This is a genomic window from Georgenia sunbinii, assembly GCF_036421875.1.
Lineage (GTDB): Bacteria > Actinomycetota > Actinomycetes > Actinomycetales > Actinomycetaceae > Georgenia_B > Georgenia_B sunbinii.
Genome location: NZ_JAZGOL010000005.1, coordinates 56,302 through 169,363, shown reverse-complemented (window position 1 = coordinate 169,363; position 113,062 = coordinate 56,302). Strand labels below are relative to the sequence as shown.

Annotated in this window: 107 protein-coding genes, 3 tRNA genes, 1 pseudogene and 2 riboswitches (2 of these 113 running past the window's edge); of the genes and pseudogenes, 73 read left to right on the top strand and 38 right to left on the bottom strand. The window is 72.3% G+C overall.

The genetic code is table 11. The features are described 5' to 3' along the window. The 9 genes from V2J52_RS13540 to V2J52_RS13500 form a co-directional block, all read left to right on the top strand. Positions 1–729, top strand: the final stretch of a protein-coding gene (locus tag V2J52_RS13540; RefSeq protein ID WP_331228251.1) for a nitrate reductase subunit alpha. The gene continues 3,015 nt to the left of window position 1, outside the view; the window shows 729 of its 3,744 coding nt (coding positions 3,016–3,744); its start codon lies beyond the left edge, outside the window; the stop codon is at positions 727–729. A gap of 1 nt (position 730) precedes the next feature. Further along, positions 731–2,593, top strand: a complete 1,863-nt coding sequence (narH, locus tag V2J52_RS13535; protein WP_331228250.1) for a nitrate reductase subunit beta — start codon at positions 731–733, stop codon at positions 2,591–2,593. Continuing rightward, positions 2,590–3,288, top strand: coding sequence for a nitrate reductase molybdenum cofactor assembly chaperone (gene narJ / locus V2J52_RS13530; RefSeq protein ID WP_331228249.1), 699 nt, complete (start codon positions 2,590–2,592; stop codon positions 3,286–3,288). The genes narH and narJ overlap by 4 nt, the downstream gene beginning before the upstream one ends. After that, a complete protein-coding gene (narI, locus tag V2J52_RS13525) occupies positions 3,285–4,055 on the top strand; it encodes a respiratory nitrate reductase subunit gamma (protein ID WP_331228248.1) in 771 nt (256 codons plus the stop codon). Before narJ ends, narI begins: the two co-directional genes overlap by 4 nt. 288 nt (positions 4,056–4,343) lie before the next feature. Then, positions 4,344–5,513, top strand: a complete 1,170-nt coding sequence (locus V2J52_RS13520; protein ID WP_331228247.1) for a MarP family serine protease — start codon at positions 4,344–4,346, stop codon at positions 5,511–5,513. 140 nt (positions 5,514–5,653) lie between these two features. Beyond that, positions 5,654–6,064 (top strand): TOBE domain-containing protein, encoded by a 411-nt coding sequence (locus tag V2J52_RS13515; RefSeq protein ID WP_331228246.1) that lies wholly within the window; start codon positions 5,654–5,656, stop codon positions 6,062–6,064. After that, positions 6,061–6,888: a molybdate ABC transporter substrate-binding protein gene (gene modA, locus V2J52_RS13510; RefSeq protein ID WP_331228245.1), complete on the top strand. Its 828-nt coding sequence runs from the start codon at positions 6,061–6,063 to the stop codon at positions 6,886–6,888. The genes V2J52_RS13515 and modA overlap by 4 nt, the downstream gene beginning before the upstream one ends. Further along, complete coding sequence (locus tag V2J52_RS13505) at positions 6,885–7,835, top strand: ABC transporter permease (protein WP_331228244.1); 951 nt, start codon at positions 6,885–6,887, stop codon at positions 7,833–7,835. The genes modA and V2J52_RS13505 overlap by 4 nt, the downstream gene beginning before the upstream one ends. After that, positions 7,832–8,899 (top strand): sulfate/molybdate ABC transporter ATP-binding protein, encoded by a 1,068-nt coding sequence (locus V2J52_RS13500; RefSeq protein ID WP_331228243.1) that lies wholly within the window; start codon positions 7,832–7,834, stop codon positions 8,897–8,899. The genes V2J52_RS13505 and V2J52_RS13500 overlap by 4 nt, the downstream gene beginning before the upstream one ends. Positions 8,900–8,934: 35 nt before the next feature. Here the strand turns inward: V2J52_RS13500 and V2J52_RS13495 are convergent, their stop codons facing one another. From V2J52_RS13495 to V2J52_RS13460, 8 genes are all read right to left on the bottom strand, one after another. Continuing rightward, entirely contained in the window at positions 8,935–10,410 is a 1,476-nt protein-coding gene (locus V2J52_RS13495; protein ID WP_331228242.1) for a sensor histidine kinase, read from the bottom strand. A gap of 3 nt (positions 10,411–10,413) precedes the next feature. Further along, on the bottom strand, positions 10,414–11,130 hold the full coding sequence (locus V2J52_RS13490) for a response regulator transcription factor (RefSeq protein WP_331228241.1): 717 nt from the start codon (positions 11,128–11,130) through the stop codon (positions 10,414–10,416). Further along, positions 11,127–11,276, bottom strand: a complete 150-nt coding sequence (locus V2J52_RS13485; RefSeq protein ID WP_331228240.1) for a hypothetical protein — start codon at positions 11,274–11,276, stop codon at positions 11,127–11,129. Before V2J52_RS13485 ends, V2J52_RS13490 begins: the two co-directional genes overlap by 4 nt. A gap of 5 nt (positions 11,277–11,281) precedes the next feature. After that, on the bottom strand, positions 11,282–12,214 hold the full coding sequence (locus V2J52_RS13480) for a type IV toxin-antitoxin system AbiEi family antitoxin (protein WP_331228239.1): 933 nt from the start codon (positions 12,212–12,214) through the stop codon (positions 11,282–11,284). Positions 12,215–12,417: 203 nt separating this feature from the next. Next, positions 12,418–13,971, bottom strand: a complete 1,554-nt coding sequence (locus V2J52_RS13475) for an amidohydrolase (protein ID WP_331228238.1) — start codon at positions 13,969–13,971, stop codon at positions 12,418–12,420. A gap of 5 nt (positions 13,972–13,976) precedes the next feature. Continuing rightward, complete coding sequence (locus V2J52_RS13470) at positions 13,977–14,546, bottom strand: NYN domain-containing protein (protein WP_331228237.1); 570 nt, start codon at positions 14,544–14,546, stop codon at positions 13,977–13,979. A gap of 203 nt (positions 14,547–14,749) precedes the next feature. Continuing rightward, positions 14,750–15,487 carry a PspA/IM30 family protein gene (locus V2J52_RS13465; RefSeq protein ID WP_331228236.1) on the bottom strand — a complete coding sequence of 246 codons (738 nt, stop codon included), beginning with the start codon at positions 15,485–15,487 and terminating at the stop codon, positions 14,750–14,752. A 116-nt stretch (positions 15,488–15,603) separates the two neighbouring features. Continuing rightward, positions 15,604–17,646, bottom strand: coding sequence for a TPM domain-containing protein (locus V2J52_RS13460; RefSeq protein WP_331228235.1), 2,043 nt, complete (start codon positions 17,644–17,646; stop codon positions 15,604–15,606). Between the two features lie 96 nt (positions 17,647–17,742). Between V2J52_RS13460 and V2J52_RS13455 the strand changes: the two genes are divergently transcribed. After that, on the top strand, positions 17,743–18,492 hold the full coding sequence (locus V2J52_RS13455) for a type 1 glutamine amidotransferase (protein ID WP_331228234.1): 750 nt from the start codon (positions 17,743–17,745) through the stop codon (positions 18,490–18,492). Between the two features lie 22 nt (positions 18,493–18,514). Here V2J52_RS13455 and V2J52_RS13450 read toward each other — a convergent pair whose 3' ends face one another. The 3 genes from V2J52_RS13450 to V2J52_RS13440 are packed head-to-tail and all read right to left on the bottom strand — an operon-like array spanning position 18,515 to position 23,640. After that, positions 18,515–20,161, bottom strand: a complete 1,647-nt coding sequence (locus V2J52_RS13450; protein ID WP_331228233.1) for a DNA repair helicase XPB — start codon at positions 20,159–20,161, stop codon at positions 18,515–18,517. 58 nt (positions 20,162–20,219) lie between these two features. Continuing rightward, complete coding sequence (locus tag V2J52_RS13445; protein ID WP_331228232.1) at positions 20,220–22,463, bottom strand: helicase-associated domain-containing protein; 2,244 nt, start codon at positions 22,461–22,463, stop codon at positions 20,220–20,222. A 7-nt stretch (positions 22,464–22,470) separates the two neighbouring features. Further along, positions 22,471–23,640 (bottom strand): SseB family protein, encoded by a 1,170-nt coding sequence (locus tag V2J52_RS13440; protein ID WP_331228231.1) that lies wholly within the window; start codon positions 23,638–23,640, stop codon positions 22,471–22,473. A gap of 369 nt (positions 23,641–24,009) precedes the next feature. On the opposite strand from V2J52_RS13440, the gene V2J52_RS13435 reads away from it, so the two are divergent. The 4 genes from V2J52_RS13435 (at position 24,010) to V2J52_RS13420 (ending at position 27,175) form a co-directional block, all read left to right on the top strand. After that, positions 24,010–24,192, top strand: a complete 183-nt coding sequence (locus tag V2J52_RS13435) for a hypothetical protein (RefSeq protein WP_331228230.1) — start codon at positions 24,010–24,012, stop codon at positions 24,190–24,192. A gap of 419 nt (positions 24,193–24,611) precedes the next feature. Next, complete coding sequence (locus tag V2J52_RS13430) at positions 24,612–24,995, top strand: cold-shock protein (protein ID WP_331228229.1); 384 nt, start codon at positions 24,612–24,614, stop codon at positions 24,993–24,995. 23 nt (positions 24,996–25,018) lie between these two features. Then, complete coding sequence (locus V2J52_RS13425) at positions 25,019–25,849, top strand: DUF3027 domain-containing protein (protein ID WP_331228228.1); 831 nt, start codon at positions 25,019–25,021, stop codon at positions 25,847–25,849. Positions 25,850–25,906: 57 nt separating this feature from the next. Further along, positions 25,907–27,175, top strand: coding sequence for an MFS transporter (locus tag V2J52_RS13420; protein WP_331228227.1), 1,269 nt, complete (start codon positions 25,907–25,909; stop codon positions 27,173–27,175). Between the two features lie 81 nt (positions 27,176–27,256). On the opposite strand, the gene V2J52_RS13415 is transcribed toward V2J52_RS13420, so the two are convergent. Both V2J52_RS13415 and V2J52_RS13410 read right to left on the bottom strand, forming a co-directional pair. Continuing rightward, entirely contained in the window at positions 27,257–28,192 is a 936-nt protein-coding gene (locus V2J52_RS13415; protein ID WP_331228226.1) for a phosphoglycerate dehydrogenase, read from the bottom strand. Then, positions 28,189–28,467: a DUF2530 domain-containing protein gene (locus tag V2J52_RS13410; RefSeq protein WP_331228225.1), complete on the bottom strand. Its 279-nt coding sequence runs from the start codon at positions 28,465–28,467 to the stop codon at positions 28,189–28,191. The genes V2J52_RS13415 and V2J52_RS13410 overlap by 4 nt, the downstream gene beginning before the upstream one ends. 98 nt (positions 28,468–28,565) lie before the next feature. On the opposite strand from V2J52_RS13410, the pseudogene V2J52_RS13405 reads away from it, so the two are divergent. Then, positions 28,566–29,966, top strand: a pseudogene (locus V2J52_RS13405) (NCS2 family permease); the annotation flags it as partial. Positions 29,967–30,282: 316 nt separating this feature from the next. Here V2J52_RS13405 and V2J52_RS13400 read toward each other — a convergent pair. After that, on the bottom strand, positions 30,283–31,494 hold the full coding sequence (locus V2J52_RS13400) for a cobalamin-independent methionine synthase II family protein (RefSeq protein ID WP_331228224.1): 1,212 nt from the start codon (positions 31,492–31,494) through the stop codon (positions 30,283–30,285). 223 nt (positions 31,495–31,717) lie between these two features. Here V2J52_RS13400 and V2J52_RS13395 point away from each other — a divergent pair, with 223 nt between their 5' ends. Both V2J52_RS13395 and V2J52_RS13390 read left to right on the top strand, forming a co-directional pair. After that, positions 31,718–32,182, top strand: a complete 465-nt coding sequence (locus V2J52_RS13395) for a MarR family winged helix-turn-helix transcriptional regulator (protein WP_331228223.1) — start codon at positions 31,718–31,720, stop codon at positions 32,180–32,182. Then, positions 32,179–33,570 carry an MFS transporter gene (locus V2J52_RS13390; protein WP_331228222.1) on the top strand — a complete coding sequence of 464 codons (1,392 nt, stop codon included), beginning with the start codon at positions 32,179–32,181 and terminating at the stop codon, positions 33,568–33,570. The genes V2J52_RS13395 and V2J52_RS13390 overlap by 4 nt, the downstream gene beginning before the upstream one ends. Before the next feature lie 9 nt (positions 33,571–33,579). Here the strand turns inward: V2J52_RS13390 and V2J52_RS13385 are convergent, their stop codons facing one another. Genes V2J52_RS13385 through V2J52_RS13375 form a run of 3 tightly spaced genes read right to left on the bottom strand, consistent with a single transcriptional unit; the run spans position 33,580 to position 36,742 of the window. Then, entirely contained in the window at positions 33,580–34,413 is an 834-nt protein-coding gene (locus V2J52_RS13385; RefSeq protein ID WP_331228221.1) for a heme ABC transporter ATP-binding protein, read from the bottom strand. Further along, positions 34,413–35,573, bottom strand: a complete 1,161-nt coding sequence (locus tag V2J52_RS13380; RefSeq protein WP_331228220.1) for a FecCD family ABC transporter permease — start codon at positions 35,571–35,573, stop codon at positions 34,413–34,415. The genes V2J52_RS13385 and V2J52_RS13380 overlap by 1 nt, the downstream gene beginning before the upstream one ends. Then, positions 35,573–36,742 carry a heme/hemin ABC transporter substrate-binding protein gene (locus tag V2J52_RS13375; protein ID WP_331228219.1) on the bottom strand — a complete coding sequence of 390 codons (1,170 nt, stop codon included), beginning with the start codon at positions 36,740–36,742 and terminating at the stop codon, positions 35,573–35,575. Before V2J52_RS13375 ends, V2J52_RS13380 begins: the two co-directional genes overlap by 1 nt. Positions 36,743–36,943: 201 nt before the next feature. On the opposite strand from V2J52_RS13375, the gene V2J52_RS13370 reads away from it, so the two are divergent. Together V2J52_RS13370 and V2J52_RS13365 are read left to right on the top strand one after the other, a co-directional pair. Further along, positions 36,944–37,693 carry a neocarzinostatin apoprotein domain-containing protein gene (locus V2J52_RS13370; protein WP_331228218.1) on the top strand — a complete coding sequence of 250 codons (750 nt, stop codon included), beginning with the start codon at positions 36,944–36,946 and terminating at the stop codon, positions 37,691–37,693. Between the two features lie 17 nt (positions 37,694–37,710). Beyond that, on the top strand, positions 37,711–42,474 hold the full coding sequence (locus V2J52_RS13365; protein WP_331228217.1) for an HtaA domain-containing protein: 4,764 nt from the start codon (positions 37,711–37,713) through the stop codon (positions 42,472–42,474). A 179-nt stretch (positions 42,475–42,653) separates the two neighbouring features. On the opposite strand, the gene serC is transcribed toward V2J52_RS13365, so the two are convergent. Together serC and V2J52_RS13355 are read right to left on the bottom strand one after the other, a co-directional pair. Further along, a complete protein-coding gene (serC, locus tag V2J52_RS13360; RefSeq protein WP_331228216.1) occupies positions 42,654–43,778 on the bottom strand; it encodes a phosphoserine transaminase in 1,125 nt (374 codons plus the stop codon). A gap of 339 nt (positions 43,779–44,117) precedes the next feature. Next, the gene (locus tag V2J52_RS13355; RefSeq protein ID WP_331228215.1) at positions 44,118–45,125 is read right to left on the bottom strand and encodes a citrate/2-methylcitrate synthase; all 1,008 of its coding nucleotides are present in this window, start codon (positions 45,123–45,125) and stop codon (positions 44,118–44,120) included. 120 nt (positions 45,126–45,245) lie between these two features. On the opposite strand from V2J52_RS13355, the gene V2J52_RS13350 reads away from it, so the two are divergent. From V2J52_RS13350 to V2J52_RS13340, 3 genes are all read left to right on the top strand, one after another. Continuing rightward, positions 45,246–45,944: an iron-dependent transcriptional repressor DtxR gene (locus V2J52_RS13350; protein ID WP_331228214.1), complete on the top strand. Its 699-nt coding sequence runs from the start codon at positions 45,246–45,248 to the stop codon at positions 45,942–45,944. A gap of 156 nt (positions 45,945–46,100) precedes the next feature. Beyond that, positions 46,101–46,273: riboswitch (cyclic di-AMP (ydaO/yuaA leader) on the top strand. A 4-nt stretch (positions 46,274–46,277) separates the two neighbouring features. Next, positions 46,278–47,156, top strand: coding sequence for a C40 family peptidase (locus V2J52_RS13345; protein ID WP_331228213.1), 879 nt, complete (start codon positions 46,278–46,280; stop codon positions 47,154–47,156). A gap of 158 nt (positions 47,157–47,314) precedes the next feature. Next, positions 47,315–48,256 carry a universal stress protein gene (locus tag V2J52_RS13340; RefSeq protein ID WP_331228212.1) on the top strand — a complete coding sequence of 314 codons (942 nt, stop codon included), beginning with the start codon at positions 47,315–47,317 and terminating at the stop codon, positions 48,254–48,256. Between the two features lie 11 nt (positions 48,257–48,267). On the opposite strand, the gene ddaH is transcribed toward V2J52_RS13340, so the two are convergent. Beyond that, positions 48,268–49,080, bottom strand: a complete 813-nt coding sequence (ddaH, locus tag V2J52_RS13335) for a dimethylargininase (RefSeq protein ID WP_336391573.1) — start codon at positions 49,078–49,080, stop codon at positions 48,268–48,270. A 91-nt stretch (positions 49,081–49,171) separates the two neighbouring features. Here ddaH and V2J52_RS13330 point away from each other — a divergent pair, with 91 nt between their 5' ends. Both V2J52_RS13330 and V2J52_RS13325 read left to right on the top strand, forming a co-directional pair. Beyond that, positions 49,172–49,735 (top strand): tetratricopeptide repeat protein, encoded by a 564-nt coding sequence (locus V2J52_RS13330; RefSeq protein ID WP_331228211.1) that lies wholly within the window; start codon positions 49,172–49,174, stop codon positions 49,733–49,735. Between the two features lie 85 nt (positions 49,736–49,820). Further along, a riboswitch (SAM riboswitch) is annotated at positions 49,821–49,920 on the top strand. A 4-nt stretch (positions 49,921–49,924) separates the two neighbouring features. Further along, positions 49,925–51,202, top strand: a complete 1,278-nt coding sequence (locus tag V2J52_RS13325) for an O-succinylhomoserine sulfhydrylase (protein ID WP_331228210.1) — start codon at positions 49,925–49,927, stop codon at positions 51,200–51,202. Positions 51,203–51,353: 151 nt separating this feature from the next. Here the strand turns inward: V2J52_RS13325 and V2J52_RS13320 are convergent, their stop codons facing one another. After that, a complete protein-coding gene (locus V2J52_RS13320; RefSeq protein ID WP_331228209.1) occupies positions 51,354–51,788 on the bottom strand; it encodes an SRPBCC family protein in 435 nt (144 codons plus the stop codon). Between the two features lie 89 nt (positions 51,789–51,877). Between V2J52_RS13320 and V2J52_RS13315 the strand changes: the two genes are divergently transcribed. Further along, positions 51,878–51,950: transfer RNA gene (locus tag V2J52_RS13315), tRNA-Arg, on the top strand. 9 nt (positions 51,951–51,959) lie between these two features. Here the strand turns inward: V2J52_RS13315 and V2J52_RS13310 are convergent. Further along, positions 51,960–53,054, bottom strand: a complete 1,095-nt coding sequence (locus tag V2J52_RS13310; RefSeq protein WP_331228208.1) for a tyrosine-type recombinase/integrase — start codon at positions 53,052–53,054, stop codon at positions 51,960–51,962. After that, a complete protein-coding gene (locus V2J52_RS13305) occupies positions 53,029–53,601 on the bottom strand; it encodes a helix-turn-helix transcriptional regulator (protein ID WP_331228207.1) in 573 nt (190 codons plus the stop codon). The genes V2J52_RS13310 and V2J52_RS13305 overlap by 26 nt, the downstream gene beginning before the upstream one ends. Before the next feature lie 116 nt (positions 53,602–53,717). Between V2J52_RS13305 and V2J52_RS13300 the strand changes: the two genes are divergently transcribed. The 14 genes from V2J52_RS13300 (at position 53,718) to V2J52_RS13235 (ending at position 62,295) form a co-directional block, all read left to right on the top strand. Further along, positions 53,718–53,903 (top strand): helix-turn-helix transcriptional regulator, encoded by a 186-nt coding sequence (locus tag V2J52_RS13300; protein WP_331228206.1) that lies wholly within the window; start codon positions 53,718–53,720, stop codon positions 53,901–53,903. Beyond that, a complete protein-coding gene (locus tag V2J52_RS13295) occupies positions 53,903–54,085 on the top strand; it encodes a hypothetical protein (protein ID WP_331228205.1) in 183 nt (60 codons plus the stop codon). Before V2J52_RS13300 ends, V2J52_RS13295 begins: the two co-directional genes overlap by 1 nt. Further along, positions 54,086–54,454 (top strand): hypothetical protein, encoded by a 369-nt coding sequence (locus V2J52_RS13290; protein ID WP_331228204.1) that lies wholly within the window; start codon positions 54,086–54,088, stop codon positions 54,452–54,454. It begins immediately after the preceding gene. Beyond that, the gene (locus V2J52_RS13285; RefSeq protein ID WP_331228203.1) at positions 54,451–55,974 is read left to right on the top strand and encodes a hypothetical protein; all 1,524 of its coding nucleotides are present in this window, start codon (positions 54,451–54,453) and stop codon (positions 55,972–55,974) included. Before V2J52_RS13290 ends, V2J52_RS13285 begins: the two co-directional genes overlap by 4 nt. Continuing rightward, positions 55,971–56,216 (top strand): hypothetical protein, encoded by a 246-nt coding sequence (locus tag V2J52_RS13280; RefSeq protein ID WP_331228202.1) that lies wholly within the window; start codon positions 55,971–55,973, stop codon positions 56,214–56,216. The genes V2J52_RS13285 and V2J52_RS13280 overlap by 4 nt, the downstream gene beginning before the upstream one ends. A gap of 394 nt (positions 56,217–56,610) precedes the next feature. Further along, positions 56,611–58,083, top strand: a complete 1,473-nt coding sequence (locus V2J52_RS13275; RefSeq protein WP_491062186.1) for a terminase large subunit domain-containing protein — start codon at positions 56,611–56,613, stop codon at positions 58,081–58,083. Next, the gene (locus tag V2J52_RS13270; protein WP_331228200.1) at positions 58,080–59,372 is read left to right on the top strand and encodes a phage portal protein; all 1,293 of its coding nucleotides are present in this window, start codon (positions 58,080–58,082) and stop codon (positions 59,370–59,372) included. Before V2J52_RS13275 ends, V2J52_RS13270 begins: the two co-directional genes overlap by 4 nt. Beyond that, positions 59,369–59,896, top strand: a complete 528-nt coding sequence (locus V2J52_RS13265; RefSeq protein ID WP_331228199.1) for a hypothetical protein — start codon at positions 59,369–59,371, stop codon at positions 59,894–59,896. The genes V2J52_RS13270 and V2J52_RS13265 overlap by 4 nt, the downstream gene beginning before the upstream one ends. 12 nt (positions 59,897–59,908) lie before the next feature. Further along, positions 59,909–60,331 (top strand): hypothetical protein, encoded by a 423-nt coding sequence (locus V2J52_RS13260; RefSeq protein WP_331228198.1) that lies wholly within the window; start codon positions 59,909–59,911, stop codon positions 60,329–60,331. 10 nt (positions 60,332–60,341) lie between these two features. Next, on the top strand, positions 60,342–60,491 hold the full coding sequence (locus tag V2J52_RS13255) for a hypothetical protein (protein WP_331228197.1): 150 nt from the start codon (positions 60,342–60,344) through the stop codon (positions 60,489–60,491). An 80-nt stretch (positions 60,492–60,571) separates the two neighbouring features. Continuing rightward, positions 60,572–61,435 (top strand): phage major capsid protein, encoded by an 864-nt coding sequence (locus V2J52_RS13250; protein ID WP_331228365.1) that lies wholly within the window; start codon positions 60,572–60,574, stop codon positions 61,433–61,435. Between the two features lie 23 nt (positions 61,436–61,458). After that, on the top strand, positions 61,459–61,749 hold the full coding sequence (locus V2J52_RS13245; RefSeq protein ID WP_331228196.1) for a hypothetical protein: 291 nt from the start codon (positions 61,459–61,461) through the stop codon (positions 61,747–61,749). A gap of 14 nt (positions 61,750–61,763) precedes the next feature. Beyond that, entirely contained in the window at positions 61,764–62,072 is a 309-nt protein-coding gene (locus V2J52_RS13240; RefSeq protein ID WP_331228195.1) for a hypothetical protein, read from the top strand. A gap of 144 nt (positions 62,073–62,216) precedes the next feature. Then, positions 62,217–62,295: transfer RNA gene (locus tag V2J52_RS13235), tRNA-Ser, on the top strand. Between the two features lie 25 nt (positions 62,296–62,320). Here the strand turns inward: V2J52_RS13235 and V2J52_RS13230 are convergent. Then, on the bottom strand, positions 62,321–63,148 hold the full coding sequence (locus tag V2J52_RS13230; RefSeq protein WP_331228194.1) for a sugar phosphate isomerase/epimerase family protein: 828 nt from the start codon (positions 63,146–63,148) through the stop codon (positions 62,321–62,323). Positions 63,149–63,493: 345 nt separating this feature from the next. On the opposite strand from V2J52_RS13230, the gene V2J52_RS13225 reads away from it, so the two are divergent. From V2J52_RS13225 to V2J52_RS13205, 5 genes are all read left to right on the top strand, one after another. After that, positions 63,494–67,774, top strand: coding sequence for a hypothetical protein (locus V2J52_RS13225; protein WP_331228193.1), 4,281 nt, complete (start codon positions 63,494–63,496; stop codon positions 67,772–67,774). Beyond that, positions 67,771–68,070, top strand: coding sequence for a hypothetical protein (locus V2J52_RS13220; protein ID WP_331228192.1), 300 nt, complete (start codon positions 67,771–67,773; stop codon positions 68,068–68,070). The genes V2J52_RS13225 and V2J52_RS13220 overlap by 4 nt, the downstream gene beginning before the upstream one ends. Positions 68,071–68,162: 92 nt before the next feature. Next, positions 68,163–68,564: a large conductance mechanosensitive channel protein MscL gene (gene mscL / locus V2J52_RS13215; RefSeq protein WP_331228191.1), complete on the top strand. Its 402-nt coding sequence runs from the start codon at positions 68,163–68,165 to the stop codon at positions 68,562–68,564. 106 nt (positions 68,565–68,670) lie between these two features. Further along, complete coding sequence (locus V2J52_RS13210; protein ID WP_331228190.1) at positions 68,671–69,384, top strand: SAF domain-containing protein; 714 nt, start codon at positions 68,671–68,673, stop codon at positions 69,382–69,384. 63 nt (positions 69,385–69,447) lie between these two features. Next, a complete protein-coding gene (locus tag V2J52_RS13205) occupies positions 69,448–72,114 on the top strand; it encodes a penicillin acylase family protein (protein ID WP_331228189.1) in 2,667 nt (888 codons plus the stop codon). 37 nt (positions 72,115–72,151) lie between these two features. Here V2J52_RS13205 and V2J52_RS13200 read toward each other — a convergent pair whose 3' ends face one another. Further along, on the bottom strand, positions 72,152–72,805 hold the full coding sequence (locus tag V2J52_RS13200) for a 5-formyltetrahydrofolate cyclo-ligase (protein ID WP_331228188.1): 654 nt from the start codon (positions 72,803–72,805) through the stop codon (positions 72,152–72,154). Between the two features lie 109 nt (positions 72,806–72,914). On the opposite strand from V2J52_RS13200, the gene galU reads away from it, so the two are divergent. From galU to V2J52_RS13135, 13 genes are all read left to right on the top strand, one after another. Continuing rightward, complete coding sequence (gene galU, locus V2J52_RS13195; RefSeq protein WP_331228187.1) at positions 72,915–73,892, top strand: UTP--glucose-1-phosphate uridylyltransferase GalU; 978 nt, start codon at positions 72,915–72,917, stop codon at positions 73,890–73,892. Positions 73,893–73,897: 5 nt separating this feature from the next. Further along, on the top strand, positions 73,898–75,106 hold the full coding sequence (locus tag V2J52_RS13190) for a molybdopterin molybdotransferase MoeA (protein ID WP_331228186.1): 1,209 nt from the start codon (positions 73,898–73,900) through the stop codon (positions 75,104–75,106). Further along, positions 75,106–75,729, top strand: a complete 624-nt coding sequence (locus V2J52_RS13185) for a GNAT family N-acetyltransferase (protein ID WP_331228185.1) — start codon at positions 75,106–75,108, stop codon at positions 75,727–75,729. The genes V2J52_RS13190 and V2J52_RS13185 overlap by 1 nt, the downstream gene beginning before the upstream one ends. Before the next feature lie 53 nt (positions 75,730–75,782). Further along, positions 75,783–76,934, top strand: a complete 1,152-nt coding sequence (locus V2J52_RS13180) for a hypothetical protein (RefSeq protein ID WP_331228184.1) — start codon at positions 75,783–75,785, stop codon at positions 76,932–76,934. 91 nt (positions 76,935–77,025) lie between these two features. Next, positions 77,026–77,098 (top strand) — tRNA-Ala (locus tag V2J52_RS13175). Between the two features lie 170 nt (positions 77,099–77,268). Then, entirely contained in the window at positions 77,269–77,862 is a 594-nt protein-coding gene (locus tag V2J52_RS13170) for an NADPH-dependent FMN reductase (protein ID WP_331228183.1), read from the top strand. Positions 77,863–77,917: 55 nt separating this feature from the next. After that, the gene (locus V2J52_RS13165; RefSeq protein ID WP_331228182.1) at positions 77,918–78,664 is read left to right on the top strand and encodes a 2,3-bisphosphoglycerate-dependent phosphoglycerate mutase; all 747 of its coding nucleotides are present in this window, start codon (positions 77,918–77,920) and stop codon (positions 78,662–78,664) included. A 135-nt stretch (positions 78,665–78,799) separates the two neighbouring features. Continuing rightward, positions 78,800–79,423: a cysteine hydrolase family protein gene (locus V2J52_RS13160; RefSeq protein WP_331228181.1), complete on the top strand. Its 624-nt coding sequence runs from the start codon at positions 78,800–78,802 to the stop codon at positions 79,421–79,423. After that, positions 79,410–80,027 (top strand): class I SAM-dependent methyltransferase, encoded by a 618-nt coding sequence (locus V2J52_RS13155; RefSeq protein WP_331228180.1) that lies wholly within the window; start codon positions 79,410–79,412, stop codon positions 80,025–80,027. The genes V2J52_RS13160 and V2J52_RS13155 overlap by 14 nt, the downstream gene beginning before the upstream one ends. A 10-nt stretch (positions 80,028–80,037) precedes the next feature. Next, a complete protein-coding gene (locus V2J52_RS13150) occupies positions 80,038–80,685 on the top strand; it encodes a DUF6226 family protein (protein WP_331228179.1) in 648 nt (215 codons plus the stop codon). 27 nt (positions 80,686–80,712) lie between these two features. Next, positions 80,713–81,072, top strand: coding sequence for a nucleotide pyrophosphohydrolase (locus V2J52_RS13145; protein WP_331228178.1), 360 nt, complete (start codon positions 80,713–80,715; stop codon positions 81,070–81,072). 310 nt (positions 81,073–81,382) lie between these two features. Continuing rightward, entirely contained in the window at positions 81,383–83,071 is a 1,689-nt protein-coding gene (locus V2J52_RS13140) for a sodium:solute symporter family protein (protein WP_331228177.1), read from the top strand. Between the two features lie 3 nt (positions 83,072–83,074). Continuing rightward, positions 83,075–83,206, top strand: a complete 132-nt coding sequence (locus V2J52_RS13135; protein ID WP_331228176.1) for a putative transporter small subunit — start codon at positions 83,075–83,077, stop codon at positions 83,204–83,206. A 133-nt stretch (positions 83,207–83,339) separates the two neighbouring features. Here the strand turns inward: V2J52_RS13135 and V2J52_RS13130 are convergent, their stop codons facing one another. From V2J52_RS13130 to V2J52_RS13105, 6 genes are all read right to left on the bottom strand, one after another. Next, complete coding sequence (locus tag V2J52_RS13130) at positions 83,340–84,326, bottom strand: diaminopimelate dehydrogenase (RefSeq protein ID WP_331228175.1); 987 nt, start codon at positions 84,324–84,326, stop codon at positions 83,340–83,342. A gap of 93 nt (positions 84,327–84,419) precedes the next feature. Continuing rightward, positions 84,420–84,938, bottom strand: coding sequence for a mycothiol transferase (locus tag V2J52_RS13125; RefSeq protein WP_331228174.1), 519 nt, complete (start codon positions 84,936–84,938; stop codon positions 84,420–84,422). Position 84,939: 1 nt separating this feature from the next. Continuing rightward, positions 84,940–85,899, bottom strand: coding sequence for an ABC transporter substrate-binding protein (locus V2J52_RS13120; protein WP_331228173.1), 960 nt, complete (start codon positions 85,897–85,899; stop codon positions 84,940–84,942). Next, positions 85,896–86,603 (bottom strand): ABC transporter permease, encoded by a 708-nt coding sequence (locus V2J52_RS13115; RefSeq protein WP_331228172.1) that lies wholly within the window; start codon positions 86,601–86,603, stop codon positions 85,896–85,898. The genes V2J52_RS13120 and V2J52_RS13115 overlap by 4 nt, the downstream gene beginning before the upstream one ends. Next, on the bottom strand, positions 86,600–87,301 hold the full coding sequence (locus tag V2J52_RS13110; protein WP_331228171.1) for an ABC transporter permease: 702 nt from the start codon (positions 87,299–87,301) through the stop codon (positions 86,600–86,602). The genes V2J52_RS13115 and V2J52_RS13110 overlap by 4 nt, the downstream gene beginning before the upstream one ends. After that, the gene (locus V2J52_RS13105) at positions 87,301–88,122 is read right to left on the bottom strand and encodes an ABC transporter ATP-binding protein (RefSeq protein ID WP_331228170.1); all 822 of its coding nucleotides are present in this window, start codon (positions 88,120–88,122) and stop codon (positions 87,301–87,303) included. The genes V2J52_RS13110 and V2J52_RS13105 overlap by 1 nt, the downstream gene beginning before the upstream one ends. An 80-nt stretch (positions 88,123–88,202) precedes the next feature. On the opposite strand from V2J52_RS13105, the gene V2J52_RS13100 reads away from it, so the two are divergent. Further along, a complete protein-coding gene (locus V2J52_RS13100) occupies positions 88,203–89,687 on the top strand; it encodes a dihydrolipoyl dehydrogenase family protein (protein ID WP_331228169.1) in 1,485 nt (494 codons plus the stop codon). A gap of 4 nt (positions 89,688–89,691) precedes the next feature. On the opposite strand, the gene V2J52_RS13095 is transcribed toward V2J52_RS13100, so the two are convergent. Next, positions 89,692–89,919: a hypothetical protein gene (locus V2J52_RS13095; protein ID WP_331228168.1), complete on the bottom strand. Its 228-nt coding sequence runs from the start codon at positions 89,917–89,919 to the stop codon at positions 89,692–89,694. A gap of 186 nt (positions 89,920–90,105) precedes the next feature. On the opposite strand from V2J52_RS13095, the gene V2J52_RS13090 reads away from it, so the two are divergent. The 12 genes from V2J52_RS13090 to lanKC all read left to right on the top strand — a co-directional run bounded on the left by V2J52_RS13090 (position 90,106) and on the right by lanKC (position 102,936). Next, complete coding sequence (locus V2J52_RS13090; RefSeq protein ID WP_331228167.1) at positions 90,106–91,197, top strand: glycosyltransferase family 2 protein; 1,092 nt, start codon at positions 90,106–90,108, stop codon at positions 91,195–91,197. Beyond that, a complete protein-coding gene (locus V2J52_RS13085) occupies positions 91,194–92,225 on the top strand; it encodes an LLM class flavin-dependent oxidoreductase (protein WP_331228166.1) in 1,032 nt (343 codons plus the stop codon). Before V2J52_RS13090 ends, V2J52_RS13085 begins: the two co-directional genes overlap by 4 nt. Before the next feature lie 14 nt (positions 92,226–92,239). After that, the gene (gene mpaB, locus V2J52_RS13080) at positions 92,240–93,304 is read left to right on the top strand and encodes a daptide biosynthesis RiPP recognition protein (RefSeq protein ID WP_331228165.1); all 1,065 of its coding nucleotides are present in this window, start codon (positions 92,240–92,242) and stop codon (positions 93,302–93,304) included. 23 nt (positions 93,305–93,327) lie between these two features. Beyond that, on the top strand, positions 93,328–94,188 hold the full coding sequence (gene mpaM / locus V2J52_RS13075; protein ID WP_331228164.1) for a daptide-type RiPP biosynthesis methyltransferase: 861 nt from the start codon (positions 93,328–93,330) through the stop codon (positions 94,186–94,188). After that, positions 94,185–95,459, top strand: a complete 1,275-nt coding sequence (gene mpaD, locus V2J52_RS13070) for a daptide-type RiPP biosynthesis aminotransferase (RefSeq protein WP_331228163.1) — start codon at positions 94,185–94,187, stop codon at positions 95,457–95,459. The genes mpaM and mpaD overlap by 4 nt, the downstream gene beginning before the upstream one ends. Further along, entirely contained in the window at positions 95,456–96,673 is a 1,218-nt protein-coding gene (mpaC, locus tag V2J52_RS13065) for a daptide-type RiPP biosynthesis dehydogenase (RefSeq protein ID WP_331228162.1), read from the top strand. Before mpaD ends, mpaC begins: the two co-directional genes overlap by 4 nt. 34 nt (positions 96,674–96,707) lie before the next feature. Further along, positions 96,708–96,872, top strand: coding sequence for a daptide-type RiPP (locus V2J52_RS13060; protein ID WP_331228161.1), 165 nt, complete (start codon positions 96,708–96,710; stop codon positions 96,870–96,872). Between the two features lie 56 nt (positions 96,873–96,928). Beyond that, complete coding sequence (locus V2J52_RS13055) at positions 96,929–97,090, top strand: daptide-type RiPP (protein ID WP_331228160.1); 162 nt, start codon at positions 96,929–96,931, stop codon at positions 97,088–97,090. 117 nt (positions 97,091–97,207) lie between these two features. Continuing rightward, positions 97,208–98,005 carry an ABC transporter ATP-binding protein gene (locus tag V2J52_RS13050; RefSeq protein WP_331228159.1) on the top strand — a complete coding sequence of 266 codons (798 nt, stop codon included), beginning with the start codon at positions 97,208–97,210 and terminating at the stop codon, positions 98,003–98,005. Next, the gene (locus tag V2J52_RS13045) at positions 98,005–98,739 is read left to right on the top strand and encodes an ABC transporter permease (RefSeq protein WP_331228158.1); all 735 of its coding nucleotides are present in this window, start codon (positions 98,005–98,007) and stop codon (positions 98,737–98,739) included. Before V2J52_RS13050 ends, V2J52_RS13045 begins: the two co-directional genes overlap by 1 nt. 7 nt (positions 98,740–98,746) lie before the next feature. Next, complete coding sequence (gene mpaP / locus V2J52_RS13040) at positions 98,747–100,396, top strand: daptide biosynthesis intramembrane metalloprotease (protein WP_331228157.1); 1,650 nt, start codon at positions 98,747–98,749, stop codon at positions 100,394–100,396. Next, a complete protein-coding gene (gene lanKC / locus V2J52_RS13035; RefSeq protein WP_331228156.1) occupies positions 100,393–102,936 on the top strand; it encodes a class III lanthionine synthetase LanKC in 2,544 nt (847 codons plus the stop codon). The genes mpaP and lanKC overlap by 4 nt, the downstream gene beginning before the upstream one ends. Before the next feature lie 57 nt (positions 102,937–102,993). Here the strand turns inward: lanKC and V2J52_RS13030 are convergent, their stop codons facing one another. From V2J52_RS13030 to V2J52_RS13010, 5 genes are all read right to left on the bottom strand, one after another. Continuing rightward, positions 102,994–104,217, bottom strand: a complete 1,224-nt coding sequence (locus V2J52_RS13030; RefSeq protein ID WP_331228155.1) for a class I SAM-dependent methyltransferase — start codon at positions 104,215–104,217, stop codon at positions 102,994–102,996. Positions 104,218–104,245: 28 nt separating this feature from the next. Further along, positions 104,246–105,364 (bottom strand): DegT/DnrJ/EryC1/StrS family aminotransferase, encoded by a 1,119-nt coding sequence (locus tag V2J52_RS13025; protein ID WP_331228154.1) that lies wholly within the window; start codon positions 105,362–105,364, stop codon positions 104,246–104,248. After that, on the bottom strand, positions 105,361–106,365 hold the full coding sequence (locus V2J52_RS13020) for an NAD-dependent epimerase/dehydratase family protein (RefSeq protein ID WP_331228153.1): 1,005 nt from the start codon (positions 106,363–106,365) through the stop codon (positions 105,361–105,363). Before V2J52_RS13020 ends, V2J52_RS13025 begins: the two co-directional genes overlap by 4 nt. Then, on the bottom strand, positions 106,362–107,717 hold the full coding sequence (locus V2J52_RS13015; RefSeq protein ID WP_331228152.1) for an NDP-hexose 2,3-dehydratase family protein: 1,356 nt from the start codon (positions 107,715–107,717) through the stop codon (positions 106,362–106,364). The genes V2J52_RS13020 and V2J52_RS13015 overlap by 4 nt, the downstream gene beginning before the upstream one ends. A 276-nt stretch (positions 107,718–107,993) precedes the next feature. Next, positions 107,994–109,763, bottom strand: coding sequence for a dolichyl-phosphate-mannose--protein mannosyltransferase (locus V2J52_RS13010; RefSeq protein ID WP_331228151.1), 1,770 nt, complete (start codon positions 109,761–109,763; stop codon positions 107,994–107,996). Between the two features lie 68 nt (positions 109,764–109,831). Between V2J52_RS13010 and rsmI the strand changes: the two genes are divergently transcribed. Beyond that, the gene (gene rsmI, locus V2J52_RS13005; protein ID WP_434056427.1) at positions 109,832–110,725 is read left to right on the top strand and encodes a 16S rRNA (cytidine(1402)-2'-O)-methyltransferase; all 894 of its coding nucleotides are present in this window, start codon (positions 109,832–109,834) and stop codon (positions 110,723–110,725) included. A 36-nt stretch (positions 110,726–110,761) separates the two neighbouring features. Here the strand turns inward: rsmI and V2J52_RS13000 are convergent, their stop codons facing one another. Continuing rightward, positions 110,762–111,250 carry a universal stress protein gene (locus tag V2J52_RS13000; RefSeq protein WP_331228150.1) on the bottom strand — a complete coding sequence of 163 codons (489 nt, stop codon included), beginning with the start codon at positions 111,248–111,250 and terminating at the stop codon, positions 110,762–110,764. Positions 111,251–111,335: 85 nt separating this feature from the next. Here V2J52_RS13000 and V2J52_RS12995 point away from each other — a divergent pair, with 85 nt between their 5' ends. Both V2J52_RS12995 and metG read left to right on the top strand, forming a co-directional pair. Continuing rightward, positions 111,336–111,920: an isochorismatase family protein gene (locus V2J52_RS12995; protein WP_331228149.1), complete on the top strand. Its 585-nt coding sequence runs from the start codon at positions 111,336–111,338 to the stop codon at positions 111,918–111,920. 80 nt (positions 111,921–112,000) lie between these two features. Continuing rightward, positions 112,001–113,062, top strand: partial view of a methionine--tRNA ligase gene (metG, locus tag V2J52_RS12990; protein ID WP_331228148.1) — the 5' portion only. 738 nt of this gene lie beyond the right edge of the window; 1,062 of the gene's 1,800 nt are visible here — the first part of the coding sequence; its start codon is at positions 112,001–112,003; its stop codon lies beyond the right edge, outside the window.

Sequence of the window (113,062 nt, the reverse complement as noted above, 5' to 3'; positions counted from 1 at the left end):
TCCCGCCCGACTCCCGTGGTCACCTCGCCGGAGTGGTCCGGCTCGGAGACCGGTGGCCGCCGCTACACGGCGTTCTCGACGAACGTCGAGCGGCTCAAGCCGTGGCACACCCTCACCGGGCGCCAGCACTTCTACCTCGACCACGACTGGATGACGGACATGGGCGAGGCGCTGCCGGTCTTCCGGCCGCCGCTGGACATGCACCGGCTGTTCGGGGATGCGATCCCCGGCGACACCAGCGCCACCGGGGACCCGGCCGCCGCCGGGCACGCGGAGGTCGCGGTGCGCTACCTGACCCCGCACTCGAAGTGGTCGATCCACTCCGAGTACCAGGACAACCTCTTCATGCTGTCGCTGTCGCGGGGCGGACCGAACATCTGGCTGTCCCCGCAGGACGCCGACAAGATCGGGGTCCGCGACAACGAGTGGATCGAGGCCTACAACCGCAACGGCGTGGTCGTCGCCCGCGCGGTGGTCTCCCACCGGATGCCCGAGGGCACCGTGTACATGCACCACGCCACCGACCGCACCATCGACGTGCCGCGCACCGAGACCTCGGGGCTGCGCGGCGGGATCCACAACTCGCTCACCCGGGTGCTCATGAAGCCCACCCACCTCATCGGTGGCTACGCCCAGCTGAGCTACGCGTTCAACTACATCGGCCCGACGGGCAACCAGCGCGACGAGGTCACCGTCATCCGCCGCCGCAGCCAGGAGGTTGAGTACTGATATGAAGGTCATGGCCCAGATGTCGATGGTGATGAACCTCGACAAGTGCATCGGGTGCCACACGTGCTCGGTCACCTGCAAGCAGGCGTGGACCAACCGCACCGGCACCGAGTACGTGTGGTTCAACAACGTCGAGACCCGACCCGGTCTCGGCTACCCGCGCACCTACGAGGACCAGGAGAAGTGGCAGGGCGGCTGGGAGCGCACCCGCCGCGGCAAGCTCAAGCTCAAGTCCGGCGGCCGTGCGAAGAAGCTCGCGACGATCTTCTCCAACCCGAAGATGCCCACGATCCACGACTACTACGAGCCGTGGACCTACGAGTACGACATGCTGCTCACCGCGCCGGCCGGCTCGCGCCACACACCCGTGGCCCGTCCCAAGTCGCTGCTCACCGGCGAGAACATGAGCATCGAGTGGTCGGCCAACTGGGACGACAACCTCGGCGGCTCCACCGAGACGATGGCGCAGGACCCGATCCTGCAGAAGATGAGTACGACGGTCAAGGCCGAGTTCGAGTCCGCCTTCATGTTCTACCTGCCGCGGATCTGCGAGCACTGCCTCAACCCGTCCTGCGTAGCCGCCTGCCCGTCGGGCGCGATGTACAAGCGCGCCGAGGACGGCATCGTGCTCGTCGACCAGGACCAGTGCCGCGGCTGGCGGATGTGCGTCACCGGCTGCCCGTACAAGAAGGTCTACTTCAACCACCAGACCGGCAAGGCCGAGAAGTGCACGATGTGCTACCCGCGCATCGAGGCCGGGCTGCCCACGGTGTGCGCCGAGACCTGCGTGGGGCGCCTGCGCTACATCGGCCTCGTGCTCTACGACGCCGACAAGGTGGGGGAGGCCGCGGCCACCGAGAACGAGCACGACCTCCTCGACGCGCAGCGTGGCGTCTTCCTCGACCCCTTCGACCCCGAGGTCGTCGCCAACGCGCGGCGCGAGGGCATGCCGCAGGACTGGATCGAGGCGGCGCAGAACTCCCCGATCTGGAAGCTCATCACCGAGTACGAGGTGGCCCTGCCGCTCCACCCGGAGTACCGCACGCTGCCGATGGTCTGGTACATCCCGCCGCTGAGCCCCGTCGTCGACGTCGTCACCGCCTCGGGCAACGACGGCGAGGACGCCAAGGTGCTGCTCACCGCGCTCTCGACCATGCGGATCCCGCTGGAGTACCTCGCCGAGCTGTTCTCGGCCGGTGACCCCGGCCCGGTGGAGCTCGTGCTGCGACGGCTGGCCGCGATGCGCTCCTACATGCGCGACATCAACCTCGGCGAGGAGCCGCAGGAGGAGATCGCGGCCGCCGTCGGGATGACCGGCGAGGAGATCGAGGCGATGTACCGGCTGCTGGCGATCGCCAAGTACGAGGACCGCTACGTCATCCCCTCGACCCACACCGAGATCGCCCGCGAGCTCGAGGAGATGGCCTGCTCGCTCGACGTCCACGGCGGGCCCGGGATGGGCGGCGCCGGCCCGTTCGGCACCGGCTCGGGGGCATCCGTGCCGGCGACGGTGGAGAACTTCCAGATGCTGCAGGACCGGCAGACCTCGGCGACCTCGCCGAGCACCCCGGGCCGCACCAACCTGCTCAACTGGGACGGCCGCGGCTCGGCCGGGCTGTTCCCGCCCGCGCCCGGCGAGCGCGAGGACGACCGCGGCGGTGGGGTGGCCACCGCCGTCGCCGTCGACGACGCTCCCTCCGAGGGCGGCGAGCCGCTGCACAGCGGCAACATCGACGAGGGCGCCGCGGTCTACCGGGTCGACCCGTACCCGGCGGGCGACCCCGGGCCGGCGGCGGGCGGCACCGACCGTACCGGGGAGAACTCCCGGGGCGACGAGCCGCAGGTCGGGACGGGGGAGCGATGAGCGGCTTCATCCGGGCGCCGCGGCTCGAGCCGCTGACGCCGGTGCGGATGACCGACGCGCAGCGCGCCGTCGCCCACATGGCCGCCTCGGTGCTGCTCGACTATCCGTCCGAGGCGCGGCTCACGGACTACGAGACCGTGCGCGACGCCGTCGTCGGCCTGCCGGCACCGGTGACCGAGCGGATCCAGGCCTTCTGCGCGCACGCCGAGGCCAGTGGTCATGACGCGATGGCCAAGGATTACGTCGCGACTTTCGACCAGAAGCGTAAGTGCTCGATGTACCTGTCGTACTTCCTCACCGGTGACACCCGCAAGCGTGGGACCGCGCTCGTGCGCTTCGTCGAGGCGTACCGGGCCGCCGGCTGGCAGGTCGACCGCGCCGAGCTGCCGGACTTCCTGCCGATCGTGCTCGAGTTCTCCGCGCTCGGGGACGCCGAGATCGCCGGCGGGCTGCTCGGCACCCACCGGCAGGGCATCGAGGTGCTGCGCTCCGCGCTGGCCGCGATGGGCAGCCCCTACGCGGGCGTCGTCGAGGCCGTGTGCCTCACCCTGCCACCGGTCACCCAGGAGGTCCGGGACCGGTACCTCGAGCTCATCACGGCCGGACCCCCGACCGAGATGGTCGGCCTCAGTGCGCTGGGGCCGCTGGAACCGTACGCGCCGGGTGGCGCATCGAGGACGGAGGCGCGGGTATGACAACTCTCGACCTGTTCGCGTGGGTGGTGTTCCCCTACGTGGCGATGGCGGTGTTCGTCGTCGGGCTGTTCTGGCGCTACCGCTACGACCAGTTCGGCTGGACCACCCGATCCTCCGAGCTGTACGAGCACGCGCTGCTGCGGCTCGGCTCGCCGCTGTTCCACTTCGGCATCCTGTTCGTGGCCCTCGGGCACTTCATGGGGCTGCTCATCCCGATGAGCTGGACGGAGGCAGTGGGGATCGGGCAGGACTTCTACCACTTCATCGCCACGTACATGGGCTCGGTGGCGGGGCTGATGACGATCGTCGGGCTCGCCATCCTCATCTACCGGCGCCGCAAGACCGGCCCGGTGTTCCTCGCGACGACGCGGATGGACAAGTTCATGTACGTCCTGCTCGCGCTGCCGATCGGGCTCGGCATGTGGGCGACGATCCAGACCCAGATCCTCGGCGGCGGCGGCCACGGTTACAACTATCGCGAGACGGTCTCGCCGTGGCTGCGGTCCCTGTTCTACTTCCAGCCGATGCCCGAGCTCATGGTCGACGTGCCGTTCCAGTTCAAGCTGCACATCATCGCGGCGTTCCTGCTGTTCCTCGTGTGGCCGTTCACCCGGCTGATCCACGCGTTCTCCGCGCCGGTCGGCTACTCGACGCGCCCCTTCATCGTCTACCGCTCCCGCGAGGCGGCCGACGCGACCCGCGGCCCCAAGCGCGGCTGGGAGCCGGTCGGCACCCCGCAGGACCGCCGCCGCAACCGCAACCGCTGACCCCCTGCCCCCTCCCTCGTCCGCGACAGCAGGATTGTCCGCGACAGCGGGATTGTCCGCGAGAGTGGGATTGTCCGCGACAGCTGGATTAGCCGCGAGAGCGGGATTGTCTGCGACAGCCGGATTGTCTGCGACAGCCGGATTGTCCGCGAGAGCGGGATTGTCCGCACGTCATCGTGCCGTCGGCACGTCTGCCGTCATGGCCTGGTTGCCGGGTGAGAGCGGGCTGCTCGGTGCGTGGCGCACGACATCGCCACGAGGTCCCGATCGTGCCGGAGAATGTTGGTGATGGTCATCGATCTGCTCCTTGCCGTGGTCCTGCTCGCCGCCCTCCTGGGTGGCCTGAGACGCGGTCTGGTCGCGACCGTGGCCGGGCTGACCGGGCTCCTGGCCGGCGCCGTGGCGGCGTTCTGGCTCGTCCCGCTGGTCAACGACATGCTGCCGTCGTCGGCGTGGCGCGGCCCGACCGTCATCGTCGTGGCGCTCCTCCTGCCACTGCTCGGCGCCTCGGTCGGCACCGGTATCGGCAACGTCCTGAGACGCGGTGCCGAACGCACGCCGATGCGCCTCCTTGATCGGATCCTCGGTGGCGGTGTCACCGTCGTCGTCGGCGCGATCGTGCTGTCATTTGCCGGTTCGGCGATCGTCGCGACCGGCGTGCCGGTCGTAGCGCCCGCGATCGCCTCGTCGTCCGTGCTGCGCACGATAGACCGGCTCACTCCCGCACCAGTGGGCCGTACGCTCGCCGAGCTACGGGCCATGGTGCTCGACGAGGGGCTGCCCGCCGTCGGCGATCTGCTGGTTCCCGTGCTGAGGCCGAGCCTCCCTGAGGTCGACCTCGACGATCCCGCCCTCGCGCAAGCGGCTCGGTCCGTGGCGCGTATCAGCGGCACTGCCTACGCCTGTGGCATCAGTTCCACCGGCTCCGGATTCGTGATCGCCGAGGACCGGCTGGTGACCAACGCCCATGTTGTCGCCGGCGTCGACCGCCCGATCGTCGAGCTTCCCGGTCAGCGCGCGCGCGAGGGCGAGGTTGTGTACTTCGACCCCGTGGTCGACCTCGCCGTGGTCGCCGTCGACGACGCCGGGGCGGTGCCGCTGCCCATCGCGCCGACCCTCGCGGTCGCCAGCCCCGCCATCATCCAGGGCTTCCCCCACGGTGGCCCGTTCACCTCCGGTAGCGCCCAGGTGCTGGAGGTGGAGACGGTGCCGGTGTCGGGGCTCGGCGGGCAGGAGGGCGCCGACCGGGAGATCTACGCCCTCGCGGCGCAGGTGCGGCCGGGCAACTCCGGGGGACCGCTCCTCACCACCGACGGCGCCGCTGCCGGCGTCATCTTCGCCCGCGCCGAATCGGATCCCGACCTGGGCTATGCGATGACGACCACCGAGCTGCTGCCGGTCGTCGCGCTCGCCCCCGACCTCGACACCGCGGTGCCCGCGGGTGAATGCACCCGTTGACGTTGGGCAGGTCACCTCGCGCGGGCCCGCCACCATCCGGGACGGCAGGCGACGCAGCTGCTGCAGGACCTGGCGATGGATCCGCTTCTGCGGATGTTTGGAGTCCAGCACCCCGCAGGTGCGGTGATATTGTCGGAACCATGCCGCACTACCGGATCAATGATGCTGCCGTGCTGCTGGGAGTCAGCGATGACACCGTCCGGCGCTGGGTGGATGACGGTCTCCTGACCGCCGACCTCGACGACGCCGGTCGCAAGGTGATCGACGGTGCCGGCCTCGCCCACCGTGCCCAGGAGTACGCGGCGCGGCCGGCAACCCTCGGGGACGCCGTCGTCGGCTCCTCGGCCCGCAACCGGTTCACCGGCCTCGTCACCCGGGTGGTCCGCGACGGCGTGATGGCGCAGGTCGACCTGCAGTGCGGACCGTTCCGCATGGTCTCCTTGATGAGTGCCGAGGCCGTCGACGAGCTCGGGCTGGAGCCGGGGTCGCTGGCCACCGCCGTCGTCAAGGCGACGACGGTCATCGTGGAGTCGCCCCGGGAAGGGACATGAGGCGTCGCCGTGCGCTGCTGGGCGCCTCGCTGGCCTCCGTTCTCCTGCTCGGCGCTTGTGGCGGTAGCGGTACGTCCGACGACGCTGCCCAGGACCCGACCACGTCGGCGGACGCGGACGCCACCGACGGTACGACCGGCAGCGATGACCTCAGCGGCGAGCTCACCGTGTTCGCCGCGGCCTCCCTCAACGTCGTCTTCGAGGAGATTGCCGACCTGTTCGCCGCGGAGCACCCCGGCACCGAGGTTGCCTTCTCCTTCGCCGGGTCCGCCGACCTCGTCGCCCAGCTCGACGCCGGCGCCCCGGCCGACGCGCTCGCCACCGCCAACGAGTCGACGATGGCTAGCGCCGTCGAGGCCGGGAACATCGACGGTGAGCCGGACGTCTTCGCCGCCAACGTCCTCACGCTCGTCACCCCGGCCGGCAACCCGGCCGGCGTCACCGGGCTGGACGAGAGTCTCGACGACGCAGCCCTGGTGACCTGTGCGCCCCAGGTGCCGTGCGGTGAAGCCACCCACACGCTGAGCGGGCTGCTAGGCGTGACGCTCTCGCCGGTGAGCGAGGAGGGCAGCGTCACCGACGTGCTCGGCAAGGTCACGTCAGGGCAGGGCGACGCCGGCCTCGTCTACGCGACCGACGCGGCCTCGGCCGGTGCCGCGGTAGACGTCATCGCGGTCGACCGGGCCGACGAGGTTGTCAACCGCTACCCGGTCGCCGTCACTGCCGGCACCGACCAGCCGGAGCTGGCGGCGGCCTGGGCGGAGTTCCTCGGCGGCGCCGAGGCGCAGCAGGTGCTCGGCGAGGCCGGCTTCGGGGCGCCATGAGGGCGCCACGGGCGGTCGACGAGCCGGGGAACAGGGCGCCGGGAACGGCTCGATCGCCCCGGCGCGCCCCCGGTCGCCAGGCCCGGGTCCGTCGTCTGCCCGCCGGCGGGGAGGATCTCACCGGCGGTCTGCCGCGCGGGCTCCTGCTGCCGGCCGCCGTCGGGGTCCTGCTCATCGGGCTGCCGGTGCTCGGCATGGCGCTACGGGTGCCGTGGGCCCGGCTCCCGGAGCTGCTCACCTCGGAGGCGTCGCTCGCTGCCCTGGGGCTGAGCCTGCGGACCTCGCTCGCCGCCACGCTGCTCGTCGTCGTGCTCGGCGTGCCGCTCGCACTGCTGCTCGCCTGGACCCGGTTCCCCGGCGCCCGGGTCGTGCGCACCATCGTGCTGCTGCCCCTCGTGCTGCCCCCGGTGGTCTCCGGCCTCGCGCTGCTCACCACCTTCGGCCGCCGCGGCCTGCTCGGGGAGAGGCTCGAGGTGCTGGGGGTCGACATCGCGTTCTCGACGACGGCGGTGATCCTCGCCCAGGCCTTCGTCGCCATGCCGTTCCTCATCATCTCCGTCGAGGGGGCCGCGCGAACCGCGGGGCGCCGTCACGAGGTCATCGCCGCCACCCTGGGCGCGCGGCCGACGACCGTCCTGCGACGGGTGACGCTGCCGCTCCTGGCGCCGGCCCTGGGCTCGGGGATCGCCCTGGCATTCGCTCGCTGCCTCGGCGAGTTCGGCGCCACCCTCACCTTTGCCGGCTCGCTCCAGGGCGTCACCCGCACCCTCCCGCTGGAGATCTACCTGCAGCGCGAGACCGACCCTGACGCCGCCATCGCGCTCTCGCTCATCCTCATCCTGCTCGCCGCCGCCCTCGTGCTGGCCACGCAGCGACCGGGCCGCCGCACCGTGCGGCGGGTCGGCCAGGGCCCCGACCGAGCCGCAGAGCCGGTGGGCGCGCCGTGACCGCGGCGCTCGCGGTCCACGCGTCGGTGGCCGACCGCGACGTGCGCGTCGACCTCGAGGCCCCGGCGGGTCAGGTGCTGGCGCTGCTCGGCGCCAACGGGGCCGGCAAGTCGACGGTCGTCGGCCTCGCCGCAGGGACGCTTCGTCCGAGCTCCGGCACGGTCGACGTGGGCGGCCGCCGGGTGGCCGACGGCGCGGCCTGGGTCCCGCCGCACCAGCGGCAGATCTCGTTGCTCGCCCAGGAACCGCTGCTCCTGCCCCACCTCGACGCGCTCGCGAACGTGGCCTTCGGGCCCCGCGCGCTGGGCTGGGGCCGGTCCCGGGCGCAGGAGGTCGCGCTGGCCCGGCTCGAGGAGGTGGGTGGTGCCGACCTCGCCTCCCGCAGGCCCCGGGAGCTTTCCGGCGGGCAGCAGCAGCGTGTCGCGCTCGCCCGTGCGCTCGCTCCCGAGCCGCAGCTGCTGCTGCTCGACGAGCCGCTCTCGGCACTGGACATCGACGCCGCGGCCGAGCTGCGCCAGGTGCTGCGCACGTCCCTGCGGGAGGCCGGTCGCACGGCCGTCATCGCCACCCACGACCTGCTCGACGTGCTGGCGCTGGCCGACGCCGTCGCCGTCCTCGAGAACGGCCGGGTGGTCGAGGAGGGCCCGACGCTGCAGGTCCTCACCCGCCCCCGCTCCGGTTTTGCGGCGCGGTTCGCCGGCGTCAACCTGGTGGTCGGTGCCCGGGTCGACGGCGGGGCGGTGCGGGTGGCCGACGGACTTGTCGTCCATGGGCTGCCTGACGGCGCGGGGCGTGCGGGCGACCCGGCAGCAGCGACCTTCAGCCCCCGCGCCGTCGCCGTGCACCGCGACCCCTCCGGTGGCAGCCCGCGGAACTCCGTCGCGGTGCGGGTGGTGGGGATCGAGCAGCAGGGGGAGCTGGTGCGGATCCGCGGCCGGACGCGGTCAGGCATACTCATGTCGGCGGACATCACCGCGCCGTCGGTCGCGACTCTCGGCCTGGCGGTCGGCGAGGACGTGACGTTCGCGGTCAAGGCCGCCGAGGTCAGCATCTACCCGGCCTGACGAGCGCAGACCCTCCGACGTAAGGCGCCGGGACCTCACCGGGCGGCCGGCAGCTCGAGACGGACGGTGGTCCCGCCGTCGTCGGTGGGTAGCACGCGAGCGGTGCCGCCGTGAGCGGCGACGATCGCCGCGACGATCGCCAGGCCGAGCCCAGACCCGCCCGACGTGCGCGCCCGGGAGCCGTCGAGCCGGTAGAAGCGCTCGAAGACCTCCTCCGCGTGCGCCGGGTCGATCCCCGGCCCGTGGTCACGGACCTCCACGACCACAGCGTCCACGGTGCGGCCTATCGCGAACTCCACCGGCGTCCCGGCCGGGGTGTAGCGGATGACGTTGCCGAGGATGTTCGACAGCACCTGCCGCAGCGCACTCTCGTCGCCGACGACGACGCAGCTGCCCGCCGCGGTGCCCGGCAGCTCGAGCAGGGTCGCGGTGCGGCTGGGGTCAAGGGCGCGAAGGTCGGCCATCGCGTCGGTGACGAGCACCCGCAGGTCCGCCGGTTCGCGGGCGATCCGGCGCCCCTCGTCGAGCCTGGCGAGCTGCAGCAGATCGGTCACCAGCTCGCCCATCCGGCGCGCCTCGGACTCCACCCGCGCCATCGCCGCTGGCAGCTCACCGTCGGGGATCGCGCCCATCCGGTAGAGCTCGCCGTAGCCGCGCACGGTAGCGAGCGGGGTGCGCAACTCGTGGCTGGCGTCGGAGACGAACCGCCGCATCTGGCTCTCCGAGGCCGCCTGCGCAGCGAAGGCCTGCTCGATCTGCGCGAGCATGATGTTGAGCGCCAGCGAGAGCCGGCCCACCTCGGTGCGCGAATCTGCGTCGGGCACGCGTCGGGACAGGTCGCCGGCGGCGATGGCGCCCGCGGTCTGCTCGATCTCGGCGAGGGGGCGCAGCTCGCGCCGCACCAGCCACCAGGCCGCGCCGGCACCGAGCACGATGACGATGACCGTGGTGAGCACGATGACGACATTGATGCGCTGCAGGGTCTCGTCGGCTCCAGACAGCGGCAGTGCCACCGTCACGGTGCCGACCGGCGAGGACGTCAGGGATGACTCGATGGGGTAGGTGATCGCCCGCCACCGTTGGCCCGGCTGGTCGCTGTCGACGGTGTAGCCGACGCCGGTCTCCGTGGTGTCCGGGGGCTCGGGCAGCTCGGGGCGGCCGAAGCTCTCGATGGTCAACTCCCGGACGAACGGCGGCCTGGGCCGGGCGCCGTCCAGCTGCACTAGGACGAGGTAGTCGCTGGGCAAGCCAAAGTCGTCAGTGGACCCGGTGACCAGCCGTGTGACGTTGCGCGAGTCGAGGTTGCCCGCGGCGGCGGCGATCTGCTGGTCGATCTGGCTGAGCAGGTAGCTGCGCAGCAGGGTCGCGGTGGTCGCCCCCGCCGCGGCCAGTCCTACACCGAGCAGCACGACGGTGAGCACCACCAGCCGGGTGCGCAGCGCGAGCACGTGACGTCGGCGACGGGATGCCGGAGCGGGCCCTGGCGGCAGCCCGGGGGCGGAGGTGTACACGGGTCAGCTGCCGGACGGTTCACGCAGCATGTAGCCAACACCGCGCTTGGTGTGGATCAGGGGCGCGACCTGTGCGCCGTCGGTGCCGCGGCCGTCGATCTTCCGGCGCAGGTAGGAGATGTAGGACTCGACGATCGCGCCGTCGCCGTCCCAGTCGTACTCCCAGACGTGGTCGAGGATCTGCGTCTTGGAGACCACGCGGCCGGCATTGATCATGAGGTAGCGCAGCAGCTTGAACTCGGTGGGCGACAGGTCGATCTCGCGGCCGGCCCGCCGCACGTCATGGGTGTCCTCGTCGAGCTCGAGGTCCGCGTGGCGCAGCATGCCGTCCTGGCCGTCGTCGCTCCGGGTGCGTCGCAGGATCGCCCGGATGCGGGCGACGACCTCCTCGAGGCTGAACGGCTTGGTGACGTAGTCGTCGCCGCCGACGGTGAGGCCGGTGAGCTTGTCGGAGACGTCGTCACGGGCGGTGAGGAAGAGGACCGGCGTGTGCTGGCCGGCGTCGCGTAGCCGCCGGGTGACGGTGAAGCCGTCCATGTCGGGGAGCATGACATCGAGCACGATGAGGTCGGGCGCGCCCTCACGGGCCTGGCGTATCGCCTCGTTGCCGTCCGCTGCCGCGATGACGTCGAATCCGGCGAACCGCAGCGAGGTGGTGAGCAGCTCGCGGATGTTCGGCTCGTCGTCGACCACGAGCAGACGGGCAGCTTCCGTAGTCATCCTCCCAGTGTGCGCCGCCAGCCTGGAAGTTTCCTGAACACCACCCGAACTCCCGCGCCAGCAGACTTGTCACCGACAGCAGACTTGTCACCGACAGCAGACTTGTCACCGACAGCAGACTTGTCACCGACAGCGGGATTGTCCACACGAGCTAATCGTTCCAGGAGCGGCGGCGGAACTCCCGGGAAATCCCGAGCAGGCCCATCACCGCACCCTCCAAGTGCGGTTGACGTCCGAGGACGTCGACCGATCCGGCGCGAGCGAGCGTCCAGCCGAACCGGCGCTGGACATCGAGCTCTCGAGCATCGTCACGACGGCGCTGCTCAGGCGTGCGGAGATGGTGCTCGACGCCGTCGTAGTCGACGCCGATCTGCTCCTCGACATAGCCCATATCGAGTCGGTAGATCTCCCGGCCGGTGTGGTCGCAGAGGCTGATCTGGACGCCGGTCGGCGGCAGTCCGGCCTCGTGGAGCCGAAGCCGGCACCATGACTCGCCCGCCGACTCGGCTCGCGGGTCGCAGAGCTCGACCACCTGACGCGCCCGCTTGACGAACCGGTGGCCACCCAACGTGGCGAGGCCTTCCCGGAGATCACTGACGCTGGTGAGGCCGGCATGTGCGAGAGCATCGACGGCACCGAGACCGACGAAGCGTGGCCGGTAGCGAGCGAGATCGAGCGCGGTGCGTGTGGGAGTCGTGCAGGGGAGGCCGCCGATGATGACGACGTCGTCGGGCGGCAGCGAGCTGATGAACGCGCTGACGTCAGGACGGACGGGCCGAGTCGCGCCGAGCGGAACGACGCACTCGAGGGTGGGCGGCTCCTGCCAGCGCCCCGGTGGGCGGACGTCGACTCCCATGAGCCAGGCGGCGGACTCGCGGGCGATGGCGGCGCCGGGCGGCAGGACCCGGGCGAACGATGCCGCGCGGGCGTCGAGGTCCTTGTCCAGGTGAGCGGGCAGGTAGATGCCGCGGTGCGGGCGTAGCAGCTGACCGGAAGCGCACAGCTCATGAAGCCTTCGGTCGGTCAGTCCGCCACGCTCGGCATCGCGGTAGGTGAAGGGGCCGTCGTCCAGGATCAGGCTCATGGCAGGAGAGTGGACGGCGCCGGCAGCCAATGCGGCGGGCGAGCCGGGCGCTGTGAATCGCAACGCCGTCGAACTGAGCGGTGGAGCTGTACGGCGGCGGAGCCGGTGCAGACAATCCCGCTGTCGGTGACAAGTCTGCTGTCGGTGACAATCCCGCTGTCGGTGACAAGTCTGCTGTCGGTGAGGAGTCTGCTGTCGAGAGGTCAGGGGGTTTGGTGGGTGATGCGGCCGGCGGCCACGGTGGTGTGGACGGCCATCGTGCGCAGGACCGCCGCGGCGGTCGCCGGCTCGGTGTGCGCCAGTGGATCGGCGTCGAGCAGGACGATGTCGGCAGGGTGGCCGGGGGCCACCGTGCCCCACCCGTCGGTGCTCGCCGCGAGCGCCTCGGCGGGCGTGATGTGCTGCTCGGGGTGCCACGGCGCGCGGTCGTCGGCGGTGCGGTGGACCGCGGCGGCCATCGCCAGCCAGGGGTCCATCGGCGCCACCGGTGCGTCAGAGCCGAAGCGCAGCTGCGCCCCGGCGTCGAGCAGTGCTCGCAGCGGGAACGTGGCGCCACCTCGCCCCGGCCAGTACGCCTCGACGACGTCCCGGTCGTCGAGCAGGTGCGCCGGCTGCACGCTGGCGGCGACTTCGAGGGATGCGAACCGGGGCACGTCGGCCGGCGCGAGCAGCTGGGCGTGCTCGATCGAGCCGCGGGCGCCGGTGGCTGCGAAGGCGTCCAGCGCGACGTGGTTCGCGGCGTCGCCGATGGCGTGGACGGCCATCTCGAGGCCGCCGGCGTGCCCTCGCCGCATGAGCGCGCACAGCTCCTCCAGCGGCACCGTGAGCTCGCCGTTGCCCGGGTCGGCCAGGTCCGGTCGCCCGGCAGTCGCCTCGCCGCGGGGCATCGGGTACGGCTCGTGGCAGAAGGCGGTGCGGGTGTTGAGGGCGCCGTCGGTGATGACCTTGACGGGCCCCATCGTCAGCAGCCCCCGTCCGCCGGCCAGCTCGTCACCGGTACGCAGCCCGGCGTCGAGGACGTCGTCGAGGTCATCGAGGTACACCCCGGTGCGCACCCGGAGAGCGTCGATCCCGCCGGCGATCCGAGACGGCCACTGGCGGTGGTTCGGCGCGAACTCCATGTCCACGATCCCGACCACCCCGCGGGCGGCCGCATGGGCGACGGCGCGGGCGTACCCGTCGTCGGGCCGGGAACGTTGGCCGAGGCGGGCGAGCGCGTCGAACCACTCGTGCTCCCGGACGACGTCGGCGGTCGGTGGCAGCCCAAGCTGCCGCAGCGCGGCGCTGTTGAGCCAGCCGCAGTGGACGTCGCCAGAGATGAGGACGACGGGCACGTGCGGGGCGACGGCGTCGAGCGCCGCCGTCGTCGGCAGGTCCGGCCACAGCGCGTCCCGGAAGCCATATCCCTCGAGCATGGCGCCGGCTGCACCCCGGTCCGTCGCGGCGAGTCGCACGCGCTCGACGACCTCGGCCGCACTGGTGGCGGCGCCGAGGTCGAGCCGGGTGAAGGAGCTGGCCCACTGCCCGCTGTGGACGTGCTGGTCCCACAGCCCGGGAATGGCCCAGCGCCCCTCGGCGTCCACCACGGTCTCGTCCGGCCGAGCACGCAGCCGCGGCGCGACCTCGGTGACCCGGCCGTCGGCGAGGCGGACGTCCACCGGCGCATCGGACGGTCGGGCGGCCCGCGCTGGGTCCGCCGTCGGGCGGGCGCCGCCGACCGGCACCAGCCGGACCCCGTGCAGGAGCAACGGAGGCACGTCGGTCAGAGGTAGCGGACCGGGTCGAAGCTCGCGAGCGGGATGATCCGCACGCGGGGGAGCGGTGCCTGGAACGCGCCGAGGTCGTCCTCGAGGTCGAAGATCCGCAGGCCGCGCGACGTGAGGTCGGACAGGCTGGAGCTGACGAACTCACGGAAGGCGATGACGCCCACGCGCCGGCCCGAGTCGAGCAGCGCCTCCACCTGGGGCAGGAAGTCGCCGTCGTGGCTGGCGAGGAGGACGTCGCCGCCGCGCTCGTTGATGGCCTCGAGGGTGCGCTGGATTCCGATGTCCACGACGGACTCGTTGACCGAGCCGGACAGCGGGATGGGGTGGAAGTGCATCGCCAGCAACGCCTGGACGAAGCTCATCGGCATCTGGCCGGAGGTGGCGTTGAGGAAGAACAGGCCCTTGGCGGACTGGTCCCACACCGACTCGGCGAAGCCGAGGATCCGGTCCCAGCGGGGCCGCTCCTCGGGTGCCGGGCGCCGGCCGAGCACACTCATGCCGAGCGTGGCGTCGATGTTCTCCCCGTCGATGAGGAGGTACGTGCCGGGGTGGGTGTCGTCGGACATGGCTTCACTGTAGACGTCGCCGACGACGCGGCTGACGCGCGCGGCCGACGACGGCCGAGCGCCCCGGCCCATGTGGGGGCCGGGGCGCTCGTGGACAATCCCGCTGTCGGCGACAAGTCGGCTGTCGGTGACAAGTCGGCTGTCGGTGACAATCCCGCTGTCGGTGAGGGGGTGGGGTGAGGGGTGGGGTGAGGGGGTGGGGGTCAGGACTCGATCTGGGTGGGCTGCTGGCCGCCCTTGAGGGCGGCGAGGCGCAGCTCGACCTCGGTCTTGGTGCCGTAGTCCTCGAGCTCGGCGAACTGCGACTCCAGCGAGCCGGCGTTGATCTCCGCGTGGCCGGCGACGCGGGCCTCCTCGTTGCGGACCTGCTCCTCGAAGCGCGAGATCTCGGTGGTGGGGTCGAGCACGTTGATCGAGGAGATCGCGCTCTGCACCTTGCCCTGGGCCTCGGCGGTCTTCGAGCGGGCGACGAGCTGGTCGCGCTTGGACTTCAGCTCCTCGAGCTTGCTGCGCATCTGGGTCAGCCCGCTCTTGAGCTTATCGACGACCTCGTTCTGGGAGGTGATCATCGGCTCGGCGGTGCGCGCCTCGCCCTCGGCGCTGATCTGCTTGGTGATCGCGATCTTGGCGAGCTCGTCGAAGCGCTGGGCCTCGCCGGCGTTGCCCGACTTCCGTAGGTCCTCGGCCTTGTTCGACGCGGCCAGCGCCTTGTTGCCCCAGTCGCGGGCGTCGGCGAGGTCCGCGGCGTGGTCCTGCTCGGCGAGACGCAGGTTGCCGATGGTGACCGCGACGGCCTCCTCGGCCTCGACGATCGAGTTGGTGTAGTCGCGCACGAGCTGGTCCAGCATCTTCTGCGGGTCCTCGGCACGGTCGATGAGCGAGTTGATGTTCGCCCGGGTGAGCTGGGCGATCCGGCCCAGGATGCTCTGCTTCTCTGCCATGGTGCTGCCCTTCGTCGTCGTTCTCATTGATGCTGGACTGATTCTGGTGAGAGTGATCTTGCCGTAGACCGGACGTGGACGTCGTGCCGCGCGGAGAAGTCCGCGGTGCTCGGGGGTCAGAACCGGCCGCCTCCGCCGCCGAATCCGCCGCCACCACCGCCGAAGCCGCCGCCACCGCCCCCGAAGCCGCCCCCGCCGCCGAAGCCGCCGCCACCGCCCCAACCGCCGCGCCGCCCGCCACCGCCGCCACCAAGGAGGATGCCGCCGAGGATGAGGGAGCCGACGTCGAGCCCACCTCGCCGGCCGCCGCCTCGCTGACCGCCGCCGAAGCCGCCACCGCCACCGAACGGGTCGTGGAAGGAACCGGCATCACGCTCGGCGAGCTGCTGCGCGGCAGTGGCGCGCTGCTCGGCCTGCTGGAGCGCCGCCAGTGCGGCCTCCGGGTCGCTCGCCGCGAGCCGCGAGGCGTCCTCGGCCAGCCGGGTCGCCTCGGCGAGCCGGGTCCGGGCCTCGCTGCCGACGGCGCCGCGCCGGGTACGGATGAACTCCGAGACGCCGGAGATCTTGGCGTTGACGGCGGACAGTCGCCGGTCGAGCTGGGCGCGAGCGCGCTGGTGGCGGTCCTCCATCTCCCGGGACGGCGCCAGCGCCGCGTCGAGCGCGTCCTCCGCGGCCGCGAGGCGCTCCAGCGCCGCCAGCGGGTCGCCGCCCTGCCGCGCTGCGCTGCCCTGCTCGATGGCGGCGCGGGCCTCGACCACCCGGGGGGTCACGATGGCGTCGTCGGGCGCGAGCCTCGCGGCGTCCTGGATGTCGGAGCCGATCGAGGCGAGTGCGGCGTCGAGGTGCTGGGAGGCCTGGGCGAGGTCGTCGTCGGCCCGGTCGACGGCGTCGAGCAGCGACGCGGCCTGACCGATCGCCTCCTCGGCGGTGTAGGCCGCGGCGACGGCGGCCGGCCGGTCGTCCGCGGTGATCCGCTCCCGTCCCTGCGCGACGGCGTCACGGGCGGCGTCGAGCAGCGCGCGGGCGTGCTCGGGGTTCTGCGCCACCGAGGTGAGCGCGGCTGCCGGGTACCGCCGGGCGAGGCCGTCGAGGACGACCTGCGCGGTGCTCAGCCGGGCCTCGACCTCGCCGGCACGCTGCTCCATCTCGGTGAGGGCCTGCGGTGCGCGGGACTGCATGTCCCGCAGCTCGGTGAAGCGCGCGGCCTGCGCCTCGAGGGTCTGGGCGACCTCGTCGCACAGCGTGAGGATCTCGGCCATCATCGTGCGGGCCTGCGGCTCGGTCTCCGGGTTGTCGTCGTCGAGCAGCTGGCGGACCTGGAAGGCCCGGCCGGTCTTCTGCTTGGCCTCGGCCAGCGCCTTGGTGAAGGTGTCGGTGGCCTGCAGGCCGAACTGCGCCTGGGCGAAGCCGAGCTCCTCCTCGGAGGAGCGCACGGCGTCGTCGACGGCGACGAGCGCCGAGCCGGCACGCTTGTTGAGCTCCTCGGTCGGCAGCCGCAGCGGGTGGTCGGCCGGCAGCTCGCGCCCGTCCGGCCCGCGGGGCGCGCCGGTGCGCTGCTTCTTGCGGTTGGCGGCCCACACCACCAGCGCGATGAGCGCGATGACCACGAGGCCGACGACGAGGAGCGTGGCGAACGCGGTCCCACCGCCGCCTCCGCCGCTACCGCCGCCGTCCTCCCACTCCTGGAGCCCCTGCGCGGCCGCGACGGCCGCGGCGCCCCAGCTGTCGCTCGCCAGCTCGGGTTCGACCCACTCGCTGCTGATCTCGTTGTAGCCCTCGGTCGTGACGGTGGTGGTGTCCCCGCCGAGGAAGAAGCTTCGGTCCTCGACGGCGACGGCGAGCAGCGCGTCGTCGGTGCCCATGTCGGAGGCCGTGAACGTCTGCTCGGCCCACGCCTCGCGGCTCATCCCGTCGAAGGTGTCGACGTAGACGGTGAACAGTGTGATCCCGGTCTCGTCCTGCAGCTCAGCGACGGCTTCCTCGATCTCCTCGGCCTCGCCGCCGGCGAGCGCACCGGCGTTGTCGGTGACACGGTCCTGGAGGAAGGACGGTGGCTCGGCCGCCGCCGGGGAGGCGACAAGGGCGAGCATGGCGGTCAGCAGCGCGAGGAGGGGCAGGAGGGCGAACCGCCGGGCGGCGGTCGAGCGGTGGGAGGTCACCTGGTGATCTTCGCTTCCCGTCGCACGCAATGCAATGGGGATGCCGGCCGGCCCGGGTGCTTCCCGGGACTGCGGGTCGTGGGTACTATCTATCGCGTGTTTGCCCCCACCATGACAATCGTCCAGCACGACTCCGCAGCGTCCGCCGGGCACCTGCCCGACTGGCTCGACGACGTCGAGCCGCTCACCGTCCACGCCTGGCAGGGCGAGCCGGTGCCGACGATCGAGTGCGTCGGGGACGGGCTCGTGGTCCTCGGCGGCGCCATGGGCGTGTATGACAACGACGAGGCGCCGTGGCTCACGGCCACCGGCGAGCTGCTCGCCGCCGCGGTCGAGCGTGGTGTCCCGACGCTGGCGATCGGCCTGGGCTTCCAGCTGCTCGTCAAGGCGACCGGCGGCCGGGTGACGGTCGCGGCGCCCCCGGGGCCGGAGGCGGGGATGATCCGGGTCAAGGCGCGGCCGGCGTCCGCCGCCGACCCGGTGCTGTCGGCGATGTTCGACGGCCGTGGCGAGATCTACCAGCCGGCGCTGCACCGTGACGCCGTCGTCGAGCTGCCGGCCGGCGCGACGTGGCTGGCGCAGTCGCCGATGTACCCCTTCCAGGCGGCCCGGGTCGGTTCCGCGCTGGGTGTGCAGTTCCACCCCGAGATCGACCACGGCCAGCTCGAGCGGTGGGCGGCGCGCGACGGGCTGGACCTCGACGTGATCAGCGCCCAGGTCGCCGCGCACGCCGAGGAGTCCCGCGGCGGTGGCGCCCGGCTGGTCCGGGCCTTCGCCGCGTCGCTGCGGGTGTCCGCCGACGTCTCCGCCGACCAGCTGCCGGTGTCCGTCGACGTCTCGGTCTGACCCAGCAGCGGCCGGGCGGTGCTCAGCTGACCGCGTCGATCTCCTCGGCGTCGAGGATCCGGTAGGCGTACCCCTGCTCGGCGAGGAAGCGCTGGCGGTGGGCGGCCATCTCCTGGTCGACGGTGTCCCGGGCGACCACCGTGTAGAAGTGCGCCGTCTTCCCGTCGGTCTTCGGCCGCAGCAGCCGGCCGAGGCGCTGCGCCTCCTCCTGCCGGGAGCCGAAGGAGCCTGAGACCTGGACCGCGACGCTCGCCTCGGGCAGGTCGATGGAGAAGTTCGCGACCTTCGACACCACGAGCATCGGCAGCGTTCCGGCGCGGAACATGCCGAAGAGCCGCTCGCGCTCGTCGACCGGCGTGGCCCCGGTGATCACCGGGGCGTCGAGCCGGTTGCCGAGGTCCTCGAGCTGGTCGAGGTACTGCCCGATGACCAGGGCCGGCTCACCCGGGTGGCGGGCGAGGAGCCGGGCGACGACGTCGTCCTTGCCGCCCGCGGTGGCCGCCAGCCGGTAGCGCTCGTCGGCCTCTGCGGATGCGTAGACCATCCGGTCGCGCTCCGGCAGCGTCAGGCGTACCTCGGTGCACTCGGCCGGGGCGATGTACCCCTGCGCCTCGATGTCCTTCCACGGCGCGTCGTACCGCTTGGGACCGATAAGAGAGAACACCTCCGACTCCCGGCCGTCCTCGCGCACGAGGGTCGCGGTCAGCCCGAGCCGGCGGCGCGCTTGCAGGTCCGCGGTCATCCGGAAGATCGGCGCCGGCAGCAGGTGGACCTCGTCGTAGACGACCAGCCCCCAGTCGCGGGCGTCGAGCAGCTCGAGGTGCGTGTAGACGCCCTTGCGGCGGGTGGTGAGCACCTGGTAGGTCGCGATGGTCACCGGCCGCACCTCCTTGCGCGCCCCGGAGTACTCGCCGATCTCGTCCTCGGTGAGCGTGGTCCGGCGCAGCAGCTCGCTGCGCCACTGCCGCGCGGAGACGGTGTTGGTCACCAGGATGAGCGTCGTCGTGCCGGAGCGGGCCATGGCGGCGGCACCCACGAGGGTCTTGCCGGCACCGCACGGCAGGACGACGACGCCGGAGCCACCGTCCCAGAAGCCGTCGACGGCCTCGGTCTGGTACGGCCGCAGGGACCACTCCGTGGTGTCGAGTGCGATCGCGTGTGCCTCGCCGTCGACGTACCCGGCGAGGTCGTCCGCCGGCCAGCCGAGCTTGACCAGCACCTGCTTGAGCCGGCCGCGCTCGCTGGGGTGGACGACGACGGAGGTGGCGTCGACCCGCGCGCCCACGAGGCCCGCGGTGCGCTTGGAGCGCAGCACCTCCTCGAGGACGGGGGCGTCGGTGGTCTCGAGCAGGAGGCCGTGCGCCGGGTGCGCGACGATCCGCAGCCGTCCGTAGCGGTCCATCGTCTCGGCGACGTCGACGAGCAGCGCGTGCGGCACCGGGTAGCGGGAGTAGTCGATGAGGGTGGCGACGACCTGCTCGGCGTCGTGCCCGGCGGCTCGGGCGTTCCACAGCCCCAGCGGGGTGATCCGGTAGGTGTGGACGTGCTCCGGGGCGCGTTCCAGCTCGGCGAACGCGGCGATCGCGCGGCGGGCGTCGCGGGAGCGCGGGTGGTCGATCTCGAGGAGGAGGGTCTTGTCGGACTGGACGATGAGCGGGCCGTCGGGCATCTGGTCATTGTCCCCCGGCCCGGGGCCCGGTGGAGTGCCGGGTGGGCAACGACACCGGTCAGCCGGCGGGACCCACGGCGCTGATGCGGTGGACGGCGACGACGAGCTCGCCCTGCCGGTCGAGGTCGAGCAGCCTGGCCCGGCCGCCCTCGACCGACAGCGGGCGTACCCGGCGGCGCTGCACCGCGCCGGACGGTCCCGCGACGACGACGCTCATCGCGGTGCCGGACGCCGCGGCGTCACGCAGCAGCGCCACCGCGTGCGCCGGGTCCGCGCCGTCCGGCGCGCCGGCGCCGGCCCGGAGGCGGCCGACGAGCCGGGCGAGGGCGTCGTCGTCGAGGGCGGTCACCCGGACCTCGGGCTGCTGCCGCGGCGTCACGCGGACCGCCGGCGGCCGGTCGCGCCGGCCCGGGACGACGACGCCGCCGGCGCCCTCGAGCAGCGGGGCCCCGCCGGTCTCGCGCAGCACCCGCAGCAGCGAGGCCGCCGGCAGCGCGGAGACCAGCACCGTCGGGGCGATCTCGTGCAGCGCGAGCGGGGCGAGCCGAGGGTCAGCGAGCAGCTCCCGGGTGGTGGCCTCGTCGGGCGTGCGCAGGTAGCTCGTCGCGGTGCCCACCCGCAGCCGGCCGTGCCGCCGTCCGACGTCGGTGACGAGGTACTCCAGCGCCTGTGGCAGCGGGGTGCGCGAGGTGTGGCCGAGCCGGGACAGCAGGTCCTGCGGCGTCGTGCCGGCGTCGAGCGCGCGCCGGACGGAGCCGTCGGTGAAGCGGACGGTGAGCCCGGCTCCGCGGCTCTCGACGTCCGAGCTGAGCGCGAGGAGCCGCGCCAGCTCCGGGGACGGCCGTCCCGGGACGACGGCGGTGAGGTCGCCCTGGACGAGGATCTCGTCGACCTGCGCCGGGAGGTCGGCGGCCAGCGCGGCGGCGACGGCACCGGTATCACCGTCGACCAGGGCGCGACCGCCGGAGCTGAGCGCGCCGGCGCCGAGGACACCGAGCAGCTCCGCCTCGCCGAGGACGGCGGCGGTGCTCGCGACGTCCGGCGTGGCCCGCGGCCGCGACCACGCGAGCAGGGCGTGGAGGTCGGCCGGGTCGGGCGCGAGTCCCGCGGGCAGCCCGGCGAGCGCGGCGACCACCCGCCGGCGCAGCCGCGCCGCCCAGCTACGGTCCAGGCCCGGGCCGAGGGCTGCCAGCCGCGTGCCGCGGTCATCTCGCTCGCCGACGAGCCAGGGCGTGCGGCCCGAGCCGAGCCACGCGGCGGCCAGCGCCGCCCAGCGGTGCGGGAGGTCCGCTGCGAGCCACTCCTCGGCGGCCGGCGCTGCCGCGAGGAACGTGGTCCCCTCGCGGTCCTGGCCGTCGCCGACGAGGCCGGCAGCCGCCGCCAGCTCGATGACGGTCGCGGTGGTCTGGGGGGTGAGGCCGAGCGCGGTGGCCAGCCGGCCGATCTCCCGCACGCCGAGCCCGCCGCCGCGCAGCGCCGGCGCGGGGTCCAGTGCCCAGCGCTGCACGAGCTGCTCGACGAGCCGCACCATCTCCTCGGCGGCGCGGGCAGACTCCGCCGCGACGGTCGGCGCGGGGCGGGTCGGGCCGGCCGGCAGCGGCGCGGACGGCAGCGCCGCCGGGTGCGTGCGGCCCTCGCGCAGGAGGAGCGCGGTCTGCAGCGGCAGCGCGACCTGGTTCGGGCCCGCCGGCTCGACGATGCCGTGGTCGAGCAGCCACTGGACGCCGGCGGCCGCGGCGCCCCGGCCGGCGACGCCCACCGGCGGTCCGTCGCGCAGTGCCTCGAGCACGCGGCGGGCGGGGTCGGGGGCGGTGCGCAGCCGGTCGCGCAGGCTCACGCTGTCCAGCGGTGGTCCGGCGGCCGGTGTGGCGGCTGGTCCCGCCGGCGACCCGGCAGCCGGGGCGCCGAGGCCGGCCGGGTAGGGCCCCAGGGCGTCGAGCAGCGACTGCAGCGGGACGCCGTCGACGACGAGCAGCAGCTCGCTGAGGGCGGCGAGGGCAGCGGTGGGATCGGCGCCGACGTCGTGGGCCACGGCGGCGGGGTCGAGCGGCCCGAGCGGGTGGCGGGCGCACACCGCCTCGGCAACGTCGAGCACGTGCCGGTCGAGGCCGGCCAGCGCGCGCTCCACCGAGGGCCGGGACGCAGCGCGGGCCGCCAGCGCACCGAGCGACGCCGGCGGCGGCACCGCCAGGTCCGGCCGGTGGTGCAGCACCGCGTGCAGCCCGGCGTCGTCGAGCGCGGTCAGCGCCGCGAGCACCGACTCCGTGCGGCGCCCGGGCCGAGTGGTGGGCGGTGCCGGCATCAGCGCGTCACGGCCGGCCCGGGGAGTCGTCCTCGCCGGTGTCGGTTCGCCCGTCGACCGCTGGCTCGTCGACCGCTGGCCCGTCGTCGGCGGCAGGTCCGTCCTGGTCGGGCCCGTCCTGGCCGGGTCCGCCCTCGGTGGCCGGCTGGGCGGCGCCGCCGACCGCCGGTGCGGGCTCCGCCGGAGCCGGCAGCTCGGGGTTGCCGAGCATGTGCCAGACCTGCGCGCTGGCGAGCGTGGCGCGAGGCCCGCCGGGGTCGAGGATCAGTGCCTTGGCCCGGTTGGCGAGGGTCAGCTGCAGCACCGCGGACACCGGCAGCTTGAGCACCCCCATCTCGGGGTTGTAGGCGGCGATCTCCGCGGGTGACGTGAAAGCGATCATGATCGGCTTGCCGTCGTTCTTGTCCCGCAGCATCGCCGGGCCCACCTGCCCGCTCTCGGTGGTGCGCTGCGCGACGAACAGGTGCGCGTCGGGCACGCTCAGCGCGGTGACGAGCTCCTGCGCGGTGTGGGTGCGGCCCAGCAGGTTCTTGACCGCGCTGTTGCTCGGGGCGGACAGCGCGAAGGTGGCCGCCGGCTTGCCGATCGGGCATGACGGACCGCCCGGGTTGACGACGAGCCAGCCGATGTCGGGGTTGTCCCGGAACATCGTGAGGACGGCGGTGCCGCTCTGCGCGAGGCCGGTGATCTTGTCGGCCGGGGCGGTGGCGGACTTGTTGCGGAACTCGAGCAGCTCCTTGTTGCTGGTGAAGACGCCCAGCCCGCGACCGCCGTCGGGCAGGGTGAGGGTGGCGAGCTGGAACTGGGTCTGCCGGCCACCGGCCGCGGGTAGCTCCGTGCCGGTCGCGTCGAGGACGAGCCGGCCGCCGAGCGCCTGGCGCAGCACGTGGAACATCGCCGGCTGTCCAGGGGTCTCGGCGAAGGCGGCGACCGCGTCCCGCACCGCCTCGTTGTTCGGCGGGTCCGCGGGCGCCGGCGGCAGGCTGACCTCGCCGAGCCGGGCGCTGTCGATGACGACCTCCAGCTCGCCGGGCACCGAGCAGTAGTAGAGCTCGAGCCGGTCGTCGTCGTCGAGCAGGTCGACGGGCTCGACGTTGCGGCGCCGGCGCCGGCGCCCTGCTCGAGCACGGCGAGGATACGACCGGCGTCGCGCTGCTGGCCGTGACGCACGATCCACGTGCCATGGTCGTCGAGGAACGGCAGCGGGCTGCCGATCGTCTCGAGGACGTCGATCAGCCGGAGCGAACCGCCCAACCGGTAGCGGCGCCGCCCGGGACGGGTCCCGTCGGCGAGCACCGGACCGTCGCGGTCGACGCTGATGTCCAGCGCCTCGGGGCGCGGCCGGTCGGCCCGTGGGACGTCGTCAGCGGACTCCGCGGGGTCGATGTCCACGACGACGGGGATCGCGGTGGTGTCGACCGGGTGCGTCTCGTCCTCGGCCGGGGCGATCGGCACCTCGAGGCCGGCCGCGAGGATGCGGTCACGGACCCATGCGGGGACGTGGCCCGGCTGCCTCGGGTAACGGGTGAGGTGGTGGACGAGGTCGGTGGCGTCCAGCGCCTGGTCGTCGGCCTTCCAGGGCGCCGGCTCGGCGTCCCGGCTGAACTGCCCGGTGACGCGGAAGGACGGCTGCGGCCAACCGGTGGCCGCGACGACGATCGACGACTCGATCCAGGTGCCGGCGCCCGGCCGCAGCTGGGAGTCCTGCAGCGCCCGGGTCTGGTCGTAGGGCGGGTTGCCCGGCAGCAGCTGGCCGATCTTGCCGGTGCGCTGCTCGCCGCGGACCTCGATCGCCTGGAAATGGACCTTGTCCCGCAGTGGTCGCAGGGACAGGCGCAGCTCGTCCCAGCCCGGCTCGGTCGGGTAGGACCGGATGAGCCACAGCGCGAGGTCGGTCAGCGGGCGTGGGGCCTGCTCGGCCGGCGGTTGCGACATGTCTTTGCCTCCTCGAGTGCCGGTTCCGTCGTGGGCGGCACCACCCACGGTAATGCTTCGCCGCGGTACCCGGTCGCCCCGCTCGTGCCCCGGCACGTCGGCGGCAGGGGATCTGCGGTGCCAGAGGGCCGACGAGGACCGTCACCGACGGTTATCCTGGGAGGTGCGCGTACGCCCGTGCGCCATCCCGCAGTCAAGGAGCAGAGGTCAGACGTGCCCACCGGCAAGGTCAAGTGGTTCGACGCCGAGCGAGGCTTCGGTTTCATTGCCGACGACGACGGCGGTGAGGTCTTCCTGCACGCCTCGGCGCTGCCGGCGGACAGCCCGAGCCCGAAGCCCGGCGCCAAGGTCGAGTTCGGCGTGGCGGACGGCCGTCGCGGTCCGTCGGCGCTCTCGGTGCGGATGCTGGACCCGGTGCCCTCGGTGGTTCGTGCCACCCGGCGTCCCGCGGAGGACATGGTGCCGATCGTCGAGGACCTCATCCGCGAGCTCGACCGGGCCTCCGGGGACCTCCGCCGTGGCCGCTACCCCGAGCACGGGCGGGGCACCAAGCTCGCCCAGGTGCTGCGCGTGCTCGCTGACCAGTTCGACGCCTGAGCGTCGCAGACTAGGATCGATCCGTGTCCTCATCAGTTGTCCTCACGCCGCGTGCGACCCGGCCCCCCAAGGAAGCGGTACTCGCCGGGGCGGTCGACCAGGCTCGCGAGGCCGCCGTCGCCGACGCCGGCGAGGAACGGGTCGGCGAGCACGTCGGCTTCGTCCTCGAGGCGGACCGGGTGCTCACCCACGTGTTCGAGGCGCTCGACCCCGGCTACCACGGCTGGTACTGGGCGGTCACGCTCAACCGGCCGCCCCGCGCCCGGCGCGCCACCGTGGCCGAGGTCAACCTGCGTCCTGGCGAGCGTGCGCTGCTCTCCCCGGACTGGGTGCCGTGGTCCGAGCGTCTCCAGCCCTCCGACGTCAGCTCGACCGACGTGCTGCCCTACGTCGGGGACGACGAACGGCTCGAGGTCGGCTATCAGGCCACCGGTGAGGATGCCGACGCCCTGGGCCCCGAGCTCGCCTACGAGGTTGGGCTCGGCCGGGCTCGCGTGCTCTCCGCCGCCGGCCGCCGCCAGGCGGCGACGCGCTGGTACGAGGGTGACCGCGGCCCCACCTCGGCCGGTGCCCGGGCCGCCACCGAGGCCTGCACCACGTGCGCCTTCTTCCTGCCGCTCGCCGGCTCGCTGCGCACCGCCTTCGGGGTGTGCGGCAACGAGTGGTCGCCGGACGACGGCTCGGTCGTCAGCCTCGACCACGGCTGCGGGTCGCACTCCGAGACCGGCGAGCGCCACCGCGCGAGCATCTGGAACGCCGCCGAGCCGGTCATCGACGAGTTCGACGTCGAGGTTCTCGAGCTCGAGCCGACACCCGCCGGCGAGCAGGACGAGGCCGCCGCGGACCACGCGTGACCACGCGCGGGTGACCGGCGTACCTCCCGCCGCCACCGGTGCTGCGGGACCGGCAGCGTGACGGTCCGCCGGGGCGAGGACCCGATGTTCCCGATGCGGCCGGTGGTGCTCGGCGCCTTCGTGCCGTCCCTCATCTTCGAGATCGGCGTCGGCGCGATGCTGCCGATCGTGGCGATCACCGCGATCCAGCTCGGCGCCTCCCTGGCGGTCGCGGGCGTGATGGCGGCGCTGCTGGCCGTCGGGCAGATCCTCGTCGACGTGCCGGCGGGGTCGCTGGCCGCCCGGCTCGGCGACCGGGGCGCGATGATCCTCGCGGGCCTGCTCGCGGCGGCCGGCTTCATCGGCTGCGCGCTCGCGCCGAACCTCGCGCTGCTGGCGGTGAGCGTGCTGGCCATCGGCGGCGCCAACGCGGTCTACAACCTCGCGCGCCACGCCTACCTCACCGAGATCACCCCGCCGCTGCGTCGGGCCCGGGTGCTGTCCACGCTCGCCGGCGTCCACCGGATCGGCCTGTTCATCGGCCCGTTCGCCGGTGCGGCCGTCATCCACGGCGGCGACGTCCAGCACGGCTACTGGCTGGCCGTCGGCACCTCCCTCGCGGCCACCGCGGTCCTCCTCGCGGTCCCGCCGGAGCGCACCGGGGAGCCGGAGCGCCCGGGCGGGCGGGGCACGACGACGGCGCCGGGTGCGGTGGCCGGCCGGCCGGCACCCCGGATGGCCGAGGTGTTCCGCACGCACCGCCGGGTGTTCGCCTCGCTCGGCCTCGCGGTGCTGCTCGTGGGGGCCACCCGCGGCGCCCGGCAGACGGTGCTGCCGCTCTGGGGCGAGCACATCGGGCTCGACCCCGCGGTGATCAGCTTGGTGTTCGGGCTCGCCGGCGGCATGGACATGCTGCTCTTCTACCCGGCCGGCAAGGTGATGGACCAGTTCGGGCGGCTGTGGATCGGCATCCCGGCGACGATCACCATGGGCCTCGCGCTGCTCGTGCTGCCGCTGACCACCACCGTCGCCTCGGTGAGCGTCGTCGCCGCCCTCCTCGGCCTCGGCAACGGGATGAGCTCGGGCATCCTCATGACCCTTGGCGCGGACGCCGCACCGGAGTCCGGGCGCTCCCAGTTCCTCGGCATCTGGCGGCTGTTCCAGGACACCGGCGGTGCGGCTGGTCCGCTGGTGGTCGCCGCCGGTGCGGCAGTGGGCTCGCTCGCGCTGGGGATCGCGGCGATGGGGGTGGTGAGCTTCGGTGCCGCCGGCGCGCTCGGCCGGTGGGTGCCGTGGTGGTCCGTGCACGCCAACCGCACCACCCGCCGTCGTGCCGGTCTCGACTAGCTGGATCGTCCGCGAGAGCTGGATTATCCGCGAGAGCTGGATTGTCTGCGAGAGCTGGATTGTCCGCGCCGGCAGTCGGTACTACGGCCGGACCACGTTGCGCAGCTCGCGGCCCTCGACGAACGCTGCGAGGTTCTCCTCGAGGAGCCGCTCGGCACCCACCGGCCGGCCACCGGCCGCGTGCGGCGAGAGGATGAGGTTGGGCGCCGCCCACAGCGGGGAGTCCGCCGGCAGCGGCTCGGTCTCGGTGACGTCCAGCGCCGCGCCGCCGATGGCCCCGGCGTCGAGGGCAGCGATGAGCGCCTCCTCGTCGATCGTGGCTCCTCGGCCGACGTTGACCACCCAGGCGTGACCGGGCAGCAGTGACAACCGGCGGGCGTCCAGCGCGTGCCGGGTCTCGGGCAGCGAGGGCAGCACCATGACGAGCACGTCGGCGGCCGCAAGCTCGCCGTCGACGTCGTCACTGACCTCGAAGCCGGCCCGGGTGCCGGCGGTCTGCGCGATGCCGCGGACGTCGGCCCCGAGCATCCGCAGGTAGGGCGCGAGGGTCTGGCCGATCGAGCCGAAGCCCCACACGACCACTCGCGCGCCCAGCAGGGTGGTGAGCCGGCCCTCGGGACGCATCGGCTGGAGCCCGCCGAGCTCGCGTGCCCAGCGGTGCTCGTCCTGCGCCCGGACCATCGCGTCGACGCGCCGCACGCCGGCAAGGATCAGCATGAGCGCGTGCTCGGCGACGGTGAGGTCGTGCAGGCCGCGGCCCGACGTCACGACGACGTGCGGCGCGAGGCCCGCGTCGAGGACGGCGTCCGGCCCGGCAGAGAGTGTCTGGACCCACCGCAGCCGCGGCAGCGCGGCGGCGATGCGGCGCAACCGGTGGACGCCCTGGCCCCACGTGACGAGCACCTCGGCGTCGGTGTGGGCGTCGGGGATCGGCGCGGTGAGGTCGAGCACGACCGTCGTCACGCCGTCCGGGACGTCGAGGTGCAGCGGCAGGGTGTCGGGCAGCAGGACCTTCACCGCGGGTCCTCCTCGGTGGCGGACGTTGCGGCTTCGCGACGCAGCGACCGCCGGTGCTGGGGGACTGCCCAGCCCAGCGCGAGGATCCCGAAGCCGATGCCGGCCAGGCAGACCAGCAGCTCCTCGCCGAGGTCCGCGCCGGTGGCCCGCAGGACGAGGACGACGACGAGCCCCACCAGCCAGGCGCCGATCCCGACGAGCACCATCGTCACCGTGTTGACCCGCACCGGCGGCAGGTCCTCGGAACGGGTCTCCGGCGGGACGGGTATGCGCATGCCCCGATCGTAGGGGAGTCGCCCGAGTGTGACGTGCGCCGCCGTCGGCCATGAACAGGGGTGTCCTGCGACACCCGGCTTCTGGCACCATGCCGCCCATGGCCACTACTGCGCCGAAGCGCACCCAAGACCTCAGCAGGATCGACCGCTACTTCAAGATCACCGAGCGCGGCTCGACGGTCACCCGGGAGATCCGTGGCGGCATCGTCACGTTCTTCGCGATGAGCTACATCCTTGTGCTCAACCCGCTCATCCTGTCGACGCCGGACAGCACCGGCGCCTTCCTCGGTGGCGGCACCGACGGCCCGAACTTCGCCGCCGTCGCGGCAGGGACGGCGCTGGTCGCCGGCCTGATGTCCATCCTCATGGGGTCGGTGGCCAAGTTCCCGCTGGCGCTCGCCGCCGGGATGGGGATCAACGCGCTCATCGCCTACACGATCGTCGGCCTCGAGGGCATGACCTGGGCAGACGCGATGGGGCTCATCGTGCTCGAGGGCATCCTCATCCTCATCCTCGTGCTCACCGGGCTGCGTGAGGCGGTCTTCCGGGCGGTGCCGCAGCAGCTGAAGGTGGCGATCTCGGTCGGCATCGGCCTGTTCATCGCCCTCGTCGGCCTGGTGAACGCCGGCATCGTGCGCCCGGGCGGCACGCCGCTGCAGCTGGGTGTCAACGGCTCGCTCGTGGGCTGGCCCGCCCTGGTGTTCGTCGTCGGCCTGTTCCTCATCATGGTGCTGCTCGTCAAGAAGGTCCGTGGCGCGATCCTCATCGGCGTCGTCGTGGCCACCGTCCTCGCCGGCGTCGTCGAGGCGGTGGCGCAGGTGGGCCAGATGGGTGAGGGCAACCCCGGCGGCTGGGGGCTGACCGTCCCCGCGATCGACGGCAGCATCATCGCCACCCCGAGCTTCGCCACCTTCGGTGACTTCTCGCTGTTCGGCGCCTTCACCAAGATCGGCCCGATCGCGGCGCTGCTGCTCATCTTCTCGATCATGCTCGCCGACTTCTTCGACACGATGGGCACCATGGTCGCCATCGGTGCCGAGGCCGACCTGCTCGACGAGCAGGGCAACCCGCCCCGCACCCGCCAGATCCTCGTCGTCGACTCGATCGCGGCGGCCGCCGGTGGCGCGGCCGGTGTCTCGTCGAACACCAGCTACATCGAGTCCGCGGCCGGCGTCGGGGACGGTGCGCGCACCGGGCTGGCGGCCGTCGTCACCGGTATCGCGTTCCTGCTCTCGACCTTCCTGGCGCCGCTCGCGGAGTTCGTGCCGTACGAGGCGGCCACACCGGCGCTGGTCATCGTCGGCTTCCTCATGATGCAGCAGGTCACCGAGATCAGCTGGCGCGACATCTCGATCGCGCTGCCCGCGTTCCTCACCATCGTGCTCATGCCGTTCGCGTACTCGATCACGGTGGGCATCGGCGCGGGCTTCATTGCCTACGTCGTCATGGCGGCGGCCAAGAAGGGCGGCGCCCGCAAGGTCCACTGGATGATGTGGGTGGTCGNGGATCGGCAGCGGGCCGAGGTACCACGTGCCCTGGGCGGGGCTGGGCAGGGACGCAGCGATGGTCAGCACCCCGCCAGCGTAACCGCCCCCAACCTGAAACCGGCACGCCCCGTGTCGCGCCGCCCCGCCACCCCACCCCTCGGCGAGACCGGGCATCTGCTACCGAGGGCGTACGTCTGGCCGGCCTCCGCCGCCGAGATACCCGATCTCGGCGGAAGGACGGCCGGGGTGCCGCTCCAGGCGGCCGGTTCTGCCGAGATACCCGATCTCGGCGGAGCCGGCCGCCTGGGGGCGCGTCAGGGTGTGGGAATCAGCGCCAGAGGCGCTGGGTGGCGAGCTCGGCGCCGGCGGACAGCGCCTCGAGCTTGGCCCAGGCGATCTGCGGATGGACCCGCCCGCCGAGGCCGCAGTCGGTCGCCGCGACGACGCGCTCCTTGCCGACGGCGCTCGCGAACCGCTCGATCCGGTCCGCCACCAGCTGCGGGTGCTCGACGACGTTGGTCGCGTGCGACACGACGCCGGGCACGATGAGCTTGCCCTCGGGCAGCTCGACGTCCTGCCACACCTTCCACTCGTGCTCGTGGCGGACGTTGGCCGCCTCGAAGGAGTACGCGCCGGCGTTGATCTCCAGCATCGTGCCGACGATGTCGGCCATCGCGATGTCCGTGGTGTGCGGGCCGTGCCAGCTGCCCCAGCACAGGTGGAACCGGATCCGGTCCGCCGGCAGGTCGCGCAGCGCGTAGTTGAGCGCCTCGACCCGCAGCCGGGTGAAGGCGACGTAGTCCTCGACGCTAGGCTCGGGGGTGATCTGGTCGAAGTTCTCCGCGATGGACGGGTCGTCGATCTGCAGCACGAGGCCGGCGTCGATGATCGCCTTGTACTCCCCACGCAGCACGTCGGCCCACGCGAAGAGGAACTCCTCGTCGGTCGTGTAGTGCTGGTTGCCGATCCGGGCGGCGCTGCCGGGTGACAGCGCGGTGAGGAAGCCCTCCTGGGCGCCGGTGGTGGCGAGCGCGCCGGTGAGGTTGCTGATGTCCGCGGCGATCGCCTGCTGACCGGTGTAGCTCAGCGGCCCGGTACACACCGGGAACGGGGAGGCGGAGGCGTCCCCGGTGAAGATGCCCGACGTCGGGTCGGCGTAGGCCTCGGCGAACAGCTGCCGGTCTCGGCGGTGGAGGAAGCCAGTGAGGCGGGTGTCTCCGGGGCGCGACTCGACCGACGCCGTCGCCCACGACTGGTCGCCGGTGATCTCCAGCCCGCCGGTGCGCTGGAAGGAGTAGGACCACCAGGCGCCGTAGTCGACCGGCGAGCTCATCGACTTGCCGTACTCGCCGTCGCCGACGACGGTGACGCCGGCGTCGAGCTGCCGGCGGACCAGGGCGGTGACCTCGGCACTGAGCAGCTCGTCGAAGTCGGCGGGGCCGGCGCCGGCCGAGCGGGCGGCGTTGGCCTCGAGCAGTGCGGGCGTGCGGGGCAGGCTGCCCGCGTGGCTGGTCTGGATGCGGTCGGTGCTGGCGAGCACGGGACTCCTTCGGGTCGTGGGCAGGATGCGGATGGCGGCATCGTCACATGCCCGACGGCGTCGTGGCCGCGGCCTTCCACCACTCGACCCGGCCCGCCGACGGGTCCCACCGGTCGAGACTCCGCCGCCGCTGGCTTGCCGACGGCGCCGGGCCCACCGGCCATGGGGCAGGTCACCCTGGCAACTCTTTCGTTAGCGTAACTAACGATATATAGTAGTGGCCATGACTGTCTCCTCGCCCACCCAGACCTCCGCGGCGAGCCGACGCAGCCACCGCCCCGATCTCGCCACCGACCTCCGGGTCGCCGTCCTGCGGCTCTCCCGCCGGATCCGCTCGGAGTCCGACGCCGGCGACCTCACCGAGGCGCAGAACTGCGTGCTCGCCGCTCTCAACCGGATCGGCCCGATGACCCCGCGCGCGCTCGCCGAGCGCGAGCAGGTCCAGCCGCCGACGATGACCCGCACCCTCGCGAGCCTCGAGGCGATCCGGTACGTCGTCCGTGACGCCCATCCGACCGACGGCCGCCAGGTGCTCATCACCCTCACCGACGACGGCGCCGACCACCTCTCCCGGTTGCGCCGCCGTCGCAGCGCCTGGCTGGCGACCCAGCTGCGCGCGCTGACCGACGAGGAGCGCGCCACGCTCACCGCCGCCGAGACGATCCTGCGGAAGATGGCGATCGAATGAGAGAAACCTTCGCCTCGCTGAGGTTCTTCAACTACCGGCTGTGGTTCGCCGGCGCGCTCGTCGCCAACGTCGGCACCTGGATGCAGCGCGTCGCCCAGGACTGGCTCGTGCTCACCGTCCTCTCTGACGACTCCGGCCTCGCCGTCGGGATCGTCACCGGGCTGCAGTTCGTGCCGATGCTGCTGCTCAGCCCGTGGGCCGGGCTGCTCGCCGACCGGCTGCCCCGACGCAAGATGCTCATCGCCACCCAGTCGATGCTCGGCGTGCTCGCCGCGGCGCTCGGCATCCTCGTGCTCAGCGGCCACGCCCAGCTGTGGCACGTCTACGGCTTCGCGCTCGCGCTCGGCATCGTCACCGCGCTCGACAACCCGGTGCGCCAGACCTTCGTCGCGGAGATGGTGCCGCCGTCGAGCCTGCCCAACGCTGTCGGGCTCAACAGCGCGTCCTTCAACGCCGCCCGGCTCATCGGGCCCGGGGTGGCGGGGCTGCTCATCGCCCTCGTCGGCCCCGGCTGGATCTTCATCGTCAACGCGGTGAGCTTCGGCGCGACGATCTTCTCCCTCACCCTCATGCGGGAGAGTGAGCTGACGCCGATGCCGCACGCCAAGCGTGCCAAGGGCCAGCTGCGGGAGGGCTTCGCCTATGTGCGCCACCGCAGCGACATCGTCGCCATCCTCGTGGTGGTCGGTGTCGTCGGGGCGCTGGGCCTCAACTTCCAGCTGACGAGCGCGGTGATGGCGCGCGAGATCTTCGACAAGGGTGCCGGTGAGTACGGCGTCCTGGGCTCGATCATGGCGATCGGCTCGCTCGGCGGCGCGCTCATCGCGGCCCGTCGCAAGCAGCCCCGGGTGCGGCTGGTGATCGGTGCCGCCTTCGCCTTCGGCGTCGCCTCGGGCGTGATGGCGCTGATGCCCACCTACGAGCTCTACGCGCTCATGACGATACCTGTCGGGCTCAGCTCGCTGACCATGATGACGGCGGCCAACGCCACCGTGCAGATGTCGACCGATCCCGCGATGCGCGGGCGGGTGATGTCGCTGTACATGATGGTGTTCCTCGGCACGACGCCGATCGGTGCGCCGATCGTGGGCTGGGTCGCGGAGACTTACAACGCCCGGTGGTCGGTCGGTATCGGGGCGATCGCGGCGATCCTCGTCTCGCTGCTGGCGGCCCTCTGGGCGAAGCGGTCGTGGGACGTCAAGGTCACCTACCAGCTGCGCAGCCGGCCGCACGTCGCGATGGAGGGGCCGCACGAGCGGGCGGCACGCGCGGCGTCGAGCGCGGCGCTGGCCGCGGAACGCGCCCGGCAGGCCGACGAGCGCGAGCGGCAGGCCGGGCGGTCGCAGGTTGCCGCGGCCGACGCCGAGAACGCGACCACGCTGGCCTGACCGCGCGGGCTACCGCTCGGCGAGGATGATCGGGGCCCCGGTGCGCGGGTGGGGCAGGACCTCCACCGCGTGCCGGTAGACCCGGCTGAGCAGCCCGGTCTGCAGCACCGCTGCCGGTGCACCGATCGAGGCGAGCCGGCCCCGGTCGAGCACCGCGACGCGGTCGGCGTAGGCGGCTGCGAGGTTGAGGTCGTGGAGCACGACGACGACGGCGTCGCCCTCCTGCGCGCGGTGGCGCGCCAGGCCGAGCACGAGCTCCTGGTGGTGGAGGTCCAGCGCCGCGGTGGGCTCGTCGAGCAGCACCGCCTGGGTGTCCTGCGCCAGCACGCGGGCCAGTGCGACGCGGGCCTTCTCCCCGCCGGAGAGCGTGCCGAACACCCGCTCGGCGAACCCGACGGTGTCGGTGAGCGCCATCGCACGGGCGATGACGGCGTCGTCCTCGTCCTCGCGGGAGGTCCGCGCCCACGGGGCGCGACCCATCGCCACGACCTGCGCCACCGTGAACGGGAAGGACAGTGTCACGCTCTGCAGGAGGACGGCCCGGCGCATCGCGGCCTCGGTGGCTGACCAGCGCGACAGCGGCCGCCCGGCGAGCTGGACCGCGCCGGTGTGCGGCTCGCGGTCCCCGGCGAGCACGCCGAGGAGGGTCGACTTGCCGGCGCCGTTCGGCCCGACGAGCGCCAGCACCTCGCCGGCCCGGACCTCGACGCTGACGTCGTCGAGCACGAGTGCCCCGCCGAGCCGGGCGCTGACGCCCTCGGCGGCGAGCGCGACCTCTCCCGGGGCGATCCGTGCCGGCAGCTCGGTGCTCCGGTGCGGCAGCCGCAGCATGCTCGGTGCCATCAGGCCCACCCGCCCTGGTTCGCCCGCATCCGGCGCATGAGCCACAGGAAGAACGGTCCGCCGACGATCGAGGTGAGCATGCCCAGCGGCAGGTCGGCGAACTCGATGGCGCTGCGGGCGACGAGGTCGGCGAACACCAGCAGCACCGCACCCCCGAGCGCGCTCGCCGGCAGCAGGAGGCGGTGGCCGGGCCCGGCGACGAGCCGGACGAGGTGGGGCACGACCAGCCCGACGAAGGCGATGACGCCGGCGAACGCGACGCCGGCACCGACGAGCATCGCGATGGCGACGATCGAGATGATCCGCAGCCGCTCGACGTTGACGCCGAGGTGCCGGGCGGCGCGGTCGCCGAGTGACAGCAGGTCGAGCCGACGGGCGACGACGAGGCAGACGGTCAGGCCGACGACGATGAACGGCAGCACCGCGACCACCGACTGCCAGCGGGCCCCGTTGAGGCTGCCGAGCTGCCAGAACACGATCTGCTCGCGGGCGGTCGGGCTGGCGATGAAGGTGTTGAAGGCGACGATCGCCGACGCGATCGCGGTGATCGCCACACCGGTGAGGATGAGGGTGACCGACTCCGTTCGCCCTCCGGAGCGGGCCAGGAAGTACACCAGCAGCGTGGTGACGAGCGCCGCGAGGAACGCCGCGGCGGCCACCGTCCACTCACCGAGGACGTTGGTGCCGGTGACGATGACGAGGCTCGCGCCGACCGCCGCGCCCGGGGAGACCCCGATGATCGCGGGCTCCGCCAGCGGGTTGCCGAAGATGCCCTGCATGAGCGCACCAGCGGAGGCCAGCGCGGCGCCGACGAGGATGGCGAGCACGATCCGCGGGAAGCGGACCTGCCACAGCGCCGCGTCGCCCTGCGGGTGGCTCGGGCCGGGGACGGCGTCGAGCGGCAGGTCGACGTGGAGGCCGAGGAGTCCGAGGGCCTGCTCGAGGAGCGCGTCCAGCCGGTGCAGCACCGAGCCGGCAACCTCGGCCGGCGCGACCTCGAGCTGGCCGCGCCCCGCTGCCACGAGGCACAGCACGACGAGCGCCACGCCCAGCCCGCCGAGCAGCCACGGGCCGCGGACCCGGCGGTTGCGGGCCGGGGTGTCCTCGCGGTCCTGCCCGGCGGGGCCGGTGGTGGTCTCCTCGTGTGCCGGCGCCGCCATCAGCCGGCCGCCGGGTAGACGGCGTGGGCGAGTGCCGTGATGACCTGGCCGGTGCGGGGGCCGAAGCTCAGGAGGAGGGTGTCGTCCATGTCGACGACCCGCCCCGCCGCGACGGCCTCGGTCTGCGCCAGCCCCGGGATGAGCTCGAGCCCGGCCGGGCCGCCGATGGAGTCGAGGCCGGCGGTCATCATGAGGAGGACGTCGGGCTGCGCCGAGATCATGGTCTCGGAGGTGATCTGGGTGAAGGTCCGCTCCAGGCCGAGCTCGGTGCCGACGTCGCGGGCACCGATCGCCGCGATGAGGGAGTCCGCGCCGGAGCCCGGACCGCCGAGCAGCTGCACCATGCCGCCCCGGAGGTAGAGGAACGCGATGTCGGCCGCCTCGGCGGTCGGCGTGACGCCGTCGAGCGCGGAGGTGATCTCCTGCTCGGTCCGGTCGACGAGCGCCTCGCCGGTCTCCGGCACGCCGAGCGTGCCGGCGACCGCCCGGATCTGGGTCGGGATGTGCTCGAGGCCGCGGGTGTCGTCGAAGAAGACGACCGGGATGCCGGCGTCACGCAGCTGCAGCTGCACCTCGGTGGGGCCGATGGTCGAGTCGGTGAGGACGACGGTGGGGTTCAGCCCGAGGATCGCCTCGGCGCTGAGGTCGTGCGCGCCGGGCGTGACGACCGGCAGGTGGGCGGCCTCGGGGAAGCCGGTGGAGGTGTCTCGGCCGATGACGTTGTCGCCGAGGCCGAGGGAGAAGACGATCTCGCCGAGCGTGCCGTAGAGGTCGACGGCGAGGATCCGGCTGGTGTCGAGGACCTCGACGGTCGCCCCGTCGCAGGACTCGACCGTCACCGGGAGGGTGGCTGACGGCTGCTCGGCGATCGGGTGGACGTGATCGTCGGTGACGACCGCGGTGGTCGGCTCGGTCAGCAGCGTGCCGTCGGTGCCGGGCTCCCGCGGCGCCAGCGGCTCGCCGTCGGCGTCGTGGGTGGTGCCGAACCCGGCGACCGGCTCACCGCAGGCCTGCACGACGGCGGAGGTGGACGTCGCAGGCGCCGGGGCATCCGCGGTGCCCGTGCCGGTCGGGCCCGGCTCGGCGGCAGCGCCGCAGCCGACCGCAAGGAGGGCGACGGCGACGGCGAGCGAGGCCACGCGGAGGGCAGGCAGGGGCTGGCGGGGCATGAACTTCCTCGAAAGAGCAGGGCAGCACGGACGTCCCCACGGGTGGGGGAGGCGCCGGCAGGGCGATGTCTCGCTAAATAGGTAATTTACGGTACGTTCCCGTAGCGTAATGTTTCTACCTGAGGTTTGCCTAACCTAACCATGCCTGGAGGTATGATGTCTGGACCGTCGCTTCACCGGGACTTGGGGAAGCGGACGCCCGTGACCCGAGGATGGGTTGCCGGGCTCGCCGCAGCGTTGCTGGCGACGACCGCCGTCCTCGTCCCCAGCATCCCGGCCGCGGCGGCGTCCGGCCCGGACGGCCAGTCGGTGACGGTCTCGCAGTCCACCGGGCTCGACCCCGCCGGCCAGTCGGTGACGGTCTCCGGTTCTGGCTTCGACACCTCCAAGGGCATCTACGTCGCACTCTGCGTGGACAACGGGCCGGGCAGCGCGCCCAGCCCGTGCGTCGGCGGCGTCGACATGGAGGGCGCCGGCGGCAGCTCCGCGTGGATCTCCTCCAACCCGCCGTCCTACGGCGAGGGCCTGGCGGTGCCGTTCACCGAGTCCGGTGGCCGCGGCTCGTTCTCGGCGTCGCTCAGCGTCGCCGCCAGCGACCCGTTCGTCGACTGCCTCGACCCGGCGCAGGCGCCCAACGGCTGTGTCATCGGCACCCGGGCCGACCACACCCGCGCCGGCGACCGCAGCGCGGACGTCCGCATCCCGGTGACCTTCGCCACTGGTGGCGCGGGGGGCGCCGGCGGCTCGGCGAGCTCCGAGGGGGCCGCCTCGGCCGCCGACGACGCCGACCAGGCTGACACCGACGCTGCCGGCACCGCCGAGGACGGCTCGCTCGCCTCCACCGGTGCCACGGTGGGCATCGCCGTCGGCGTCGCCGTCGTCCTCCTTGCTCTCGGCGCCTTGGGCGTCTACCTCCGCCGCCGCTCCTCGACCGACGCCTCCGACGTCTGAGCCAGACAGGACCACTGATGAAGAACACGACATGGCGCGCAACGGCGCGCCGCACCCTCGCCGTCATCACCACCGGCGCGCTGGCCGGCGGCCTGGCCATCGCCGGGGCCGGCAGTGCTGCTGCCGACGAGCCCAGCCTCGACGTCTCGGGCGGCAGCGCCGACTGGGGCGTCAAGCAGTCCTTCCGCAACTACATCAGCAGCCCGATCGCCAAGGGCACGATCGAGGTCATGGATCCGGCTGTGCAGACAGCGAACGGTGGGTTCAGCTTCGAGGCCACCGAGGGGACTGTTTCCGGGACGACGGCGGACATCACCTTCGCCGGCGGCGTCCACTTCGCTGGGCACCTCATGCAGGACGTGCATGCCCTCGAGATGAGCTTCTCCAACATCCGGGTGCACATCGACGGTGACGAGGGCACCCTCATCGCCGACGTCGTGTCGCGAGAGTTTCTCGACATGACCACGGCCGGAGAGCTCGAGGAGCACCTCGACGTCGAGCTCGGCGAGCTCGACCTCAGCGAGAACCCGCTCACCGTGACCGGCGACGCCGCCTCCCTCACCGACGCGCCGGTGACACTCACCGAGGCCGGTGTGCCGGCCTTCGGCACGTTCTACGAGGAGGGCGTTGAGCTCGACCCGCTGAGCTTCAGCGTCGACCTCGCCCCCGCCACCGTCGCGCCGACCGTCACGGCCCAGCCGCAGGGCGTCTCGGTCGACGAGGGCGAGGACGCGGTCTTCGCCGCGGCCGCCACCGGGACGCCGGAGCCGACCGTCCAGTGGCAGAGCCGCGCCGGCGCGGACGCCGAGTGGCAGGACGTCGACGGTGCCGCCGGCACCAGCCTGACGCTGGCCGGGGTGACTCCCGAGCAGGACGGCACCCAGGTGCGTGGCGTGTTCACCAACGGCACCGAGCCCGACGCCGTCACCGAGCCTGCCACCCTCACCGTCGTCGCGGCCGAGGAGCCGGAGGTTCCGGAGGTGCCCGAGGAGCCGGAGTTGCCTGCGGAGTGGGAGCCGGCGCTCGAGGTGTTCGCCGCTGACGGAGTGACGCCGCTGGGTGAGGCCGAGGTGACCTACGGGGACACCGTGGTGGTCAAGGGGTCCGGGTTCGACCCGGCTGCCAATGTTGGTGGTCGTGGGGTGCCGATCCCCAACGACCTGCCGCAGGGCACCTATGTGGTGTTCGGCAAGTTCCTCGACCAGTGGCAGCCGTCGGCCGGTGCGCCGTCGTCGGCGCGGGTGGTCGGCTCGCAGCAGTGGGCGCTGGCCGAGGGGGTGCTGGACCAGGTACCGCCGCAGTTCCAGGACGCGATCCGGGCGCAGTGGGTGGACATCGCCGAGGACGGCTCGTTCACCGCTGAGCTGGAGGTCGCCCAGCCGGAGGCCGGTTTCCCCGAGGACGGGAGCTTCGGGGTCTACACCTATGGCGCGGGTGGCGTGAAGAACGCCGACCAGGAGCAGTCCGCGCTCCTCAACGTGGTCGACGAGATCACCGAGCCGGAGGTGCCGGTGGAGTGGGAGCCGGCGCTCGAGGTGTTCGCCGCTGATGGCGTGACGCCGCTGGGTGAGGCCGAGGTGACCTACGGGGACACCGTGGTGGTCAAGGGTTCTGGGTTCGATCCGGCGGGCAATGTTGGTGGTCGTGGGGTGCCGATCCCCAACGATCTGCCGCAGGGCACCTATGTGGTGTTCGGCAAGTTCCTCGACCAGTGGCAGCCGTCGGCCGACGCGCCGTCGTCGGCGCGGGTGGTCGGCTCGCAGAAGTGGGCGCTGGCCGAGGGGGTGCTGGACCAGGTCCCGTCGCAGTTCCAGGGCGCGATCCGCGAGCAGTGGGTCGACATCGCGCAGGACGGCACGTTCACCGCGGAGCTGACGCTCTCCGGGCTCGGCAACGACTGGCCGCAGGACGGCAGCTTCGGCGTCTACACCTACGGCGCCGGCGGCGTGACGAACGCCGACCAGGAGCTGAGCGTGCCGGTGACGTTCGTCGACCAGCCGCAGATCGAGGTGTTCGCGGCCGACGGCGTGACGCCGGTGGCCGACTCCCAGCTGGTCCACGGGGACACCGTGGTGGTCAAGGGGTCCGGGTTCGACCCGGCGGGCAACGTCGGTGGTCGTGGGGTGCCGATCCCGGCGGACCTGCCGCAGGGCACCTATGTGGTGTTCGGCAAATTCCTGGACCAGTGGCAGCCCTCGGCCGGTGCGCCGTCGTCGGCGCGGGTGGTCGGCTCGCAGCAGTGGGCGCTGGCCGAGGACGTGCTGGACCAGGTGCCGCCGCAGTTCCAGGGCGCGATCCGCGAGCAGTGGGTCGACATCGCGCAGGATGGCACCTTCACCGCCGAGCTGGAGATCGCCCGCCCGGGTGACGACCGTGAGGGCAACCCGGTGAACTGGCCGGCGGACGGCAGCTTCGGCGTCTACACCTACGCCGCCGGCGGCGTGACGAACGCCGGCCAGGAGCAGTCCGTTCTCCTTGACGTCGTCGAGGAGCGCCGGCCGCAGCTCGAGGTCACCCCGACCGAGGGCCTCACCGTCGACACGGTCGTCAGCGTGCGTGGCACCGGCTACGCGCCGAACCGCGCGATCTCCATCGCTTTCACCCCGAACACCGTCAAGCACGAGGAATTCGGCTGGCCGGTCGGCTGGCTGCAGCACGAGGTGGTCACCACCGACGCGCTCGGCAGCTTCACCCGGGAGACCACCGTCTCCGGCTGGGTGACTGGTACCGGCGACGACTGCAGCGCCGTCGACTGCTTCCTCGCGACCTTCAACTCCGCGCAGGCGAGCGACGCCACCGAGCAGGACCACCGCGCCGAGCGTGACCAGGACGTGTTCGTCCCCGTCACCTTCGTCGCCGGCGACCCGGAGCCCGCGCCGGGCGAGGCGGCCGTCTCGGCCACGCCGAACCCGGTCCGCCAGGGCGAGGAGCTCACCGTCGCCGGCAGCAACCTGCCGGTGGGTGCCGAGGTTGCCGCGCTGCTCGAGCCGGCCTCCGACTCGGCGGCCGGCCACCTCGACTGGGGCGTCAAGGAGTCCTTCCGCTCCTACGTCACCGGGCAGATCGCCCACGGGCAGATCACCCTCGGTGACGGCGCCACGGAGGACGCGGACGGCAGCTACCGCTTCCCGGCCGCCGTCGCGTCGGCCGACCCGTCGTCCGGCTCGACCGTGCTCGGCTTCACCGGCAGCGTCTCCTTCGAGGGCCACGAGATCGACGGCACCTCGGCGCTGGAGATCCACCTCGCGAACCTGCGCATCCAGCTGACCGCAGACTCCGCGGTGCTGGTCGCCGACGCCACCTCCCGCGACTTCCGGGACACCACGAGCACCGGTGAGCTCACCGAGTACCCCGGCGTCGTCCTCGCGACGCTCGACGCCGACGCGTTCGACGTCGAGACGGGCACGGTCGAGGCGACCGCCGCCGCCGCGGTCCTCACCGCCACCGGCGAACCTGCGTTCGGCGGCTTCTACCAGGGCGAGGTCGCGCTCGACCCGCTGAGCGTCGACGTCCGCTACGGCGCCGCCGTCGCCGTCCCGGTGGCGCTCAACGCGCTGGCCGAGACCGGCACGCCGCTGGGGACCGCGACGGTCGACGAGGACGGCGTCTTCGCCACCACGTGGCAGGTGCCGACGGAATTCCCGATCGGCAGCTACGCCGTCGTGCTGCGCGACGTCGACGGCGCCGTGCTGGCGAGCGACTCGCTGGCGGTGCTGACCGCCGTCGAGACGCCCGGCGACGGCGACGGTGAGACGCCCGAAGAGCCGGAGCCGGAGCTGGAGGCGCCCGCGCAGGGCACCGTCGTCGTCGAGCCGGACCCGGTCCGGCAGGGCGCGACCGCGACCTTCAGCGGCAGCGGACTGACCCCGGGCACGGCCGTGGGTGCCGTCGTCGACGCTGCCGGCGCGCCGGGCACCCTCGAGTGGGGTGTCAAGGAGTCGTTCCGCAGCTACATCGGCGGGAACATCGCCCACGGCGAGATCGCGGCGATCGCGCCGGCCACCGAGACCGGTGCCAGCACCTACGTGTTTAGCGAGGGCGCCGGCAGCGGTGACGAGCGGGACGCGACGGCGCAGTTCGCCGGGGCGGTCTCCTTCGCCGGCCACAAGATCGGTGACACGCACGCGCTGGAGGTGACGATCACCGACCCGTCGGTCGTCATCACCGACGGCGTCGGCCAGTTGGTCGCCGACGTCACCTCGCGTGAGTTCATCGACACCACGAGCACCGGGGTGCTGACCGAGTCCATCGACGTCGTGCTCGCTGACCTCGACCTCGGCGCCGGGGACGTGACCGTCGTCGACGGTCGTCTGGTCGGCACCGATGTGCCCGCCACCCTGACCGAGGCCGGCATCCCCGCGTTCGCCGACTTCTACGATGTGGGCGAGGCGCTCGACCCGGTCACGTTCAGCGTCCCGGTCGGGGACGTCACCGAGCTCGACCTCACCGAGCTCGACACGGCGGAGGCCAAGGTCGGCGAGGATGGCACGGTCGAGCTCAGCTGGGCGGTGCCGGCGGACTTCGCGCTCGGCTCGCACAGCGTCCACCTCGTCACCGACGGGGAAGCTGTCGCGGACGCCTCCTTCGGCGTCGTGGCGGCTGCGACCGGCGGCTCGGGCAGCGACCCGGACGACGACGCGACGCCCGCGCCGAAGGCTGGTGGCTCTGGCACGGCGCTGCCGACCACCGGCGCCGATGTCGGCGCGCTGACCGCGCTGGCGGCCGGTGTGCTCCTCGCCGGGGCGGCCGCAGTGGCTGTCCGGCGGCGCGAGACCGCCTGACTCAGGCGCACGGCGGGGCCGCAGGGTGACCCTGCGGCCCCGCCGTCATCTGTTCGCGGAAGGATCCGGCCACAAGACCGGCGTATCGCCCGGCGACCTGCTGCGGCCGGCCGACCATCAGGCTGCGGTGGCGAGGCTTGGTGGCCGGATCCGTCGGACCGGCAACGGCCTGTCGGGGCTCAGCCGCCCAGGTGCGTGACGACGTGATCGACGCACGCGGTGAGCGCGCGGACGTCGTCGGGCTCCACCGCGGGGAACATGCCCACCCGGAGCTGGTTGCGGCCGAGCTTGCGGTACGGCTCGACGTCGACGACGCCGTTGGCGCGCAGGGTGGCAGTGACCGCGGTGGCGTCGATCGACCCGTCGAGGTCGATCGTGCCGACGACCGGCGAGCGGTGCGCCGGGTCCGCCACGAACGGCGTCGCCCACGTGCGGTCTGCCGCCCAGCCGTAGAGGATCTCCGCGGAGGTGGCGGTCCGCTGCGCCGCCCAGCCCAGGCCGCCCTGCTCGAGCATCCAGTCGATCTGCTCGGCCATGAGGACGAGGGTGGCGATCGCCGGGGTGTTGAGCGTCTGGTCCTTGCGCGAGTTGTCGACCGCGGCCGGCAGCGAGAGGAACTCGGGCACCCAGCGGCCGCTCGCCTCGATCTGGGCCACCCGCTCGAGCGCGGCGGGCGACATGACCGCGAACCAGAGCCCGCCGTCGGCGCCGAAGCTCTTCTGCGGGGCGAAGTAGTAGACGTCCGTCTGGGCGAGGTCGACCGCCACGCCGCCGGCGGCCGAGGTCGCGTCGACGACGACGAGCGAGTCGTCCCCGCCGATCCGGCGGACCGGCGCGATGACGCCCGTCGAGGTCTCGTTCTGCGGCCAGGCGTAGACGTCGACGCCGGCGACCGGCTCGAGGACGGCGAGGCTGCCTGGCTCGGCGGTGACCACGTGCGAGTCCTCGAGGAACGGCGCGCGGCCGGTGACGGTGGCGAACTTCTGGCCGAACTCACCGAACGCCCCGTGGGCGGCCCGGGACCGGACGAGCCCGAAGCTCGCCGCGTCCCAGAACGCCGTTGACCCGCCGTTGCCGAGGACAACCTCGTAGCCGTCCGGTGCGCCGAGCAGCTCGGCGACTCCGGCGCGGACCCGGCCCACGAGCGAGCGCACCGGGCGCTGCCGGTGCGAGGTGCCCAGCAGGGTCTCCCCGACCGCGGCGAGCGCCGCGGCGTGAGAGGCACGGACCTTGCTCGGGCCGCAGCCGAAACGGCCGTCGGCGGGCAGGAGGTCGGCAGGGATCGTCAGAGGTGAGGCGCTCATGACCGAATCCTGCCACCCCCGTTCTCCCGACAGCAGACTTGTCCGCGACAGCTGACTTGTCGCCGACAGCAGACTTGTCAGCGCGAGCGAACGTGATCGACCCGGTCGCCGCCCGCAGGGCTCAGGCCCTACGTGTGGCCGAGGCCCGGCCTTCAGTACCTGGTCCCCACGGACACACCCGCGATCCGAACGAGCGTGCGGACAATCCCGCTGTCGGCGCGAAGTGTGGGCCGGTGGCAATCCCGCTGTCGGTGACAAGTCCGCTGTCGGTGACAAGTCTGCTGTCGGTGACAAGTCTGCTGTCGGTGACAAGTCTGCTGTGGGTGATATGCCCTGCTGTCAGGGGTGGGGGGTGGTGCCGGCGACGAGGTCGTGGTGCGCCTCGAGGACGTGGGCGGACCAGCCGGCGGTGCGGCCGCAGATGATGAGCGCGTTGAACATCCGCGCCTCGAAGCCGACGTGGTGGAGCAGGATCGCGGCCCAGAACGGCACGTTGGTGCGTGCCGGTTGCCCCAGCCGCTCCTCGAGCAGCTCCCGGCCGGCCCGCTCGACCGCGCGTGCCGCGGCGTACAACGGCACGTCGAGCCCGGCGCACACCTCGCGGAGGAGGTCGGCGCGAGGATCGGCGGTGCCCTCGACGAAGCCCGGCACGATGGTCTGCTCCCGGAGGGTCTCGCGCACGGCTGCCACCGCGTCGGCACCGTCGTGGACCGCGGTCGCGAGCTGGGCGACCCGGGCGGCGGCACCGGCTGCGAGCGGTCCGCCGACGGCGGCGACCGCGCCGGAGAGGCAGGCGCCGAGGTCGCTGCCGGTGGCGGCGACGGTGCGGGCGATCTGGGTTGAGGGGCTCAGCCCGTCCTCGGCGACGACGGCCCACAGCGCGTCGAGCGCGGCAGCCTTGTCCGCCTGGGTCTCACCGCTCCACCGGATGAGGAAGCGCTCGGCCACCGTCCGGCCGGCCTCGATCTCCTGCTGGGGCACGGCCGGGACGTCGACCCCGCGGGCGGACTGCGCGACGAACGACAGCGCGAGCACCGACGCCCGGGCGAGGTCCTGCCGGGCCCGGTCCGGGGGCGTGTCGAGCAGCGATCGGAAGCCCCACACCGGCGCGATCTGGGCCAGCGCGCTCTGCACGTCCACCCGGGTGTCGCCGGTACGCACCGGCAGCGGGAACGGCTCGGCCGGCGGCAGCGCGGGGGAGACGACGCCGTCGACGAGCAGCCCCCACACCGACTCGAAGCGCTGACCGATCACCGAGGCGAGCGGCACCCCGCGGTAGCTCGGGGCGCCGTCGGCCCCGACGGCGAAGACCGGGGCGGGGCCTGACTGCGAGGACTCGGGGCTCATCACCGCCGATGGTAGGCCGTCGGCGACGTGTCGTGGACCACCTCGCAGACCGGCATCGGCCCGCCGACGGACCGCGCCCTCTATCCTCGTGTGAGGAGCAAGCGAGACGAGGCGGCAAGTATGAGTGACCTGATCGACACCACCGAGATGTACCTCAAGACGGTCTACGAGCTCGGCGAGGAGGGCGTCGTGCCGATGCGCGCCCGGATCGCCGAGCGGCTCGGCCACTCCGGGCCAACGGTTTCGCAGACCGTCGCCCGGATGGAGCGCGACGGTCTGCTCCACCTGGAGGACAACCGGCGGATCGCGCTGTCCCCCGAGGGGCAGAGCAAGGCGACTCACGTCATGCGCAAGCACCGGCTCGCGGAGCGGCTGCTCATCGACGTCATCGGGCTGGAGTGGCCGCTCGTCCACGAGGAGGCGTGCCGCTGGGAGCACGTGATGAGCGAGCAGGTGGAGCGCCGTCTGCTCACCCTCCTCGACCACCCGCACCACGACCCCTACGGCAACCCCATCCCGGGGCTGAGCGAGCTGGGTGACGTCAGTGAGCCGCCGGTCGAGCCGCGGCTGCAGACGCTGGCGCAGGCGGCGCTCGACGCCGACGGCGTCGACCGGGTGGAGGTCGTGCTGCGCCGGATCGGCGAGCCGCTGCAGGTGGACGTCGAGCTGCTGGCGCGGTTCGCGGAGGCAGGGGTACGGCCGGGCCGCACGCTGCGGGTGCAGCGCGGCACCGAGTTCGTCTCCGTGCACGCCGACGACTCGGCCCTCGTTCTCGACCTGCCCGACGACGTCGCCCGTCACCTGTTCGTCGACGCCTGAAACCCCGGCTTCTCGCCGTTCTCGGTGCTCCTCAGGGCATGACTTGCGACACACCTTCCCCAGTGTCGTGATCGGAACGTGACAATTGGGGAAGTGCTCGGGTAGTGTCCGGATCGCTCGTTGAACCCTCCATGTCAGCGAGTGCCCGGACGGAGCTCAACCCTGTCGCCGCCCGTGCTTCCAGATAGACGTCGGCAGGGACGGGGGAACCAGAAGTGGCACCGGCCCAGCCGGTGCCTTGGGGTGAAGCCCATCTCGTCCGCGAGAAGGGCCGGGTTGACTCCGACCCGAACCCGACAGCTCACCTCGTCGGCAGCAGGAGAGGCTTAGTACGTGACCGTGACTTCCATCGGGGCCCGCCACCGCGCGGCTGCCCGTCCCACCACCCCACTGACGGTGCTCGGGCAGGTCGTGACCGGCTCTAGCGCCCGGCGCGGCATGGTCGTTGCCGCATCCTCCGGGCTGGCCCTCACCATGGCTGCCAGCACGGCGATCGCGGCTCCGGAGGGTTCGACCTCCGCGCTCCCGCAGGTCGACGTGTCTGCGCTGTCGAGCCAGGCTCGCGGAGCGCTGACCGTCTCCCCGACCGTGTCGGTCCCCACCGACGTCGAGTTCGACGTCGAGGAGGTCTCGCTCGAGGCCATCCCGCCGAAGACCACGACCGCGGACGACTCCGACCCGGTCGCCGAGCACGTCGCGGCCGAGGCCGCCCGTGTCGCTGAGGCCGAGGCTGCTGCCATCGCCGAGCAGCGTGCCGCCGAGTCCGCCTCGCGCAGCCGTTCCGCTGCCCCGGCTGCCGCCACCGGTTCGTCCGCCGCGGCGTCCACCGAGTCGAGCGGGTCGACCGCGACGGCGCCCGCGCCGGCCGCGTCCGGCAACGCCATCGTCGACATCGCGTTCCGCTACGTCGGCACCCCGTACGTCTGGGGTGGCTCCTCGCCGTCCGGCTTCGACTGCTCCGGCTTCACCTGGTACGTCTTCCAGCAGCTCGGGATCGACATCCCGCGCGGCTCGAGCGCCCAGCGCAACGCGGGCACCGTGGTCTCCGCCTCGGAGGCGCAGCCCGGCGACCTCGTGTGGTGGCCCGGTCACGTCGGCATCTACACCGGCAACGGCAACCACATCGCGGCGCGCAACACCTCCAAGCCGCTGCAGGCCGGCCCGATCTCGCACGTCGGTCGCGGCACGCCGACCTTCATCCGTATCGGCTGACCCACCTCGTTGACCAGCGGGCCCGTACCTCTTCGGTACGGGCCCGCTGGCGTCCGGTGGGCAGGTCGTACCGCCGAACGGGCACGATGCTGCGGCGGGACGCCCACAATGGGACCATCAGAGGAACACCGCCCACTTCCCTTCGGTCGGAGGACCACATGACTCACGAGGACGTCGTCATCGCCGGCGTGGACGGCTCCGAGGCCAGTCTCGCCGCGCTGGACTGGGCGGCCGCCGAGGCCCGCCAGCTTGGCTGGCGGTTGCACATCGTCTGCGCCTACGCGGTGCCGGCGTTCACCGTCGCCTCGCTCGACGGCGGGTTCGCGGCGGTCGACGACACCGCGATCCAGGCCGGTGCGCAGGCGGTGCTCGACGAGGCCGTCGCACGGGTGGGCGGGGACGTCGAGGTCACTGCAGCCCTCGAGCTCGGTGATCCTGCCGGGGTGCTCGTCGAGCTGTCCCGCAGCGCTGGGCTCGCGGTCGTCGGCAACCGGGGTGGCGGCGGCTTCGCCGACCGGTTGCTGGGGACGGTGTCCTCCGCGCTGCCCGCCCACGCCCACTGCCCGACCGTCGTCGTGCCGCTGGTCGATGAGAGCACCGAGCGGTTGACCCCGGTTCGGCGGATCGTCGTCGGCGTCGACGGCTCGGAGTCCGCGACGATCGCGCTGCGCCGCGCCGTCGACGAGGCGATCGCCTGGGACGCGCACCTGACCGCGGTGGCCACCGTGCCGATCGGCGGCGGTGCCGGGTCGCTGGCCTGGCTGCCGGCAGCCGTCGACCGCGACGAGGTGCTCGCCGACGTCAAGGTCGGGCTGGGGGTCGCCTGCGATCGTGCGGTGGACGGCCGCGACGTGAAGCTCAGCCAGCACGCCCTCGACGGCAACGCGGCCGCGCTGCTCGCCGAGTTCTCCACCGCGGTGGACCTCGTCGTCGTCGGGTCTCGTGGCCGCGGCGGGTTCGCGGGGCTGCTGCTCGGCTCGACGAGCCAGGCGGTCCTGCACCACGCGGTCAGCCCGGTGCTCGTGGTGCCGGCGCGCACCGCGCACGAGAGCGAGGGCCCCAGCCCGACCGACGTCCCGTGGCGGCGCCGGCGCCGCTGACCAGCAGCTGGTCAGCCGCGGATCTCCAGGGTGCAGCACTTGGCGCCGCCACCGCCCTTGAGCAGCTCGGAGGTGTCGACCCCGATCGGCTCGAAGCCGCGCTGGGTGAGCGCTGCCGCGAGGTCGGTGGCTCGCGGGTTGACGACGACGTGGCGCCCGTCGCTCACCCCGTTGAGCCCGAGGACGACCGCGTCCTGCTCGCCGGCGATGATCGCGTCCGGGAACAGCCTCTCGAGCACGCGGCGGCTGCCCGGGGAGAAGGCCGGCGGGTAGTACGCGATCTCGTGGTCGGAGAGCGCGAGCAGTGCGGTGTCGAGGTGGTAGAACCGCGGGTCGACGAGCTGCAGCCCGATGACCGGCTTGCCGATGGCCTCCTGCAGCTCGGCGTGCGCCGCGAGCGAGGTGCGGAAACCGGTGCCGGCGAGCACGAGGTCGCCCACGGTGAGGATGTCCCCCTCACCCTCGTTGACCTCCGAGGCGGTGACGGTGGGGAAGCCGGCGTCGGCGAACCACTGCTCGTACGCCGGCCCCTCGGGCATCCGCTGCGGGTAGGTGAACTTGGCCGAGTACACGACGCCGTCGCCCGTGATGGCGCCGTTGGCGGCGTACACCATGTCGGGCAGCCCCGGGACCGGCTCGATGAGGTCCACCCGGTGCCCGAGGCGCAGGTAGGTGTCGTGGAGCTGCTGCCACTGCCGGACCGCTAGGTCGGTGTCGGTCGGCACGTCGCTGTGCATCCAGGGGTTGATCTCGTAGGCGACGGTGAAGTAGGTGGGCCGGCACATGAGGTAGCGCCGTGGCGAGGCTTCGCGGGGTGTCCGCACTTGTCGCCCCTTTCGGGTCGGGGGTGTCTCGGCAGCCTATGGTCCGCGGCGCGCGACCGCCCGGGCCGCCGCCGCGCCGTACCCTGGCGGCATGCGCGAACCCATCTCCGAGGCGGACCTCGACGCGGCCGACTTCTCCGGAGGCTCCCACCGAGGCGTGGCCGACCGGCTGGTCGGTTGGGCGCGCGAGCCCCACCCGGGTGACGTCGTCAGCGCCAGGGAGCTCCTCGTCCGGGCGGGCGAGCAGCTGGAGCAGGCCGAGGACGACGCTGCGGCGGAGCGGCTCTACCGCGAGGCGGTCGCGATGACCGGCGAGGTCTTCCTCGATCCGCGCTGCCACCTGGCGGAGGTCCTCGTCCGTCGCGGCGCGCTCGACGAGGCCCTCGCGGTCGACGCGGAGCTGCGCCGCAGCAGGCCGGACTCGGCGGTGGCCTACCGGTACATGGCAGAGACCTGGCAGAGCCACGGGGACCCACGCCGCGCCCTGGGCTGGTACAACCGCGCCCTGAGCCGCCACGAGCAGGGCGACGGTTTCACCGCCGACGACCTCGGCTGGCTGTGCCACGAGCGGTGGCTGCTGCGCGAGCAGGAGGGGCACCCGCCCGACGAGTACGACCTCGTCGGGATCGGCTGGCTTGAGCAGCCCCGGGAGTAGCCGCCGTCCCTAGCGACGCTGTCCGCTGGGTGGACATCGGGCGTGAGCCCCTTGGCGTGGCCCGGCCGGGTGGCTAACATCGTGGTGACCATCCAGAGCAGCCGAGAGACCTGGCTCGTTGACGCTGCAGCAACCCCGTGCCGTTCCTCGGTACGTGCGGGTGCTTCCGCCAGGACCGATGGAGGCGCCATGAGCTACGTCAGTGATCCCACCCCTGGTTGTCCCGGGCCGTCCGGCTACCCGGACGCCGACCCGACGTGGGGGCCGGCCACGCGGGCCGCGCACGCCGGTCACGTCCGCACCGGTTTCCAGGAGACCTCCGAGGCGCTGTTCCTCACCACGGGTTTCGTCTACGACCGTGCCGCTGACGCCGAGGAGGCCTTCGCAGGTGGCCTCGACCGCTTCACCTACGCCCGCTACGAGAACCCGACCGTCTCGATCTTCGAGGAGCGGCTGCGGTCCCTCGAGGGCGCCGAGGCCTGCTACGCCACGGCCACCGGGATGGCGGCGGTGTTTGCCACGCTCGCGGCGCTGGTCAGCAGCGGGTCACGGATCGTCGCGGCACGTGCGCTCTTCGGTTCCACCCTCACGCTGTTCGAGGACGTCCTTGCCAAGTGGGGAGTGCGCACCGACTACGTCGACGCCCACGACGTCGACGACTGGCGCCGGGCGCTGGCGACCCCGGCGGACGTGGTGTTCTTCGAGACCCCGTCCAACCCGATGCAGGACATCGTCGACGTCCGTGCCGTGAGCCGGCTGGCCCACGACGCGGGCGCCGTCGTCGTCGTCGACAACGTCTTCGCGACGCCGGTCCTGCAGCAGACGCTGCCGCAGGGGGCCGACGTCGTCGTCTACTCCGCGACCAAGCACATCGACGGCCAGGGGCGCACGATGGGGGGCGCGGTGCTCGGCAGCAAGGAGTTCATCGAGGGTCCGTTGCAGCTCATCCTGCGCAACACCGGGCCGAGCCTGAGCCCGTTCAACGCCTGGGTGCTGCTCAAGGGCCTGGAGACGATGCCGCTGCGTGTCAAGGCGCAGACCGACGCGACGCTGCAGCTCTCCGCCTGGTTGGAGACCCTGCCGCAGATCGGGCGGGTGTACTACCCGTTCCTCGACTCCCACCCGCAGGTCGAGCTGGCCCGCTCGCAGATGAGCGGTGGCGGCACCGTCGTCACCTTCGACCTCGCGGTCGACGGCCGGCCGGCCACCCAGGCGGAGGCCTTCGCCTTCCTCGACGCGCTGCAGATCGTGCTGATCTCCAACAACCTTGGCGACGTGAAGTCGCTCGTCACCCACCCGGCGACGACGACGCACCGGCGCCTCGGCCCCGAGGGGCGGGCGGAGGTCGGGATCAGCGACGCGACGATCCGTCTCTCGGTCGGCCTCGAAGACCTGGCCGACCTGCAGCGCGACGTCGAGCGGGCCCTCGCCGCGGTGCCCGCCGCCCGCACCCACCAGCCCGCCTGACCCGAGATCTCCCGCCCCACCCGCCCACCCTTGTCGCCGACAGCAGACTTGTCCGCGACAGCGGGTTTGTCTGCGAGAGCAGGGTTGTCGACGGGCAGACCATCCCCGCTGTCACGACCACGGGGTGGTTCCTGCGTGGACAATCCCGCTGTCACGGCAGGGGTGGGGCGGGGCGGGTGCGGCGGACCCAGCGGTCCATCCGCCACAGCGCGAGGGCAGCCATCGCGTCCAGTGCGTGGTTGAGGGCCGGGCCGGTGAGCGCCGCCGGCAGCGGGCCGCGCAGCCGGGCGTCGTACGTCCACGACACCCTCGCGCGGGTACCTGCTGGGGTGACCGTGATCATCGCGCTGCCGAGCAGCACCGGGCCGACCTTGGCCAGCACGAGGCGACGCGGCGGGGCGACCATCACCACGCGCATCCGGTCGACGAACAGGCCCGCGGTCCGGGCGACGACCAGGTCACCGGCATGAGGCTCGGGCGCCGGCACCGACACGCGGGTGAACGGTACCCAGCGGCCGTGCTCACCGACGGCGGCGGCGAGCCGGAAGGCCTGCTCCGGGGTGAGATCGAGCTCGCGGCCGGCCATGGCACCGACTCTAGCCCCGGTGCCCGCGGCCGTGCCGCGGCGCCGGTTGTGAGCGGGGCGAGCGAGCCGAGTACGCTGTGCGGTGCCCCGCCCTCGTAGCTCAGGGGATAGAGCACCGCTCTCCTAAAGCGGGTGTCGGCAGTTCGAATCTGCCCGAGGGCACAACGAAAACTAGATGTTAGAGACGGCGGTAGTCCGCACTGAGTCCGCAAGAGCTTCAGCGCGTACCGTCGTCAGCCGGTCAGCGACGGTGTCGAGATCGTCGTCAAAGAGGTCTGCGTAGACGTCGAGAGTCATCGACGGCTTCTTGTGGCCGAGCATCCGCTGAACGACCAGCACGCTCGCCCCGGCCCTCACTGCCAGGCTCGCCGCCGTATGCCTCAGCTCGTGCGGTGTCACCTCGACCTCCGCGATCTTCGCTGCGAGGTCGAACCAGTCCCGGCGCATGTTCCGCACGCGGATGGTCCCGCCCCGGCCGGTCGTGAACAGCAGATCGTTCTTCCCCTTGCCCTCACACCGGCCCGCGATGTCCTCGGTCAGGAACGCGGGGAACGGCACGCTCCGGCGCTCCTTATCCTTCGTGGCCGACCAGATCAACTTGCCGTTGACCTCGGTCACCGACTCCTCGACCTGCAGGCGACGGCGCAGCATGTCGACGTGCCGGACCCGTAGCGCGGCGGCTTCACCGATCCGGAGTCCGCAGTACGCGAGGACCAGCACGAGATCCCCGTACTCGTCGCTCGCGTCGGCCAACGCCTCGACCTCGGCAGCGGTCAGATAGTTCCGGTCCCCGAGATCCTGCTCCGGTAGGTCAACGTCCCGAGCCGGATTCACGGCAAGCCGCTTCGAGCGGACGGCCAATGCCAATATGCCGGACAGTACGCCGCTGATCTTCCTGACCGTCCCGCCGGCCAGCGACGTCGAGGACAGCTCGTTGACCCATGCCTGCACGTCCTCGTGCTGCACGTCGACCAGCTTCGTCGTGCCCCACCTCGGCAAGACATGCTTGTCGAGGATCGACCGGTTCCGGGCCTTCGTCGTCTCGCTCCACTTAGGATTCTGCAGCCACGCCCCGGACATCGCATCGACCGTGATCCTCGACCGGCCCGGATCGACGTAGGTCCCCGTTAGCCGCGACGTCGTGACCTCGTCCAGCCACCGCTGCGCGTCGAGCTTCCGCGTGAAGTGCCGAGCATGTTCCTTGCCCGCCGCGTCCCGATACCGGGCGCGGTACTTGTCGTTAGGGCGCTTCTGGATACTCGCCACGACGCCTCATCCTCGCTTCCTCGATCTCCGCGTTGATCTCCTCGGCAGTCAGACGCGCCGTCCAGCGTTGTTCGAGACCCCTCTGCCACTGGTCGCGCCCCCGCTTCACGGCTTCCTCGGGTCCCCCGGTACTCCGCCATGTCTCCGCCGCTTCCCGCGTCGCCGGGTCCCAATCGTCGCGAGCATCTAAGAGTTGAATCACATTTCGTTGGGCAGTCAGGAATCGGCCGGTCTGTTCTCCGATGGCTGTCAGGGCCGCGTGCGAGGTCGACATCAACTTACGGATCGCGGACTCATGCTGCGGGACGGTCATGGTCTGTAGGTCCTCACCGAGGATCGTCGCGATATCTAGGGCCTCGCCCAGCGTCACCTTCCTGGTGCCTCTCAGGATCTTGTAGACCGTGGCCTGGTGGAACCGGTGGCCTCGGCTCGACATTGCATCCGCCAGGGCCTGCTGCGACATGTCGTGTTCTTCGAGCGCATCTCGCAGCGCCCTTGCGAAGTGCTCTTCCGGCGGCGACGTCGTTTGCTCATCGTTGGCTGTCATGGTTGGAGAGTACTCCCGACTGGCCGGGCATGGAAGCTGGACAGACTCTCGACTGTTGTGGCACACTCTGAACCAGACGGGAGATACGTCTAAACAGACTCTACGTTGGAGGGGCCATGCCCGACTTGATGACCACGCCTGAGGTTGCGGAGATGCTACGGACAGCCGAAGCCACATTGCGGTTCTGGCGCTATGAGGGCACCGGGCCGCGCTCCGCGAAGCTCGGTCGCCGCGTCGTCTACCGCCGCAGCGACGTCGAGCAGTGGCTCGAAGAGCAGTTCAGTGCAGATCGGAGCGCGTGATGGGCAGGAAGATCGTGCTCACCAGCACCACCGGCACTCAACCGCTTGAGTTCGTGGCCGGTGACAAGCGCGGTGAGGTCTACATCCGCACCGAGGACGGCGCGGGACAGGTCTACTCCGTCGCCGCGCTCGCCCGCGCGGTCGCTCACGTGGCACTCATCGCGGGCGACGAGGAGGACTAGATGGCGACGATCACAGACAAAAGAATCCCCGCCGGAGTTGCAGCTCCGAACGGGGATCAGACGGATAACAGGGTGGGCCATCACGTCCCGGTCAGCGTACCGCAGACGACCGACATCCCGCTGCTGAACACGATGAACGCTCGCGGGCAGCGGATCGCCACGGCGTACTACGAGTCCGGAGTCGTCGCCGGTATCGAGATGGGACGACGTCAAGCCGAGGAAGAGATGGCGCAGCTCTGGCGCAACGCCCATGCCGTCGTCCAAGCCGTCGCCCGGCGAGATCCGTATGACGTCCTCGCTGATCGTCGTGGTGACCGTCAGCGCGCCGACCGTCAGCGTCAACTGCTCCGGGAAAGGCAGATCGCGTGACCTCAGACATTTACGATCTCTTCCGCAAGCCTCGGGTGGACCCGGTCGCGCCCGAGTCGGTGGCGACGTCGGCCACCCCGTACGCGGCTGCAGCACTCCGAGGTGAGGCCGAGAAGGTCGCTGCAGCTCCCGAGGGCAGCCGCAACGATCAGCTCAACAAGTCGGCGTACGCCACCTCGCAACTGATCGCCGGCGGTGAGCTTCCCGCCACCGAGGCATGGGACGCGCTCACCGCGGCCGCTCGCCATGCCGGTCTCGCTGATCGAGAGATCGAGTCCACGCTCCGATCCGGCTACCAGGCTGGCGCGGCCAACCCACGGTCCACCCCGAACGGTTCCCCGGTTCCCGGAACTCGCCCGGAACCCGGAACCACTACGGTTCCCGGTTCCCGACCCCCTGTATGGGAACCGGGAACCGCTGGCACCGTCCAGCTATATGCCGACGTCGCCGGACTACTCGACGGCACCATCCCCGACCCGCCCGAACCCGACGTGCTGACCAGATCCGACGGGCGCGCGATCTTCTACGCCGGACAGGTCAACTGGATCTTCGGGGATCCCGAGTCCGGTAAGACGTTCGTCGCCCTCGCCGCCGTCGCCGAACACCTCCGCGACGGTGGCCGGGGGATCGTCCTCGACCTCGACCACAACGGCATCCACGCCACCATTCAGCGGCTGGTCATGCTCGGAGCACCCACCGACGCACTGCGGGACCTCTCCCGGTTCCGGTACGTCGAACCCGAGGACTACGAGCACCTGCTCGCGGTCGTCAAAGACTGCCGAACCTGGAAGCCCGGCGTCGCCGTCGTCGACTCCATCGGCGAGCTGCTGCCCCTCTTCGGCGCGTCCAGCAACAGCCCGGACGACTTCACCGGCGTTCACTCCAAGGTCATGAAGCCGCTAGCAATGGCTGGCGCGTCCGTCCTCTGCATCGACCACCTGGCAAAGAACAGTGAGAGCCGAGCAATCGGCGCCACCGGGACAGCGGCCAAAGGACGAGCCATCGGCGGCGTGAGCCTGCGAGTCAAGATCGCTGACCAGTTCACCCCCGGCCGTGGTGGGTCCTGCCATCTGACCATCAACAAGGATCGGCACGGCGGTCTTCGCAAGCACTCCCCTTCAGAGGACAAGGAACCGATCGCAGGAACGTTCGTACTCACCGCCGACCCCCTGACCGGTGACACCACCTGGCGGGTGACCGCCCCGGCCATGACAGACCGGAACCCCGACGAGGTCGCACCACCCGAGGACGTCGCGGCCATCGCTGCACTGGACCCGCTGCCCACCTCGGGGGAGGACGCGCGGGAACGGCTCGGCTGGCGCAAGCAACGCGCACTTGCCGCCCTGCGCGAGTACCGCAAGGCGCCCCCGGCCACGACGGTTCCCGGTTCCCACATAGGGGGTCGGGAACCGGGAACCGCTCTGCACAAGTGCGGTGACTGCGGCGACCCCCTCGACGGACCGTCACTCATGAAGCGCTGCGCCGACAAGCACCAGACCGAGATCAGGAGATCAGCATGAGCATGTTCGACATCAGCGACTACCGGCGGGCAGCCGCCCTGATTCAGCACCACGGGGCCGGGTCCCTCGACGGCATGAACGCGGTGGTGGACGAGGCCAACGAGGCCGACCGCACCACCCACCTCCTGTACTCCCTGCTGGCCATCTATCAGGAGATCGTGCCCGAGCTGCGAACCGACCTGGGGATGAGCCTCATGTCCTCCTACATCTACAAGCTTGCCGGAGCGGAGCAGAGCGAATGATGAAGCCCTGTGTCAACTGCGGACACCTCCTCGAAGAGCGATCACGCTGCACCGACTGCTCAACCGAGCAGAAGAAAGGCCAGACCAGATATGCGCGTAAGCGAACCGCGCGCGAAGCCGGCTACACGACCGAATGGGACAAGCTCTCCCGCATAGCCCGACGCCTACAGCCCTGGTGCAGCGACTGTGGCAGCCCTGACGACCTCACCGCCGACCACTCAAAGAATGCCTGGAACCGGTTCTACGCGGGCAAGCTCATCCGCCTACGAGACATCGACGTCGTCTGCCGAACTTGCAACATCGACCGAGGCACGCCTGGGGGGGAGAGGTTAAGCCGTCTCGCCGGGAGTCCGGCCGGTCAGGCAGAAAGCGCGTTACACACTGGAAGGTTCAAGTGAGGGCGGGTCCTAAGGCGGCTCGGGACCCGTCTGCGCTGCCGTTTCGTCCTCGCTCGCTTGTTCCGTCGGAGCGGTTCGAGAAGTTCGTGGAGAAGTTCATCGTGACGCCGAAGGGCACTGGTGCGCGTAAGGCTATGGCGCTCCGGCCGTGGCAGATCGAGCTGGTCTCGTCGGTGCTGGACGCCTCACCGCGTCCGAGAACAGCCGGTTGGATGATGCCTCGCGGTCAGGGCAAGAGCACGCTGGTGGCTGCGCTGGGCCTGTATGACCTGCTGCTGGGGGATGAGGGCGCGAGCGTGATTGTGGCTGCCGTGGACGAGCGGCAAGCGCAGATCGTCGGCAACACCGCGCGCCGGATGGTGGAGCTTTCCGAGGAACTGTCGACGCGGGTGCAGGTCTACGCCGACCGGCTGACGGTGCCTGTTCGTGGCGCGTCGTTTCAAATCCTCCCGGCGTCTCCTGCTGCGCTGGAAGGTCTGGACTTCACCCTGGCCATCGTGGACGAGATGGGCGTCGTGAACCGCGACGTGTGGGAGGTCATCGCGCTGGCGCAGGGCAAGCGCGAGGTGTCGACGCTTATCGGGATCGGCACGCCGGGACCTGATCCGCACGACAACGTCCTGTCGGATCTCCGGGACTACTCTCGCGCCCATCCTGAGGACGGCAGCCTGGTCTGGCGCGAGTTCTCTGCTGCTGCCTTCACCGATCATGCCGTCGACTGTGCTCACTGCTGGGAGCTGGCGAACCCGGCGCTGGACGACTTCCTTCACCGTGACGCGCTGCAGGCGCTGCTGCCACCAAAGACACGTGAGTCGACGTTTCGGCGGTCGCGGCTGTGTCAGTTCGTCACCGAGACCGAGGGCGCGTTCCTGCCCGAACGGGCCTGGGAGGCACTGAACACCGGGGAGGACATCGAGGACGGCACCGAGGTGGTGATCTCCCTCGATGGCAGCTTCAACAGTGACGCGACGGCGGTCCTGGTGGCCACCATCGGCACCTCGCCCCATATGGACGTCGTCGGGCTGTGGGAGCCACCGGTGGGGGACTCGGATTACCGGGTCCCGGTGGAGGACGTCGAGGACGTCATCCGAGCTGCGTGCAAGCGCTGGAAGGTCCTGGAAGTCGTGGCTGACCCGTTCCGGTGGACTCGCACGCTGCAGGTCCTCGAAAAGGAAGGTCTGCCGATTGTCGAGTTCCCGTGGTCGGTCTCGCGGATCACACCGGCCACGACCGACTTCTACACCGCCTGCATCAATGGCGCGTTGTCCCATTCCGGGGATAAGGACCTGGCGCGGCATGTCGGTAACGCCGTCGTCGTGGAGCACTCCCGAGGCGTCCGCCTCGACAAGTCGCGCCGGGGATCGACTCGGCATATCGACCTCGCAGCTTGCGCGGTCATGGCCCATTCACGAGCTACCTGGCGGGCAATGAAACCAACCCGCCGACGAAAGGCAAGGTCATTCAAATGAGCGAGATCCTTACGGCGCTGCTGCAGCGTCTCGATGAGAAGATCCCGGCGTACGACGTCCTCGATAAGACCTACGCGGGCAAGCCGCCACTGTCGTTCCTGGCACCGGATGCTCGGGAGGTCCTGGGTAAGCGGTTCGGGCACCTCGGGAGCAATCTGTGCCGGTTGGCGGTGACGTCGCTGGGGGAGCGGCTGCGCGTCATCGGCTTCACCCGCGACGGCGTATCGGACCCGCTCGCCTGGGGCGACTGGATCAAGAATGACTTGGACCAGACCGCGCCGGTTGGTCACCGGGAGGCGCTGGCGCTCGGTTCGTCGTTCGTCATCGTGTGGGCCGACGAGCATGGCGAGCCGTCGATCAGTGTCGAGTCGGCGCGTCAGGTCGCGGCCGTCAGAGATCCCGGTACTCGGCAGATCGTCGCGGCGGTGAAGCGCTGGACGACGGCGACGACGACTGAGGCCGTGCTGTACGAGGCCGACAAGATCACGCGGTATCGGGCGCGCGGCGTCGGGTCGACCACCGGCTTCACCGTCGTGGAGACCATCGACAACCCGCTCGGAGTGGTCCCGGTGGTGGAGCTGTCGAACACTGACCGGCTGCTCGCTGAGGGCGTCTCGGAGATGGCCGACACCATGCCACTGCAGGACGCGCTGAACAAGCTGCTGGCAGACATGATGGTCGGCTCGGAGAACTACGCCCGGCCGCGTCGGTACGCCACCGGCATCGAGCTCGAGGAGGACGCGGACGGCAACGTCGTGAACCCGTTCCCCGAGGGCGACAAGATGATGATCGGGGAGGACCCGGCAGCGAAGTTCGGGCAGCTTCCCCCGGCCGACCTCGCATCGTACGAGAAAGCCATCCGCGTCGTGGTGGAGCAGATCGAGGCCGTCTCGGGTCTCCCGGCTCACTATGTCGGGATCACGTCGAACCAGCCGCCGTCAGCCGACGCGCTGCGGGCTGCCGAGGCGTCACTGACCGCGCGAGCCGAGCAGAAGCAACAGACGTTCGGGCGGGCGTGGGAGCGGGTCGCGGCGCTGGCTCACGCGGTGCGCACCGGGACCGATCCGACGACCGTCGATATGCGGGTCCAGTGGGCCGACCCTGCCACCCGCTCGGTTGCGCAAGAGGCCGATGCCGTCGTGAAGCTATTCCAGTCCGGGCTGCTGCCTGCCACGTACGCGCTGGCGAAGCTCGGGTACTCCGATGACGAGATCCGCGACATTCGTGCCGACCGGCGTGCCGAGGCTCTGGACACCGCAGGCACTGACCTGGCCGGGCTGATCGCGTGAGCCTGCACGACACGCTGGGCAATCTCGGGACCGCCACCGGGGCGCAGGTCATGGCGCTGTGGACGCGCTGGGAGGCCGGGGAGTTGACCGAGGCGCAGTTCCGGGCGCTGGCGGGCGCGGTCCTCGTGCGTGCTGGTGCTCGGTCTGCTGCGTTGGCGGACCTGGCGCTCACTGCTGCTCTGTCAGCGGCTCGGCAGGCCGTCGTGGTCCCGGTGGGCCTGGAAGCCGCGCCGGGCGTCCACGCGGCCGCACGTGACGCCGTGGCCGACACGCTGGGATCGGTGTCCTACGAACGTGACGCCCCGGCAGCCGTGGCCGTCCTCGGTAGCGCGTTCGCGTACGAACAGTTCCAGCGGTCCTACGGCGACGGGATGAGATCCCACGGCGTCAGTTACTGGCAGCGCGTGCCCAACGCGGGCGCGTGCGGGGTCTGCGAGGACCTATCCGAGGGCGTCGTCAGCGCCGATATCCCGATGTGGCACCACAAGGGCTGCATGTGCGTGGCCCAACCGATCACCAACTAAGAGGAGAAGATCATGCCCGAGACCAACGAGATCGAGACCACCGAGATCCCCGCCGTCGAGGAGGAGATCCCCGAGGCGACGACCGAGGAGACCACCGAGGCCGACGACACCGAGGAGACGTTCCCGCGCGCGTACGTCGAGGAGCTACGGCAGGAGAACGGCAAGTACCGGCAGCGGGCGCAGCAGACCGACGACCTTGCTGCCCGGCTGCACGTCGAGCTGGTGCGTGCCACCGGCCGACTGGCCGACCCGTCCGACCTCGCCTATGCCGAGGACCACCTGGACAGTCCCGAGGCGCTTGCAGCGGCCGTGGACGAGCTGCTGGCCACCAAGCCTCACCTGGCCAGCCGCAAGCCGCGCGGCAACGTCGGACAGGGCCACACGTCCACAGATAGCGTCAACCTGGCAAGCATTCTCCGAGCCGCTGCAAGTTGAGAGGAACAGAATGACCAGCCCTAACCGATATGCCGTTGCTGCGACCGCCAGCGCGGCGCAGGCAAGAAACAGCACGCAGGACCCCGCTATTCAGAAGCTCGCTGAGGCCGTCGAGTACCTCGGCTATGCGATCGCTGAGATGACGAAGGAAGATAGTTGAGAACGATTCTCAACACGTGGTAAAGTGAGAGGACCGGTCCTGGTGGCCGGTCCTCTCGCACGTGGCCCTGACGGTCAGCGATCGACACATCGAACCGTCAGGAGATAGCCATGACACAGACCACCACCGACCACCCCGAACTTCTCCGGGAGCAGGTCTCTTCCATCCTCATTCAGCCGCTTGAGGCTGAGTCCGTCGTCCTCTCATCGGGCGTACGGATCTTCGACACCGCCGAGCCGCTGCGCATCCCCAAGCTGACCGGGTCCTCGTCTCCCGAGTGGGTCGGTGAGGGCGAGCTGATCCCCGAGCACGACGTCACGTTTGACGAGGTCCGGCTCATGCCGTCCGACCGCGTCAGCATCAAGACACTGATCCGGTTCACCAACGAGCTGGTGCGTCAGTCCGTCATCGGCATCGACAGCGTGTTGCGTCAGCGACTGGTGGCCGACGTCTCCCGCAAGCTCGATACCGCGTTCCTCATCGGTGATGGCACCAACAACACGGTGACGGGCATCGTCAATCAGCCCGGCGTCCAGACCGGCGTGCTCGACGTGGCCGACCCGGACAGCTTCCTCGACGCCCTGGCCCTGTCCAGCGCTGCCGAGGTCCAGCCGAACCGGTGGTTCCTCTCCGGCGCGGACTTCTTCACCGTCCGCAAGATCAAGGACGCCCACGACCGTTACGTCCTGGAGTCCGACATCACCAAGGACACCACGTACCGGCTGTTCGGTGTCCCGGTCACGGTGACGAACAAGCTCCCGGCCGGGACCGCGATCCTGGCGAACACGTCCGAGATCGCCGTGGCCCGCGACACCAACCCCACGGTGAAGGTCCTCGATCAGCGTTACGCCGAGTTTGACGAGATGGCGCTTCGGGTGACGGCACGGTTCGACCTCGGCCTGCTGCGTCCCGAGGGTGTCGTGGTCCTGACCGCTGGGGTCTGACGATGCTTCCTACCGGTCAGGACGTGGCCGACTTCCTCGGTCAGGGCGACGATGAACACCTCGTTGCCCTGGCCGGGGAGCACGTCGCCATCATCGCTGCCATGGCTCGGGCGTACACGCGCGATGGTGGCTTCACCGAGCACCTACCGAAGGACGACGTCGCGGCCGTCATCACCACCGCAACCGCGCGACTGATCGCCAACCCTGAGCAGATCGTGCAAACCGTCGGCGGGACCCGCATCGGTGAAGGCTTCCAAGGGTGGTCACTGGCAGAGACGTTCGTGCTCAACCGGTACAGGAAGAGGGCGAAGTGATCTACCACGACCGCGTGACGGTGATCGAGGTGATCGACACCGGGGAGACCGACGCTTTCGGTCGTCCGATCATCGAGGAGACTGAGGTGCCCTACCCTGCCGAGGTTCGGGCACTGTTCAGCTCGGAGACCGTCGCCGCTGCGCAACAGGTCCAGTCGCGTTACCGCGTGTACATGCCTGCGCGTGCCGAGAAGGCACTTCAGTCTGACGGCGCGCTCTGGTGGCGCGGCAAGCGATTCGAGATCGAGGGCGACGTCGAACCGCACGTGGTGATGGGCAGGCTTCACCACGTCGAGTTCATCGCCCACCGCGTCAGCGGCTAACAGACTGGTGGCCCTCTCGTCTCGGGCCTGGGAGGGCCACCACCAGTCCGCACACAGTCCGCAAGAAGTTCAGCCGAGGCAGATCGGCGTCATCTGTAGCCAACGGTCGAAACGTTGGAATGGCAACACTTCCCGGCGTTACCAGCCCTAGTCGAACCTCGCCGGAATCGGTCTAGACGCTCTCCTAAAGCGGGTGTCGGCAGTTCGAATCTGCCCGAGGGCACCGCGGCGTCACCGACCGCATCGCCTCACTGGTACTCGATGCCCTCGGCCTGCAGGATGTCGGTGAACGCGGTGTGCGCCTCGGTGAACAGGTCCGGGCCGGAGAAGCCGCCGAGGCTGTGGGCCTCGCTCAGGTGCGGCTCCAGCGAGAAGAACCCGTCGAACCCGTCGGCGTGCAGCGCACGGATGGTCTCGGCGACCTCGCCGTCGCCGCGGCCGGCCGCCACCACCGCGCCGCTGCCCAGGTGCGCGTCCTTGATCTGGACGTAGGCGAGGTCGGGCCGGAGCATCTCGTAGGCGTCGGTGTACGGCAGCACCCCGACCTGCACGAAGTTCGCGGCGTCCCACGCGATCTTCAGGTGCGGTGAGCAGACCGAGGCCACGATGTCCACGCAGCGGCGGGGGATGTCGCCGTAGATGTCCTTCTCGTTCTCGTGCAGCAGGACGACGTCGTGCTCGGCCGCCACCTCGGCCAGCGCCGCCATGCGCCGCACCACCTCGCTGCGGTGGCTGTCGGGGTCGCTGCCGGGGCGGATGAAGAAGGAGAACACCCGGATGAAGGGCGCCTCGAACTCGTTGGCCACCGCGGCGGCGTGGCGCATCCGCTCCAGGTGGGGCGCAAAGTCCTCGTCGATGAAGATCTTGCCGATGGGGGACCCGATGCTGGACACCTGCAGCCCGTGGTCGGCCAGCAGCGCTCGGGCCCGGTCACGCTGCTCGGCGCTGAGGTCGAGGATGTTGGTCTCCCAGGCGCTGCGCAGCTCGATGTACCCGAGACCCAGTGAGCGGGCGTGGGCGCACTGCTGCTCGAAGTCGGGTGAGATCTCGTCGGAGAATCCGGAAAGCGTCCACATCGTGCGTTGCTCCTTTGCAATGGTCACCAGGGTGCGCCACTGGTACCGCTGCGGACCTGTGGGCTGGCCGTGATCGAACTGGGCAAGGCCCAGCGGCTCACCGTAGTCGGCGCCGGCGCCTTGGTGAGAGATCGTGCCGTCATTTGCCGTCAGCGGGCCGTGACCAAGTCGTGATCTTCGGCGCTCTTGCGTTTTCCGGCGCAGTCGGACAAGATCGTCACTTGATAGGGCGTGACGCCTGCCCCCCGTGCGCGTCACGCCCTATCTCATGCTCGCAGCCGGTTGATCGCGGTACCCACGGCGGGTCGAGCACGGTCGGGGCCGCCCGCTGGTTAGCGTGGAGAGATGACTCCGTCAGCGTTCTTCGCCCGCTCTGCCGCAGCGGCCCGCCGCACCGGCGATGACGCACAGATGTCGCTCGTCCCCGGCGCCGGGGACGAGCGCCGGACCGCCGAGCCGGTCGATCCCGCGGCCGCGGCCCGTGCTGCCCGGCTCCGCGCGGTCGACGACGCCGCCGACTCCTGGCGCGAGCGGCTGGTCGCGCTCGGGGGTGGCAGTGCCCTCTGGGACGTCACCCTCCTCGGTGACGCCGTCATCGACCTCACCGCCGCCCACCCCTCGGGCACCGCCCAGCTCTACTCCGGCCGGCCGACCCGGCTGTCGAACCTCGTCCGCGAGGGGGAGTCGCTCGTCGCCGCCCGCCGCGGCGCGCGCACCGTCACCGCCCGCACCGACGAGCTGGCCCAGCGCTACGGCGTCGCCCCCACCTGCCTGGCGGTCGGCATCGCCACCTGGACCGAGATGCCGCCGCCTGCCGTGGTGGCCGACGACGGCTCTGCCGGCGGCGAGACCGCACCGTTCACCGACGGCGACAGCGACGCCGCACCGTCCACCGGCGAGGGAGGCGCGGACAGCAGCGCGGCGGCCGACGCAGCACCCGCGCCCGGCCGGCCCCGCACGGTGCGCGCACCGGTGCTGCTGCGACCGGTGCGGGTGGCGCCGCGCGCCGGCCAGGTCGCCGACTTCGACGTCCAGCTCGAGCCGACGGTCGACATCAACCAGGTGCTGCTGCGGGCGTTGCGCGCCAAGGGGGCCACCGTCGACGCCGCCGCGCTCACGGCGAGCACGACGACCTCCGGCGGCTTCTCGCCGCGCGCCGCTCTCAGCCGGCTCGCCCTGCTCGGCAGCGACCACCTCGCCGACTTCGAGATCGAGGAGCGGACGGTCATCGGGCCCTTCGTTCACCCGGGACAGGTGCTCGCCGACGACCTCCACGCCATCTACGACGACCTCGCCGACCACGACGTCGTCGCCGCGCTCGCCGGGGACCCGGCCGCGATCGCGGCACTGGACCAGGCCCTGCCGGAGCGGGTGGGGGCCGACCGGCCGCCCCAGCTCGAGCGTGGCGTCGGCGACCTCGACCCCGACCAGCAGCAAGTCATCGACGCGGTGGCCACCGGCACGTCGCTGTTCGTCGACGCGCCGCCGGGGGCGGACGTGCCTGCCACGCTGGCCGCCGTCGTCGCCGACGCCGTCGCCTCGGGCCGTCGGGTGCTCTACGTCCCCGGCACCCGACGGGTGGGCCGCGCCGTCGTCGGTGCGCTCGGCTCGTTGGGCCTGGAGGACCTCGTCCTCGACCTGTCGACCGACCCACAGTGGCGCCGCACCGCGCCGGAGCAGCTGCGGGCCGGCCTCGCGGCGACCGAGCCACCCGCACAGCTGGAGAGCGTGCGGGCGATCCGCAAGGACCTCGTGGCGAACCGGGAGCGGCTCGCCGCGTACGTGGCGGCGCTGCACACCGAGCGTGAGCCGTGGGGCTGCTCCGCGCACGCTGCGCTGCAGGCGCTCGCCGGGCTCACCGCGGCCCGTCCAGGGCCCCGCACCGACGTGCGGCTCGCGCCGGCGGTGGTCGGTGCGCTCGTCGCAGAGCGCCGCGACCACGCCCGGGAGCGTCTGCTTCGCGCCGGCAGCCTCGGCGCGTACGAGCTGCGGCCGCGCGACACCCCGTGGTTCGGGGCCCGCCTCGACAGTGCCGGCAGCGCCCACGCCGCCCTCGAGCGGACCCAGCGGCTCGGCGAGGTGTCGTTGCCCCGGCTCGCCGACGACGTCGCACGGGTCGCGTTGCAGACCGGACTCACCACCGCGAGCACCGTCGAGGACTGGCTCGAGCAGCTGCGGATGCTCGACGGCGTCCGCGGCGCCCTCGACGTCTTCGTGCCGCAGATCTTCGAACGCTCCGCCGCGGACATGGTCATCGCCACCAGCACCCGCGCCTGGCGCAAGGAGCACGGCCTGACGATGGCCGGCAGCACCCGGCGCCGGCTCCGGAAGCAGGCCAAGGACCTGCTGCGCCCCGGCCGGCCGGTCGACGACCTCCACGCCGAGCTGGTCCGCGTCCAGGAGCAGCGTGAGATCTGGCGCCGCCACTGCCCCAGTGGTGGCTGGCCGCAGCTGCCCGACGGCATGGCCGAGATGGAACGGCACGCCAGCAAGGTCCGCGCGGACCTCGACGCGCTGCAGCCGGTCATCGGCAGCGGTGCCGGCAAGGACGACCTCTTCAGCCTCCCGCTCGACCGGCTCGTCGAGCTCATGGTTGCCCTCGGCGGCGACGGCGAGGCGCTGCGGCTGATGCCCGAGCGGTCCGCGGTGCTCGCCGAGCTCGAGAGCCTCGGTCTGACCGAGCTCGTCGCCGACCTCACCGAGCGCCGGGTGCCCGCGGCGCTGGTGCCGGCCGAGTTCGACCTCGCCTGGTGGAGCTCGGTGCTCGAGGAGATGATCCGCACCGATCCCGCGATGGCCGGCTACGACGGCCCCGTGCTCGTCGCGCTCGCCGAGGAGTTCCGCCGCCTCGACGCCGAGCAGGTCAGCACGCTCACCGCGCCGGTCCGCCGCGCCGTCGTGCGCCGCCTCGCGGCCGAGATGCGCAGCCACCGCGAGGGGGCCAGCCAGCTCGACAGCGAGCTGGCGGCGGGCAGCGGCGCGGACCTGCGGCAGATCTACGCACGCCACCCGCGGCTGGTCGGCGCCATCCGCCCGGCGTGGGCGGTGCCGCCCGTCCTCGTCCCGCAGCTGCTGCCGGCCGGCCCCGGTGCCGACCTCGTCATCCTCGACGGCGTCCACCACCTGCCGGTCGAGCAGGCGGTCGGGGCGATCGCCCGCGCCCGCCAGGTCGTGCTCGTCGGGGACTCGCGAAGGGCGTCCGGCGGCATCGTCGGAGCGCTCGCGCCCCTGCTGCCGAGCCTCACGCTGCCCACCGACCGGGCCGAGCGGGAGGAGGCCATCGCCGGGTTCCTCGCCGCGCACGGCTACAGCGACGTCATCGCACCGGTGCCGGCGCCGCCGTCGCCGGCACAGATGCGGCTGCACGTCATCGCCGGCTCCGGAATGCCGGCGCCGGGAGCGGACGCCGTCGAGAGCGTCCAGGTCGAGGTGGACCACGTGGTCGACCTCGTCATCGAGCACGCGCTAGCCACCCCCGACACCTCGCTGGCGGTGGTCGCGCTCAACGCTCGCCACGCCGACCGCGTCCGCGAGGCGATCCTGTCCGCCGTCCTCGGCAGCCCCTCGGTCGCGAAGTTCTTCGACGCGGCACGCCCCGAGCCGTTCGTGGTGGTCGACGCCGACGGCGCCGCCGGCCTGCGCCGGGACTCGATCGTGCTCAGCCTGGGGTACGCCAAGACCCCGCACGGCAGGGTGCTGCACAACTTCGGCGCGATCAGCGGCCCCGACGGCCTCGCCTGCCTCGTCGACGCCCTCGACGCGGTCCGTGAGCAGCTGACCGTCGTCTCCTGCATCGGTCCGGGCGAGATCGACCGGACGCGGCTGCACCAGCCCGGTCCGGTGCTGCTGGCCGACCTCATCGACTGGGCAGCGCGGCAGGACGCCACGCCTGACGGCCCGAGCTCCGTGGCGGCCGATCCCGACCCGCTGCTCGTCGACCTCGCCGAGCGGCTGTGGCGCCTCGGGCTCACCGTGGTCCCGCGCTACGGCCAGGACGGTGGCGTGCGGGTCCCGCTGGCGATCGGCCACCCCGACCTGCCCGGCGAGCTTGTCGTCGCGGTGCTGACCGACGACGCCGACTACGTCTCCGAGCCGAACCTGCGACGCCGCGACCGGCACTGGGTGCAGCGGCTCGTCGCCCGTGGCTGGCGCGTCCACATGGCGCACTCGACGGCGGTCTTCACCGACCCGCAGGGTGAGGCCGAGGCGATCCTCGCCCTCGTCCTCGAGGTCGTCGACACCCGGCGGCTGGCCGAGAACCCCGTCACCCTCGGCACCGTCGCGCTGCCGCCGCTGGAGCTCGAGGACGACGACGCCACGCCTGACGACGCGACGCCTGACGACGCCACGACTGACGACGCCACGACTGACGGCGCGACGGCCGACGGTACGGCGACCGGTGGTCCGCCGGTCGACCGGGGTCCTCGACCGCCGGTGGAGTCCGGCCGGCCGCTCGGCGGCTACAGCGACGGCGAGCTCGACGAGCTCGCTGGCTGGCTGGACGCCGACGGGACCGAGCGCGACGACGCCGAGCTCGTCGAGCTGCTGCGCCGCGAGCTGGGCCTGCGCCGCGGCAGCGACGTCGACTCCGTGCTCGCGACGGTCGCGGCGCGACGACGCCGATGACCGGCCCCGCCGGCAGCCGCCGGCGGCGCCGCTACGTGGCACCGCCGCACAACCTCGGGCCGTCGTCGGACGCGCTGTTCGACGTGCCGCTGGCCACGCCGGTGAGCAGCTCACCGTCCGGTGCCGGGCCGGCCTCGGCCGGTGCGGTCGCCGCTCGTACCGCCGATGCCGCGGACGAGCCCGAGCTGCTGCCGGAGCGGGCGGGCGAGGACCTCGACGCCGCCTGGGGCGACCGCCCCGACGACGGCGCGCACGAGGAGAGCCTCCGGCGCGACCGTCCCCCGCACTGGGAGTAGCCAGCGAAGCGCCACCGTCGACTGGCAACAGTGCGCTACTGTGGCGCCGCGCCGCTCAGGCGCCCGGACACACAGGAGAAGAGGCGGTCGGAGTGCTCAAGGGCTTCAAAGACTTCATCCTGCGCGGAAACGTCATCGACCTGGCGGTCGCGGTCGTCATCGGTGCTGCCTTCGCGGCGATCGTCGACACGGTCGTCTCCAGCGTCGTCACCCCGGTGCTCAACGCCGCCGGCGGCGCCCAGGCAGACGGGCTCGGCTTCCAGCTGATCGCCAACCGGCCCGACACCTTCATCGACCTCGCGGCGATCATCAACGCGATCATCGTCTTCCTCATCACCGCCGGTGTGGTCTACCTGCTCTTCGTGATGCCGATGAACAAGTTCCAGGAGCGCCGCGCGCGTGGCAAGGAGCCCGAGCCCGAGCCGCTGGCAGACGACATCGCCCTCCTCCAGGAGATCCGCGACCTGCTCAAGGCTCAGGGCCCCGTCCGCTGACCTGAGGATGATCCACCGGCGGCGGTCTTCTCTGCCCCCCCCCCCCCCCCCACAGCCCCGCTCAGCGGCAGCTAGGCCGACGGCTCGGCGTACCTACGGTGCAGGGATGGCGCGCACCGGCACGGCCGACGTGGCGGCTACGGGCTCCGCACCGCGGACCGGTAGACCGCCGTCGCGGCGCGCCTCGGTGCGGTGGCGCCGCCGGGCCTGGCGCCACCGCCACCTCCTCGCGATAGCTGCTGTGGTGCTCGCCGGCGGCGTGGTGACCACCGAGCTGCGGCCACCACCACCGGCGACCGACCACGTCCTCGTCCTCGCTCGCGACCTGCCGGCGGGCGCGCTGCTGGCCGCGGCCGACGTCGAGCTCGTCGAGGTGCCGGCGGCGCTCGCCCCCGCCCGGGCGCTGCACGACCCGACCGAGGTGGTCGGCGGCCGGCTCGCCGTCGGGCTGCCGGCCGGGCTCCCCATCACCGGTCAGCTGCTGGCGGGGGCAGGTCTCGCCGCGGCAGCCCCGGCGGGGCACGTCGTCGTCCCGGTCCGGCTGGCCGACGACGCCATGGCCGCCCTGCTGCGGCCGGGTGACGAGGTCGACCTCCTCACGACCACCGCGGACGCCGCTGGGACCACCGGCGGCGCCGAGGTGGTCGCCCCGGCCGCCCTCGTCATGTCGTTGCACGGTGACGCCGGCGGCGGCCTGCTGGCGACCGCGCCGTCAGCACCGCTCGTGCTGGTCGCGGTGCCTCGTGAACGGGTGGGCGACGTCGTCGGCGCGAACGCCTGGGCACCGCTGCGTGTCGTCGTCCCACCGCCGGACCCGTGACCGGAAGCCGCGGCGTCGGCGCGCGGCGCCGCGCCACGCCGCTTCTGCGGATACGCTCGCCGGGTGTCAGTGTCCTCCCTCGCGCAGCGGCTCGCCATCATCATCGCGGCAGTGCTCGTCGTCGTCCTCGTGGTCGGCGCGATCCTCACCACGGTGCTCGTGCGCCGCCCGCTGCCCGACTACGGTGGCTCCTCGACGCTGCCGATCCTGTCGGGCGAGGTCGAGATCCTCCGCGACGACCAGGGCGTGCCGCAGATCTACGCCGACACCGACACCGACCTGTTCCGTGCCCAGGGCTACGTCCACGCCCAGGACCGGTTCTTCGAGATGGACTACCGGCGCCACGTCACGGCCGGCCGTCTCTCCGAGCTGGTGGGGGAGAACGAGGCAGCCCTGGCGGCCGACAGCGTCATCCGTACCTTCGGCTGGCGGCGGGTCGCCGAGCAGGAGTGGGACCTGCTGACCGCCGAGTCCCGGGGCTTCTTCGAGGCCTACGCGGAGGGCGTCAACGCCTACCTCGGCTCGCGCGAGGCGAGCCAGCTCGGCATGGAGTACACCGTCCTCGGGCTGGTGACCGAGCTCGCCGAGATCGAACCGTGGACCCCGGTCGACTCGCTCGCGTGGCTCAAGGCGATGGCCTGGGACCTGTCGACCAACAACGACCAGGAGCTCGGCCGCGCCGCGGCGCTGCGCCCGCTCGCCGGTGACCTGGGCCGGGTGGCCGAGCTCTATCCGGCCTTCTCGGAGGACCAGAACCTGCCGATCATCGCGCCGTCGCGCGAACCCGCCGCCGCGCCGGCCCCAGAAACCGACGCGGATGCCGGTGCCGCTGGTACCGGCGCGGCTGACGAGCCCGCCGCCGACGCCGCGGCCGCCGAGCCCGACGCCGCCGCGATCGGCAACGCCGCGCTGACCAGTGCTCGCGAGGCGCTGCGCGCCACCCCCCGGCTGCTCGGCGAGGGGGACGGCATCGGCTCGAACTCCTTCGTCGTCGCCGGCGAGCACACCGCCTCCGGCCTTCCGCTGCTGGCCAACGACCCTCATCTGGGCATCAGTGCCCCCGGCATCTGGCACCAGACCGGGCTGCACTGCCGCGAGGTGAGCACGCTGTGCACCTTCGACGTCGCCGGCTTCGGCTTCGCCGGGCTGCCCGGCGTCGTCATCGGGCACAACGCCGAGCTCGCGTGGGGGCTGACGAACATGGGGGCCGACGTCGTCGACTTCTACCTCGAGCGCGTCTACGACGACGGCACCTACCTGCGCGACGGCGAGCGCGTACCGCTCAGCCGCCGGACCGAGACGATCGCCGTCAACGGCGCGGAGGACGTCGCGCTGAGCGTGGCGTCGACCGGCCACGGCCCCATCGTCTCCGGGGTGCTGCCGACGACGACCGCCGCCAACACCACGCCGGTGCCCGAGGGGTCGCCGTCGCCCGGCTTCGGCGGCTACGCCGTCGCGATGTCCTGGACCGCACTGTCTCCCGGCCGCACCGGTGACGCGCTCTTCGCGATCAACCGCGCGACGGACGCCGACACCATCGCGGCAGCGGCCGTGCTCTTCGAGGTCCCCGCCCAGAGCATCGTGTTCGCCACCACTGCCGGGGATATCGGCTTCCAAGCGCCGGGCAAGATCCCGGTGCGCCGCACGGTGGACGGCGCTCCCGTGCCCTCCGACGGCCGCTGGCCGCGGCCCGGCTGGGACTCCCGGTACGACTGGGCGGGCTACGTCGAGCCGGCGGACATGCCCCGCGCGCTCAACCCGGCCGACGGGTTCATCGTCGCCGCCAACCAGGCCGTCACGCTGCGCGACGCGGGGCCGTTCCTCTCCCGCGACTTCGACTACGGCTACCGCTCGCAGCGGCTGCGCGACCTCATCGTCACGGCGGTCGACAGCGGCACCCCGATCGACGCCGCCTGGGCGAACGAGGCGATGAACGACACCGCCAGCCCGTTCGCGGAGATGCTCGTGCCCGCCCTGCTCGACATCCGCGTCGAGGACGACTTCGTGCAGGAGGCCGTCGACCTGCTGGCGACCTGGCAGGACGACGACTACCGGCAGGACGCCGACTCCGCGGCAGCGGCCTACTTCGCGGCGGTCTGGGCGAACCTGCTGGCGCTGACCTTCGGCGACGACCTGCCGGCGTCGATCGCCCCCGACGGCGGGAGCCGCTGGCTGGCCGTCGTGGCACAGCTGATGGCCGACCCCACCAACCCGTTCTGGGACGACCGCACGACCATTAACCTCGTCGAGAGCCGGGACGAGATCCTCCTCCAGGCGCTGGTGAGCGCACGCAACGAGCTGACGAACACGCTCGGCAAGGACCCGAGCTCCTGGGAGTGGGGCCGGCTGCACGTGGCCGCGCCGCAGCACCCCGTGTTCGGCAGCGACGTGCCGGCGCCCCTGTCGTGGTTCGTCAACCCCGCGCCGATCGGCGTCGGCGGCGGCTCCTCCATCGTCAACGCCACCGGGTGGGACGCCGGCGACCGCGAGGACGGCCGGACCGACTTCGCCGTCACCGCCGTCCCGTCGATGCGGATGGTGGTCGAGCTCGGCGACCTCGACTCCTCGGTGTGGGTGAACTTCACCGGGGTGTCCGGCCACCCGGCGGCCGCGCACTACGACGACCAGTTCGAGGCATGGGCGGCGGGGGAGACCTACCCGTGGCCGTTCAGCCGAGCGGCGGTCGAGGCCGCCACGAGCAGCACCAGGACCTTGCACCCGGCAGGCTGACCGACCGCCGCGAGCACCGGTCGAGGGGGTGCCGACGTCAGCCCGCGGAGCGCCCGTCGAGCTGCTGCGCCGAGCGGTCGAGGAGGAACCAGCGCTCCTCGGTGATGACGGCGTCGACCCGGACGTCGTGCTCCTCCCACGGCAGCAGCTGCTCCTCGACGAGCTCGGCCGCGTGGACCATCGCGAACACCGGGATGTCGGCTCGGCGAGTGAGTAGCGCACGGTCGTACCAGCCGCCCCCCTGCCCGAGGCGGGTGCCCTCGCGGTCGACCGCCAGCGCCGGCGCGATGATGGCCTCGGCCATGCCGAGGGCGTCCTTGCCGAGCGGCGGCCCCGACGGCTCCGGCGGCCGGCCCGGCGCCCGCAGGTCGAGGTCCGCGCTGCCGCGGTACTCACCCCAGTCGCGGGCCAGGCCCGGACCGAGCATCGGCAGCAGGACCGTGATGCCCCGGGCGTGCAGGGCGTCGAGCAACGCCCCGGTACCCGGCTCGGTGGCGTTGGAGACGTAGGCGGCAACGCACCTGACGTCACCCACCGCCTCGACGCCGTGCTCGGCGAACGCGTCGGCCGCCTCGTGCCGCTGGCGAGCCGAACGGCTCGACCGGTAGTCGCGGACGGCGCTGCGAAGCGCCTGTTTCACATCATCGAGCTCTAGTCCGGTCGTGCTGGGGAAGCGGATCGCCGTCGACATGCCCTCAGTCTTTCAGGTGTGCGAGCGCTTTGTGGCCTGGCGCTCACCGAGATTCCAGGCACCGGCCGGACGAGTGCGACGCGGTGGGCCGGCCGGGTAGCCTGCCGTCATGGAGCAGCGAAGCAGCGAGCGCCCCCGCGTGCGCAAGGCCGTGGTCCCCGTCGCGGGCCTCGGGACCCGGTTCATCCCCGCCACCAAGGCCATCCCCAAGGAGATGCTCCCGGTGGTGGACCGCCCGGCGATCCAGTACGTCGTCGAGGAGGTCGCCGCCGTCGGGATCAAGGACGTCCTCCTCGTCACCGGCGCCGGCAAGAGCGCTATCGAGGACCACTTCGACCGCAACGTCGCGCTCGAGGTCGCGCTCGAGACGAAGGGCGACGCCGACCGGCTCGCCCAGGTGCGGGAGATCGCCGAGCTCGCCGACGTCCACGGTGTGCGGCAGGGCAAGCCGCTCGGGCTCGGGCACGCGGTGCTCTGCGGCCGTGAGCACGTCGGCGACGAGCCGTTCGCGGTGCTGCTCGGTGACGACCTCATCGACGCCCGCGACGACCTGCTGGCCACGATGATCGACGTCCAGCAGCAGCTCGGCGGGTCCGTCGTCGCGCTGCTCGAGGTCGAGCCCGAGCAGATCAGCCTCTACGGCGCGGCGACCGTCGAGCCGGCGAGCGCGTCCGGCGTGGCCGACGGTGACGTCGTCAAGGTCGTCGGCATGGTCGAGAAGCCCGACCCGGCCGACGCGCCGTCGAACCTTGCCGTCATCGGCCGCTACGTGCTGTCACCGGCCGTCTTCGACGTCCTCGCCGACACCCCGCCCGGGCGTGGTGGGGAGATCCAGCTGACGGACGCGCTGCAGACCCTCGCGCAGCTGCCGGCGGCCGACGGCGGTGGGGTCCACGGCGTCGTGTTCCGCGGCCGGCGCTACGACACCGGCGACAAGCTCGACTACCTCAAGGCGGTCGTGCAGCTGGCGGTCGACCGCGAGGACCTTGGCCCGGAGTTCTCCGCCTGGCTGGAGCAGTTCGTCGCCGGCCGTCACCTCGAGCTCAGCTCGGACCCCGACCGCAGCGTTCCCCGGCCTCGGGACTGACCCCGGTGCGGTCAGTCCAGGAGCATCTGGCCGCCTGCCTCGCGGCGGTCGGCCCCCAGCCGCCGCTCGAGGTGGCCCTCGCCGACGCCGTCGGCTGCATCCTCACCGAGGACGTCCTCGCACCGTCCGACCTGCCCGTCGCCGACCTCGCGGGGCTGGACGGCTACGCGGTACGCGCCTCGGACATCCGGGCGGCGAGCCCCGCCACACCGGTGACGATACGGGTGCTGGACGAGCTGCGCGCCGGCAGCACCGAGCGGCTGCGGCTGCCGAGCAACGCTGCGGTACGGATCGCGTCCGGGGCACCGATGCCGACCGACGCCGACGCCGTCGTGCCGGTGGAGCAGACCGACCGTGGCGCGGCGGCGGTCGCGATCCGCACCGCCAGCGCCGCCGGTGAGAACGTCAACCGGCGGGCCCAGGACCTGCAGGCCGGCCAGGTGGTGCTGCCGGCGGGCGAGCGGGTCGGCGCCCGGCAGGTCGCGCTGCTCGCCGCGGCCGGCCGCGGCCGGGTGACGGTGCACCCCCGGCCCCGCGTCGTCATCGTCTCGGTGGGCGACGAGCTGGTCGAGCCCGGCGCGCCGGCGTCGCCGGGCCAGGTGTTCGACGCCAACGGCCACGCGCTCGCCGCCGCGCTCACCGACGCCGGAGCTGCCGCCTACCGGGTGGCGGCGGTGCCGGACCAGCGCGGCCCGCTGAGCGAGACGCTCGAGGACCAGCTCGTTCGCGCCGACCTCATCATCACCACCGGCGGGCTCAGCGCTGACGACACCGTCAAGGAGGTCCTCGCACCGCTCGGTACGGTCCGGTTCGACAACGTCGCGATGTGGCCGGGACGACAGCTGGGGCTGGGGACCGTCGGGGACGGCACCCCGATCTTCGCGCTGCCCGGCGACCCGGTCGCGGCGCAGGTCGCCTACGAGGTCTTCGTCCGCCCCGCCGTGCTGTCGATGGCCGGCTACACCGAGCTCTACCGCGCCTCCGTCCCGGCGACCGTCACGCGGGGCTGGTACTCACCCGCGGGACGTCGAGAGTTCGTCCGGGTGCAGCTGACCGGCTCCCCGGCCGAGGGGTACCGGGCGACGTCGTCGGGCTCTCCCGCCGCGCTGCTGCTCTCCGGGCTGGCCCGCTCCAACGCGCTCGCGGTGGTCCCCGAGGACGTCACCGATGTCGCGGCCGGCGACGTGCTGCACTGCCTGGTGCTGGACGCCTGATGAGCTGGCCGGTGACGCTCACCGACGGCCTGGTGCGGCTGCGACCGCTGCGCCGGCGAGACCGGATGGCGTGGCAGCGGCTGCGGCGGGCCAACGCCGGCTGGCTGCGGCCCTGGGAGGCGACCAGTCCCGACGGTGAGCTGCCGGCCCCGTCCTTCGTCAGCTATGTCGCCGACCTCAACCGGCAGGCGCGGCGCGGCGGGACCCTGCCGCTGGCCATCGAGTACCGCGGCATCCTCGTGGGACACATCATCGCTGGGCCGGTGTTCGGCGGGGCGCTGCGCGGGACGTCGGTGGGCTACTGGGTGTCGCAGCGAGCGGCCGGCCGGGGGATCGCACCCACCGCGGTGGCGCTGGTGACCGACCACTGCTTCCAGGAGCTGGGCCTGCACCGGGTGGAGATCAACATCCGGCCGGAGAATGCCGCGAGCCTCCGGGTGGTGGCCAAGCTCGGCTTCCACGACGAGGGGCGTCGACGGCGCTACCTCCACATCGACGGCGACTGGCGCGACCACCGGACCTTCGCGCTCCTCGCCGAGGACGTCCCGCGGGGCGTGCTCCGCCGGTACCGGGAGAACGTCCCGGGGACCTCGGCCCAGACAGGTGGACGTCATCCGCGGTGACGTCCTCGGCGCGCCATGACCTTCTCGCCGTCGGCGCGGGCTAGCGTCGGGGTGTGGAGGTTCAGGGCTGGGTGGTCGTCGGGCTCGCCGTCGTCCTGTTCGGATACCTGGTCCCGTCCCTCGCGCGGACGCGGCAGCAGCTGGCCGACTCCCGCATCGAGGACCGGTTCTCCGGAGCGATGCGAGTGGTCGCGACCGGCGGCACCGCCAAGCGGTCGGCCAGCGGTGACCACCACGGCCGGTCCGAGGCCAGGCCCTACCTGCACGATCCGAGGCGACGAACGGAGAACCCCGCCGTGAACAGGTCCATGAGCCCAGCCGGGCACTCGGCCGCCGACGCACGGCGGCTCGCCGCGCTGCGGGCGGCGCGGGCCGCCGAGATCAGCCGTCGCCAGGCGGCCGCCCGTCGCCGGCTCATCCTCACCGTGGCCCTGCTGGTGGCTGGCGTCGCCGGCTGGGCCGCCGTCGCAGCCACCACCGCCAACGTGGCGCTGGGCATCGTGCCGACGGTGCTGCTCGCCGGGGTGCTGGTGCTCGGCCGCCGGGCCGCCAAGGCTGGCGCCCGCCGCAACGCCGCCGACCGGGCGATGATCGCCCGGCTGCAGCTCTCGCCCGCCAGCCGTGGTGACGCGGCCTCCCGGCGGGCGGCGCTCACCGCCGCGGCCGCCGCCCGAGGCCGCCGCGTGACCGGGCCCGGTGCGGCTGGACGCGCGTCCGACGGCGCAGCGGACGACGGCGCAGCGCCGGCGACCGCGACCGAGCAGGTCCCGGACGCGGGGCAGGACGCCGGCCCGGCCGAGGACATTGCCGCCGAGGAGGCGGCACCGTCCGACGACGCCGCCCCCGTTGCTGCCGTCCCCACCGATGCCGCCGAGCCGGCCCAGCCGGGCGAGATCGACGACGCCGCCGAGGCACGGCCGTGGACGCCGGTGCCGGTGCCCGCCCCGGCCTACACGCTCAAGCCCACCGCGCCCCGCCGTGACATCGCCGGCTACGTGCCGACCGAGGCGCCGGTGGTCGCCGAGCCCGCCGCCACCACGACCGACGCGTCCCTCGTGGCCCTCGAGGGCTCGCCGTACGCCGCGGTTGCCGGCACCACGGCGGTCGCCGAGCTGCCCGACGAGACCGCCGACGCCGGGGCCGAGCGGGGCAGCGGCCTCGACCTCGCCTCGGTGCTGGCCCGCCGCCGCGCCGTCGGTGCCTGACCCGTTGCCGGTGTGACCCACGTCAACACCGGCACGAGTTCATCGGGCCGTGCTCCCGGTGCTAAACTCGGATCTGCTCTTCGGAGCGCCTGGGGCTATGGCGCAGTTGGTAGCGCGTCTCGTTCGCAACGAGAAGGTCGGGGGTTCGAATCCCCCTAGCTCCACCCAGGTCGAAGGCCGCTGAACCGGAAGCACCGGGTCGGCGGCCTTCGTCGTTGGTGGATGGGCACGACTGCCCCACCGCGACAACCCCGGCGTAGGCGAGGAACATGGTTCCTGCAGGACCGCATCGTCGGGGCCGCCGTCGGCGCGGCTGGAAGGGCAGGAGCACACGATGGCCACGCACCAGATCGGCTACCTCGTAGGGAGCCTCGCCGCCGGCTCCATCAACCGGACGCTGTCGAAGGCACTCATCAGGCTCGCGCCCGACTCGCTGGCGTTCACCGAGATCCCCATCGGGAACCTGCCGCTGTACAGCTGGGACTACGACGCCGCCTACCCGCCGGAGGGGCGGGAGCTGAAGGAGGCGATCGAGGCGTCCGACGGCATCCTGTTCGTCTCCCCGGAGTACAACCGGTCGATCCCCGGCGCGCTGAAGAACGCGATCGACTGGGCGTCGCGGCCGTGGGGCCAGAACTCCTTCTCGGGCAAGCCCACCGGCATCGTCGGCGCCTCCCCGAGCGGGATCGGGACCGCTGTGATGCAGTCGAACATGCGCAGCGTGCTCAGCTTCCTCAACGCCCCGCAGCTCAATGCCCCCGAGGCCTACGTCACCTTCGACCCCGAGTCCTTCGGCGAGGACGGCGAGTGCCGCAACGAGGCGACGGCCACGTTCCTGCGGCACTACATGGACGAGTACGCGGCCTTCGTCGCGCGGGTGCTGGCCGCCAACGCCCCGGGCCACATCGGCGACCGCGAGCCCATGTGACGAGGCGGCCCCGGCCGGTCTCGCCGCCCGCAGCCCAGGCTGCGGGACCGAGCCGGTGACCGCCGGCTCCCTCGTGCTCGTCCGCCACGGCGAGAGCGCGGCCAACGCCCTCGGCCTGTTCACCGGCACCCTCGACGTCGGGCTCACGCCCACCGGCGAACAGGGCACCCACGACGCCGCGGACCGGCTGGCGGCCACCGGCTGGCGCCCCGACGTCGTCATGGCGTCCGAGCTCGTCCGGTCCTGGCACACCGCCGACATCCTCGCGGCGGCGCTCGGCGGCGGCGCCGTGCAACGTCGGTGGCGGCTGGGGGAGCGCAGCTACGGCGCGCTCACCGGCTACCGCAAGCGCGACGTCGTCGAGCGGTACGGCCACGAGCTCTTCCGCCACTGGCGCCGCTCCCTGGACGGTCGGCCGGAACCGCTGCCGGCGGCCACGGTCGCGTTGTGGCGCTCGCTGCCGCCGTTCGACCGGCTGCCCGCGGACGCGGTGGCCGCCACCGAGTCGCTCGCCGACGTCGTGGCACGGGTCCGCCCGCTCTGGCGCGGCGAGCTCGGCGAGGCGCTGCGGGCCGGCCGGCACGTCCTCGTCGCCGGCCACGGCAACTCGTTGCGCGCGCTGTGCGCGCTCATCGACGACCTCACGCCCGATGAGCTCAGCGAGCTCAACCTGCCCAACGCCCGGCCGCTCGTCTACAGCTTCACTCCCGGGCTGGTGCCGCTCGTGCGCGGCGGGCGCTACCTCGATCCGCACGTCGCCGCGGAAGAGGCCGCGCAGATCGCGGCGCAGGGCGGCACCTGACCCGCTCGCGGAGCCGATCAGGGGCCACGCCGGCCGCGCCCGCCACCGTTCCGGGTGCGACTCCGAGGCCGCGTTGGGCAGAATGTGGCCACGCGTCGCGCCACCGGCGGCGCCGACACCGACGAGGGAGACGCGATGCCGCAGCAGTTGGCGCTGGTCGTCATCGACCTGCAGAACTCCTACTTCGAGGAGCCGGCGCTGGCCGCGGTCCGAGACGATCTCGTCGCTCGGGTCAACGAGCTGATCCGAGCGGCCCGCGCGGGCGGGTGCCCCGTGGTCCTCGCCCGGACGGAGCATGCCCGGGACCGGTCGACCTGGACCCTCAACATGCTCGAGGACGACGAGGGCTTCGCCTTCCCCGGCACCGCCCAGGCCGAGCTCCTCGACGGGCTGGACACCGCCGGTGGCATCGACGTCGTCAAGACCCGCGACAGCGCCTTCCACGGCACCCGGCTGCGCGAGGTGCTGCGCGAGCGCGACGTCGGTGAGGTGCTGCTCTGTGGCGTCTCGACCCACAGCTGCATCGCGCAGTCCGCGACGACGGCCTTCGCCGAGAACCTCCACGCCGCCGTCGCCCGTGACGCGGTCGCCTCCGAGGCCCCGGAGCTGGCCGCCGCGATGCTCGACTTCCTGGACGACGAGATGCGCCAGCCGATACTCCAGCAGGACGACGCCGTCGCCGTCCTCCGGCGCGGGACGCTGGCCGCCGAGCGGCCCGACGAGTCGTTCGAGGAGCGTGACGACGATGCCGCGCCGTGACCGGCTGATCGGCCACTGGGACGGCCTGGCCGACAGCTACGACCAGCGCAGCGCGGCGGTCGAGCGGAGGTACCTCGCCGCCAGCCGCCGCTGGGTGTGCCGGCGGGCCACCGGCGACACCCTCGAGCTCGCCGTCGGCACCGGTCTCAACCTGCCGCACTACCCGCCGGACGTCTCGCTCACTGCCGTCGACTGGAGCGAACGGATGGTCGCCGAGACGGCTCGCCGCGCCGGCACGCTGTCACTGCCGGTCACCGTCCAGCGGGCCGACGCCGCGAGGCTGCCCTTCGGCGACCGGCAGTTCGACACCGTGGTCGCCACCTTCGCGCTGTGCTGCGTGCCCGACGAGCGCGCCGTCATCGGTGAGGCAGCGCGGGTGCTGCGACCCGGCGGCCGGCTGCTCCTCGCCGACCACGTCGTCGCCAGCCAGCTCCTCCTGCGCGGGTTGCAGCACGTGGCCGAGCTCGTCACCGTGCTGTGGCAGGGCGAGCACCTCACCCGCCGACCGCTGCCGGTGGTGCGGCAGCTCGGGCTCGAGATCGTCGAGACCGAACGGCTCAGCCACGGCGCGATCGAGCGCGTCCATGCCCGCACGCCGAGGTAGGTTCCCGGACATGCCCAGCTACGTCCGTCCGGTGGTCGCCGACCAGGTGTTCCGCGACGCGGCCGGCGGCGTCATCGCCTACGGCGACCGGTGGGGTGACGGCTCGCCGCCGGAGGACAGCTACTCGGTCACCGACCACCCCGAGCGGTTCGCGCCGCTCCACCCGGTCGCCGACGCGCTCGTCGACCATCTCGTCGCGACCTACGACGTCGAGGTGCTCGACGACGTCGCGACGGCCGGTGACCTCCTCCGGCCACCTGACGACGCCGTGCGCAGCGTGCGACTGTCGCCCCGAGCCGCCGACGCCGCGTCGCTGACCGTCGTCTGGACCCTCGACCCAGCCGTCGTCGTCCACGCCGGGCTGCTGCACGACTTCGGCTTCCCGGCGTGCGCCTGCGACGCCTGCGACGAGACCTGGCAGACCCAGGCGACCGAGCTGGAGCTGCACGTCACGGCCGTCGTCGCAGGCAGGTTCGGGGAGCGTGTCACGCGCGGACCGCGGCCGTGGGTCCACTACGCCATGGCGGATGACGAGGGCTCGGTCTCCTCCGGCGGCGTCGTCGCGACCGGCGTCCCCGCGGCTCGACGGCGGGCCGCACGGGCGCGCCTGCGGACGCTCGCCGGACCGTGGGCGCCCTGGCCGGTCCGTGCTACCTGACCGGCCGCAGCGTGATACACCGGCGTCATGGACATCTCCGACGTCGTCGCCAGCCTGCGGTCATTCAGCGAGGAGCGGGACTGGATGCAGTTCCACAGCCCGCGCAACCTCGTCCTCGCGCTCGTCGGTGAGGTCGGTGAGCTCGCCGAGCTCGTCCAGTGGCGCACCGACGAGGAGGTGCGCGCGCTCGCGACGGATCCGCAGACCCGGGACGCCGTGGCCGACGAGCTCGCGGACGTCTTCAACTACCTCGTCAGCCTCGCCGACGAGCTCGACATCGACCTCGACGACGCCGTCCACCGCAAGATCGCCAAGAACGCGGTGAAGTACCCTCCCCACCTCGCCCGGGGCACCAGCGCCAAGTACACGGAACTGCCCGACACATGACCTTTCGGACAGCAACACGCCGACCACGTGCCAGATCACTGCGATCGCCACACCTGTGGTTTAGGTGTATTTGACCAAATTTGCTAGTGTCGGCCCGCCGGCATCAGCCCGCGCCCGACCGCCAGCCAGCGGGACCGGTCGCGATGGCCCTCCGGCAGCGCGTCCGATGATCGGACGCCGCGCACGCCTGTGAAATCACAGCCGGATGACCCGCGCGTGGTCGAGACGACCCGCGGGTCGATGCCTCAAGGGGTTGACGTGCGCCGTGAAGTGAAGGGTTGTCCGGTGCCTTTCGAACGAAAGGAACTCCATGCCGGCTGCTGTGCAACAGCTCAGTGCCCCGGTCGTCGTCGGACTGCTCGTGGTCTTCTACGGCGGCACGATGGTGATGGCGATGATGATCAGCAAGAAGCGGGAGAACGCTGACGGCTACATGACCGCAGGGCAGCGGCTCGGCTTCGGCATCTCGGCGGCGTCGATGACGGCGACCTGGATCTGGGCGTCGTCGATGTATGCCTCGGCGACGTCCGGCTACACCTACGGCATCTCCGGCCCGATCCACTACGGGCTGTGGGGCGCGCTGATGATCTTGTTCATCTACCCGTTCGGCCGCCGGATCCGCAAGGTCGCGCCACGGGCGGCCACCCTCGCCGAGGTCATGTACGCCCGCCACGGCCGCTCCAGCCAGCTCATGCTCGCCGGCTCCAACGTGCTCGGTAGTGTCATCAGCCTCACCTCGAACTTCATCGCCGGCGGTGCGCTCATCGCGATGCTGTCGCCGTTCAGCTTCACCCAGGGCATCCTCGCCGTCGCCGCCGGGGTGCTGCTGTACACGCTGTGGTCCGGCTTCCGCGCGTCGGTGCTCACCGACTTCGCCCAGGTCGTCGCGATGCTCGGCGCGGTCGTCGTCATCATCCCGGTGGTGTTCTTCGCCGCCGGAGGACCGGCGATGTTCGAGACCGGCGCGGCCAACCTCACCGTGCAGCAGGGCAACTTCTTCTCCTCGGACGCGTTCTTCAACCAGGGGGCGCCGTACATTGCTGCGGTGCTCGCCTACGCGATCGGCAACCAGACCATCGCGCAGCGGCTCTTCGCGGTCCGGGAGGACCTCATCAAGCCGACGTTCATCACCGCGACCGTCGGCTACGGCGCGACGATCATCGGCATCGGCATGCTCGGGGTCATGGCGCTCTACCTCGGGATCAGCCCGGCCGGCGGTGAGGTCAACAACCTCATCCCGCAGATGGCGGCGACCTACCTCGGTCCGGTCCTGCTCTGCGTGTTCCTCATCATGATCATCGGCGCACTGTCCTCCACGGCCGACTCCGACCTCTCGGCACTGAGCTCGATCATGATGGCCGACGTCTACGGCCAGACCGTCAGCGGCCGTCGGAAGGCGAACCCGCAGACCATGCTGCTCGTCGGCCGGGTCACCATGATCGTCGCGACCGGTGCGGCGCTGTTCTTCGCCAGCGGGCAGATGAACATCCTCGACCTGCTCGTGTTCGTCGGCGCGATGTGGGGCGCCCTGGTGTTCCCCGTCATCGCCAGCTTCTACTGGGGCAAGGTCACCAACAAGGCCTTCACGGTGGCCACGCTGGTGGCGCTCGCGGTGTTCGTCCCGGTGCGGTTCGAGCTGGTCCCGATGGTCACCGGCATCTCGTTCGTGGTGGACGTGCTCGCCGTCGTCGGCGTCGGCGTGGTCCTGGGGCTGATGTGCTTCGGGTTCTTCGGGCTGCGCACCGGCGTCATCGTCGGGGCAGTCGCCGCCGTGGTCGTCGCGCCGTTCGGCATCGGCTTCCTCCACGGGCACACCGTGCTCAGTGCCTCGCTCGTCGCCTACTCGGTGAGCACGATCGTCTGCTACCTCATGTCGTTCCGGAACCCGACGACCTTCGACTTCGCGCTCATCGACAAGCGGATCGGGCACTTCGACGACGCGTCCGACGACGACACCGACGGTGAGCGGACGCTCGCCACGACCGGAAAGGTGAACTGACCCGTGACAACCTTCTTCCTCACCCTGTACGTGCTCGTCTGGCCGGTGATCGTCGCCGGCGTGCTCATCTTCATCTCGCGCGGCTTCCTCAAGGACTGGCGCGAGGCCCGGCGGGAGGGCCGCCGGATCATCTAACGCCGTGCTCACGCCCGAGCCCCGCTAGGTGTGGCTTCTTGCCCCGTGGCAAGGTCAAGAAGCCACACCTAGCGGGAGGCGGGGCCTCGGCCCTGGCCCCAGCGCCGGGCGCCGGGAGCGGCGCAGCGCAGCCTCAGAGGATGCCGGCGCGCAGCTCTGCGCCGGACCGCGGGGACAGCAGCGCGGGCGCGACGTCGAACACGGTCAGCGCACCGGCGGTGCCCTGGGCGTTGAGGCGCACCGCGGCCCGGGCGTACGCGACGAGCACGCTCGCGGTGAACTCGGGGTTGCTGCCGAGGTCGAGGCGGTACTCGATCACCTGCGAGCTCCCCTCACCGGTGGTGCCGCTACGGATGACGAACCCGCCGTGCGGAATGCCCGCGTGGTCACGGGCGAGCTCCTCAGCGGTGATGAAGCTGACCGTGGTGTCGTACTGGTCGAAGTAGTTCGGCATCGTGACGATGGCGTCGCGCACCGTCGCCGCGTCGGCGTCGTCCTCGAGGACGACGAAGCACTCGCGGGTGTGGCGCTGGCGGGTGGTGAGCTCGGGCTGCGCTCCGCTGCGGACGGCATCGACCGCGTCCGGCGAGGGAATCGTGTACTGCACCCCGGCGGCGACCCCGGGGACCCGGCGGATCGCGTCGGAGTGCCCCTGGCTCACGCCGCGGCCCCAGAACGTGTAGGTCTCGCCCTCGGGCAGGATCGCCTCGCCGAAGAGGCGGTTGATCGCGAACACCCCCGGGTCCCAGCCCACCGAGATGATGGCGGTGCTGCCGCCCGCGCGGGCCGGCGCATCGACCGCGGCGAAGTACTCCGGGATGCGCGCGTGGGTGTCGAAGCTGTCCACCATGGTGAACATCGCCGCCACCTCCGGACCCTGGTGCGGCAGGTCGTCCTTCGAGCCGCCGCAGAGGATGACGACGTCGATCTTGCCCTGGTGCTCGGCCAGCGTGTCCCACGCCTTCACCGGTACCTCGGGCGAGGGTGGGGTCAGGGTGTGCGGCGGCCGGCGGGTGAAGACGGCGACGAGCTCCATGTCGGGGCTCTGGGCGATGGCGGCCGCCGCCCCCCGCCCGAGGTTGCCGTACCCGGCGATCGCTACCCGTGTCTTGGCGGCCATGGCGCGCCCCTTCCGTCAGTCCGATGGTGGTCCGTCCCCACGGTAACGGCGGGCCGGGCCGCGCCCGTCCGGGGGATCGGTCCGTGGGCGGCGTCAGGTCTGACGGCGGCGCAGCACGCCGGCGACGAAGTTCGCCTGGCCGGCGTGCTCGAGGCAGTCGTCGACCACGCTGACCAGCCGGACACCGAGCGTCACCGGCGGGTCCCAGCCCTCGTCGACCACCCGGTCGAGGTCCTCGTCGGTCAGTCCCCGGACGAAGGCGAGGGTCCGCTCGTGGACGGCGTCGTAGTAGGCGACGAGGTCGGCCGGCGGCACCCCGCTGACCGCGGCGACGTCGTCGGGGCCGTGGCCGTACCCCGTGTCCGTCGACGGCAGCGGCAGCCCGAACCGCTCGTCCCAGCCGGCGGCGGTCCACCGCTGCTCGTCCCCGGCGACGTCGGAGACGTGGTCGTCCTGCACCCGGGTGAGGTGCCACAGCAGCCATCCCACCGAGTTGGCCTCGGGGTCCAGCTGCACGGCGACGTCGTCGACCCCGAGCCCGTCGACGGCCCGGTGCACCGAGCCCTGCACCCGGGAGAAGGCATCGAGCAGCAGCTCGGTCGCGACGCTCATGTCAGCCCACCAGGCCCTGCTCGGCGAGCCAGTCGGTGGCGATGGTCGCCGAGTCGAGCTGCTCCTCCTGGCTGCGGACGTTGAGCGCGATGAGCTCGTCGGTGGTGAGCACCGCGCTGATGGCGTCGAGCGTCGGCGCGAGCTGCTCGGCGAGGTCTGCGTCCACCAGCGGGACGACGTTCTGCGCGAGGATCATGCTCTCCGGGTCCGCCAGGGTGACGAAGTCGCCGGAGGCGAGGTCCGGGTCGGCGGTGTAGATGTCGCCCATGGTGATCGTGCCGTCGCGGATGGCGTCCTTGGTCAGCGGACCGCCGCTGTCACCGATGGCGAGGAAGTCGACCTCGACCCCGTAGAACTCCCGCAGGCCGTCGGGGCCGTAGGGGCGGGCCTCCAGCTCGGCGTTGCCGCCGATGGTGATCGGGCCGTCGTAGTCCGCGAGGTCGGCGAGGCTCTCGATGCCGTTCTCCGCGGCGAACTCGGCGGCGATGTTGTAGGAGTCGGCGTCCTGCGCCTCCGCGTACTCGAGGACCGCGAGGTCCTCGGGCAGTACGTCGGGCAGCTGCGCGGCGACGTCCTCGCTGCTGCGGGCCTCGGTCTCGGCGTCGTAGAACTGCAGCAGGTTGCCGGTGTACTCCGGCAGCAGCTGGACCTCGCCGCCGGCCATCGCCTCGAGGTAGACGTCACGCTGCCCGATCTGGAACTGCCGCTCGACGGCGAAGCCGGCGTCCTCGAGGGCCTGGGCGTAGATCTCGGCGATGATCTCGTTGGAGTAGTACGCCTGCGAGCCGACGACGACGGCCGCCGCGTCCTGCCCGGTCGAATCGTCGCTGGTCGTCCCGCTGTCGTTGCCGGGGGCGTCCTCGTCGAGCGGGTCGCCGGACCCGCAGGCCGACAGCGTCAGCGCGAGACCGAGGACGGCCGAGATCGTCAGGAGCGAGCGGGGGGAACGGTGGTGCGTCATTGGGCGGTTCCTTCCGAGGTGGTCTGTCCGAGCCTGCCAGGAGCGCCACCGATGCGGGAGACGAGTCGCCCCAGCAGCGCGAAGACGCCGTCGACGGTCAGTGCAAGGACGACGATAGCGATCGCGCCGCCGAGCATCTCGTCGTAGCTGCGCAGCGAGATCCCCCGTTGGATGTAGATGCCCAGCCCGCCGAGGCCGACGTAGGCCGCCAGCACTGCGGTCGCGATGATCTGCAGCGTGGCGTTCCGTAGCCCGCCGACGAGCAGCGGCAGCCCGAGCGGGGCCTCGACTCGGCTGAGCACCTGCCACCGGGTCATCCCCATCGCGCGTGCCGAGTCGACGACGCCGCGGTCGACGTTCTCGATGCCGGCGTAGGCGCCGGCGAGCACCGAGGGGATGCCGAGGACGACGAACACCACGGTGGCGGCGACGACGGCGTCGCCCACCCCGACGATGAGCGTGAGCACGGTGAGCAGCCCGAGCGACGGCAGCGCGCGGCCGGCACCCGACAGCCCGACGGCGAGCTGCTTGCCCCGCCCGGTGTGCCCGACGAGGTAGCCGAGCGGCACCGCGATCACCGCGGAGATGAGCAGCGCGACGAGCGTGTAGTAGAGGTGCTCGCCGATCCGGTCGAGCAGCGTGCCGGTGCCGGACCACTGCTCCGGGGCGGTGAGCCACGCGAGGGCGTCGCCGAACAGCGTCACGACGCCGTCCCCGAGGTCAGCTGCAGCCGGTGCGCGGCCCGGGCGGCCCGGCGCGGCCGGCGGTCACGCCGGGCGGTCCACGGCATGAGCAACCGGCCAAGGACCACGAGCACGACGTCGAAGACGAGGGCGACGACGACGGTCGCCACGATGCCGGTGACGATCTCCGCGACGATCCCGCGCTGCAGCCCGTCCATGAAGAGGTACCCGAGGCTCCGGATCCCGACGAGCACGCCGACGGTCACCAGGCTCACCGTGCTCACCGCGACCACCCGGAGCCCGGCGAGCAGCACCGGTCCGGCGAGCGGCAGCTCCACCGCCCAGAACCGGCCCCACGCCGAGTAGCCCTGGGCGGTCGCCGAGGACCGTACCGCCGGGTCGACGGCGTCGAGCGCGTCGGTGACCGACCGGGTCATGAGCGCGACGGCGTAGACCGTCAGCGCGATGACGACGTTGAGCTCGCTGAGGAACCCGATGCCCAGCAGCGGCGGCAGCAGCACGAACAGTGCCAGCGACGGGATCGTGTACAGCAGCCCGACGGCGGTGAGCAGCAGCCCGCGGGTGCGCCGGTAGCGCCAGGCGAGGACACCGGGCGGCAGCGCGAGCAGGAGGCCGAGGGCGATGGGCAGCACGCTCAGCCGGGCGTGGTCGACCGCGAGGTCGGCGACCAGCGCGTAGTTCGCGGCGAACCAGTCCATCAACGCGGCTCCTCGGCGAGGATCCCGGCGGGCCGCCCGTCGCCGTCGATCACCAGCCGGCGCCCGTCGTGGTGCTCGACCCGCAGGGCACGCCGGCCGCGGTCGGCGCCGATGAAGGAGGCGACGAACTCGTCGGCCGGTGCCGCGAGCAGCTCGGTCGGGGTGCCCTGCTGCACGATGATGCCACCGGTGCCGAGGATGACCACCCGGTCGCCGAGCCGGAACGCCTCGTCGATGTCGTGGGTGACGAACACGACGGTCCTGGCCAACGACTCCTGCAGCCGCAGCAGCTCGTCCTGCAGCTCGGTGCGCACGATCGGGTCGACCGCCCCGAACGGCTCGTCCATCAGCAGGATGTTCGGGTCGGTCGCCAGCGCCCGGGCCACCCCGACGCGCTGCTGCTGGCCGCCGGACAGCTGCGCCGGGTAGCGGCCGGCAAGGTCGGGGGCCAGCCCGACCTTGGCCATGAGCTCGCGGCCACGCTCGACCGCCTCGTCCCGGGGCATCTTGTTGAGGCGCAGCACGGTGGTGATGTTGTCCATCACCCGGCGGTGGGGGAGCAGCCCGGCGCTCTGCATGACGTAGCCGATCCCGCGGCGCAGCGGGACGGCCGGCCGGGTGGCGACGTCGGTGCCGTCGATCTCGACGGTGCCGCTGGTGGGGTCGACCATCCGGTTGATCATCCGCAGCATGGTGGTCTTCCCGGAGCCCGAGGAGCCGACGAGCACGGTCACCTGGCGGGGTGGGATGACGAGGTCGAGGTCGCCGACGGCGACCGTGCCGTCGGGGAAGACCTTGCTCACCGACCGGAACTCGATCACGGCTGACCTCCGTCTGATGCGCGTGTCATCCACCGAGCGTAAGGTCCGAAGCAGCCACGGTCGCAACGAAACGAGGCAACATGTCGGAACAGGCAGCGAGCAATGCGCACGGGCAGGTCGCCGAACGGGCCTACGACGTCGTCGTCATCGGTGCCGGCCCGGTCGGGGAGAACGTCGCCGACCGCGCGGTCCAGGGCGGGCTGAGTGCGGTCGTCGTCGAGGGCGAGCTGGTCGGCGGCGAGTGCTCCTACTGGGCGTGCATGCCCTCGAAGGCGCTGCTGCGCAGCGGGGAGGCACGACGGGCCGCGCTCGCGGTCGCCGGCGCGACGGAGGCGGTCACCGGTGGGCTCGACGTCGCCGCGGTGCTCGCGCGGCGGGACTCCTTCGTGTCCGACTGGGACGACGACGGGCAGGTGACGTGGCTCGAGAGCGCCGGCATCGACCTCGTCCGCGGTCACGGCCGGCTGGCCGGTGACCGCAGAGTCGTGGTGAGCGCTGACGACGGCGAGCAGATCCTCGTCGCGCGCCACGCCGTGGCCGTCTGCACCGGCAGCCGGGCGATGGTGCCCGACATCCCGGGCCTGCGTGACGCCCGGCCGTGGACCAGCCGGGAGGCGACCGCCGTGCGGGACGTGCCGGCGAGCCTCGTGGTGGTCGGCGGCGGCGTGGTGGCCTGCGAGATGGCCACCGCGCTGAGCGACCTCGGCAGCGAGGTGACGATGCTCGTGCGCGGCGGGCTGCTCGGCGGGTACGAGCCGTTCGCCGCGGAGCTGGTGGCCGACTCGTTGACCGGGCGGGGCGTGACGGTCCGCCGCGGTGTCGAGGCCGTGCGCGTCGACCGGGACGCCGACGGCGTGCGGGTGCTGTGCGACGACGACACCGAGGTCCGGGCCGCCGAGATCCTCGTCGCGACCGGCCGGGAGTCACGCAACGACGACATCGGGCTGGACACCGTGGGGCTGGCGCGGGCCGCCGACGGGCCGGGCTGGCTCGCGGTCGACGAGACGCTGCGGGTGCTCGACACGGACGGCGGGCCGGTCGACTGGCTCTACGCCGTCGGGGACGCCAACCACCGCAGCCCGCTCACCCACCAGGGCAAGTACCAGGCGCGGGCCGCGGGCGACGTCATCGTCGCGCGCGCGGCCGGCCGCGCTCCGGACGACGCCCCGTGGGGAGCGCACGTCGCGACCGCCGACCACGCCGCGGCCCCGCAGGTGGTGTTCGCCGACCCACAGGTCGCGGCGGTCGGGCTGACGGCCGGCGCGGCCGAGAATGCCGGCTACCGCACCCGCGTCGTCGAGCTCGACCTCGGTTCGGTGGCGGGCTCGGCGCTCCATGCCGACGGCTACCAGGGCCGGGCGAGCATGGTGGTCGACGAAGAGCACCGGGTGCTGCTCGGGGTGACCTTCGTGGGCCCCGACGTCGCCGAGATGCTCCATGCGGCGACGATCGCCGTCGTCGGCGAGGTTCCCATCGACCGGCTGTGGCACGCGGTGCCGGCCTACCCGACGATGAGCGAGGTCTGGTTGCGGCTGCTGGAGGACTACGGCCGGCCCACCCGCTGAGGCGCTATCGCGGCCCGGCCCCCGTGGCGCCGTCGTTCTGCTGACGCGACCGGGCTGCGCCGACCGCCGCTCCGACGAGCATCCCGACGCTGATGCCGATGCTGATGCCGACCCCGAGGTTGCTCAGGGCGAGGCCGAGGCCGAGGCCGCCGACGACGCCGACGACGACGCCGATCATCAACCACACAGCCAGCGTCGGGTTACCCGATGACTCGTTGTTCTCCTCACTCATACGTCGACAGTACGGTGCCGGGCAGCAGGGCGAAAGGCGAGCCGTCCGCGCGCGGTATACCTGCGCCGTCCCGAGACGGACATGGGGAGATCTCCCCACGCGCCCGGGCCCTGCGATGTTGCGGGACAGGGGGACTTAGGTAGCGTCGTCCGCGTTGTCCACCGAGATTCCAACCCGGAAAGCTCCATGTCTCCTCGTGTATCGGTGATCTGCCCGGCCTTCAACCGTGGCGCCGCGCTGGTGTCCACGCTCAGGTCGGTGCAGGCGCAGTCGATCCCCGACTGGGAGCTCATCGTCGTCTCCGACGGGAGCACCGACGAGACGGACGACGTCGTTCGGGACATGAGCCGTTCGGACCCCCGGATCCGCCTGCACCGCGCGCCGCGACACGGCCATCCGTCCGGGCCGTGCAACATCGGTGCCGAGCTGGCCAGCGCGCCCGTCCATGCCTATCTCGCGCACGACGACCACTGGGAGAGCCACCACCTCGAGGTGCTGCTCAGTGCGCTCGGGCGAGACACCGCCCTGGTGTACGGGCGCGCGGTGCGTGAGGACGGGACCGGGCGTTCCCTGGGGACCACGGAGTGGTTCAGCCAGCTCTGGCACCCTGACATCCAGGCGGTCAACGTCCTGTTCGAGCCCGTCCGAGCGCTCTGGTGGGCGGACGCGGTCGCGGAGGTCGGTGGCTGGCGCGAGAGCGCGGAAGGGCTCGAGGACTGGGACCTGTGGCTCCGGCTCGCCCGCGCCGGGCACCGGTTCACGCCGGTCGGCGACGTGACGGCGCGGATCTACGAGAGCCCGAGCACCCGCAAGCATCAGCTCGCGTGCCCGCACGACGTCCCGCTCGCGGTCTTCCCGGACCCGCGCGAGGCGCGCGCAGCGGTGCGCACGCTGACCGATCGTCGCCTGACCCAGCGCTTCCTCGACGCGTACCGCGAGGACACGATCGCCTGGCACCTGTCGCTGCTCGCTGCCCAGCAGTTCGCGATCCCCGACGGCTGGGACGTCCGCCCGGGCGACCTCGAGGAGGCGATCGCGGACGTCGTCGCGCAGGAGGTCCGTGTCTGGGAGTCGTTGCGCGTTACTCAGACCGCAGACGGGTGGCGCGTCGGCAGCGTTGTCGCCACCCAGACGGCTGAGCACGCCGCGCACATCGCGCAGCTGGTCGCCGCCCATATGCCCCGACTGTCCGCCTGTGTCGCAGAAGCGCTCGGCCGGCCCCTCTTGAGCGGGCCGCCGTTCGCCGGGCGGGCCGAGCACGAGGGGGCCGCCGTATGACTGAGCTGTCGATCCTGCTGCCCGCGGCCGAGTCCTCGACGAGCGACGTGCTCTCCTTCGCCGAGCTGATCAGTGACGGACCGGCGCGTCGCCTGTGGCAGGGCCAGACGTCCGCCGCAGACCCGATACACAGCTTCGTCCGCGCCGCCGGCGCCGGCGCGGCCGTCCCCACCGGCGTCGGCGTCACCCTGATGCCGTTGCGCCACCCGTTCGAAGCGGCGGTCGAGGCCCGCTCGCTGGCCCGGCTGACGGGGCGCGAGGCCGTCGTCGGGTACGGTCCGGGTGGCCGGAGCCTGCAGCAAGCCCTCCTCGGCCGGCCGTACCAGCGTCCGCTGCAAGCGACGCGAGAGTATGTCTCAACGGTCGCCGACCTGCTCGCCGGGCGCAGCGTCGACGTCGCGGGCGACTACGTCACCTGCCGCGCCGCGCTGCCGCCTGCTCCGGCGGAGCAGCCCTCGGTCGAGGTCGGTGTCGGGGTGCTGCGCCCCGGCATGGCCCGGGTGGCCGGTGCGTGCGCGGATGTCGCCATCACCTGGTTGACCCCGCCCCGGTACCTTCGCGAGGTGCTTCGGCCGGCCCTCGAGGCCGGGGCGCGTGAGGCAGGCCGCCGCCCCCCGCGGCTCGTCGCCATGGTCCCGCTCGCCCTCGAGGGGCCCGACGTCGATCTTGCCCAGCTGGTCCTGGCCAGCAACGGTGCGCACCTGCGGCGGGAGCACTACCGCGACATGCTCGTGCGGGCCGGAGTCGCGCTGCACCCGCACAACAGCCGGGCCTCCGCCCTGGAGCTCAACCGCTCCGACGGGTTCCTCCACGGCACCGTCGACGACGTCGTCGACGGGCTGCGTCGTTACGCCGACGCAGGAGTCGACGAGGTCGTGCTCAACGCCACCGGGTCCGCCCAGCTGCGAGGCCTCGGCAGGGCACGGGAGGAGCTCGAGGAGATCCTGCTCCGCGCGACCGCGGCAGTGACCGAAGCCGATCCTGGACAACCGTCCCCCTCGCTGCTCGACGGCACCCCGACACGATAAGGAAGCGATCACCGATGGATACCGACAACATCGCCCCCATCGCCCGGCTCATCGCCTGGCACACCGGCGAGGGCGAGGCGGGCGCGAGGCCCGGAGGCACGACGCGGTCACTCGTCCTCAGCGACGCCGGGCAGCTGGAGCCCGCGGTCGCCGCCGGGCTCGTCGGGCAGGACACGGTCGTCCTGCTCCCACCCGGCCTGACGCCCCCCGAGGACGGCCCCGGGCAGGTACTCGTCTACGACGGCCCCATCGCGACGCCGAGCACCGAGATCACCATCGGCGAGGACTTCTACCTCTACTGCCAGGACTACGCGACCAGCGAGTACCTCTCGGTCATCGGTCCCACGATCGTCGGGATCTTCACCGAGGACGACTTCCGCGCGCTGATCCGCGACGCCGACGCAGCCCGCGCCGAGGGGACCATCCCGGAGTTCCTGCGCTCACCGGCCGTGCGGATCGCCAACGTGCCCGCGCTGCGGGGCGCCGTGGGCGACGGCCCCCGCCAACGACTCTTCGTCGGCCCCGACGGCGTGGTGTCGACGTCCACCGTGGGGCGCCGCATCGGTGACGTCTCCGACGGCATGACGACGCTCGAGGAAGAGTGGCTCACACAGAACACTGGCAGCGCCCACCCGTGCGCGGTGTGCCTCGGCGGAGCAGTCGCCGAGGACGTGCGCAGCGACGCCGTGGCACAGCGACCGTGGCTCGGTCGCTACCTCACCGTTCTCGACACCGTCCGGGAGCTCGCGGTCCGCGGGGTCGCGGACGTGAGCTTCTCCGGGTTCGGCGGCCGGCTCAACGACGGGCTCACGCGTGACCCGGGCCTGGCGGACGACGACGGCGCCGACCGGCCGCTGCTCGCCTGGAACGACCACGAGGCATTCCTGCGCGACCCCGTCCGCAGGAAGACGTTCCGGTTCAACCGGGACGCGGCCGAGGCGGTGGAAGCAGTCATCGCCACCGGGTCGGTCGAGGCTGCCGCCACCCTCGTCCCGCAGTCCGCCGCCGCCCGGGCGGCCGACCAGCTGGCGGCCTACGGCCTCAACGCAGCAGCAACCGGAGAGGTGGTCAACGTATGAGTGTGGCAGGAGCGATAGGGGCCGTGGGAGCCGGCGGCTGGGCCGCGACGAGCGCGGCCATCGTCGCGGCGCGCAGATCCCTGGCGGAGCGGATCTCCGGCGAGGCGAAGGAGAGGCTCGACGCGCTCGGTGACCGCGCCGTCACCGTCGACCTGTACTCCGCGGGCGGCGCCGACGTCTACCACGCGATCACCAAGGGCGACACCTCGGAGGTCAGGGAGCTGCTGGCCCTGCTCCGCGAGGCCGACGGGCCGGTGCTCGAGCTGGCGGCGGGAACCGGCCGGCTCACCCTGCCGCTGCTCGCCACAGGCCGGGAGGTCACCGCGGTGGACCTGTCGGACCCGATGCTGGCGATCCTGCGGCGCGAGCTCGCCGAGCTGCCCGAGGAACGCTCGTCGCGCTGCAAGGTGGTGCGCTTCGACATGGTCCATTTCCGCATCCGGCGACGCGGTGGCTTCGGTGCAGCCATCCTCGGTGGCAGCTCCGTCTCGCTGCTCGACGCCGACGGCCGGCGAAAGACCTTCCGGCGCGTCCACGACCACCTTGCCCCGGGGGGCCTGTTCATGGTCTCGACGGCGGAGGAGGGCCGCGGGGACGAGGCCGGCGCAGCGCAGGGCGAGGAGACCGTCGCCCATGCGGAGGACGGCTCGACCGTCTACGAGTACTGGCCCGAGGGCGGGGCCGAGCGTGTGGTCACCGTGTTCCCCCCGACCCCGCCCGAGGGACCGGTGCCCGTCTACACCACGACCATCGGGGTCCTGCCCACGGCCACCCTCAGTCAGGAGCTGACCGAGGCCGGCTTCGCGGTCCGCGGCGTGCATCCCGTGCGTGGCGCAGATCCTCGCCACCCGATGTCCATCGTCGCGGCGGTCAAGCCGGAATGAGGGACCGATCGGCCCTGTGGCCGGCTCTGCTGCCACCCTCGCAGCACGGTCGAGCCGACCTGCGTGCGGTGGCCGCGCACGGGACCCGCATCAGTTTCGCGGACGGTACGACGCGGCTGTGCGGGACCAGCGGCCTGTGGAACGTCAACCTCGGTTACGGCGACCCCGTCGTGGCCGAGGCCGTGTCCGAGGCGGTGCGCGACGCGTCGTACCTCAGCACCTTCCGCTACGAGAACGACTACGCCCGCCGGGCCGCCGACGAGCTGGTTGCGCTCTGCGGAGCGGACCGCTATCACCGCGTCCTGTTCAGCACCTCGGGCGGCGCAGCGAACGACCTCGTGATGAAGCTGGCACGCCAGTACCAGCTCATCGCCGGCCGGGGCAACGCCCGGCTCGTCGTCGGCCTCCGCGGGAGCTTCCACGGGCTGACGTTCGGCGCGCACGCGCTCACCGGCGAGGACCTGGGGCAGGCCGCCTACGGCATCGACCAACGACTGGTCCGGCACGTGCCGCCGAACGACACCGAGGCGCTACGAACGCTGCTCGGCAGGGCCGGTGAGGCGATCGCCGCCGTCGTCGTCGAACCGGTGCTCGGGACCGGCGCCATCCCCCTCGAGCGGACGTACGTCGAGGAGCTGCTGCGACTGCGGGACGAGCACGGCTTCCTCCTCGTCGCGGACGAGGTCGCGACCGGCTTCGGCCGCACCGGCGTGCCGTTCGCCTCCGGGGGCTGGCCGGCGGCACCGGACATCCTCGTGCTCTCCAAGGCGCTGACCAACGGGGCCGCGGCCGCCTCCGCGGTGCTGCTCGGGCCTCGGGTCGCAGACGCGTTCGTGGCGGCAGACCTCACCCCGGCGCACGCCGAGACCCAGGCAGGCACGCCCCCGAGCATGGCGGCGATCAGCGCTGTCATCGCGCGCGTCCAGGAGCTCGACCTGTTCACCTCGGCCCGTCGGCTCTCGGCGCACCTCGACCTCGGGCTCCGCCGGCTGACCGGGCAGCCGTGGGTCGCCGATGTCACCGGCGCCGGCTGCTTCCGAGGCATCCAGATCCACACGGACGACGGCGAGCTGCTACCCGCCGAACGGATCGGCGAGGTCGTGCGGAGCATCGCGGTGGCCGGCGCCGTGGTCCACCCGGGACTGCACGGCATCCAGCTCGTGCCTCCGCTCGTGGCCACCGAGGCCGAGATCGACGAGCTGCTCGATTGCGTCGTCACCGGTGTGGAGATGTACCTCAAGGGCTCGGGCGTGGCGGTGACGGCGTCATGATCGCACTGTCCTTCCAGCAGCCGGAGGTGCTGACCGGCCTCGGCGGTCTGCCCGACTGGCTGGCCGCACACCAAGGAAGCCGCGTCGAGGTCATCGTCGACGGTGCGGTCCTCGACGGCGTGGGGGAGTCGGTGCTGCGGATCCTGCGCCGCCGACGGGAGACGACCGTCCACGTGACCGTGCCGCCGGACCCGGGCAATGGACGCGCGCTCGGCCTGGCCTGGCTGGACGCTGCGCTCGCCGGACCGGCCCCGGACGCGATCGTCGCGGTCGGCGGCGGGCGGATCATGGACGCGGCCAAGCTGCTGGCCGCCTGCCTCTCCGAGTCGTCGGTCCGTCCTCGCCTCGAGTCCGGCGAGCGCTGCGGATGGACTCCGCTGCCCCGGTCCTCAGCCGCACGCATCCCGCTGGTGGCGGTCCCGACGACGCTGGGGACCGGCAGCGAGATGAGCAGGTTCGCGTGCTTTGACGAGCCCGCGGGCCGCAGGCTCGTCCAGAGTGATCTCCTCCGGCCGGACCTGGCCCTGCTCGAGCCGACGGCCACCAGCCAGCTGGGGCCGGCGAGAGTCCTGGAGAGCATCCTCGAGATCTTCGCCCGCACGGCCGGGCCGTACGTCGGCACGACGGCGTGGAAGGCGACGCAGGACCGGGTCTCGGAGACGATCTGCGCCCGCCTGGTCGAGATCGGCACGCAGGTGGAGATCAGCGGCGAGGTGAGCGACGAGGTCCGCCAGGACCTCGCTCATCTGAGCGGGCTGACGCACAGCCAGTGGCTCAACCACGGCCGCGACGCGTTCTCCGACGCGTCGTGGTTCCTGGCGGCCGACCTCGCCACGGCTGCCGGCTCGTCCAAGGCGAGCGCGTTGGCCACGCTGCTGCCTCACGCGTGGCGCACGGACACGCCTGAGGAACCGCTCGTCGCCGCGGACCGGGTCGTTGCACTGTGGTCGGCGGTGACCGCGGCAAACGGTGGTCTGCCACGGTCGCCGGCTGACGGGCTGCGGGCGCTGCTCGATCGCTGGGAGCTGCCGCGCCGGCTCGTTGCCGACATCGGCAGCGCCGAGCTGACGCGGCGCACCGTGCGGCGGTGGAGCGGCGGCCTCCCCATGCTTGCTCGGGTCTCCGGCGGCACGATCGCCGGCCTGTACGACGCGTGCCTGGAGCGCGCGGCGGAGGCAGGGACCCGGGCGCAGACCCTCACCGCGACGCGGTGAGTGCACGACCCGATCACGAAGAAGGGAGGGAGACATGGACGCGACTATGCAGGAGGCCCCGCTCGAGCTGGACCTTCAGGAGCTCGAGGACCTCGAGGCACCGGGCTGGGGGGACGTCATCGGCTTCTCGGCCGGCGTCGTTGCCAGCAGCGCAGCGACCTACATCGGTTCGGCGCTGGCCATCAGCGCGATCACCTGAGGTCAGCACGCTGATCGACAGGTGGATCGCCCTTGACCCCAGGAAGGAGGAATGACATGGAGAACATCATGGAAGCTCCGCTGGAGCTGGATCTCCAGGAGCTCGAGGACCTCGAAGCCCCGGGCTTCTGGAGCGCGTTCAGTGCCGGCGCCGCGGTCGGTTCGGCCGGCGGTGCTGCGTACCTCGCGAGCGCCATCGCGGTGAGCGCCATCACCTGAGGCAGCTGCCGTCCCGGTCGGGTGCACCCGGCCGGGACGGCACGGGTGGCTGTGGGGGCAGGACCGCTGGTCCACGTCCCGCAGCCACGACCCAGCACGACCCCGTAAGGAGCAGAGGTGGAAGAACCACAGCACAGCAGCCCGAGCATCCGGCTGACGAACGTCACCAAGCGTTACGCCGGTGACGCGGTCGCCCTGAAGGACGTCACGTTCCACGCCACCCCTGGTCGTGTCCTAGGCCTGCTCGGGCGCAACGGTGCCGGCAAGACCACGGCGCTGCGCATCCTCATGGGGCTGACGAAGCCCACGGCGGGCGTCGCGCACGTCCTCGGGCAGCCCTACCCGGACCTGCCCCGCGGTGCTCGTCGTGTCGGGACCAGCTTCGACGACTACGGCAGCCTCGTCGGCGCATCCGGCCCACGTGAGCTGTCCATCTTGGCCACGACGCTCGGGGTGCCCCAGCGACGTGCTCGAGAGGTCCTCGAGCTGGTCGGGCTCAGCGGGGTGGGACGCAAGCCGGTGAAGGCCTACTCGACGGGTATGCGCCGGCGCCTGAACCTGGCGATCACGCTGCTGGCCGATCCGGAGGTCGTCGTGCTCGACGAGCCGGCCAACGGCCTCGACCCCGATGGGGTCCGGTGGCTGCGCGACCTCCTCGGCGGCCTGGCCGCCGAGGGACGCACGGTCCTGCTCTCCAGCCACCTCCTCGCCGAGGTCGAGCAGACCGTCCAGGACGTCGTGATCCTGCAGCAGAGCGTGCGCTACAGCGGCTCCCTCGCCGACCTCACCCGTGACGGGACACGTCGCCTGGAGGCGGCCTTCTTCGACGTCCTGGCTGATCAGCCGACGAGCGATCCCGCACGGCACGCCGAGATGATGGACGAGCAGCGAGCGGCAGAAAGGACGGGTCGGTGATGGCACTCGTGCAGGCCGAGCTGAAGAAGATCTGGACCGGCAAGATGTGGTGGGTGCTGCTGGTCATCGCAGTGCCCTGGTGTGCGTACATCGCCTACAGCTTCGGTGTCCTCGAGACCCAGGAGGCAGGACCGGTCGACCCGGCCGCGCTGACGAGGACCGTCGCCCAGCAGTGGTTCCAGATGCACCTGTTCACCAGCGTGCTCGGCGTCATGGCCGTGACCCGCGAGTACTCCAGCAGCACCGTGGCGCGCAGCGTCCTGCTGGGTGGTGGCCGGACCCGACTGTTCTGGTCGAAGACCGCGGCGGCCACGATCGTCGCCGTCCTGTACGGACTGCTCGCCGTCGTGCTGGCCGTCGCCAGCGCCTGGGTCACGCTGCCGCTCCTCGATGTCGAGCCCGTATGGAGCGGTGAGCTGACCCTCACCCTCGTCGGGGTCTTGGCCGCGAGCGTCCTGGCTGCTCCGTGGGGCGCCTTCCTCGGCTGGATCTTCCGCAACCAGGTCGTCGCCATCCTCGTGCTCCTGCTCCTCACCCTCATGGTGGAGCCGTTGCTGCTCCAGGTGAACAGTGAAGCCTTCAACTGGACCTTCTCGGTCGCGCTGCAAGCCATCTACCGTGACCCGCACGAAGGACTGCTGGCGGTGCCGGTGGCCTACGCCGTCGCCGGCGCGTGGATCGTGCTCAGTGGCATCGTGGGTTACTCCATCCTGCGCTCGCGCGACGTCAGGTAGGCCAGCGGTGACGACGACGAACCGGTCCCCGGAGCCTCCTCCCGCGCTCCTTGCGCGCCCGCGCCGAGCGGAGGGGGTCGAGGTCTCTGCGCCCGCGGACGAGGGGGCGCCCTGGGTGGTGAGCCGCGGCGGGTCCTACCTGCGCGTCGGCGCCGACCTCGCCCGGTTGATCGAGGGCCTCGACGGACGCTCGGACCATGAGGAGCTGGCGCTGCGGCTCGGCCCCCGGTGGAGCGCGGACACCGTGCGCCAGGCGGTCGAACGGCTGCACGGCGCCGGTCTCATCGATGACGGGCAGGGCAAGCCGAAGGACGCCAGGCGGCGGCTGAAGTTCGTCCCGCCGCTGACCGTCCAGCTCACCCTGTTCCGCCCGGGCCGGGTCTTCGCCGGCATCGTGCGCTCCGGTCGTGGCCTCGCCAACCGCGTGAGCCTCCTCCTGCTGCTGGCCGTGGCTGTCGCCGGGATCGTGGCGCTCCTGGCGTCACCGGCGCGGACGGTCGCGATCTTGGGCGCTCCGCTGCCGTGGCAGGCCTACCTCGCGGTCATCGTGGCCGGGGTCGTCGCGACCACGCTCCACGAGCTGGGGCACGGCGTGGCGCTGATGCACCAGGGAGGCCGCCCGAGCCGGCTCGGCGTCATGCTCTTCTACCTGGTGCCAGCCATGTTCTGCGACGTGAGTGACGCCTGGCGGCTGCCCCGGCCACGTCAGCGCGTCGTCGTCGCTCTCGCGGGTGTGCTGGTGCAGGCGGTGGTGGGAGGGGTGGCCGCGCTCGCCGCCGTGCTGCTGCCGCTGCCCGATGCCGTCGAGGCCGGCCTGGTCGTGTTCGCAGTCATCAGCTACGCGGCCGGCGTGCTCAACCTCATCCCGTTCGCGAAGTTCGACGGGTACATCGCGCTGATGAGCCATCTCGACCGCCCGAACCTGCGGAGCGACGCCATCGCGGACGCCCGGGACGAGACCGCTCGGGTCCTGCTCGGCGGGCGGCGGGGCGAGCGCCGGCTGCCCGACCTGTCCTGGGCCGTCCCCTACGGGCTGGCCTGTCTCGCGTTCCCGGTCCTCCTTGTCCTGACGGTGCTGGGCGTCTACTCCGACGTCCTCGCCCGTGCGGGTGTCGTGGGGGCGCTCGTTCTGGCCGGGGTCGCGGTCTACCTCATCTTCCTCGCCGTCCGCGGCGCCGTTCGACTGATCACCACAGCTCGCCGCCACGGCGCGAGATGGGGCCGCATCGCCGGGGTCGTGACAGCGGGTGTCGCGGCTGTGGTCGCTGCCCTGGTCGCGGTTCCCGTGCAGTACGGCATCGCCGGCGGATACGTCACTACGCAGGGATCGAGCTATTTCGTCGTCATGGAAGGGACGCAGATGATCGAGACACCATCCGTGGGAGACGAGGTCACGATGTACCAGTCCGGCATCCTGCTGGCGCAGCAGCGCGGGACCGGCCACGTGACCTCCGACTCCGCCCGGCAGATCGAGGCGCCGGTCGAGGCCTTCGTACCGCTCGACGCGGTCGACGACGCGGTACTTCCGGCAACGGCCTGGCCGATCGAGTCGTCGGGCCCGGTGGCCCAAGGTCCGGGCACGGCGGTGCTCGACCTCGGTGATCGCCCGCTCGGGCAGTGGCTCTACCTCACCTATGTCGCTCCGGTGCTGCGATGACCCGGGCGCACCTGGCGTTCTGCCACCCCGGGACGCCCTTCTTCGACCTTGGTGCCCGCGACGAGGACCTGCCCGTGTTCGCCGCTCTGCAGCGCCCCGTGCGGGAGGGCTGGCAGCTGACGCGGGAGCCGCAGTGGACCCACCTGGTGCCCCGAGAGACCGAGCTGGTCGCGCAGGGGTGGAAGATCCATGTCTCGGCGACGCTCGCCAACTGCGACCGTGTCCTCGAGGCCGTGATGGGCTACTGCTACGAGCACGTCCTGCCGTTCAAGGTCCTCCCGGGGCCCGAGCACCTGCGGCGCCGCAACGCCAAGGACGGCGACCGCACCGCGAGCGGCAAGTTCATCACCATCTACCCGCACGACGACGCCACGCTGGAGCGCACCCTGACCGAGCTCGGTGACCTGCTCGACGGGGAGGAGGGGCCGTACATCCTCAGCGACCTGCGATGGCGCGCAGGTCCGCTCTACGTCCGCTACGGCGCCTTCATCACCGAGATCATCGAAGGCGAGCACGGCCGGCCGATCCACTGCATCCGCGATCCCGAGGGCAATCTCGTCGAGGACCGTCGCGGGGTCGCGTTCCGGCCACCGTCGTGGGCCCCGGTGCCTGGCTTCCTCGACGAGGCGCTGCAGGCCCGGCAGCAGGGCCGGCTCGAGGGCTTCAACTACCGGGTGCACGGAGCCATGCACTACTCGAACGGGGGCGGGGTCTACCGTGCCTCCCACGCCGAGACCGGGCAGCCCGTCCTGCTCAAGGAGGCTCGACCTCTCGCGGGGCTGGACGACACGGGCCGGGACGCGGTGGCGAGGCAGGAGACCGAGATCTGGGCGCTGCGCCAGCTTGACGGACTCCCGTCGTCCGCGCGCCTGCTGGACCACGTCCGCGGGCACGAGCACCGGTTCCTGGTACGGGAGTTCGTCGAGGGAGAGAGCCTCGTGCAGGCCGTCACCCGGAAGAACCCCCTCGTGCGCGGCGAGCGCGACCCCGGGGAGAAGGCGGCCTATGCCGCCTGGGCGCTGGACGTGCTGGAGTCGGTCGAGCAGGGGGTGAACGACATGCACGAGCGCGGTGTCGTGTTCGGTGACCTCCATCCTGGCAACGTGCTCGTGCGGGAGGACGGGACGGTCGCCTTCATCGACCTCGAGACCGCCAGCCCCCTCGACACAGCCGCGCCGCAGGTGTTCGCCGCACCCGGGTACCGGGCCCCGGCGTCCTACCGGGGCGAGCAGACCGACCGGTTCGCACTGGGCTGCATGCGGGTTGCGGTCCTCGCGCCGGGGGCGACGGACGGATTCCTCTGGGACACCGGGAGCGTCGACGAGGCCATCCGGTTCGTCCGGGAGGAGTTCGAGCTCTCCGACGAGTACGAGGCCGCCGTGCGCGCCGACCTGGGCGCGCTCGACAAGGCCGTCCCGGAAGCCGCCGGCAGGCCACCGGTCCCCCGCTTCGACGAGGTGACCTGGCCTCAGGTCAGGGGCCAGATCGCTCGCTGGATCATCGACAGCGCGACCCCGGAACGGGAGGACCGGCTGTATCCCGGTGACATCGCGCAGTTCGCGCGCCCGGGGGCGGGGCTGGGCCTCATGCACGGTGCCGCGGGTGTCCTCGTGTCGTTGGCCGACGCAGGGCAGACGCCTCCCGAGGAGCACGTGGACTGGCTGCTGGGGCGGCTGGCGACCGGCCCGGTGGTGAGCACCGGTCTGCACGACGGCCTCGCCGGGATCGCCTATGCCCTCGAACGGCTCGGCGCGAGCGACCGGGCGCGTGAGCTGGCCGAGGCGACTGCGGCCCGTGCGCTTGACGATCTCGACCAGGGCCTGACCTCCGGGCTCGCCGGTGTGGGCCTGAGCCTGGCCTGGTTCGCGACACGCACCGGTGACTCGACGTTCCTGGACGCGGCGACCAGCGTCGCCGACCGGATGCTGGCCGCCGCCCCGGAGCCGACGCCCCCTGGCCTGCTGTACGGCGGGTCAGGCCGTGCGCTGTGCCTCCTGGCCCTCTACGACGCCACCGGGGACACGCAGCTGCTCCTGGCAGCAGACGAGGCGGTACGCACCGACCTGGCGCTCTTCGGTCACGAGGTCGGCGGCCGTCCGGTGCCCCAGGACATCGAGCCGGTGCGCCGGGGCGCGATGGCCGGCCCCGGGGCGCTCGCTGGTGACGGCGGGGTCGCACTCGCGCTGAGCGAGCTGCTGCGCAGGAGAGAGGACGCCGAGCTCGCCGAGGCCGCCAGGCGGATCTCGCGGCGTAGCGCGGGCACGCTGGTCCCGTGGCCGGGGCTGCTCCGCGGCCGCTCCGGGACGCTCCTCGTGGCCGCCGCCGGGGCACCGTCCCCGGACCTGGACCGGCACGTCCAGGGGTTGCGGATGAACGCACTGGCCGGCTCCGAGGGACTCGCGTTCTTCGGCGACAGCCTGCTGCGGCTGTCGTGCGACCTCGGCACCGGGGCCACCGGCGTGCTGGCGGTGCTCGACCGGGTGCTGGGCAGCGGTGGCCGGCCCGGCCCCGCCCCGGTGCACCTGTTCGGGACGGCGTGATCGCCGCCGGTCAGCGACCGTAGAGCACTGAGCGGGGCCCCTGGGGGAGGGGCGCCGTCATCGCCCGCCGACGAGCCGGACCTCGGGGACGTACTCCAGCCACTGCCCGCCACCCTGCTCGAACGCGGCCTCGTTCGTCTTGATCTCCTCGGCGTGGTTCCACGCGAACAGCACCGCGACATCCGCGGTGGTCGAGGCGAAGTCGTCCGCGGCCACCACGGGGATGCCCGAACCGGGGGTCAGTCTCCCCTGCTTGGCCGGGGTGGAGTCGTAGACCCGATCGATGAGATCAGGACCGATCCCCGCGAGGTTGAGGACCGTGGCGCTCTTGGCGGTGGCGCCGTAGCCGACCACCTCGCGCCCCTCGTCCCGCAGCCGGGTGAGGGTGGCGAGGAGATCGTCCCGGACAGCCGTGACACGCGCGGCGAACGCGGCGTAGGTCGCCGGGTCCCCGAGCCCGCTGGCTGCCTCGGCGTCGAGCATCGCCCGGACGGCCGGCCGCACCGGGCGCGCACCCGCACGGGCCAGCGTGTAGCGCACCTCGCCGCCGTGCACCGGCAGACGCTCGACGTCCACCAGCTCGAAACCGTGCTGGCGGGCGAGCCCGCTGACGCTCTGCGCGGAGAACAGGTAGAAGTGCTCGTCATAGATCTGGTCGAAGGAGGTCTTCGCGATGACGTCACCGAGGTAGGGATCCTCGAAGACGAGCACGCCCTGCGGTGCGAGGATCTCCTCGACACCGGCGAGGACGGAGTCGAGGTAGGGCAGGTGACACATCGTGTTGGCGGCGTAGACGACGTCGGCCGCGCCGAGCGATCCCAGGTGGGCGCGGGCACTGTCCGCGTCGAAGAACTCCGTGGTCACCCGCACCCCCCGGGAGCGGGCCACCTCGGCGACCGACGCCGAGGGCTCGAAGCCCAGGTGCGCCAGCCCCGCCCGGGCGACGTGCTCGAGCATGACACCGTCGTTGCACCCGATCTCCACGACGACGGCGCCGTCGTGCCCGCAGTACTCCGTCATGAGGTGCTCGGCCGTCCGCCGGAAGTGCTCGCGCATCCGGGACGAGCCGGAGGAGAAGTAGGGGTAGTCGGCGTGGAACATCTGCTCGCGCGGCACCTCGGCCAGCTGCTGGACGGCGCCGCAGGTCAGGCAGCGTCCCATCTGCAGGTGGTAGGTGAAGCTGGCGATCTCGTCGGCAGGGCGGAAGGCGTCCGACAGCGGCTGCTCGCCGAGGTCGAGGAACTTCTGCACGTCTCCTGAGCAGATCCTGCATCGTGTCACGGTCGTTTGTCTCCGGGGGTCGTGGGGGCTACAGCGAGGCCAGGGCGCTGCGCAGGCCGGTGATGACGGTGTCCTGCTGGGCGTCGGTGAGCGAGGGGTACATCGGAAGGGAGAAGATCTCCTGAGCGAGTCGTTCGGCCACCGGGAACGAGCCGGCCCGGTAGCCGAGGTGGGCGAAGCCGGGCATGAGGTGGACGGGCCAGCGGTAGCTGACGTTGAGTCCCACGCCGTGCTCGGCGAGCAGCTCGATGATCCGGTCGCGCTGCGGGTGGCGGGCTACGTAGAGGTAGTAGGAGTGGACGTTGCCCTCGACGACCGCCGGGAGGACGAGGTCGGTGTCCCCGAGTGCTTCCTCGTACCGGTGGGCGAGGCGACGGCGGGACGCGAGGTACTCGTCGAGGCGGCCGAGCTTGCGCCGGAGGATCTCCGCCTGGACCTCGTCGAGGCGCGAGTTGTGTCCCGGCAGCTCCTCGACCGCGTACCGGTCCGTCATGCCGTAGTAGCGCAACCGGCGCAGCGACGTCGCCACGTCCGGCCGCGCTGTGACGACCGCACCGGCGTCCCCGTAGGCCCCCAGGACCTTGGTCGGGTAGAACGAGTACGCGGCGGCATCGCCGGTGGTGCCGGCCATCTGGCCGTGCTGCAGCGCGCCGTGGGCCTGCGCGCAGTCCTCGAGCAGGGCGATGCCGCGCTCGTCGGCGATGGCGCGCAGCCGCGAGATATCCGCGATCTGGCCGTAGAGGTGGACCGGGAGCAGGCACCGGGTGCGGTCGGTGAGCACGCCGGGGACCTGATCGACGTCCATGAGGTAATCCTCCTCACGGACGTCGACGAAGACCGGGGTGGCGCCGACGGCGTCGATCGCCACGACCGTGGGCGCAGCGGTGTTCGGGACCGTCACCACCTCGTCACCCGGGCCGACGCCGAGCGCGCGGAGCGCGAGGACGATCGCGTTGGTCCCGTTGTCCACGCCGACGCACTCGGCCGGGGCGGTGCTCGAGTGGATGGCGGCGAACTCCTCCTCGAAGCCCGTCACCGACCGGCCGAGCACGAGCCGGCCGGAGGAGAACACGGTGTCCACCGCGTCCAGGATGTCCTCCCGCTCCGCGGTGTACTCCGCGAGGTAGGACCACACGTTGATGCTCATCGATCGCTCCGTCGTCGCTCTGCTGTCTGGATGTAGGACACAAGGTCGCGGACGCCGGCCCGCAGGGTGGCGGCTGGGCGCCAACCGGTGGCCCGCTCGAACGGTTCGCGGTCGACGACGACGTCGAGGAAGTCGGCCGGCACCGCCCAGTCCGGGGCCGGGACCGACTCGACGGGAACGAGCACCCCGCTCACGTCCGCGGCCTCGACCGCGACGAGCTCGGCGAGCTCACGCACCGACAGCTGGTCGGGACCGCCGACGGACCACACCGGGGCGGTCGGCTGCGCGCCGCCGCACCGCGCGGCGCGGACGAAGGCCGTCGCGGCGTCCCGGACGTGCACGAGGTTGCGCCTGACGTCGGCGCCGTGCCAGACGGTCAGCGGCCGGCCACGGACCGCCTGGCGTGCCATCGACGCGACGACCCCTCGTCCGGGGCCGCCGGCGCCGACGCCGTAGACAGTGCTCAGGCGTAGCGTCGCAGACCGTACCCGGCCCTGGGTCGCTGCCTCGGCCAGCAGCTCCTCGAGCGCCTGCTTGCGCCGCTCGTGGTCCGAGGGGGCGTGTGCCGGCTGCCCCGCGGCGGAAGCCGGGGGGACCGTCGAGGCGAGCATGACCAGGGGCGGGACGCGGCCGTGCTCGCCGCTCCGGGTGGCGGTGGCCTCGAGCACCTCGGCGAGGAGTGCGAGCTCCGCGCCGTCCCCGGCGGTGCGCCAGGTGGTCGTCGGGCCGCTGGGGGCGACCAGGTGAATGACCACGTCCGCCCCCGCCACGAGGTCGGCCGCGGCGCCGGGCACCGATAGGTCGCGGGAGATGGCCTGGACATGTGCCGCACCCGGGCTGCCCGGGGGGCGGGTGGACGTGGTGGCGCGGCGACCGACCGTGACGACCTGACGCGGGGCGGCCCCCGGCGTGCCCGGGGTTGCCGCAGCGAGGGCGGCGACCACCTCGCTGCCCAGGTATCCGGTGCCGCCGAGGACGACCGTGCGGCCGGGTGCGGTCACGGCAGGTCACCTCGACCCGTCCGGTGGAGCGAGGACACGCAGGAGAGCAGGCTGCGCAGCTCCATGGTGACGGTCCGGCCCTGCCGGGCCAGCGCCCGCAGCTGGGGGAGGGGCACCCAACGGAAGCCGGGAGGCGGTGGACCGAGCTCGGTCACCGTCACCAGGTGACGGTTCCGGGCGTGGTAGAAGCGGCCCCCCTCGTCCGCGAGGGTGCCGTCGAAGACGATGCGCCCGAGCTCGCCGTCCCGGACCTCGCGCAGCAGAGGCGGCCACGCGTCCGGGGGGAGGTGGCCATGGTTCTCCGGGGCGCACTGGACTGTCGGGCCGACCTCGGCCCGCCCCCAGCTCCCGGTCTCCACGTGCAGCCGCACGAGCGCGTGGAGACCGCCCGGCCCACGGGCGAGGGTGAGGGCGAGCAGCCCGGTGAAGCGTGGCGCAACCATCGGTTGGCACCAGCTGCTGACCTCCCGGCCGCTCGCCTCGACCCGGACCCCGATGACATCGAAGTAGCGTCCGGCCTCGTGGGAGATGGCATCCTCGCCGACCACCCAGCCCGCCATGGCGCCGAGGGGGACCGGACGAGCAGTGAGCACCGCGGCGCGACGTCCCTCGTCGAGCCAGCGGGAGACGTCGGGGTCGATGGTGGTGGCGACGGCGTGGATCGCGGCCGTGGCGTCCGCGGTAAGCCCCGCGGGCAGGCCGCCGAGGATGGACCGCAGGTCCATGTTCACCAGGTCGGCCTGGTCGTGCATACCCCACAGGGTCTCCAGCGGCAGCCAGTGGAACCCGTCCTGCGCCGCGACGTCGGCGCTGGTCTCCACCACCATGTTGCGGTTCTGCTTGGCCAGGAACCGGCCACCGATCTCCGACTGAAGGACGTCGAGGTGGACCTGCCGGGGCGGGGCGGGGCGTGCGGGGTCGTGCAGCTCGAGGAAGTGCTCGAGGTAGGGCACGGCCGCACCGCCATGGACCCCGCTGTAGTTGCTGTGGGTCGCCTGGACGGTCGGTGAGAGCTGAAGCCCGCTGGGGTTGCCGGGCTCGGCCTTGAGCTGGACGAGGGCGCTGACAGTGCCGCCGGCCCGGCGCACGAGCAGGCCGAGCACTCCGACCTCGGGCTGCCGGATGATCGGCTGGTGCCAGCTGCGCCCACGGCCGTCGTCGACCTCGAGGCCGATCACCGAGAAGAAGCGGCCGCTGTCGTGGCTGAACTCCGCGGCGTCGGGCCGGCAGTCCCAGCGGGACACCTCGCGCAGCGGGACCTGGGCGGCGTCGGTGCGCTGGCGGGTGCGTTCCTCCTCGAGGACCCGCAGTACACCGGCGACGTCGGTGGGCACCGCGGCAAAGGTGCTCATGCCGTGACCACCGCCTCGGTGACGAGGCGATGACAGGTCGCGGGCTCCCGTCGCATCGTCGAGCGGCGGCGGGCGAGCTGCTCCGTGCGGCCGGCGCCCATCACGCTCCCTGCTCGGTCACTGTCGAACTGCCGCGATCACGCTGTCATACCGGCGCGCAGACGTGTTCACGCGCGCCGGTCGTCACCGTACCAGAGCACTTCTGCCGTCCGCATCGAGGCGGGAAGGCCGCGGTCATGCCCGGCGGAAGCGGTCGGACACGCCCGGCGGAACCGGTCAGATCCAGAAGCTGCCGAGCCACATCCGGGCGCGCCACGCGTCGTACGCCAGGGTCTGGCCGGTCCACACCGGCCAGAAGAACACGAACAGCGCCAGCGCGAGCAGGCACACCGCGGCGATGACCACGAGGCCCGGCCGGGTGCGCGGCGCCGTCCCGACGAGGTCGTCGCTGCGGACCGCACCGCCGTCGAGCGGCGCGACGTCGCCTCGCCCGCGCGCCCGCGACCAGCCGCCGTGCAACGGTGGCAGCAGGCCGGTGAGCCAGCCGATCGCGAAGGTCAGCGCGAGTGCGACGAACGGGGCCAGCGCGATGGCGTAGAAGGTGAAGATCGTTCGGTGGGAGTAGGCGAACCACGGCAGGTAGGTGGCGGCGTAGCCGGCGAGCACCACCCAGGCGCGCCAGTCGCGTCGCGCGAACGCCGCCCACAGCACGACGACCAGCGCGAGGACGCCGAGCCACCAGATCGCTGGGTTGCCCACCGAGCTGATCGCCTGGACGCAGCGCTCGGCGCCGCAGTCCGGGTCCCCCGGGGCCGGGCTCTGCCAGTAGAAGGAGGTCGGCCGCAGCTGGAGGAGCCAGCCGGCCGGATGGGCCTCGTAGGAGTGCTCGCTGTCGAGTCCGTTGTGGAAGTCCCACATCCGGCGGTGGTACTCCCACCAGGAGTTGAGCGCGTGCGGCAGCCACGCCCGCTCGACGGTGCCGTTCTGCGCCCACTGCTCGGCGGCCCACTGCCGCAGGTAGCCGCCGGAGGACGCGAACCAGGAGAACCAGCCGAGCACGTAGGTCACCGCGGCGACCGGCACGAGGGCGACGAACGCCGGGACGCCGCCCCGGAACACCCCGGCCCCGAACCACAGCCGGGCGCCGATGGCCCGGCGGGCGCACAGGTCCCACACGACGACGACGATCCCGAAGACCGCCAGTGCGTAGATCGAGGACCACTTGACGCCGGCGCCCAGCCCGAGCAGCACGCCGGCGAGCACCAGCCACCACCGGAAGCCGGTGCGCGGCCCCCACGGGTCCGAGAGTCGGCCGTCGCCGCGTGCCGCGAGGTCCGCCGCGGCGGCGCGGGCGAGCCGGCGCCGGCTCTGCTCCCGGTCGAGGAGGACGGCGCCCAGCGCGGCGACGACGAACATGCCGAGGAAGATGTCGAGCAGCCCGATCCGGGAGCCGGTGAGGTGGAGCCCGTCGATCGCCAGCAGGAAGCCGGCGACCGTCCCCAGCAGCGTCGAGCCGAGCAGTCGCCGGGTGATGCGGGCGAGGAGGAGCACGGTGACAGCGCCGGCGATCGCGGCGGAGAAGCGCCAGCCGGCGCCGTTGTCGGCGCCGAACAGCCGCAGCCCGACGGCGATCAGCCACTTGCCGATCTGCGGGTGGACGACGTAGTTCGCCTCGGTCGACAGGTCGGAGAAGTCGCCCTCCTTGAACCGGTCGTTGGCGTCCTCGGCCTCCCACTGCCCCTCGTAGCCCAGGGTGAGCAGCGAGTAGGCCTGCTTGACGTAGTACGTCTCGTCGAAGATCAACCGGGTGGGGTGGTTGAGGTTGACCAGCCGCAGCACGGCGGCGATCGCGGCGACGACGAGCGGGCCGAGCCAGCCCCACAGCCGGTCGGTCGGCCGGGCGCGCAGCAGCCGGGAACGGAGGTCGACCTCGATCTCGTCGGCGCTGCGGCGGTCGACCGTCGTGGCGACGGCCCGCGCGTCCTCGTCGTCGACCGGCGAGGCGGCGAGGTCGGGGGCGGGGCCGGCAGGACGGGGCGTGCTCACGGGGCGAGTGTAGGTGTCGGCCCGGGCGCCGGACGACGGCCTCGGCATCGGTGGGAGACACTGCACGGGTGGACGACGCAGCCGAACCCGATGCCGAGCTCGAGGCCACCGGCACGCCGTGGCGCGGCGAGGGCGGCCAGATCCTCCTCGCCGCCACCCCGATCGGGGACGTGGCCGACGCCCCGCCGCGGCTGCGGTGGGCGCTGGAGCAGGCCGACGTCGTCGCCGCGGAGGACACCCGGCGGCTGATGGCGCTGGCCCGGCGGCTAGGAGTCGCGGTGCCGGGCCGGGTGATGAGCTTCCACGAGCACAACGAGCACGAGCGGGTGCCGACGTTGCTCGAGCGGGCGTCGGCCGGTGACCGGGTGCTCGTCGTCTCCGACGCCGGCATGCCCTCGGTGTCCGATCCGGGCTACCGGCTCGTGGCCGCGGCCGCCGAGGCGGGCGTCGCGGTGAGCGTGCTGCCCGGTCCCAGCGCGGTGCTCACCGCGCTGGCGATCTCCGGGCTGGCGACCGACCGGTTCTGCTTCGAGGGCTTCGTGCCCCGCAAGCCCGGAGAGCGGCAGCGGGCGCTGACCGCGCTCGCCGACGAGCGGCGCACCATGGTCTTCTTCGAGTCCCCGCACCGGCTGGCGGTCACCCTGGAGGCGATGGCGCAGGCGCTGGGCGCCGACCGCCCGGCCGCGGTGTGCCGGGAGATGACCAAGACCTACGAGGAGGTCCGCCGCGGCGGGCTGGCCGAGCTGGCCCGGTGGGCGCAGGACGGCGTGCGCGGGGAGGTCACCGTCGTCGTCGCCGGCGCGACCCCGCGAGCGGCCACCGTCGAGGACCACCTCGCGGAGGTGCTCGCCCGGGTCGATGGCGGGCAGCGGCTCAAGGACGCCGCCGCGGAGGTCGCCGCCGCGACCGGCCTACGTACCCGTGCGCTCTACGAGGCGGCCCTCACCGCCCGCGCCGACTGAGTCGCCCGCACCGACTGACCCGAGCGGAGCACGGCGCTACCGGGCGACGATCACCGGCACCGGTGCCTCGCGGATGCAGGCCGCCGCGATCGACCCCACGAGCAAGGTGCCGATCTTCGAACGGCCCCGGGTGCCGACGACGAGCACGTCGGCGTGCTCCGCGGCGGCGATGAGCACCCGGTCGGGCCGGCCGTGGACGGCGTGGGCCTCGCCGGTGACGTCGTCCCGGTCGCCGATCGCCTCGGCCAGCCGGCGCCGCACCTCGGCAGCGGTGGCGTCCTGCAGCTCGACGACCGACGGCGTGGTCCCGAACGGGGCGTCCGGCGGACGTACCGCCGTCGGGATGGTCCAGGCGCGGACCGCATGGACGGCGACGCCCCGGCGGGCGGCCTCCTCGACGGCGTAGCGCAGCGCCCGCGTGGCGGTCGGGGACCCGTCGTCACCGACGAGCACACCACCGGTGAGCTGCACGGCGGTGTCGATGCCCGCCATCGTCCAGCTGCTCGTCCCCGGTGTCGCCGCCATGGCAGGAGTCTAGGGCGGAACGGCGCGCCGTGGCAGGGTTCTGGAGGGTGGCTGTGGCGTCGCCTGGTCTGCCACGATGAGTGGCATGTCAGACCAGACCCGCGCCCTGCTCGTCGTCGACGCCCAGCCGACGTTCTGCGAGGGCGGCGCGCTGCCGTCACCCGGTGCGAACGCGGTGTGCGAGGCGATCGCCGACTTCGTCGCCGCGCACCGGTCGGAGTACGCGCTCGTCGTCACCACCCAGGACTGGCACATCGACCCCGGCCGGCACTTCGCGCGGCCGCCGGCCGAGCCGGACTTCATCGACACCTGGCCGCCGCACGGTATCGCCGGCACCGCGGAGGCCGAGCTCCACCCGGCGCTGGCGGACCTGGGCGCCGACGCCGCGGTGCGCAAGGGCGAGTACGCCGCCGCGTACTCCGGGTTCGAGGGCACCGACGCCGAGGGCCGGACGCTCGCGCAGGTCCTCGACGGGGTGAGGGCGGTCGACGTCGTCGGTCTCGTGGAGTCGCACTGCGTCAAGGAGACGGCGCTGGACGCGGTGCGGCTCGGGATGGCGGCGCGGGTGCTCACCGACCTCACCGTGCCGGTCAGCCCCGAGCAGGGCGCCGCCGCCCGCGAAGAGCTGCGCGCGGCCGGCGTCGAGATGGTCGCCTCCACCGCCCGGTGAGGGCAGCGCGGGCGGCGTCCCGGTGCCCACCGGCCGGGCCGGGCCGACGCGAACCGGCACGGCGCAACTAGGCTGGCGCCATGACGCATATTCTCTCGGCGGTGGCCTGGCCCTACGCCTCCGGCCCGCGGCACATCGGGCACGTGGCCGGCTTCGGTGTCCCCTCGGACGTCTTCTCCCGCTACATGCGCATGGCCGGCCACGACGTCCTCATGGTCTCGGGCACCGACGAGCACGGCACGCCGATCCTCGTCGCCGCCGACGCCGCGGGGGTCAGCGCCAAGGAGCTCGCGGACCGCAACAACCGGCTCATCGTCGAGGACCTCGTCGCGCTCGGGCTCTCCTACGACCTGTTCACGCGGACGACGACGTCCAACCACTACGCCGTCGTCCAGGAGATGTTCCAAGCGGTCCACGCCAACGGCTACATGGTCGAGCAGACCACCGAGAGCGCGATCTCCCCGTCGACCGGCCGCACGCTGCCCGACCGCTACATCGAGGGCACCTGCCCGATCTGCAAGTACACCGGGGCCCGTGGCGACCAGTGCGACAACTGCGGCAACCAGCTCGACCCCACCGACCTCATCGACCCGCACTCGCGGATCAACGGCGAGACGCCGGAGTTCGTCTCGACCCAGCACTTCTTCCTCGACCTGCCGGCGCTCGCTGACGCGCTCGCCGAGTGGCTCGACGGCCGCGAGGCGTCGGGCACGTGGCGGCCCAACGTCATCCGCTTCTCCCAGAACATCCTCGAGGAGATCAGGCCGCGGGCGATGACCCGCGACATCGACTGGGGCATCCCGGTGCCGCTCGACGGCTGGCGCGAGGACCCTGCCAAGCGGTTGTACGTGTGGTTCGACGCCGTCATCGGCTACCTGTCGGCCTCGATCGAGTGGGCGCGACGCACGGGGGACCCCGAGGCCTGGCGCCAGTGGTGGAACGACCCCGAGGCACTGTCGTACTACTTCATGGGCAAGGACAACATCGTCTTCCACTCCCAGATCTGGCCCGCGGAGATGCTCGCCCACAACGGCGAGGGCTCCCGTGGCGGTACCCGGGGCGTCTACGGCGAGCTCAACCTGCCCACCGAGGTCGTCTCCAGCGAGTTCCTCACCATGGAGGGCAAGAAGTTCTCCTCCTCG

What these genes read in the sequence shown, in the direction of transcription:
- V2J52_RS13055 (WP_331228160.1), top strand. Translation starts at nt 96,929, where the DNA reads ATGGAGAACATCATGGAAGCTCCGCTGGAGCTGGATCTCCAGGAGCTC.
- V2J52_RS13100 (WP_331228169.1), top strand. Translation starts at nt 88,203, where the DNA reads ATGTCGGAACAGGCAGCGAGCAATGCGCACGGGCAGGTCGCCGAACGG.
- V2J52_RS13300 (WP_331228206.1), top strand. Translation starts at nt 53,718, where the DNA reads ATGCCCGACTTGATGACCACGCCTGAGGTTGCGGAGATGCTACGGACA.
- V2J52_RS13045 (WP_331228158.1), top strand. Translation starts at nt 98,005, where the DNA reads ATGGCACTCGTGCAGGCCGAGCTGAAGAAGATCTGGACCGGCAAGATG.
- narJ (WP_331228249.1), top strand. Translation starts at nt 2,590, where the DNA reads ATGAGCGGCTTCATCCGGGCGCCGCGGCTCGAGCCGCTGACGCCGGTG.
- V2J52_RS13355 (WP_331228215.1), bottom strand. Translation starts at nt 45,125, where the DNA reads ATGAGCCCCGAGTCCTCGCAGTCAGGCCCCGCCCCGGTCTTCGCCGTC.
- V2J52_RS13210 (WP_331228190.1), top strand. Translation starts at nt 68,671, where the DNA reads ATGGCGCGCACCGGCACGGCCGACGTGGCGGCTACGGGCTCCGCACCG.
- V2J52_RS13270 (WP_331228200.1), top strand. Translation starts at nt 58,080, where the DNA reads ATGAGCGAGATCCTTACGGCGCTGCTGCAGCGTCTCGATGAGAAGATC.
- V2J52_RS13350 (WP_331228214.1), top strand. Translation starts at nt 45,246, where the DNA reads ATGAGTGACCTGATCGACACCACCGAGATGTACCTCAAGACGGTCTAC.
- V2J52_RS13290 (WP_331228204.1), top strand. Translation starts at nt 54,086, where the DNA reads ATGGCGACGATCACAGACAAAAGAATCCCCGCCGGAGTTGCAGCTCCG.
- V2J52_RS13095 (WP_331228168.1), bottom strand. Translation starts at nt 89,919, where the DNA reads ATGAGTGAGGAGAACAACGAGTCATCGGGTAACCCGACGCTGGCTGTG.
- V2J52_RS13365 (WP_331228217.1), top strand. Translation starts at nt 37,711, where the DNA reads ATGAAGAACACGACATGGCGCGCAACGGCGCGCCGCACCCTCGCCGTC.
- V2J52_RS13445 (WP_331228232.1), bottom strand. Translation starts at nt 22,463, where the DNA reads ATGCCGGCACCGCCCACCACTCGGCCCGGGCGCCGCACGGAGTCGGTG.
- modA (WP_331228245.1), top strand. Translation starts at nt 6,061, where the DNA reads ATGAGGCGTCGCCGTGCGCTGCTGGGCGCCTCGCTGGCCTCCGTTCTC.
- V2J52_RS13380 (WP_331228220.1), bottom strand. Translation starts at nt 35,573, where the DNA reads ATGGCGGCGCCGGCACACGAGGAGACCACCACCGGCCCCGCCGGGCAG.
- V2J52_RS13200 (WP_331228188.1), bottom strand. Translation starts at nt 72,805, where the DNA reads ATGTCGACGGCGATCCGCTTCCCCAGCACGACCGGACTAGAGCTCGAT.
- V2J52_RS13130 (WP_331228175.1), bottom strand. Translation starts at nt 84,326, where the DNA reads ATGGCCGCCAAGACACGGGTAGCGATCGCCGGGTACGGCAACCTCGGG.
- V2J52_RS13145 (WP_331228178.1), top strand. Translation starts at nt 80,713, where the DNA reads ATGGACATCTCCGACGTCGTCGCCAGCCTGCGGTCATTCAGCGAGGAG.
- V2J52_RS13015 (WP_331228152.1), bottom strand. Translation starts at nt 107,717, where the DNA reads ATGAGCACCTTTGCCGCGGTGCCCACCGACGTCGCCGGTGTACTGCGG.
- mpaC (WP_331228162.1), top strand. Translation starts at nt 95,456, where the DNA reads ATGATCGCACTGTCCTTCCAGCAGCCGGAGGTGCTGACCGGCCTCGGC.
- V2J52_RS13280 (WP_331228202.1), top strand. Translation starts at nt 55,971, where the DNA reads ATGAGCATGTTCGACATCAGCGACTACCGGCGGGCAGCCGCCCTGATT.
- V2J52_RS13155 (WP_331228180.1), top strand. Translation starts at nt 79,410, where the DNA reads ATGCCGCGCCGTGACCGGCTGATCGGCCACTGGGACGGCCTGGCCGAC.
- V2J52_RS13110 (WP_331228171.1), bottom strand. Translation starts at nt 87,301, where the DNA reads ATGGACTGGTTCGCCGCGAACTACGCGCTGGTCGCCGACCTCGCGGTC.
- V2J52_RS13090 (WP_331228167.1), top strand. Translation starts at nt 90,106, where the DNA reads ATGTCTCCTCGTGTATCGGTGATCTGCCCGGCCTTCAACCGTGGCGCC.
- V2J52_RS13320 (WP_331228209.1), bottom strand. Translation starts at nt 51,788, where the DNA reads ATGGCCGGCCGCGAGCTCGATCTCACCCCGGAGCAGGCCTTCCGGCTC.
- galU (WP_331228187.1), top strand. Translation starts at nt 72,915, where the DNA reads ATGGAGCAGCGAAGCAGCGAGCGCCCCCGCGTGCGCAAGGCCGTGGTC.
- V2J52_RS13225 (WP_331228193.1), top strand. Translation starts at nt 63,494, where the DNA reads ATGACTCCGTCAGCGTTCTTCGCCCGCTCTGCCGCAGCGGCCCGCCGC.
- V2J52_RS13465 (WP_331228236.1), bottom strand. Translation starts at nt 15,487, where the DNA reads ATGGCAGAGAAGCAGAGCATCCTGGGCCGGATCGCCCAGCTCACCCGG.
- lanKC (WP_331228156.1), top strand. Translation starts at nt 100,393, where the DNA reads ATGACCCGGGCGCACCTGGCGTTCTGCCACCCCGGGACGCCCTTCTTC.
- V2J52_RS13385 (WP_331228221.1), bottom strand. Translation starts at nt 34,413, where the DNA reads ATGGCACCGAGCATGCTGCGGCTGCCGCACCGGAGCACCGAGCTGCCG.
- V2J52_RS13330 (WP_331228211.1), top strand. Translation starts at nt 49,172, where the DNA reads ATGCGCGAACCCATCTCCGAGGCGGACCTCGACGCGGCCGACTTCTCC.
- V2J52_RS13520 (WP_331228247.1), top strand. Translation starts at nt 4,344, where the DNA reads ATGGTCATCGATCTGCTCCTTGCCGTGGTCCTGCTCGCCGCCCTCCTG.
- V2J52_RS13490 (WP_331228241.1), bottom strand. Translation starts at nt 11,130, where the DNA reads ATGACTACGGAAGCTGCCCGTCTGCTCGTGGTCGACGACGAGCCGAAC.
- V2J52_RS13125 (WP_331228174.1), bottom strand. Translation starts at nt 84,938, where the DNA reads ATGAGCGTCGCGACCGAGCTGCTGCTCGATGCCTTCTCCCGGGTGCAG.
- V2J52_RS13375 (WP_331228219.1), bottom strand. Translation starts at nt 36,742, where the DNA reads ATGCCCCGCCAGCCCCTGCCTGCCCTCCGCGTGGCCTCGCTCGCCGTC.
- V2J52_RS13255 (WP_331228197.1), top strand. Translation starts at nt 60,342, where the DNA reads ATGACCAGCCCTAACCGATATGCCGTTGCTGCGACCGCCAGCGCGGCG.
- V2J52_RS13295 (WP_331228205.1), top strand. Translation starts at nt 53,903, where the DNA reads ATGGGCAGGAAGATCGTGCTCACCAGCACCACCGGCACTCAACCGCTT.
- V2J52_RS13505 (WP_331228244.1), top strand. Translation starts at nt 6,885, where the DNA reads ATGAGGGCGCCACGGGCGGTCGACGAGCCGGGGAACAGGGCGCCGGGA.
- V2J52_RS13085 (WP_331228166.1), top strand. Translation starts at nt 91,194, where the DNA reads ATGACTGAGCTGTCGATCCTGCTGCCCGCGGCCGAGTCCTCGACGAGC.
- V2J52_RS13515 (WP_331228246.1), top strand. Translation starts at nt 5,654, where the DNA reads ATGCCGCACTACCGGATCAATGATGCTGCCGTGCTGCTGGGAGTCAGC.
- mpaD (WP_331228163.1), top strand. Translation starts at nt 94,185, where the DNA reads ATGAGGGACCGATCGGCCCTGTGGCCGGCTCTGCTGCCACCCTCGCAG.
- V2J52_RS13185 (WP_331228185.1), top strand. Translation starts at nt 75,106, where the DNA reads ATGAGCTGGCCGGTGACGCTCACCGACGGCCTGGTGCGGCTGCGACCG.
- V2J52_RS13120 (WP_331228173.1), bottom strand. Translation starts at nt 85,899, where the DNA reads ATGACGCACCACCGTTCCCCCCGCTCGCTCCTGACGATCTCGGCCGTC.
- V2J52_RS13140 (WP_331228177.1), top strand. Translation starts at nt 81,383, where the DNA reads ATGCCGGCTGCTGTGCAACAGCTCAGTGCCCCGGTCGTCGTCGGACTG.
- V2J52_RS13450 (WP_331228233.1), bottom strand. Translation starts at nt 20,161, where the DNA reads ATGCCCGACGGCCCGCTCATCGTCCAGTCCGACAAGACCCTCCTCCTC.
- mpaB (WP_331228165.1), top strand. Translation starts at nt 92,240, where the DNA reads ATGGATACCGACAACATCGCCCCCATCGCCCGGCTCATCGCCTGGCAC.
- narH (WP_331228250.1), top strand. Translation starts at nt 731, where the DNA reads ATGAAGGTCATGGCCCAGATGTCGATGGTGATGAACCTCGACAAGTGC.
- V2J52_RS13305 (WP_331228207.1), bottom strand. Translation starts at nt 53,601, where the DNA reads ATGACAGCCAACGATGAGCAAACGACGTCGCCGCCGGAAGAGCACTTC.
- narI (WP_331228248.1), top strand. Translation starts at nt 3,285, where the DNA reads ATGACAACTCTCGACCTGTTCGCGTGGGTGGTGTTCCCCTACGTGGCG.
- V2J52_RS13160 (WP_331228181.1), top strand. Translation starts at nt 78,800, where the DNA reads ATGCCGCAGCAGTTGGCGCTGGTCGTCATCGACCTGCAGAACTCCTAC.
- V2J52_RS13340 (WP_331228212.1), top strand. Translation starts at nt 47,315, where the DNA reads ATGACTCACGAGGACGTCGTCATCGCCGGCGTGGACGGCTCCGAGGCC.
- V2J52_RS13410 (WP_331228225.1), bottom strand. Translation starts at nt 28,467, where the DNA reads ATGCGCATACCCGTCCCGCCGGAGACCCGTTCCGAGGACCTGCCGCCG.
- V2J52_RS13325 (WP_331228210.1), top strand. Translation starts at nt 49,925, where the DNA reads ATGAGCTACGTCAGTGATCCCACCCCTGGTTGTCCCGGGCCGTCCGGC.
- V2J52_RS13470 (WP_331228237.1), bottom strand. Translation starts at nt 14,546, where the DNA reads ATGTCCGACGACACCCACCCCGGCACGTACCTCCTCATCGACGGGGAG.
- V2J52_RS13220 (WP_331228192.1), top strand. Translation starts at nt 67,771, where the DNA reads ATGACCGGCCCCGCCGGCAGCCGCCGGCGGCGCCGCTACGTGGCACCG.
- V2J52_RS13170 (WP_331228183.1), top strand. Translation starts at nt 77,269, where the DNA reads ATGGCCACGCACCAGATCGGCTACCTCGTAGGGAGCCTCGCCGCCGGC.
- V2J52_RS13260 (WP_331228198.1), top strand. Translation starts at nt 59,909, where the DNA reads ATGCCCGAGACCAACGAGATCGAGACCACCGAGATCCCCGCCGTCGAG.
- V2J52_RS13150 (WP_331228179.1), top strand. Translation starts at nt 80,038, where the DNA reads ATGCCCAGCTACGTCCGTCCGGTGGTCGCCGACCAGGTGTTCCGCGAC.
- V2J52_RS13395 (WP_331228223.1), top strand. Translation starts at nt 31,718, where the DNA reads ATGACTGTCTCCTCGCCCACCCAGACCTCCGCGGCGAGCCGACGCAGC.
- V2J52_RS13230 (WP_331228194.1), bottom strand. Translation starts at nt 63,148, where the DNA reads ATGTGGACGCTTTCCGGATTCTCCGACGAGATCTCACCCGACTTCGAG.
- serC (WP_331228216.1), bottom strand. Translation starts at nt 43,778, where the DNA reads ATGAGCGCCTCACCTCTGACGATCCCTGCCGACCTCCTGCCCGCCGAC.
- V2J52_RS13025 (WP_331228154.1), bottom strand. Translation starts at nt 105,364, where the DNA reads ATGAGCATCAACGTGTGGTCCTACCTCGCGGAGTACACCGCGGAGCGG.
- V2J52_RS13000 (WP_331228150.1), bottom strand. Translation starts at nt 111,250, where the DNA reads ATGGCGGCGACACCGGGGACGAGCAGCTGGACGATGGCGGGCATCGAC.
- V2J52_RS13390 (WP_331228222.1), top strand. Translation starts at nt 32,179, where the DNA reads ATGAGAGAAACCTTCGCCTCGCTGAGGTTCTTCAACTACCGGCTGTGG.
- V2J52_RS13060 (WP_331228161.1), top strand. Translation starts at nt 96,708, where the DNA reads ATGGACGCGACTATGCAGGAGGCCCCGCTCGAGCTGGACCTTCAGGAG.
- V2J52_RS12995 (WP_331228149.1), top strand. Translation starts at nt 111,336, where the DNA reads ATGTCAGACCAGACCCGCGCCCTGCTCGTCGTCGACGCCCAGCCGACG.
- V2J52_RS13480 (WP_331228239.1), bottom strand. Translation starts at nt 12,214, where the DNA reads ATGAGCCTGATCCTGGACGACGGCCCCTTCACCTACCGCGATGCCGAG.